This is a genomic window from Acetobacterium fimetarium (genome assembly GCF_014284475.1).
Lineage (GTDB): Bacteria > Bacillota > Clostridia > Eubacteriales > Eubacteriaceae > Acetobacterium > Acetobacterium fimetarium.
The window spans coordinates 115343-230685 of record NZ_WJBC01000001.1 but is presented as its reverse complement, the minus strand read 5'-3'; the positions used below and the strand labels follow the sequence as shown (position 1 = coordinate 230685).

At 50.1% G+C, this 115343-nt stretch carries 99 protein-coding genes (2 of these 99 running past the window's edge); 78 read left to right on the top strand and 21 right to left on the bottom strand.

The features are described 5' to 3' along the window. From GH808_RS00965 to GH808_RS00910, 12 genes are all read left to right on the top strand, one after another. Positions 1-383, top strand: the 3' portion of a protein-coding gene (locus GH808_RS00965; protein ID WP_243166043.1) for a methyl-accepting chemotaxis protein. Its footprint begins 2701 nt before the window's first position; the window shows 383 of its 3084 coding nt (coding positions 2702-3084); its start codon lies beyond the left edge, outside the window; its stop codon occupies positions 381-383. Between the two features lie 180 nt (positions 384-563). Beyond that, positions 564-3017: a methyl-accepting chemotaxis protein gene (locus GH808_RS00960; RefSeq protein ID WP_186840931.1), complete on the top strand. Its 2454-nt coding sequence runs from the start codon at positions 564-566 to the stop codon at positions 3015-3017. 331 nt (positions 3018-3348) lie between these two features. Then, the gene (locus tag GH808_RS00955; protein WP_186840930.1) at positions 3349-3642 is read left to right on the top strand and encodes a hypothetical protein; all 294 of its coding nucleotides are present in this window, start codon (positions 3349-3351) and stop codon (positions 3640-3642) included. Positions 3643-3702: 60 nt separating this feature from the next. Beyond that, positions 3703-4368 carry a zinc-ribbon domain-containing protein gene (locus GH808_RS00950; protein ID WP_186840929.1) on the top strand — a complete coding sequence of 222 codons (666 nt, stop codon included), beginning with the start codon at positions 3703-3705 and terminating at the stop codon, positions 4366-4368. A 440-nt stretch (positions 4369-4808) separates the two neighbouring features. Then, positions 4809-5219, top strand: a complete 411-nt coding sequence (locus tag GH808_RS00945) for a GlcG/HbpS family heme-binding protein (protein WP_186840928.1) — start codon at positions 4809-4811, stop codon at positions 5217-5219. Between the two features lie 403 nt (positions 5220-5622). Further along, on the top strand, positions 5623-6657 hold the full coding sequence (locus GH808_RS00940) for a molybdopterin-binding protein (protein ID WP_186840927.1): 1035 nt from the start codon (positions 5623-5625) through the stop codon (positions 6655-6657). A 37-nt stretch (positions 6658-6694) separates the two neighbouring features. Beyond that, positions 6695-7729, top strand: a complete 1035-nt coding sequence (locus tag GH808_RS00935; protein ID WP_186840926.1) for an XdhC family protein — start codon at positions 6695-6697, stop codon at positions 7727-7729. A gap of 95 nt (positions 7730-7824) precedes the next feature. Next, positions 7825-8784: a GTP 3',8-cyclase MoaA gene (gene moaA, locus GH808_RS00930; protein ID WP_186840925.1), complete on the top strand. Its 960-nt coding sequence runs from the start codon at positions 7825-7827 to the stop codon at positions 8782-8784. A 92-nt stretch (positions 8785-8876) separates the two neighbouring features. Beyond that, positions 8877-9308, top strand: a complete 432-nt coding sequence (locus GH808_RS00925) for an MOSC domain-containing protein (protein WP_186840924.1) — start codon at positions 8877-8879, stop codon at positions 9306-9308. Between the two features lie 398 nt (positions 9309-9706). Then, the gene (locus GH808_RS00920; protein ID WP_186840923.1) at positions 9707-12811 is read left to right on the top strand and encodes an EAL domain-containing protein; all 3105 of its coding nucleotides are present in this window, start codon (positions 9707-9709) and stop codon (positions 12809-12811) included. A 37-nt stretch (positions 12812-12848) separates the two neighbouring features. Beyond that, positions 12849-15527, top strand: coding sequence for a bifunctional diguanylate cyclase/phosphodiesterase (locus tag GH808_RS00915; protein ID WP_186840922.1), 2679 nt, complete (start codon positions 12849-12851; stop codon positions 15525-15527). Between the two features lie 580 nt (positions 15528-16107). Further along, positions 16108-17640 carry an ABC-F family ATP-binding cassette domain-containing protein gene (locus GH808_RS00910; protein ID WP_186840921.1) on the top strand — a complete coding sequence of 511 codons (1533 nt, stop codon included), beginning with the start codon at positions 16108-16110 and terminating at the stop codon, positions 17638-17640. A 140-nt stretch (positions 17641-17780) separates the two neighbouring features. On the opposite strand, the gene asrC is transcribed toward GH808_RS00910, so the two are convergent. Genes asrC through asrA form a run of 3 tightly spaced genes read right to left on the bottom strand, consistent with a single transcriptional unit; the run spans position 17781 to position 20560 of the window. After that, positions 17781-18749 carry a sulfite reductase subunit C gene (gene asrC / locus GH808_RS00905; RefSeq protein WP_186840920.1) on the bottom strand — a complete coding sequence of 323 codons (969 nt, stop codon included), beginning with the start codon at positions 18747-18749 and terminating at the stop codon, positions 17781-17783. A gap of 10 nt (positions 18750-18759) precedes the next feature. After that, the gene (asrB, locus tag GH808_RS00900) at positions 18760-19551 is read right to left on the bottom strand and encodes an anaerobic sulfite reductase subunit AsrB (protein WP_186841003.1); all 792 of its coding nucleotides are present in this window, start codon (positions 19549-19551) and stop codon (positions 18760-18762) included. Positions 19552-19558: 7 nt separating this feature from the next. Further along, positions 19559-20560, bottom strand: coding sequence for an anaerobic sulfite reductase subunit AsrA (gene asrA, locus GH808_RS00895; protein WP_186840919.1), 1002 nt, complete (start codon positions 20558-20560; stop codon positions 19559-19561). A 476-nt stretch (positions 20561-21036) separates the two neighbouring features. Between asrA and GH808_RS00890 the strand changes: the two genes are divergently transcribed. From GH808_RS00890 to GH808_RS15590, 11 genes are all read left to right on the top strand, one after another. Further along, positions 21037-21225 carry a ferredoxin gene (locus GH808_RS00890; protein WP_186840918.1) on the top strand — a complete coding sequence of 63 codons (189 nt, stop codon included), beginning with the start codon at positions 21037-21039 and terminating at the stop codon, positions 21223-21225. Between the two features lie 257 nt (positions 21226-21482). After that, on the top strand, positions 21483-22490 hold the full coding sequence (gshAB, locus tag GH808_RS00885; protein ID WP_186840917.1) for a bifunctional glutamate--cysteine ligase GshA/glutathione synthetase GshB: 1008 nt from the start codon (positions 21483-21485) through the stop codon (positions 22488-22490). Next, positions 22487-23872 (top strand): uroporphyrinogen decarboxylase/cobalamine-independent methonine synthase family protein, encoded by a 1386-nt coding sequence (locus GH808_RS00880; protein ID WP_186840916.1) that lies wholly within the window; start codon positions 22487-22489, stop codon positions 23870-23872. Before gshAB ends, GH808_RS00880 begins: the two co-directional genes overlap by 4 nt. 66 nt (positions 23873-23938) lie before the next feature. After that, the gene (locus tag GH808_RS00875) at positions 23939-24406 is read left to right on the top strand and encodes a flavodoxin family protein (RefSeq protein WP_186840915.1); all 468 of its coding nucleotides are present in this window, start codon (positions 23939-23941) and stop codon (positions 24404-24406) included. Positions 24407-24585: 179 nt separating this feature from the next. After that, positions 24586-24924 carry an NAD(P)-binding protein gene (locus GH808_RS00870; RefSeq protein ID WP_186840914.1) on the top strand — a complete coding sequence of 113 codons (339 nt, stop codon included), beginning with the start codon at positions 24586-24588 and terminating at the stop codon, positions 24922-24924. Positions 24925-24974: 50 nt separating this feature from the next. Next, entirely contained in the window at positions 24975-25193 is a 219-nt protein-coding gene (locus GH808_RS00865; RefSeq protein WP_186840913.1) for a hypothetical protein, read from the top strand. Continuing rightward, entirely contained in the window at positions 25177-25452 is a 276-nt protein-coding gene (locus GH808_RS00860; RefSeq protein ID WP_186840912.1) for a glycosyl-4,4'-diaponeurosporenoate acyltransferase CrtO family protein, read from the top strand. The genes GH808_RS00865 and GH808_RS00860 overlap by 17 nt, the downstream gene beginning before the upstream one ends. A 2-nt stretch (positions 25453-25454) precedes the next feature. Further along, positions 25455-25709 carry a hypothetical protein gene (locus tag GH808_RS00855; protein WP_186840911.1) on the top strand — a complete coding sequence of 85 codons (255 nt, stop codon included), beginning with the start codon at positions 25455-25457 and terminating at the stop codon, positions 25707-25709. A 2-nt stretch (positions 25710-25711) separates the two neighbouring features. Continuing rightward, positions 25712-26866 carry a DUF924 family protein gene (locus GH808_RS15155; RefSeq protein WP_207722218.1) on the top strand — a complete coding sequence of 385 codons (1155 nt, stop codon included), beginning with the start codon at positions 25712-25714 and terminating at the stop codon, positions 26864-26866. 33 nt (positions 26867-26899) lie between these two features. Next, the gene (locus tag GH808_RS00845) at positions 26900-27910 is read left to right on the top strand and encodes a hypothetical protein (RefSeq protein ID WP_186840910.1); all 1011 of its coding nucleotides are present in this window, start codon (positions 26900-26902) and stop codon (positions 27908-27910) included. Between the two features lie 191 nt (positions 27911-28101). After that, positions 28102-29523: an ATP-binding protein gene (locus tag GH808_RS15590; RefSeq protein WP_186840909.1), complete on the top strand. Its 1422-nt coding sequence runs from the start codon at positions 28102-28104 to the stop codon at positions 29521-29523. Between the two features lie 77 nt (positions 29524-29600). Here the strand turns inward: GH808_RS15590 and GH808_RS00835 are convergent, their stop codons facing one another. Then, a complete protein-coding gene (locus GH808_RS00835; protein ID WP_186840908.1) occupies positions 29601-29849 on the bottom strand; it encodes a hypothetical protein in 249 nt (82 codons plus the stop codon). Between the two features lie 263 nt (positions 29850-30112). Between GH808_RS00835 and GH808_RS00830 the strand changes: the two genes are divergently transcribed. Together GH808_RS00830 and GH808_RS00825 are read left to right on the top strand one after the other, a co-directional pair. Then, on the top strand, positions 30113-31174 hold the full coding sequence (locus GH808_RS00830) for a hypothetical protein (RefSeq protein WP_186840907.1): 1062 nt from the start codon (positions 30113-30115) through the stop codon (positions 31172-31174). 263 nt (positions 31175-31437) lie between these two features. Next, positions 31438-32616, top strand: coding sequence for an MFS transporter (locus GH808_RS00825; protein ID WP_186840906.1), 1179 nt, complete (start codon positions 31438-31440; stop codon positions 32614-32616). 28 nt (positions 32617-32644) lie between these two features. On the opposite strand, the gene GH808_RS00820 is transcribed toward GH808_RS00825, so the two are convergent. Beyond that, positions 32645-33304, bottom strand: a complete 660-nt coding sequence (locus GH808_RS00820; protein ID WP_186840905.1) for a TetR/AcrR family transcriptional regulator — start codon at positions 33302-33304, stop codon at positions 32645-32647. Positions 33305-33620: 316 nt separating this feature from the next. Here GH808_RS00820 and GH808_RS00815 point away from each other — a divergent pair, with 316 nt between their 5' ends. Both GH808_RS00815 and GH808_RS00810 read left to right on the top strand, forming a co-directional pair. Then, a complete protein-coding gene (locus tag GH808_RS00815) occupies positions 33621-34112 on the top strand; it encodes a nitroreductase family protein (RefSeq protein ID WP_186840904.1) in 492 nt (163 codons plus the stop codon). Between the two features lie 203 nt (positions 34113-34315). Further along, entirely contained in the window at positions 34316-35320 is a 1005-nt protein-coding gene (locus GH808_RS00810) for an Rpn family recombination-promoting nuclease/putative transposase (protein WP_186840903.1), read from the top strand. A gap of 146 nt (positions 35321-35466) precedes the next feature. Here the strand turns inward: GH808_RS00810 and GH808_RS00805 are convergent, their stop codons facing one another. Next, positions 35467-35919: a hypothetical protein gene (locus GH808_RS00805; protein ID WP_186840902.1), complete on the bottom strand. Its 453-nt coding sequence runs from the start codon at positions 35917-35919 to the stop codon at positions 35467-35469. Between the two features lie 19 nt (positions 35920-35938). Next, positions 35939-36142: a helix-turn-helix transcriptional regulator gene (locus tag GH808_RS00800; protein WP_186840901.1), complete on the bottom strand. Its 204-nt coding sequence runs from the start codon at positions 36140-36142 to the stop codon at positions 35939-35941. Between the two features lie 209 nt (positions 36143-36351). Between GH808_RS00800 and GH808_RS00795 the strand changes: the two genes are divergently transcribed. The 9 genes from GH808_RS00795 (at position 36352) to GH808_RS00755 (ending at position 48890) form a co-directional block, all read left to right on the top strand. Beyond that, positions 36352-37521 carry a Fic family protein gene (locus GH808_RS00795; protein WP_186840900.1) on the top strand — a complete coding sequence of 390 codons (1170 nt, stop codon included), beginning with the start codon at positions 36352-36354 and terminating at the stop codon, positions 37519-37521. A 457-nt stretch (positions 37522-37978) separates the two neighbouring features. Beyond that, positions 37979-39211 (top strand): sensor domain-containing diguanylate cyclase, encoded by a 1233-nt coding sequence (locus GH808_RS00790; protein ID WP_186840899.1) that lies wholly within the window; start codon positions 37979-37981, stop codon positions 39209-39211. A 599-nt stretch (positions 39212-39810) separates the two neighbouring features. Further along, positions 39811-41178 (top strand): citrate/2-methylcitrate synthase, encoded by a 1368-nt coding sequence (locus GH808_RS00785; RefSeq protein WP_186840898.1) that lies wholly within the window; start codon positions 39811-39813, stop codon positions 41176-41178. A 260-nt stretch (positions 41179-41438) separates the two neighbouring features. After that, entirely contained in the window at positions 41439-41798 is a 360-nt protein-coding gene (locus GH808_RS00780; protein ID WP_186840897.1) for an AbrB/MazE/SpoVT family DNA-binding domain-containing protein, read from the top strand. Further along, on the top strand, positions 41795-41953 hold the full coding sequence (locus tag GH808_RS00775) for a type II toxin-antitoxin system RelE/ParE family toxin (protein ID WP_186840896.1): 159 nt from the start codon (positions 41795-41797) through the stop codon (positions 41951-41953). Before GH808_RS00780 ends, GH808_RS00775 begins: the two co-directional genes overlap by 4 nt. Before the next feature lie 352 nt (positions 41954-42305). Further along, a complete protein-coding gene (locus tag GH808_RS00770) occupies positions 42306-42776 on the top strand; it encodes a hypothetical protein (protein ID WP_186840895.1) in 471 nt (156 codons plus the stop codon). A 531-nt stretch (positions 42777-43307) separates the two neighbouring features. Then, positions 43308-45245 carry a DNA polymerase gene (locus GH808_RS00765; RefSeq protein WP_186840894.1) on the top strand — a complete coding sequence of 646 codons (1938 nt, stop codon included), beginning with the start codon at positions 43308-43310 and terminating at the stop codon, positions 45243-45245. A 531-nt stretch (positions 45246-45776) separates the two neighbouring features. Beyond that, positions 45777-48218: a phage/plasmid primase, P4 family gene (locus GH808_RS00760; RefSeq protein ID WP_186840893.1), complete on the top strand. Its 2442-nt coding sequence runs from the start codon at positions 45777-45779 to the stop codon at positions 48216-48218. Positions 48219-48515: 297 nt separating this feature from the next. After that, positions 48516-48890 carry a hypothetical protein gene (locus GH808_RS00755; RefSeq protein WP_186840892.1) on the top strand — a complete coding sequence of 125 codons (375 nt, stop codon included), beginning with the start codon at positions 48516-48518 and terminating at the stop codon, positions 48888-48890. Between the two features lie 236 nt (positions 48891-49126). On the opposite strand, the gene GH808_RS00750 is transcribed toward GH808_RS00755, so the two are convergent. Then, on the bottom strand, positions 49127-50146 hold the full coding sequence (locus GH808_RS00750; protein WP_186840891.1) for an Rpn family recombination-promoting nuclease/putative transposase: 1020 nt from the start codon (positions 50144-50146) through the stop codon (positions 49127-49129). 82 nt (positions 50147-50228) lie between these two features. Further along, positions 50229-51581 (bottom strand): serine hydrolase domain-containing protein, encoded by a 1353-nt coding sequence (locus GH808_RS00745; RefSeq protein ID WP_243166041.1) that lies wholly within the window; start codon positions 51579-51581, stop codon positions 50229-50231. Between GH808_RS00745 and GH808_RS15495 the strand changes: the two genes are divergently transcribed. The 26 genes from GH808_RS15495 (at position 51556) to GH808_RS00620 (ending at position 82415) form a co-directional block, all read left to right on the top strand. Next, positions 51556-51681 carry a hypothetical protein gene (locus tag GH808_RS15495; RefSeq protein WP_279289648.1) on the top strand — a complete coding sequence of 42 codons (126 nt, stop codon included), beginning with the start codon at positions 51556-51558 and terminating at the stop codon, positions 51679-51681. The genes GH808_RS00745 and GH808_RS15495 overlap by 26 nt on opposite strands. Positions 51682-52077: 396 nt before the next feature. Then, a complete protein-coding gene (locus tag GH808_RS00740) occupies positions 52078-52299 on the top strand; it encodes a DUF1659 domain-containing protein (RefSeq protein ID WP_186840889.1) in 222 nt (73 codons plus the stop codon). A 220-nt stretch (positions 52300-52519) separates the two neighbouring features. Continuing rightward, positions 52520-52744: a DUF2922 domain-containing protein gene (locus tag GH808_RS00735; RefSeq protein WP_186840888.1), complete on the top strand. Its 225-nt coding sequence runs from the start codon at positions 52520-52522 to the stop codon at positions 52742-52744. A gap of 291 nt (positions 52745-53035) precedes the next feature. Next, entirely contained in the window at positions 53036-53581 is a 546-nt protein-coding gene (locus tag GH808_RS00730; RefSeq protein ID WP_243166040.1) for a D-Ala-D-Ala carboxypeptidase family metallohydrolase, read from the top strand. Positions 53582-54115: 534 nt separating this feature from the next. Next, positions 54116-54463, top strand: a complete 348-nt coding sequence (locus tag GH808_RS00725; protein WP_311135734.1) for a phage holin family protein — start codon at positions 54116-54118, stop codon at positions 54461-54463. Positions 54464-54927: 464 nt separating this feature from the next. Beyond that, complete coding sequence (locus GH808_RS00720; protein WP_186840887.1) at positions 54928-55962, top strand: hypothetical protein; 1035 nt, start codon at positions 54928-54930, stop codon at positions 55960-55962. Positions 55963-56309: 347 nt separating this feature from the next. Next, the gene (locus GH808_RS00715; RefSeq protein ID WP_186840886.1) at positions 56310-57404 is read left to right on the top strand and encodes a plasmid pRiA4b ORF-3 family protein; all 1095 of its coding nucleotides are present in this window, start codon (positions 56310-56312) and stop codon (positions 57402-57404) included. A gap of 288 nt (positions 57405-57692) precedes the next feature. Next, complete coding sequence (radC, locus tag GH808_RS00710) at positions 57693-58370, top strand: RadC family protein (protein ID WP_186840885.1); 678 nt, start codon at positions 57693-57695, stop codon at positions 58368-58370. Between the two features lie 65 nt (positions 58371-58435). Further along, a complete protein-coding gene (locus GH808_RS00705; protein WP_186840884.1) occupies positions 58436-60982 on the top strand; it encodes a DEAD/DEAH box helicase family protein in 2547 nt (848 codons plus the stop codon). A 90-nt stretch (positions 60983-61072) separates the two neighbouring features. Continuing rightward, positions 61073-61687 carry a class I SAM-dependent methyltransferase gene (locus tag GH808_RS00700; RefSeq protein WP_186840883.1) on the top strand — a complete coding sequence of 205 codons (615 nt, stop codon included), beginning with the start codon at positions 61073-61075 and terminating at the stop codon, positions 61685-61687. A gap of 286 nt (positions 61688-61973) precedes the next feature. Then, complete coding sequence (locus GH808_RS00695) at positions 61974-63164, top strand: hypothetical protein (RefSeq protein ID WP_186840882.1); 1191 nt, start codon at positions 61974-61976, stop codon at positions 63162-63164. A gap of 276 nt (positions 63165-63440) precedes the next feature. Then, on the top strand, positions 63441-66080 hold the full coding sequence (locus GH808_RS00690) for a transglutaminase domain-containing protein (protein ID WP_186840881.1): 2640 nt from the start codon (positions 63441-63443) through the stop codon (positions 66078-66080). Positions 66081-66507: 427 nt separating this feature from the next. After that, positions 66508-67083 (top strand): transposase, encoded by a 576-nt coding sequence (locus tag GH808_RS00685; protein WP_186840880.1) that lies wholly within the window; start codon positions 66508-66510, stop codon positions 67081-67083. A gap of 290 nt (positions 67084-67373) precedes the next feature. Continuing rightward, a complete protein-coding gene (locus GH808_RS00680; protein WP_186840879.1) occupies positions 67374-67601 on the top strand; it encodes a hypothetical protein in 228 nt (75 codons plus the stop codon). Between the two features lie 191 nt (positions 67602-67792). Beyond that, a complete protein-coding gene (locus tag GH808_RS00675; protein ID WP_186840878.1) occupies positions 67793-68968 on the top strand; it encodes a hypothetical protein in 1176 nt (391 codons plus the stop codon). A 159-nt stretch (positions 68969-69127) separates the two neighbouring features. Continuing rightward, positions 69128-70885 carry an N-6 DNA methylase gene (locus tag GH808_RS00670; protein WP_186840877.1) on the top strand — a complete coding sequence of 586 codons (1758 nt, stop codon included), beginning with the start codon at positions 69128-69130 and terminating at the stop codon, positions 70883-70885. Between the two features lie 243 nt (positions 70886-71128). Beyond that, positions 71129-71377, top strand: a complete 249-nt coding sequence (locus GH808_RS15715; protein WP_186840876.1) for a transposase — start codon at positions 71129-71131, stop codon at positions 71375-71377. A 156-nt stretch (positions 71378-71533) separates the two neighbouring features. Then, positions 71534-74086, top strand: coding sequence for a DEAD/DEAH box helicase (locus tag GH808_RS00660; RefSeq protein ID WP_186840875.1), 2553 nt, complete (start codon positions 71534-71536; stop codon positions 74084-74086). Positions 74087-74167: 81 nt separating this feature from the next. After that, positions 74168-77293: a DEAD/DEAH box helicase gene (locus GH808_RS00655; protein ID WP_186840874.1), complete on the top strand. Its 3126-nt coding sequence runs from the start codon at positions 74168-74170 to the stop codon at positions 77291-77293. A gap of 223 nt (positions 77294-77516) precedes the next feature. Further along, a complete protein-coding gene (locus GH808_RS00650) occupies positions 77517-78860 on the top strand; it encodes an NERD domain-containing protein (RefSeq protein WP_186840873.1) in 1344 nt (447 codons plus the stop codon). A 117-nt stretch (positions 78861-78977) separates the two neighbouring features. After that, positions 78978-79226 carry a Fic family protein gene (locus GH808_RS00645; RefSeq protein ID WP_338000858.1) on the top strand — a complete coding sequence of 83 codons (249 nt, stop codon included), beginning with the start codon at positions 78978-78980 and terminating at the stop codon, positions 79224-79226. 81 nt (positions 79227-79307) lie between these two features. Further along, on the top strand, positions 79308-79601 hold the full coding sequence (locus GH808_RS00640; protein WP_186840871.1) for a hypothetical protein: 294 nt from the start codon (positions 79308-79310) through the stop codon (positions 79599-79601). 42 nt (positions 79602-79643) lie between these two features. Further along, a complete protein-coding gene (locus tag GH808_RS00635) occupies positions 79644-79898 on the top strand; it encodes an RsiV family protein (protein WP_186840870.1) in 255 nt (84 codons plus the stop codon). A gap of 34 nt (positions 79899-79932) precedes the next feature. Then, complete coding sequence (locus tag GH808_RS00630; RefSeq protein ID WP_186840869.1) at positions 79933-80799, top strand: DUF7686 domain-containing protein; 867 nt, start codon at positions 79933-79935, stop codon at positions 80797-80799. 56 nt (positions 80800-80855) lie between these two features. Next, positions 80856-81662 carry an EFR1 family ferrodoxin gene (locus GH808_RS00625; RefSeq protein ID WP_186840868.1) on the top strand — a complete coding sequence of 269 codons (807 nt, stop codon included), beginning with the start codon at positions 80856-80858 and terminating at the stop codon, positions 81660-81662. A gap of 111 nt (positions 81663-81773) precedes the next feature. Then, complete coding sequence (locus GH808_RS00620) at positions 81774-82415, top strand: flavodoxin family protein (RefSeq protein WP_186840867.1); 642 nt, start codon at positions 81774-81776, stop codon at positions 82413-82415. Positions 82416-82691: 276 nt separating this feature from the next. Here GH808_RS00620 and GH808_RS00615 read toward each other — a convergent pair whose 3' ends face one another. The 5 genes from GH808_RS00615 to GH808_RS00595 all read right to left on the bottom strand — a co-directional run bounded on the left by GH808_RS00615 (position 82692) and on the right by GH808_RS00595 (position 86888). After that, positions 82692-83114, bottom strand: coding sequence for an arsenate-mycothiol transferase ArsC (locus GH808_RS00615; RefSeq protein WP_186840866.1), 423 nt, complete (start codon positions 83112-83114; stop codon positions 82692-82694). 155 nt (positions 83115-83269) lie between these two features. Then, positions 83270-83647: a hypothetical protein gene (locus GH808_RS00610; RefSeq protein WP_186840865.1), complete on the bottom strand. Its 378-nt coding sequence runs from the start codon at positions 83645-83647 to the stop codon at positions 83270-83272. Next, entirely contained in the window at positions 83634-84200 is a 567-nt protein-coding gene (locus tag GH808_RS00605) for a DUF6036 family nucleotidyltransferase (protein WP_186840864.1), read from the bottom strand. The genes GH808_RS00610 and GH808_RS00605 overlap by 14 nt, the downstream gene beginning before the upstream one ends. Positions 84201-84386: 186 nt before the next feature. After that, on the bottom strand, positions 84387-85151 hold the full coding sequence (locus tag GH808_RS00600) for a hypothetical protein (protein ID WP_186840863.1): 765 nt from the start codon (positions 85149-85151) through the stop codon (positions 84387-84389). Between the two features lie 126 nt (positions 85152-85277). Next, positions 85278-86888: a ClC family H(+)/Cl(-) exchange transporter gene (locus GH808_RS00595; RefSeq protein WP_311135733.1), complete on the bottom strand. Its 1611-nt coding sequence runs from the start codon at positions 86886-86888 to the stop codon at positions 85278-85280. Positions 86889-86909: 21 nt separating this feature from the next. Here GH808_RS00595 and GH808_RS00590 point away from each other — a divergent pair, with 21 nt between their 5' ends. After that, positions 86910-87185: a TRIC cation channel family protein gene (locus tag GH808_RS00590; protein ID WP_186840862.1), complete on the top strand. Its 276-nt coding sequence runs from the start codon at positions 86910-86912 to the stop codon at positions 87183-87185. 115 nt (positions 87186-87300) lie between these two features. Here GH808_RS00590 and GH808_RS00585 read toward each other — a convergent pair whose 3' ends face one another. Together GH808_RS00585 and GH808_RS00580 are read right to left on the bottom strand one after the other, a co-directional pair. Then, positions 87301-88605: a sensor histidine kinase gene (locus tag GH808_RS00585; RefSeq protein ID WP_186840861.1), complete on the bottom strand. Its 1305-nt coding sequence runs from the start codon at positions 88603-88605 to the stop codon at positions 87301-87303. Between the two features lie 38 nt (positions 88606-88643). After that, complete coding sequence (locus tag GH808_RS00580) at positions 88644-89351, bottom strand: LytR/AlgR family response regulator transcription factor (RefSeq protein ID WP_186840860.1); 708 nt, start codon at positions 89349-89351, stop codon at positions 88644-88646. A 241-nt stretch (positions 89352-89592) separates the two neighbouring features. Between GH808_RS00580 and GH808_RS00575 the strand changes: the two genes are divergently transcribed. The 7 genes from GH808_RS00575 (at position 89593) to GH808_RS00545 (ending at position 97316) form a co-directional block, all read left to right on the top strand. Continuing rightward, positions 89593-91227 (top strand): leucine-rich repeat protein, encoded by a 1635-nt coding sequence (locus tag GH808_RS00575; protein ID WP_186840859.1) that lies wholly within the window; start codon positions 89593-89595, stop codon positions 91225-91227. Positions 91228-91762: 535 nt separating this feature from the next. After that, the gene (locus tag GH808_RS00570) at positions 91763-93007 is read left to right on the top strand and encodes an Ig domain-containing protein (RefSeq protein WP_186840858.1); all 1245 of its coding nucleotides are present in this window, start codon (positions 91763-91765) and stop codon (positions 93005-93007) included. A 188-nt stretch (positions 93008-93195) separates the two neighbouring features. Next, on the top strand, positions 93196-94314 hold the full coding sequence (locus GH808_RS00565; protein WP_186840857.1) for an Ig domain-containing protein: 1119 nt from the start codon (positions 93196-93198) through the stop codon (positions 94312-94314). A gap of 131 nt (positions 94315-94445) precedes the next feature. Continuing rightward, the gene (locus GH808_RS00560; RefSeq protein WP_186840856.1) at positions 94446-94835 is read left to right on the top strand and encodes a transposase; all 390 of its coding nucleotides are present in this window, start codon (positions 94446-94448) and stop codon (positions 94833-94835) included. Between the two features lie 600 nt (positions 94836-95435). Next, a complete protein-coding gene (locus GH808_RS00555; protein ID WP_186840855.1) occupies positions 95436-96209 on the top strand; it encodes an EFR1 family ferrodoxin in 774 nt (257 codons plus the stop codon). Positions 96210-96283: 74 nt separating this feature from the next. Then, on the top strand, positions 96284-96841 hold the full coding sequence (locus GH808_RS00550; RefSeq protein ID WP_186840854.1) for a TetR/AcrR family transcriptional regulator: 558 nt from the start codon (positions 96284-96286) through the stop codon (positions 96839-96841). Positions 96842-96947: 106 nt separating this feature from the next. Then, positions 96948-97316 (top strand): HsmA family protein, encoded by a 369-nt coding sequence (locus GH808_RS00545; RefSeq protein ID WP_186840853.1) that lies wholly within the window; start codon positions 96948-96950, stop codon positions 97314-97316. A 187-nt stretch (positions 97317-97503) separates the two neighbouring features. Here the strand turns inward: GH808_RS00545 and GH808_RS00540 are convergent, their stop codons facing one another. From GH808_RS00540 to GH808_RS00530, 3 genes are all read right to left on the bottom strand, one after another. Beyond that, positions 97504-98310 carry a hypothetical protein gene (locus GH808_RS00540; RefSeq protein ID WP_186840852.1) on the bottom strand — a complete coding sequence of 269 codons (807 nt, stop codon included), beginning with the start codon at positions 98308-98310 and terminating at the stop codon, positions 97504-97506. Between the two features lie 442 nt (positions 98311-98752). Then, the gene (locus tag GH808_RS00535; protein WP_186840851.1) at positions 98753-105481 is read right to left on the bottom strand and encodes a non-ribosomal peptide synthetase; all 6729 of its coding nucleotides are present in this window, start codon (positions 105479-105481) and stop codon (positions 98753-98755) included. A gap of 2 nt (positions 105482-105483) precedes the next feature. After that, positions 105484-106191 carry a 4'-phosphopantetheinyl transferase family protein gene (locus tag GH808_RS00530; protein WP_186840850.1) on the bottom strand — a complete coding sequence of 236 codons (708 nt, stop codon included), beginning with the start codon at positions 106189-106191 and terminating at the stop codon, positions 105484-105486. A 284-nt stretch (positions 106192-106475) separates the two neighbouring features. On the opposite strand from GH808_RS00530, the gene GH808_RS00525 reads away from it, so the two are divergent. From GH808_RS00525 to GH808_RS00510, 4 genes are all read left to right on the top strand, one after another. Next, a complete protein-coding gene (locus GH808_RS00525) occupies positions 106476-106787 on the top strand; it encodes a helix-turn-helix domain-containing protein (RefSeq protein WP_311135732.1) in 312 nt (103 codons plus the stop codon). Beyond that, positions 106774-107907, top strand: a complete 1134-nt coding sequence (locus GH808_RS00520) for a type II toxin-antitoxin system HipA family toxin (RefSeq protein ID WP_186840848.1) — start codon at positions 106774-106776, stop codon at positions 107905-107907. Before GH808_RS00525 ends, GH808_RS00520 begins: the two co-directional genes overlap by 14 nt. Before the next feature lie 136 nt (positions 107908-108043). Continuing rightward, complete coding sequence (locus GH808_RS00515; protein WP_186840847.1) at positions 108044-110701, top strand: DEAD/DEAH box helicase; 2658 nt, start codon at positions 108044-108046, stop codon at positions 110699-110701. 1 nt (position 110702) lies between these two features. Further along, the gene (locus tag GH808_RS00510) at positions 110703-111422 is read left to right on the top strand and encodes an SWIM zinc finger family protein (RefSeq protein ID WP_186840846.1); all 720 of its coding nucleotides are present in this window, start codon (positions 110703-110705) and stop codon (positions 111420-111422) included. A gap of 72 nt (positions 111423-111494) precedes the next feature. On the opposite strand, the gene GH808_RS00505 is transcribed toward GH808_RS00510, so the two are convergent. After that, complete coding sequence (locus GH808_RS00505) at positions 111495-112319, bottom strand: metallophosphoesterase (protein ID WP_186840845.1); 825 nt, start codon at positions 112317-112319, stop codon at positions 111495-111497. 102 nt (positions 112320-112421) lie between these two features. Here GH808_RS00505 and GH808_RS00500 point away from each other — a divergent pair, with 102 nt between their 5' ends. The 4 genes from GH808_RS00500 to GH808_RS00485 all read left to right on the top strand — a co-directional run bounded on the left by GH808_RS00500 (position 112422) and on the right by GH808_RS00485 (position 115165). Then, positions 112422-112910 (top strand): pyridoxamine 5'-phosphate oxidase family protein, encoded by a 489-nt coding sequence (locus GH808_RS00500; protein ID WP_243166039.1) that lies wholly within the window; start codon positions 112422-112424, stop codon positions 112908-112910. A gap of 393 nt (positions 112911-113303) precedes the next feature. Beyond that, on the top strand, positions 113304-113630 hold the full coding sequence (locus GH808_RS00495; RefSeq protein ID WP_186840843.1) for a PadR family transcriptional regulator: 327 nt from the start codon (positions 113304-113306) through the stop codon (positions 113628-113630). Continuing rightward, the gene (locus GH808_RS00490) at positions 113623-114234 is read left to right on the top strand and encodes a DUF1700 domain-containing protein (protein ID WP_186840842.1); all 612 of its coding nucleotides are present in this window, start codon (positions 113623-113625) and stop codon (positions 114232-114234) included. Before GH808_RS00495 ends, GH808_RS00490 begins: the two co-directional genes overlap by 8 nt. Further along, positions 114218-115165, top strand: a complete 948-nt coding sequence (locus tag GH808_RS00485) for a DUF4097 family beta strand repeat-containing protein (protein ID WP_186840841.1) — start codon at positions 114218-114220, stop codon at positions 115163-115165. Before GH808_RS00490 ends, GH808_RS00485 begins: the two co-directional genes overlap by 17 nt. A gap of 133 nt (positions 115166-115298) precedes the next feature. Here GH808_RS00485 and GH808_RS00480 read toward each other — a convergent pair whose 3' ends face one another. Next, on the bottom strand, positions 115299-115343 hold the final stretch of the coding sequence (locus GH808_RS00480; RefSeq protein ID WP_186840840.1) for a methyl-accepting chemotaxis protein. 2706 nt of this gene lie beyond the right edge of the window; 45 of the gene's 2751 nt are visible here — the last part of the coding sequence; the start codon falls outside the window, past its right edge; its stop codon occupies positions 115299-115301.

Here is a 115343-nt window from a genome sequence, read left to right as displayed (position 1 = left end):
ATGAAACAGCCGAAAGCCTGATGAAAATACTCAAAGAAATCGAAAAAGTAACGGATCTGGTGGGCAGCATCGCCCAGGCTTCCAATGACCAGGCTGCTGAAATTGCTCAGGTGACGCAGGGAATCGAACAGGTTTCCGTGGTCGTACAGACAAACTCGGCAACGGCGGAACAGAGCGCAGCATCCAGTGAAGAACTTTCCAGTCAGGCGCAGATACTCAAAGCCATGATCGGACAATTCCAGCTAAAAAAGGATGGCAGCGGTGAAAAGCAAACTGGCAGCTCGTCTGTTTCAGTACCGCAAAGCGATCCACAAAGATCTGAGGCTCACGCTGAACCGCAAATCATACTGGATGATTTTGATATGGGAATGGACAAATACTAGAATTATAAATGACAATCTGTTCAAGTTGATGAACAATCATCAGATCGCCAATTGCTGATATTTTGCAATTGGCGGTCTTTTTTTTGTGTTTTTTTTCGGTTAATGATATTAATATGATTAATGCATATGAGCAGGGGTATATAGTTGAAAACAGAAATTCAGAGGAATTAAAGGAGAAGAATGATGAAGAGTAAAAGTTTTGTATCAAAACTGTTATTGACGATTGGGCTGCCGGTTGCAGTCGTTTTGATTGCGGCGATCAGCGTCTCATTGTACGTGGTTAATCAGACGGTCTCCGATGGCAGCGAGCTGGCATCAGTTCAGAACAGCATGCTGCTGATATTTGGAATTGGACTGGTGATTACGGTTCTGGTGATTGTTTTCGCAGCAAAAGGGATTTCGCATAAGATTGCGCATCTTGCTGAAATGACCGGTAGGCTGGCCCGGGGGGATATCGATGTTGCGCTGAATCCGGAGGCTCAAAATGCCGGTGATCAGCTGGACGAACTGAGCATCGGGCTTTTTGCCATTGCCGAGAATATCAAATATCAGTCGCAGGCGGCCAGGAAGATGGCGGATGGCGATTTGGCAGTTGAGATTCTGCCGATTTCCGACAAGGATCTGCTGGGAAACAGTCTGGTGTCGATAAGAAATTCCGCCAGCCGGTTTAAGAACGATACAGCCATGCTGGTTGACCTGGCAAAGAAAGGCATTTTCGACAAATCGGATGAAGCGAAAGATCTGCCGGGAGATTTCCGAACGGCGATTTTAAGCGCCAACGAAGTCATGAAAATCATCGTGGATAAAATAGAATGGTATGAGGCTATTCTCGACGCAATTCCATTCCCGGTCCACGTCATTGACAATGACATGAACTGGGTCTTCCTGAACAAAACATTCGCGGATCTGATGATTGCCAACGGCGTCGTCAAAAACCGCGACGAAGCTTGCGGCATGCCTTGCGGCAGTGCGAATGCCAGTATCTGTAACTCCGAAGCCTGTGGTATCAGACGGCTGGTTGATCAGGGCCTGACCGACAGTTACTTTGAATGGGTCGGCCGACACAACAAGCAGGATACCGCATACCTGACAAACAAAAAAGGTGAAAAGATCGGTTATGTGGAAATCGTCACCGATTTGACATCGATTATTTCCGTCAGCAACTACACGAACCAGGAAGTCAAAAGACTGGCACATAATCTGGTGAAATTGGCCAAAGGCGATCTGGATTTCGATATGAATATCCAGGCCGCCGGCGAATACACCGCGGAAGTCTGCGCACAGTTTACCGAAATCGGCCGGGATCTTGAACTGGTCAAACGATCAATCGGGCACCTGATTGACGATGCCGCCCTGATTACCAATGCAGCCATCGCCGGAAAACTCGAGGAACGGGCTGATGAAACCAAGTTTGAGGGATCCTGGAAGACCCTGATTGGCGACATGAACAATATTCTGGTGGAAGTGGCCAAACCGATCAGGGAAGTCGCTGAAGTCATGGATGCGATTTCCAACGGCAATCTGCGTGTCAGCGTCAACGGCGACTATGCCGGCGAATTCGATGAGCTGAAGCATTCCGTCAACAATACCGCCAATGGCTTGAAGATTATCGTTGGCGAAATTTCCGACGTCACCGGAAAAATCGGCGACGGCAATCTCAATATTGAAAATGTACAGTCCTTCGGAGGCGACTTCATCGACATATCCAATGCCTTGAACACCATCATCGACTCTCTTAACGAGTTGCTCGGTGAGATCAATGAAGCGGCCATTCAGGTCAATGCCGGCGCAACTCAAGTCGCCGACGGCAGCCAGTCTCTGGCTCAGGGCTCCACGGAACAGGCCAGCTCGATCCAGGAACTGACTGCTTCCATTACCGAAATTGCGGATCAGACCAAGAACAATGCGACGGATGCGAATAAAGCTCAGGAACTGTCCACAAACGTCAAGGAAAATGCCGCCATCGGTAATGCCCAGATGACCGATATGCAGAATGCCATGGTAGAAATCAACCAGTCATCCGAGGATATCTCGAAAATCATCAAAGTCATCGATGACATCGCTTTCCAGACCAACATCCTTGCCTTGAACGCAGCGGTTGAGGCAGCACGGGCCGGACAGCACGGCAAAGGCTTTGCCGTGGTTGCCGAAGAAGTCAGGACTCTGGCAGCGCGCAGCGCCGAGGCGGCCAAAGAGACCACGCTGATGATTGAAGGCTCGATCAACAAAGTGCAGCAAGGGACCAAAATTGCCGATCAAACGGCATCGGCCCTGACGGACATTGTCGATGGCATCGCGAAAGTGACCGATCTGGTCGTCAACATCGCCAAAGCTTCAAACGAACAGGCGACGGGAATCTCCCAGGTGAATACAGGGATTGAACAGGTGGCAATGGTGGTTCAGAACAATTCAGCCACGGCGGAAGAGAGCGCCGCGGCCAGTGAAGAACTGACCGGTCAGGCAGAACTGCTCAGAGAAACCATCGGACAGTTCAAGCTGCGAAAAGCGGGAGCTAAAAGCACATCACGAAAGAGCACAACTCCGGCCGCTTCAAAACCGGAACGATCGGCCGGCCATGCCCAGCCGCAGATCATTCTCGACGGCTTTGATATGGACGCGTCGGACAAATATTAACATTCAAGCAGAACAGGAAAAGAGGAAACCATCTTCATCGAGGGTTTCCTCTTTTTAATTGAGCCGATTTTTTTATCTGACAGGGCTTCAAAAAGTCGGCCGCAAGTGTAAAATTGCTCAGAAAATCAATGCCATATGAACTGCCACAGATTGACAGACAATATAAAATGGCATATAATGTGTGAAAATAATTTCGATAGCATATCTTGTGTTTTTGAAGATACCGGAGGAATGCCGCAATAGGATGATGAAAATAGGGATAACGACATCTAAAAAAACTCACACTTGATTTGACATATTTGATGTAAAAGAGTAAAAGCCGGAGAATAAGATGATGAAGAATTTTAAGAAAAAAATGAAAACACTACAAGGCAGCGGAAAACGGCTGCGAGATCTGGATGCCTTCTTTAATGTGGAAGGATTCTATTTCAATTGGAACACCGAAGAAATGGATGCGTTCTTCAGGAATGCTCAGGACGAGATGCGTACGCTTCGCTGGCAAAATGAAAACGGTAGCACCGTTTATCTGATCATCACCGTGGACGAACTGAAACGGGATATCTATGATTCGACACTGAATGTGATGGCGACTGAGTATCTGTCGTTTGGTGACAAGCAGGCCTGACAAAACCGATACTGCGGGATAAAGCGTTGAAATCGTGTGATACTCAAAAGGAGAAACAGTATGTTCTGTAAAAAATGCGGCGCACCAATAAAGGACGATGCCGAATTCTGCACAAAATGCGGGACACCGGCTGACAAAGGGGCAACGCCGTCCGATCATGCCAGCGGTCTGGTGGGCTGGTCAACACGCTGGGAAGATCCTGAGATCATCGCGGCCTCAAAAAAGAACAATATGACCGTGATCGGATTCACCTGGGCACTGGCGCTCATCTTGCCCATCGGCTTTCTTGTTGCAGGGCTATTTATTGACAGTCTGAAGCTGGCGGATGCGATGATCATCGGCTTTTCGCTGGCTGCGGTGTTGTTGTGCATCAATCTGATTCACCTGAAAATACGAAAGAATCAAACTTGGGAAGGCGTCGTCACCGAAAAATATGTCAGAGAAAAACCCGCCGATGATGAATCTGAAAATGAAGATATTGATACGGAATATGTACTTGTGGTTCAGAAAACAAACGGCAAAATCCATCATGTGATTTATCTCAACCGACGGGAAATGTACGATTATTTTGCAATCGGCGATCGAATCCGCTATCATCAGGGCCTTGGAACCTACGAAAAGTATGACAAATCCGGGGACCGTATTATCTACTGCAATGTCTGTTCGGCAGAGAACCCGATCACAAACGACCGCTGCGTGCGCTGCAACAGACCACTCCTCAAATAGATACGGGGCAGGATGTCCGTATAGGGAAAGGTTTCAACATGTTTTGGCGTGTACCGAAACAGCCCCCAAATAAACGACGTATAGAAAAAATTTTCCGTCTGTTTAAAAAGGGCTTCTTCGTGTTAAAATAACATTAACAGTTTCTTACTGATAGTCTCTAAATGTGATGCGTATATAATGAACAATCGCTCAATAAATAAGCAATGAAATTATTGGAAAAGTGAACAAAAAATGAACACTTTAAAAAAAAGAGTCGGAAAAGACCGAAATACGGTCTTTTTTTAATTGGCACGAAAATTGCTCAATAAGTAAATGTGCTGATTAAACGAACATAAATTTGCATGTTTATTTGGACTTGATTGTGGTATAACCAGATAAAAACCAAAAAAAGCAACCAGATAAATTGAGAAAAGAAAAAATTAAAAAAATGGAGGAACAAAATGACAACTACCGGTAAATTATTAGATATGGCCAAAAAAATGGCTGAAGCGGCTGCTGTAAAAGCAATCGAAATTGATGTACCAATGGTGATCGTTGTATGTGATGCAAATGGAAACATGGTATTATATAACCGCATGGAAGACTCTTTATTAGCCAGCATGGACATAGCAACGAATAAAGCCTATACCGCAGTTGCACTGAAAATGAGTACCGATACAGCAGCCGATCTCGCTAAGGAGTCAGGTCAACTCTTTGGGATTGCTTCCTGTGATAAGGGAAGAATGGTCGTATTTGGCGGCGGTTTCCCAATCATTGAAAATGGCAAAATCATCGCCGGCATCGGCGTCAGCGGCGGCAGTGTGGAAGAAGACATGAGCGTCGCTCAGGCCGGACTGGATGCGCTTAAATAAGCGCTAAGCTTAATCCCGCATAGCCAATATTTTGTTGATTAGAATTTTTTGAAAACATAACGGAACTTAACATAGACAAATTTAAATCAAGTCCAAATCAACATGTAAATTTAGAATCGTTTAATCAGTTCACAGCATCCTACCTAATGGGATCATTCTAACACGCGAGGCAAAAATGCCGGAAATACGCATTTTTGCCTCAAAAACATCAGCAACATAAAAAAACAGATTTATCAAACGGCGAAATGCCGGTTTCAGATAGGAACACGACCGTATCTAATGATTGCAGGAAAAACAGGAATGGCATATAATAGAATCATTTCCCGGGTCTGACAGAAATGGGAAAACGGTTCGGATTTTGAAAGCGATTTACCGGAAAATACGGAGAGACAGGAGAAAACAGATGAAACAGATTGACACAACCGATGCAGTGGGCAGCGTGCTTTGCCAGGACATCACACAGATTATCAAAGGCGTAAAAAAAGATGCCGTGTTCAGAAAAGGACACGTGGTACGCGAGGAGGATATCCCAGTGCTGCTGTCGGTGGGAAAGGAACACCTCTATGTCTGGGAAAAGGAAGAGGGCATGCTGCATGAAAACGATGCAGCTAAAATTCTCTACGATCTGTGCAAAGGGGAGAACATGGAACCCTCCGAAATAAAAGAGGGAAAAATCGAACTGCTTGCGACCTGCGATGGGGTGCTTAAAGTCGACAAGGAGAAAGTCAACCGGGTCAACGCCCTGGGCGAGATGATGATCGCCAGCCGCCACGGCAATTTTGCGGTCAAGGCCGGCGACAAACTGGCCGGCACCCGGGTGATCCCGCTTGTGATTGAGGAAAGCAAAATGAACAAGGCCGTGGAAGTTTGCGGAGCCGGGCCGATTTTTGAAATCAGAAAATACATGCACAAGAAAGTTGGCATCGTCACAACCGGCAGCGAAGTGTTTTATGGGAGAATCAAGGACACTTTTACACCGGTGATTGAAGAAAAACTGGCCGAATTCGATGTTGAAATCATCGGCCACATTCTGTCCAATGACGATCACGAGATGATTACCGAATCGATCATGAAGCTGCTCGAGCAGGGCGCTGACATGATTATCTGCACCGGTGGCATGAGTGTTGATCCCGACGACCGGACGCCGCTGGCGATCAAAAATACTGGTGCCAAAATGATCACCTATGGGGCACCAGTGCTGCCGGGAGCGATGTTCCTGCTGGCCTACTATAAAACCGATATCGGGGAGATTCCCATCATCGGCCTGCCGGGCTGTGTCATGTACGCACACCGGACCATTTTCGATTTGGTGCTGCCCAGAATCATGACCGACGAACGCCTGCATATTGGCGATTTCACCGCGCTGGGACAGGGCGGCCTGTGCCTTTCCTGTGACATCTGCACCTTCCCGAACTGCGGCTTCGGAAAAGGCGTCTGAAATTATGAAGTGAAAACAGAAAGCGTAGGATATAAAAATGAACCAGCTATATGAAATCATCAAAGCGAGCAACCCCAATCATCAGAATATCGTGGCAACCGTGGTGGCAGGAACAGGCGTGGGGGAACGGGCCTTTTTCAGCGACAACGAAATACGCTTTGAAACCGAAGAAAACGGATTTCTGGGCAACCACCAGCAAGCGATTCTGGATGATTCCCGCAGCGGGATGCTGACGATTGACGGCAGCCGGGTCTTTCGGGAAGCCGTCGGCACGGAAAAGAGACTCGTGATCTGCGGCGCTGGCCATATTTCGATCCCCATCATCAGAATCGGCCGGATGGCGGATTTTCACGTTACCGTCATCGAAGACCGCTATTCATTTGCCAAAAATGCTGAGCAGGCCGGCGCCAACCGGGTTATCTGTGAACCCTTTGAAGAAGGGCTGGCCAAAGTGATCGGTGATGCAAACACCTACTTTGTCATTGTGACGCGGGGCCACCGCTATGATCAGGTCTGTCTCGAAAACATCATCGCCAAACCCAATGCCTATATCGGGATGATCGGCAGTCGGTTGCGGGTGAAGAAGGTGATGGCGCTGCTGGAAGAAAAAGGCGTCGACCGGGAACGGCTGGAAAAAGTCTACACTCCTATTGGCCTGAAGATTAAAGCGGAAACACCGGTGGAAATCGCCGTTTCGATCATGGCAGAGATTATCTCCGTCAAAAATCAGAAGCAGGAAAGCTGCGGCTACTCCAAAGAATTGCTGGCCGCCATCGCAACAAACGACGACCCCGTCCAGAACCGGAAAGTGCTGGCAACGATCGTCAGCCGCAAAGGTTCGGCGCCGAGAGAGGCCGGATCAAAAATGCTGATCTTTCCCGACGGCCGAACCGTGGAAACCCTGGGCGGCGGCTGCGCGGAATCTGCCATCAAGCTTAAAGCCATCAACATGCTCAGGGAAGATGAGGCCGAACCGGAATTGCATGTGGTCGATATGACCGGCTGGGAAGCCGAGGAGGAAGGCATGGTCTGCGGCGGTGTCATTGAAGTATTCCTCGAGGTTATTGAATAGGTTAAAAGTCAACGGATTGACGATCAGGCGTTGCGGCGCCGGTGCAAACCGAAAATCGGAACAAATAAACGCTAAGAGTGAAAGCGGGTGAAACAATGCTGGATCGGTATGGAAGAAAGATTGAATATTTACGGATATCTGTCACCCAGAACTGCAATTTGAAATGTGTCTATTGCAATCCGGACGGCAGTCTCTGCCAGGAAAATCAGGAGCAAAATCTCAGCCCCGGAGAGATCGAGTCGATCACACGGGCGATGACGAAGGTCGGGATCAGGAAGGTCAGAATCACCGGCGGGGAGCCGCTGGTGCGGCGGGATATTTGCGAGATCATCAGCAGGATATCCAGCATCCCGAAAATTGAAGACATTTCGATGACCACCAATGGCATCAATCTTTTGGGAATGGCCGAAGATTTAAAGAAAGCAGGGCTGCAGCGGCTCAATATCAGTCTGGATTCGCTAAAAGAAGACAAATTCCGACAGATCACCGGCGGGGGTGATCTTAAAAAGACGCTGGACGGCATCGATCGTGCGCTGGAATTGGGAATGACCCCGGTAAAGCTCAACACGGTGCTGATTAAAGGCGTAAATGATGATGAAATCGACGATATCATCGAACTGGCCAGAAACCGGCCCATTGAAGTCCGGTTTATCGAGCTGATGCCGATGGGCTGTTTTGGCGAAAAGAATGCCGAAAAAATCATCAGCAATGATGTTATCATCGCGGCCAGACCGCAGCTCGAGTTTCTGAAAAGAAATGACAAAGCCGCACCGGCCGTTTATTACGGGATCGCCGGATTTGCCGGTAAAATCGGCTTCATCTCACCGATGACCCATCAGTTCTGTTCCGACTGCAACCGCGTCAGGCTGACCTCGGATGGGAGAATAAGACTCTGTCTGGGGAACAATGAAGAGGTGGATATCAGAAAAGCACTTGATCTCAAACAGCAGGATATGGGCGAAATCATGCGGCAGATTGTTTACAACAAACCGATGGGGCATCATTTCAAAGAGCCGTTTTCATCGTCGCGGCGGATGCAGATGATCGGCGGCTGATGAGTTGGCGCTTGACGGACAGATTGAAAAGCGGATATAATTGAGTCGATCAAGATAAAGTGGAAATTCGGATTCGACGAAAGGAAAAAATAATGGCGAAAGTTATTGCAGTAAATATCAGTGACAAGAAAGGCGTGATCAAACATCCGGTCGCAGTTGGGGAATGTCTGGTCGATTTTGGTATCAAGGGAGATGCTCATGGCGGCAACTGGCACCGACAGATCAGTCTGCTGGGGCAGGAGAGCATCGACAAAATGACGGCGATGGGCGTTGCGGGACTTGATCCCGGAAAATTTGCCGAAAACCTGACCACCGAGGGCATTGAACTGTTCACGCTGCCGGTGGGGACGCAGATGGAGATCAACGGCGTTCTGCTGGAAGTGACCCAGATCGGCAAGGAATGCCATAAAGGCTGTGCCATTAAACAGCAGGTCGGCGACTGCATCATGCCCCGGGAGGGTATCTTTGTCAAGGTGCTTAAGAACGGTGAAATCAGGCCGGGCGATGAAATCATTATAAAATAAACGAAACAGATAAGCACGACGCCAAAAAGGCAGTCTGCAAGGTTGCACCAATAAAAAAATTGGTGACCGCTTTGCGGTCTGCCTTTTCCTGCCGCCAGCAAGATACCGATTTTAACAAGATACTGATTTAAAATAGAAAAAAATGCAATTGATTTCTTAATGGCAGGATAGTATAATGAAACTATAATCGTCTAAAAGATACCCTTCAAAAGCGGCTTCACAACATGATAAATGGCTTGAAATATATAAGTTTAAACTGGATGACATAAAGAAGGAATTACCAGCCTCATTCATTGGCTTTGATTCGTTCTTTTTTCCTGATTTTCGACAATGCTGTTCAAGTTAGTCTGACAATTGCCGATTATTTAATCGGTAATTATTTTACAGAAGGAGGACAAATGACAATGCAAAACCTGATTTCGCTGGCATTCTATATCGCGTTTGTCATTTATGCCATGTTCGGCGCCTATGGCCTGACGCTGAACAAAGATGAGCGACTCAACCGTCTGTTTGCCCTGCTCTGTCTTTGCGGCGTCATCTGGAGCTTTACCTTTGCCGTGTCCAATTCGGCTGAAACAGTTGCTGAAGCGCTGCTCTGGCGAAGAATCTCGGTCCTGGGCTGGGGCGTGGTGTACGGTGTTGTCCTTCATTTCGTGATCGTTCTCACCGAGACCGACCGGAACTGGGCCGGGAAAAAGTCGTTGATCCTGCCGGCGCTCTACATCCCGGCCGTCGTCAATGTGATCATTTTTGGGCTCGTCAGTCAGACTGCCAGTGGGCAGATCAGGATGACGCATGCCGTGACCGGATGGATCGTGATGCCGGTCGGCAATTTCTGGGAACTGCTGTTCTACGGCTACTATCTGAGCTTTTCACTGACGGCTTTCTATCTGGTGGTCAGGTGGCTGCGCCGGACCGAAAATCCGATTGACAAAAAGAAGGGGCTGATTCTGATTATTTCAGCCAGTGCGGCTCTGCTGGTGGGAACGTTTACGGATATTCTGGTCTACCATTTCCTGAACCAGCAACTGCCTTCCCTGGGGCCGCTGCTCGCGCTGCTGCCGGCGTCAGCGTCCTACTTCATTATTCATCAGTTCGGTTCGATGCGCACCGAGGCCAGAAACAGCGCGTGCTCCGAAGGCGTCATTCTCAGTGAAGACAGCCGGACAAAGCTTTTTCGTTATGTCAGCATCATCCTTGCCGGCGGCGGGCTGGTCAATTTCTATCTGGGGGTACTTCTTTCAGGTGCCCGGGAAACCGGCATCCCGTTTAGTTTTGCGCTGGTGCTGATGAGCGTCCTGATGATGCTCATCCCCTATCTGGTCGAGTCGGTCAGGCAACAGCAGCGGCTGCTGGCGTTGCTGCTGCTGCTGATTCTGCCAGTGGTTATGCTCGTTTATTTTGACGGACCGTACAGCAACATCATCTGGCCGGTGCCGATATTTATCATTATGATAACGGTCATATTCAATGATCGGCGCATCTTTTTTTTGGTAGCGGCACTCAGTTTTCTGATGGGTTTCCTATTATGGCTGCGAATCCCCCGATTCAATGTGATGATCGGATCACAGACGTATGTGCTGCGGCTAATGTTCTACGTGATCGGCATCAGCCTGACCGCCATCATCACGAATATTTATTTTTCCAGACTGGTCGAAAACAGGAGACAGCGGGATTTTCAGCAGATGATTGCCGAAATATCAACGGATTTTGTGACCATGACCCGTTTCGATTTTGACGACAAGGTTGAGAATCTCCTCAACCGTTGCGGTGCATTCATTCAGGCTGACCGGGCGGCAGTGGGCATGTTTTCCGAGAACTTTCAGACCGTCTGCTTTACCCATCAATGGGGCGAAACGAAAGCGCCCGGTGATCAGGAAAATGAAAAAAAACGCCAGCCGGTGCCGCAGTGGAGCAGAAAACAGCTCTTTGATAACAAGATCGTCTATCTGCCCGCCATCGATCAGCTGCCGCCGGAAGCTGAAGATGAAAGACAAATCCTCGAAAGCCTGGGCCTCCAGTCCATGGTTTTGATTCCGATTCGCAGCAAAGACTGCGTGATCGGCTTCATCGAATTCGACCGGATCGGTAAAGACGCATTCTGGCGAACCGAAGATTTCGAAACCCTCAGGGTGCTGTCCAACATTCTGGCGGACGCTATCGCCAAGGTCGACAATGAAAAGGAAATGAACGACCTCGCCTACTACGATACCCTCACAAATCTACCCAACCGGGTGCTGTTCAATAACCGCCTGGAGCAGGCCATCGAACTGGCAAGACGAAGCGGAAACGGGCTGGGGGTCATTTTCCTGGACCTGGATGGCTTTAAGGAAGTCAATGACACGATGGGCCACGACTGGGGTGATTATCTGCTCAACAGCATCGGGAAGCGGCTGGCGGCCTGTATCCGTAAATACGATACGGTGGCGCGTTTCGGCGGCGATGAGTTTCTGATCATGGTTCCCGAGCTGGCCCGGAAAAGTGATCTGGAGGATGTTGCCAAAAAAATCATGGGGATATTCAAACAGCCGGTCATCATCGGCGAACAGGAATTTCATATGAACGCAAGCTGTGGGGTTGCCGTCTTCCCGGATGACGGGGACAGCGTGAAATCGCTGACGAAAAGCGCCGATATCGCGATGTACGAAGCCAAGAAAAACGGTAAAGGCCAGGTCGTTTTCTGTTCGGGAAAAATGAAAAAGGACGTGCAGGAGAAAATGATGCTCACCAGCAGCCTCTATCGGGCGCTGGAAAAGCATGAGCTGACGCTGCATTATCAGCCCCAGGTCAGTGCTGAAAGCCAGGCGATCGTCGGATTTGAAGCACTGCTGCGCTGGAATCACGGGGAACTGGGGCCCATTTCGCCGGCGGTATTCATTCCCATCGCGGAGGAGACCGGCCTGATCAACAGCATCGGCGAATGGGTACTGTTGACCGCCTGCGTTCAGAACAAGGCCTGGCAGGACAAGGGCTTCACGCCGGTGAAAATGGCGGTCAATCTGTCGCTGGAACAGTTTCGGAGCAACAACCTGGAAGCCATCGTCAGAGCAAGCCTGAAGCAGTCCGGGCTGGAACCGCGGTATCTGGAACTGGAAATCACCGAAAACATCGCCATGCGGGAGTCCGATGACGTGATCCCCTGCCTCCACCGGCTGAAGTCCCTGGGGGTGGAAATCAGCATTGACGATTTCGGGACCGAATTTTCGTCACTGGGCCGTCTCAAGGATCTGCCGGTGGATCGGCTTAAAATCGATATGGCCTTTATTCAGGGAATCAGCCAGAACAGCAAGGATGAATCGATCATCGCGGTGATGATCCATTTGGCGAAAAAACTGGGGCTCAAGGTCATCGCCGAAGGGGTGGAGACGGAAGTCCAGCTGGTCTTTCTGAGAGACGAAGCCTGTGACGAAATTCAGGGCTATTACTATTACCGGCCGCTGTCCAAAGATCAGATCGAATGCGATATTTACAACATTTCGACACCGGATTTGGCCAAAGACTGAAAGCCGCAGCAAATTCTGCCGGGAAGGAGGACCAAACATGCCGCAGGAAATCATCTCCATTATCTTTTATATCACGTTTATGCTCGATGCTTTTCTGGGCGTCGTCTACCTGATGCATAACCGAAAGGCTGTCCGCAATCAGCTCTTTTCTGGTGTCTGCATCGGCCTGGCGGTTCTGGCCTTGGCGTTTGCTGTCGCCTCGGCACGGGTTGATACGGCTGATCCGCTCATCTGGCAGCGGCTGGTTACGCTCGGGTTTATCACGACCGGCATGCTGATTCCGCTTCTGATCGCGGCTGCTTTCATCTGGCAACGGCAACTCTTTGCCGCCGCATATTCGGGGGAGACCTGGAGCGTGTCCGATATTCTGAGCGCGCGGACCCACACCTCCTTCATCCGCTACATCGCAGCGGTTTATGCCAGCGTCAGCATCATGAATCTGTGCAAATGCTTTTTTTATCCGTCCACGCTCTGGCTCGACATGATCCACAGCACGGCCTTTGTCATCATGGGCATCATCATGTTTGGTCTGACTCTGTCCGGTTTGTCGACGCTGGCAAAGGACCGGATTCTGACCGGGGTGATTGCCGTTTCGATTCCCTACACGCTGTTTCTGTTTGTCGACCTGCGCATGAGCAATATTCTGTGGACTGCGCCGCTGGTTTATCTGATGATCACGATCATTTTCAAGCGCATTAAAATGTTCTGGGTAATTTCGACAGTGACGATGGTATCGGGCATGGTGCTGTGGCTGACGGTCAACGACTACTCCGCCCATGTCGGCACCCTGGATTATTTTGTCAGACTGGTGCTATATGCCATCACCATTGTGCTGGCGGCCTTCATCAATAAAGCCTATATTGAACGGCTCAGACAGACCGACCAGCAGGTGGAATTCCAGAAGATGTTCTCAGACATCACCACCCATTTCGTCACCGTCAACGGAACAAATTACTATGAAAAGGTATGGGAGCTGCTCAAAACAAGCGGCAGCATGATCAACGCCGACCGAGCCTTCATCGGCCTGTTTTCCGACGATCTGAAGACCGTGAATTTCACCAACGAATGGTTGCGCGAAACCATCGGGCTGAACAAATCGCTGGTTGAAAAAAGACCGGAAGGTCCCTATCCCGCGCTGCCTTGGAGCACAAAGCTGGTCCGTGACAATCATATCATCTACGTGCCGTCAACCGACAAGATGCCGCCGGAAGCGGCCGCCGAACAGAAACTGATGAAAAGTCTGAACACCCGCTCGGTGATTCAGGTGCCGATTCTCGGCAGCGATCGCATCATCGGATTTCTCGGATTCGATCAGATCCGGATCCGAAGACCGTGGCGAATGGACGATCTCGAACTGCTGCGGGTGCTGGCCAACGTCATCTCGGATGCCATAAAAAAGGTGGAAACCGAAAAGGAAATCAGCAATCTGGCCTATTTCGATACTCTGACCGGCTTGCCAAACCGGATTCTGTTTAACAATCGGCTGGAGAAGGCAATGGCCCTGGCCAAACGAAACCAGAAGTTTCTGGGGGTGATCTTCATCGATCTCGACGGCTTCAAGGAGGTCAACGATACCCTCGGGCACAACTGGGGCGATCATCTGCTCCAGTGCATCGCGAAGCGTCTTTCGGGCTGTGTGCGGAAGTACGATACTGTGGCGCGCTTCGGCGGCGATGAGTTTCTGGTCATGGTGCCTCAGCTGTCCCGGCGGGAGGACCTCGAGGAAATTGCGAAAAAAATCCTTGCGGTCTTTCTGCCGCCGGTGATCATGGCGGATCAGGAAGTGTTTGTCAATGGGAGCTGTGGGATTGCGATTTACCCGGACGACGGGGAAACCGGCAGCATGCTGATCAGGAATGCGGATCTGGCCATGTATGAAGCCAAAAATAACGGTAAAGGCCAGCTTGTTTTCTGTTCGGAGGAAATGAAACAGAGCCTGGTCGAAAAAATGTACATGACCAATAGCCTGTACCGGGCGCTGGAGAAAAACGAGCTGTTTCTGCACTATCAGCCACAGGTCAGTGCGAATAGTCAGGAGATTGTCGGATTTGAGGCGCTGCTGCGCTGGAATCACCAGAAGCTGGGCACCATTGCGCCGTCGGAATTCATCCCGATTGCGGAGAAAACCGGCCTGATCAACAGCATCGGGGAATGGGTGCTGATGACTGCCTGCGCCCAGAACAAAGCCTGGCAGGATGCGGGACTTGAGCCAGTGCAGATGGCGGTCAATCTGTCGGTGGAGCAGTTTCGGAGCGATGATCTGGAGGCCATCGTCAGAAACTGTCTGGCGGAAACGGGACTTGAGCCGCGCTATCTGGAACTGGAAATCACTGAAAGCATCGCTATGAAGGAGTCCGGTGATATTGCCAATTGCCTGCACAAGCTCAAAGACATGGGCGTGAGCATCAGCATTGATGACTTCGGCACCGAGTTTTCGTCCCTGAGCCGGCTCAAGGATCTGCCGGTGGATCGAATTAAAATCGACATGCAGTTCATCCAGGGGATCGCCGTGAACCCCAAGGACGAATCCATCATCGAGGTCATGATCCATCTGGCCAAAAAGCTGGGGCTCAAGGTCATCGCCGAAGGGGTGGAGACCGAAATCCAGCTAGGCTTTTTGCAAGATGAGGACTGTGATGAAATTCAGGGGTATTACTATTATAAGCCTTTATCCAAAGACGAGATCGAAAAAAACGGCTTTGCATTGTTCAAATAGGGCATGCTGAACGACCGTGAGATTCGTTGCCGGTTTCGCGCGAACCAACAGCAAAGCAGCTTTAGTTTGCTTCGCCTGTTGACAATTCCTGATGGATTTGATAAACTGTCTTTCAGGTAGGTGTAACAGAATGATTTTAACCATTGAAAAAGCTCCTGTAATGAGAGTGTCGATGAGACATTGCAGCGAGCCTAATGATAAACACAAACTTTAATGCTCATCGGTCCAGACGAATTTTAGTGTAGCTTAGCTATGCTTGTTTTAGTACGCCTGAACCGAGTCGTGATAGAAGACTGTTTAGTGGCCATAACGCAATGTTGTTATGGCCTTTTATAATGACAGAGAGTCAGTATAAACGGCTCTCTGTTTTTTATTTTGCAAAAAAAAACGCATAGAAATGACGTTTGTGAGCTTCGCCGCCGGTTTCGCGCGAACCAATTGTTACACTGTACGGCGGACAGTCAAAGGACTGTTCGCCTACACGTTACCCAATTGGTTGCACAAACCGACATCAAAGCAACGATTGTTCTACTATTAGCGAATCGCAAGGTTCGAAAAATACAAACTACAGGAGAAAAAAATGGGATTACTGGATGTAATAAATTTAACACATGGATTTGGTGAGAAAACACTGTATCAGAATGCTTCGTTTGAGCTGTTCAAAGGGGAGCATATGGGCATTGTGGGACGAAACGGGACGGGGAAGACGACGCTGCTGAACACGTTGACGGGCGAGATCATTCCCGATGCCGGGGAGATCAGGTGGCAGAAAGGCATCAAGATCGGGTATCTGGATCAGCATGCCAAAATCGACCGGGAAGTGAATGTGTTTGACTATCTGAAAACCGCCTTTTCCGAACTCTACCAGACGGAAGCCCGGCTGACTGAGATCTACGAGAAGATGGCGACGGACTGCAGCGAAAAAGTGCTCAAACGAGCCGCGGATCTTCAGAGCTTACTGGAGAATTCCGGCTTTTACGAACTGGAAAGCCGGATTCTGAAGATTGCCGACGGCCTGGGGATCACCGCCCTGGGAATGGACAGCATGCTTGAAAACCTCAGCGGGGGCCAGCGGGCCAAGGTAATTCTGGCCAAACTGCTGCTCGAGGAACCCGACGTGCTGCTGCTGGATGAGCCGACCAACTTTCTGGACCGGGAGCATGTGTCGTGGCTGACCGATTATCTTAAAACCTATGAAGGGGCCTATATGGTTATTTCCCATGACTTCAGTTTTCTGGACAAGGTGACAACCTGTATCTGCGATATTGAATTCACGACCATCAAAAAGTACAACGGCAACATGACCAAGTTCATCGAATTGAAGGGATTGAGACGGGAAAGCTATATCCGGGAATTTGAAGCCCAGAAGAAAGAGATCAAAAAATACGAGGACTATATCGCCAAAAACAAGGTTCGGGCATCCACCGCAGCGATGGCCAAAAGCAGGCAGAAACAACTGGATAAGATCGACCGGCTGGCATCGCCGGAGGTGATCCCGAAACCGAATTTCCGCTTCACCGCCGAGCATACTTCAACCCAGCGGTCCTTATCGGTTAAGGATCTGGAAATCGGCTATGATTATCCGCTGTTAGCCAAGCTTAATTTCAAAGTCGAGTCCGGCCAGAAAATTGTCATCACGGGATTCAACGGCATCGGAAAATCCACCCTGCTTAAAACGCTGATCAAAAAAATTCCGGCACTTTCCGGAAAATTCAAATTTGCACAGACCATCAAGATCGCCTATTTTGAGCAGGATCTCAATTGGGATGACCCCAGCCTGACACCCATCCAGATCGTGGCTGATGCCTATCCCCGGCTGACCCAGAGCCAGCTCCGGCGCTATCTGGCCCAATGCGGTCTGAAGGCCAAAAGCATGCTCCAGCCGGTATCCAGTCTCAGCGGCGGGGAACAGGCCAAAGTCAAGATCTGCCTGCTGATGCTGATCAAAGCCAATTTTCTGATTCTGGATGAACCCACCAACCACCTCGATGTGGATGCCAAGGAGGTGCTGAAAGAGGAGCTGATCCGATGGACCGGCGGTCTGATCCTGGTATCCCATGAAGCCGGATTCTACCAGGACTGGGCCGATGCGATCATTGCCATCGAGGGCTGATCAGCATAACCGATAGCGGCACAGAGAAAAGCGGCGTCAGCCGGATTGCATGGGTACGCAATTCGACTGACGCCGCCGTTATTTATTGAGCAGGTTTGGTGATGGTCAGTTTTTTGGTTTCTCGTTTAGTGAGCAACCAATCAATCGTAGTGGATGCCGCCCCAGTAAACCGGGCTTTTGACGATGGTGCGTTGATCCAGTTTTACACCCTCCAGAGCCCATTTTTTGTATTCCTCAAAACCGGTTCGGTCGATGATGTAGCCGATGTGTTCCTTGCCGCCGGGAGCCGTCCGGTCAATATAGTTCTCGACAAATTTGTAGGTATTCGTGACGATCTGGACGATGGCATCGGCATTGGCCCAGACCAGGAAGTCTTCGGCCAGACGGGGGTTCCGTTTGCCGGTGCGGCCCATGATCACCAGCCGGTAGTAGGTTTCCGGACTTCTGGTCCACGCCCGGGTGGGGCAGTTGATCACGCATTCCCCACAGCCCACGCATTTTTCAGTGTTGCGCACAATCCGAAAGTTTTCCACCGAGAGGGCATCAACCGATTTCTTTTTGCAGGCCTTGACGCAGGCCTGGCAGTTGACGCAGCGGTCCTTGTCATACTGCGGCTCAGTCATGCCGATGATGCCGAAATCATGCATCCGGGTTTTGATGCAGTCGTTGGCACAGCCGGTGAAGGCCACCTTGAAGTGGAGATCGTTGGGGAAGATCTCTTTCTCCATCCGTTTGGCAAAAGCAGTGGTGTTGTAGGTGGCAAACGGACAGACATTGCTGCCGATACAGGCCGAGACATTCCGGGTGCCGGCAGCGGTATAGCCTTTACCGGGAATCTCCTGATTGATCTCCAGTTTGTCGATGATGGGCTGGAGCAGGGTATTGACCGCGTCCATGTCCTCATATTTAATACCGGGGATTTCAAAGCCCTGACGGGTGGTCAGATGCAGCTTGCCGTTGCCGTAGGTTTCGGCAATGTGCTGGATCAGGGGCAGCAGATCGGCGGTTAACAGTCCGCCGGGGACGCGGATTCGCGATGCTGTTTCGCCGCGGACCTTAGTGACGCGATAGGCATTTTTCTTGATTTTCTTGGTATTCAGATCTAACATGATTCTCCTCCTAATCCTTCAAAAATTTTCCCTTGGTGTAATTGAAAACCGGACCGTCCAGACAGATGTAGGTGTCGTCGATTTTGCAGTGGCCGCATTTTCCGATGCCGCAGCACATTTTGCGTTCCTGGGAGATCCACAGGTTTTCTTCCCGGAAGCCCGCCTTGAGCAGCTCGGCGATGGTGCATTTCATCATCATCGGCGGTCCCACCACAATACCAACCGCATCGCTGACGTTTTTGATCGGGATGTTGGGGATATATTCGGTGACCATGCCGCGTTTGCCGCAGTAGCCGTCGTCCGCCGTATCCACCGTCATGATTACATTGAGGTTTTTCTGCCACGTTGTAAAATCGTCTTTAAAGAGCACATCTGCCGGCGATTTGAAGCCGACCAGCAGGGTAAAGCCGTTGGCGTCAGCGGGATTTTGGGAAAAATAATCGACAATGCCTTTGACTGGCGAAAGACCGGTGCCACCGGCCACCAGCAGGATTTCCCGGCCTTTGTAGTTGTCGATGTCAAAGCCGTTGCCGTAGGGACCCCGGAGAAAAAGATGATCGCCGACGTAGTTTTCAAAGATTTCATCGGTGACCTTGCCGACCTTGCGGATGGTCAGATCCACCGTGTCGTCGCCGATGCCGCTGACGGAAATCGGCGCTTCACCAAATTTTGGCAGCGACACTTCGAAAAACTGGCCCGGTTTCACATCACCCTGATAGGTCATCCGGAAGGTGTACTCGATGTCGGTATGTTTGATGACCGCGGTGATTTCAGAAAGAAAGGGAAGATAGGGATTGATGATCGTCATTTCAGTTGTCCTCCTTTACCAGGGCACTCAGCTTGTTGATGCAGTTTGAAAATGAAATGTATTCCGGGCAGACATCGTCGCAGCGGCCGCAGCCGATACACATGTGGGTGCCGAAGCGCCGCTTGTAGTCGTTGACCTTGTGCATGACCTTGAAGCGCATCCGCTGGCCCTTGTCGTTGCGGAAGGCATGGCCGCCGGCCATATCGGTGTAGCCGTCGACATGACAGGAGGCCCAGACCCGGCGCCGCTCGCCGGCCTTGCCGTTGTCGGTGTAGAAAAGATCCTGCATCGTGAAGCAGGTGCAGGTGGGACAGACGAAGTTGCAGCGCCCGCAGGCGATGCAGCGGTTGCCATAATCCTCCCAGAAGGGCGCGTCAAAGAGCGCCTGGGGAACCGCTTCGGGAAGCTCCACCACCGTATCATTTTCAGTGACAAAATCCGGCACCACGTCTTTGGCGGTTGCGCCGGCAAGGGCATCGTCGAGCGCCTCCCAGCGGCTGTTAAGCAGCACCGTCTCACCGTCCACTTTCAGATAAGCGTCGTAGTCGTCGGTCTGGTTGCTGCCCATTGAGACGCAGAAACAGTTTTCAAAGGATTGGGTGCAGCCCATCAGAATAAATTTGGTGTTGTCCCGCAGCCGTTTGTAGTAGCTGTCGACGGCGCCGTTTTCCAGATAGATGGTGTCCAGACGTTTGAGCGCATGCAGGTCGCAGCTGCGCAGAAAGACGATCGCGCCTTTGGCTCGGGCATCAGCTTCCTTCATTTCATTTTCCGTAAAATAGAAAAGTGTTTCCGAGATCGGCAGCAGCACCTCCTTAAACGAATAATTGGATTTTTCGGCAAATTCAATTTCCGCAAGATCGCTGATTTCGCCATAGCGGATGGTGTCGATGTGGGCGAACGTGCCGTCGCCGACAAAGCGTTTGGGGGCGTAGATGGTGTAGGTTTTTGAAAGATCTGCCAGAATGGCATTCATCTTTTTGAGGTCAATTTGATAACCCATAAACAAGTCCTCCTTAAAATTTTAAATGTGGTAAAAAGCAACCGACCAAAAGAAATTTGGCCGGTGGTGGCAACGCATCATCGTTAGATTACCCCAAATAAACCGGGATTAACATCTTTAAAACCGAATTCATTTAATGGCTTTCAATTTCTTTTAAGTTGATTGTTGAATTGAGTGTACTACGCTCCGCTGAAATAGTCTGTTGCATCTGCAACGCATTTCATAATAAATAAAATAATCCTGAGGCAGCAGTTTTTTCTGTTTTTGACAAAGTGGGATTAGGCTTTAAAAATGGGGGTATATCAATCAATACTCAGAGAACGATTATTGCTTTTCAAGTAGTTTCCACAACCAGTTTTGTAACGTGTAGGCGAACAGTCGATAGACTGTCCGCCGGACAGTGTAAAAATTGGTTCGTGCGAAACTGCCTGAAAAGCTAACGGACAGTAAGTGATTAAAATGAAAGGAGATTGAAAATGAAAGCAATTGTTGACAGAGACGAATGTATCGGATGCGGATTGTGCGAAGCAACGTGTCCGGAAGTTTTTGAAATGGATGTTGATAATATCGCAACCGTCATCGTGGAAGTGATTCCCGGGGAATACGAGGATGGGGCGATGGAGGCGCAGGACGAATGCCCGGTGACGGCAATCACTGTTTCGTAAGGCGTCAAAGAGAAAGCGGCCGACAGCCGGGGGATGATCAGTTGGCAGCTCCCGGCTGATGCGGTCGCAAGGGGTTTTAAGCAAACGGACAGGCCGAAGAACCGCGGGGTTTTTCGGCCTGTCCGTTTGCTTAACGGCGCCTGATTCGTGCTTGCGGGCGAGAACCAATTTTAAAACTGAAAATAGCACCTATCAATTTGCGCAGAGATATTCTATAATGATAATAAGCGAATTACATTTGGAAAGAGAGGCACAGAATGTTTAAAAATAAAGACAGCCGTTTGGAATTGTCAACCGCCATGCTGATTGATGCGGCCAGGCAGCGCGGCATTGAAGTTGAGATTCTCGATGCCGACGACAATTTTATCCGGCTCAAAAAAGACGACCATATCGAATACGTCAAACAGGCAACCCGGACTTCGGCAGATACCTATATTGCCCCGCTGATTATGGAAAACAAGGCGGTCACCAAGCTGATCCTGCGTGAAAACGACATCAGTGTACCGGCCGGAATAATGGTCAAGTCGGTCGACGAAGCCGTCGAGAAATTCGCGGCATTTCGCGGCCGGGATATCGTGATCAAGCCGAAATCTTCAAATTTTGGCATCGGCATTGTAATCCTGAAAAAGCTCCAGTCGGCGACGGATTATCGTGATGCCGTAGAGCAGGCTTTTCGTCACGATGTGTCAGTGCTGATTGAAACCTTTGTCCCCGGCCGTGAATTCCGGTTTCTGGTGATTGGCGACGCGGTGGCGGGCATTCTCCATCGGGTCCCGGCCAATGTGGTGGGCGATGGCGTTCATACCATCGAAGCGCTGGTGGCGATAAAGAACCAGGATCCGCTCAGAGGAAAAGGCTATGTGACGCCGCTGGAAAAGATCCGTCTGGAACAGACCGAAATTTCATTTCTTCAGGAACAGCATAAAACCATCCTGACGATTCCGCAAAAAGGCGAGACAGTTTATCTGCGCGAGAACTCCAACATCAGTACCGGCGGCGACAGCATTGATTTCACGGATGCAATCGGAGCAGATTACAAGGCCATTGCGGTGGCGGCCGCCAAAGCCGTCGGGGCCAGAATCTGCGGCGCCGATATGATCATCCAGGATATAAAAAAACCGGCGGACCGGGATAACTACGGCATCATTGAGCTGAATTTCAATCCCGCGCTGCATATTCACAACTATCCCTATCAGGGCGAAAACCGCCATGTCGATGACATGATTCTGAATCTGCTGGGGTACGGAAATGGGAGGGGAAAATGAGTGATGTTTTAGCCCTGCAGCAAAAACGCAAAAAAATGTACCATGATTTTTATGCGAATATAATTCCCGAGCGCATGCCGGTGGGGATTAACCTGCCGCAGCATCTGGTGGCAGAATACGGCGGCCAGAATTTGTTCGATTTTCAGTTTGATTATGCCCGGCTGGCTGAGCCGGCCCGGGCGCTCTGTGACAAAATCTATTCCGATTCGTGTCCGGTGGCGCCGACCAGTTTTCTGCTGTCCCGGACTCCGTCGATGTATCAGTTGTACGGATCGCAGTCCTTTGTGATGGGAAAGGGCGGATTTGTCCAGCATCCCGAGGTGGTGGGGATGAACGATGACGAGTATGATCAACTGACCGAAAAGACCTTTGATTTTCTCGTTGAAACCATTATTCCGCGACAGTACAAAAACCTCGATCCCCGGAATCCGATCAAAATGGCGACCACAATCCAGATGGGAAAACAGGCATTACAAAATGATGAAACGGCATTTCTGCCGACCTTTGATGAACTGAACCAGACCCATGGGTATTACCCCGGCTGTCCGCTGGGTTCGTTCAAGGTTACCGAAGCGCCGTTTGATTTCATTGCCGATCAGCTGCGCAGCTTTTCCGGCATCAGCATGGACATCCGCCGTCACCGGACCCAGCTCAAAGAAGCCACCGCGGCGGTGATGCCGCTGTTATATCATTGGGGGCTGCCCGGAAATATTCATCCGGAAGGATCGGTGTTCATGCCGCTGCATATGCCGACCTTCATGCGCGAAAAGGATTTTGTGGAAGTCTATCTGCCGTCCTATAAAACCATGCTGCAGCAGTACGCGGCGGTGGGCGCCCGTCCCAATATGTTCTGCGAACACGACTGGAGCCGCTATCTGGATATTCTGCTGTCGGAAATTCCGGCCGGCAGCCGGCTGGCTTTCGAATACGGCGATCCCCAGACGATCAAGGACAAACTGGGCAAGAAATTCCTGCTGACCGGTTTATTCCCCAGCAGTGCGCTGAAGTCGGACACCCCGGCCCAGATCGTTGACCGGGCCAAGCGGTTTCTGGATATCATGCTGCCGGGCGGCGGCTACATCTTCGGGTTCGACAAAAATCCGCTGACCCTGAAAGAAGTCAATCTGGAAACGCTGGCGGCACTGACCGGATACATCCGGGACCATGCGGCCTACGACAATCCGGGCGCATCCTTCGGCACGCCGCTCAACAGCGAAGGCTTTGTTTATGATGAGAATCTGGTGCCCCAACCGAAGTCCCAATATCTGTTTGACTGGGACAGCTTCAAAGCCAGTTATCCGCTGACCCCGGACTTTGCCCGCGCCAATTTTGAACGCTTCAGCAAGGAAACCTTTGCTTTTTATATGAATCTGCTGATTTAGCGGAATTCGATCATTGCAAAATATCCGGAGCTTTGTTTTCCGGCAAAAAACAGGAGGAGTTTTAAAATGAAGATTGGAATCGTTGTTTTTTCAAAAACGAACAATACATTTTCGGTGGCGGAAAGATTGCAGGATGCCCTTGTCAAGCAGGGCTTCGATGCCGTGATTGACCGGGTTATTCCGGTCAACGACAACCCCGGCCCGAAAGAGCCCATAACATTCCAGCATTTTCCGGATCTGTCGGCCTATGATGTGATCATCTTCGGCAGTCCGGTCTGGGCGTTTTCTTTGGCCGGGGTGATGAAAGCCTATCTGGCGGAGCTGCCGACGCTCAGCGGCAAAAAGGTGTTCTGCTTTGTGACAAAACAGCTGGCTTCGAAATTCACCGGCGGCAACAAAGCCATCCGCCAGATCAGAAGCGCGGTGGCCGCGAAAAATGCGACCGTGGACCAAGGCTTTATCATCAGCTGGAAGGACAAAAACCGGGAAGCGGCGATTGCCGACTGCATCGATCAGATCGCCACAGCCCTTTAAAATCAGGCCAACCGCAAACAAAGGTGTTTTGTGTCATGCAAAGCGTCTTTGTTTGGTTTAATTGTTCTTTTTATCATACTTGCGAAATAACCGCTGAGTTGATGTCTAATTGAAAAGATTCGGGGTAAGAATAGAGCATCGGAATAAATAACAAAAAGTGTGTAAAAGAGGGACAAGAAATGGAATATGATGCGATTATTATTGGCGGCGGATTATCCGGACTGACGGCCGGGAGTCTGCTGGCCAAAAGCGGGCTGACGGTTGCAGTGATTGAAAAAAGCTACAATCCCGGCGGCTCCTGCGGCGTTTTCAAACGCCATGGGGTGACCTTTGATATTGGCGCGGCGATGCTGTTCGGCTTCGGCGAGAAGGGCTTCAACGCCCATCGTTTTGTCTTTGATTGTCTGGCGGAACCGATTGAGGTGGTCAAGCACGAGCTGCTTTACTGCATGCATTTCAAGGGTCACCGCATTTCGTTCGGTGCCGATATCGATGACTTTGCCGAGGCGCTGGGTTGATCGACCGTCACTATCTGTCGCTGGATCGGGCCCGCTGGGCCGCCCGGCTGGTGCCCACCTATCCCAGCGTGGTACTCTATGCCCAGGTGGACCGCGCCGTCATACCAAAGGACACTCAGCCGGTGGAAATGCTGGTGGGCAACCCGGACCGTCTCGATGACGGCTCGACGGATCAAACGGCCCGAATCGCGACGGAATCTGGGGCCAGGCTGATGACGCCGGCCCAGAAACCTTCCGGCTGGGGGATCATTGGTGAAAGGCGGATTTGAAAAGAAAAAGCTGGTCAGTTTTTCAAAAGACAATCTGGACAAGTATCTGCGGGAATCCTGCCGGGCTGAAATGATCCACTGGCTGGCCATTTTGCCCTTCTGGGTGTTCGGCTTTTTTACCCCGCCCAGGGTTATTTCCGATATGCTGATTTACGCCCTGGCCATCAATCTGCCCTGCATCATTGCCCAGCGGTATAACCGGCCCCGGATTGTCCGGATTGTCCAGCGGCGGGGTGGAAAAAAAGAAAGGATGGTATAGAAATGAATGCGGTATTTGAAGAAGCTAAAATTGCCGGGATGACTCTAAACAATCTGTATGATTGGCATAGATGCCCGGCCGTTCCGGTGTTATTTCGGAAAAATCGCCAAATGAGCGGGCTACACAAAATAAGAATAAAGATAGCCATACAAAATCTGGCTGAAAGCTATCCGGCGATTTCATCTTTCAGAAGATGGCAGCCAGCCAGGGCGATTATGAAAAAGATGAATGATGTGAATCATCAGATTGGAGATTAGAAATGTATAAAATTGGAGAATTAACAGTCGCCGATTATCTGACAAAAATGTCAGTCTGTGACTTTCCGGGTCCGGCGGCAGGCAGTGCGGCGGCAACGGCGGTAGCCATGGCAGCGGCACTACTGGAAATGTCCTGTGACGGCAGTCTAAGAAAAAATGGGCCCAACCCGCTGCTAGCAGAATCCATTGCCATGGGAGCCGAGATTCGCACAGCCTCTTTGCTGCTGGCCGATGCCGACATGCAGGCTTACGGCCGCGTCATTATGGCAGCAAAAAATAAAGCCACCGACCGGGAAGCCTACGAAACAGCGATGAAAGATGCCATTGAACCGTTTTTTCAGATTCTCAGGCATTGCCACAGCCTGCTTGAACAGATCGAAAAAGTAATTAAGGGCAGTTTCTCAAGGGTGCTGGGGGATCTGGTTGGTGGCGCCTATCTTGCTGAGGCGGCCGCAGCCGCGGCCCAATCCGGCATTGCGGTCAATCTGATGCTGATTCGCGACGAAAACTATCAAATTCAATATCAGACCGAGGCCGTGGCCCTTTACCAGGCCTGTGCCGGTCTGAAGGCAGAAATTCTGTCGCAGGTTTTCAGCTCTACCTCAAAGGCCATCCATCCGGATGGCAAACGCGTGCTGGATTTCTGGTTTGCCCCCCAAAACAAGCCATTCTGGTTTCAGAAGAATGAAGCCTTTGATTTAAAAATCAGGGAGAATTTCTATGATCTCTGGCTTGACGGTTGCAACGGCCTCTTTTCAGACTGGCGGGACAGCATTGAAGGACGGCTGGCGGAGATCATCCTGTTGGATCAGTTTTCAAGAAACTTAAACCGTGATGATCCTAAAGCGTTTGCCCAGGATGGGTTGGCCCTGATACTGGCCCAGGAAGCGATCCGACAGCCGGATTTCTTCCGCTTGTCTCAGGAGCAAAAGCAGTTTGTGCTGATGCCCTTCATGCATTCGGAGTCGGCGCGGATTCATCAAGCGGCCCGGCCGCTTTTTGAAAAGTTCGCTGATCCGGAGACGCTGGCATACGAAATCAGGCACCAGCAGATCATTGATCAATTTGGCCACTATCCCCATCGCAATGGGGTGATGAAACGCGTGTCCACCCCGGCTGAAAGCGAATTTATGAAACAGCCGGGCAGCAGTTTTTAAAGTGAATGCAGAGAGATTAGGGGGCGCTTCGTTATGGAGACTATAAAATGGCTATTAGCGGCAGATCCTTATGTGGCCTATACCACCCGTAAAAATCTGCTGAATCGACCGGATCAGGACTTGTCGGATTTAAAAAAAATGGTTTTAAATGATGACCGGATAAAAAAACAGTTGGGCATTGTGGCCAATTTTTCCGGCACGTTGGTGAGTAACCACAAAAACCCGGATCTGCCCATCCACATTCTGATGTTTTTGATGGACATTGGCTTAAATCGGGAGGTACCGGAAATTGATCAGGCGATCCAGCAGATTCTTGGGTCAGTTGATGAAAATGGTGTTTATCGCAGCGTCATCAAGGTGCCCAAAAGTTACGGCGGGACCGGTGAAGAAACCCTGGGCTGGTTTTTTTGCGATGCGCCGCTGCTGCTCCTGGCGTTGCTGCGTGCCGGGGTTTCTTATGAAGATCATGTCAAACAGGGGGTGGATTTTCTAGTTGGACTCCAGCGGGAGAACGGTTTCCCCTGTGCGGTTTCAAAAGAACTGGGACAATGGCGGGGCCCGGGAAAGAAAGCCGATCCGTGTCCCTATGCCAATCTGACCATGCTTAGACTTTTGGCAATGATTCCGGAATACGCCAGTTCCAGTGTCGCTTGGATTGCCATAGATGCCCTCCTGGCGCAATGGGAAAACAGCCTGAATGCTCATCCCTATCTGTTTTATATGGGCACGGATTTCCGAAAACTGAAAGCACCGGCGATCTGGTTCGATCTGGTTGCGGTGTGCGACTGTCTGAGCCAATACCCCCAGGCGCGCAGTGACCGGCGGTTTGCACAAATGCTGGCGCTGCTGGAAACAAAGGCCAACGATCAAAACCAGTTTACACCAGAGTCCATCTACCTTAAAACCAAGCACTGGGATTACGGCCAGAAAAAACAGCCATCGCCTTGGCTGACCTATCTGTGCCTGCAGATTCTGAAACGTTGTGGGCGGTTTGGTGAAACGCTTGACGAAGCCAATGATAGCGTGATTTTTATTTCTGGATAAAATTGCGCAGCGGATCTGGTAGGCATCGATGACCACGTATGAGCCATCGGCCCACTGATCCAGAGCGATTTCGATCACCATATTTTAAAAACTTTACTGTCCATTGACAACCATGCGAAAGCTGATATACTAACTGTATAAATACTAATTGAACAAATAGTAAGTATACAATTAGCAAAGGAGGCAAGAACGTGTTTGTCGGTAGAAAACGAGAACTAAAAAAGCTTGAAGAAATGTATCAGAGCGGCCAATTTGAATGTGCCGTGTTTTATGGCCGGCGTCGGGTGGGAAAGACAACCTTGATTGATCATTTCTGCCAGGGAAAAAAAACCATCTATTTCACCGCCACCGAAGGAACAGCTAAAGATAACCTGGCTGCCATGTCCCGTGCCATCCTGAGTGTGACATCGCCAGGCTTGCCGCTGCCGGCCTTTGAATCTTTCGCCGACCTTTTAAATTACCTTGACAGTGCGTGCGAAAAGGAACGGATGATTCTGGTCATCGATGAGTATCCCTATCTCGCTGAAAGTTATCCAGCGATCTCATCGATGCTCCAGGCGCATATTGATCACATCTGGAAAAACAGCCCCTTGTTTCTGATTCTCTGCGGGTCATCGATGAGTTTTATGGAGCATCAGGTATTGGGTTACAAAAGCCCCCTCTATGGAAGAAGAACGGCCCAGTTCAAGATTCACCCGTTCACATATTTTGAGTCCCGCGAGATGCTGGGCGGGTTTGATCGTGAGGATCAGGCGGTGCTTTACGGTGTGACCGGCGGGTTCCCGGAATACCTGTCCCGGATCGATGCTAAAAAGAAACTGGAAGATAATCTGATCGATTTATTTTTCGAGGAAAGCGGCCGTCTGTTCGAGGAACCGGTCAATCTGCTGAAACAGGAACTCCGGGAACCGGCCTCGTATCATTCGGTCATCTCGGCCATTGCCGGAGGCGCCAGCCGTCTGAACGAAATCGCCACGAAAACAGGACTGGAAACCAGTGGCTGCAGCAGTCTGCTGTCCTCACTGATTGAACTGGGGATTGTCCGGAAGGAAATCCCGGTGACGGAAGTCCGCAGTAAAAAGACCCTTTATCGCCTCGAAGACAGCATGTTTACCTTCTGGTACCGGTTTGTCAGACCCAATATCAGCGGCATCAGCCGGGGCATCGGGGCCGTCATTTTTGAAAATCAGGTTCAGGCACAGCTCAATCATTTTATGGGAAATGTCTTTGAAGCAATCTGTAAGCAATATCTGTACTTGCCGGAGATTTATGAAAAGGCCCCCTTTGCCTATGGTGAGGTAGGACGCTGGTGGGGCAATAATCCCCGGGAAAAACGGCAGGAAGAAATCGATCTGATGGCCTTCCATGAAGATCAGGCATTATTCTGTGAATGCAAATGGCAGAATGAACCGGTGAAGATGAATGTGGTGACAACTCTGAAACGGCGGGGGGAACTCTTTCACTTTTCGCAAAAGCACTTTATTGTCTTTTCCAAAAGCGGCTTTGCTGAAAATGTAGAAAAGGAATGCCGGGATGAGGGGATTGAACTGATCGATTTTCAGAAGATGACAGCCAGCCAGGGCGTTTCGGAGCTTCCCGGTTTTCAGAAATAAGCAGAAATAAAAAGACACGCTGTCAATGGAAGATACAACCATTGACAGCGTGCTTTTTAGTTGCGCGGTAAAATTGTTCAGCGGATCTGAGTGGCGTCGATGACCACGTAGCTGCCATCGGCCCACTGATCCAGCGCGATTTCGATCACCGGCGATTTGTCGGTATCGATAAAGGCCTGGACGATTTGGTCATCCAGCTGCGATTCGATGGCGACTTCGGCGACCCCGTTATAGGAAAATCCCTCGAATGCTTTGATGATGTCCCGCCAGATATCCCGGGAACCATCAATTTTTTTCAGGTTTTTGATGACTTGATCAATATTCATTTTCTCTTACCTCCCCAAGATGATGTTGCTTGCTAGGTTAATACCCTTTAGGTCACAGTTTAAAAATAATAAAATATAAAATTTTGATCATCATCAGAAATCACGGGAAACCGTTCATGGATGCTTAAAAAGACGGCATTGAGTCAATGGAGGTTCTTGCAGCGGTTGGTTTTGTGACAAAAATGGATCCAGCAATGCATGGGAGTTGAATATTGTCTCATTAATGCTATAATACTAAGTAAAAAGTGGGTGCAGGGGGAATCATGAAAACAATCAACGGTTATTTAATGAGTCGGGATCAAAAAATTGCGCAGATAAAAAATGATCAACTGATGCCCATTGAACCGAACCTGCTGCCGCTGTATCTGCAGCGCAACGGGAGCCTGGTTGAATGGCTGGAAAGCCGCGCCATTGACCGGCACCGAACCAACTCCAGACTTTTAAAGCGGGTGCTGCGGCTGACAACGGCGGATGATGCCGAAGTGGCGATGCGGGTGAACGGTTCAACCATCACCGATACATTCTGGATCTGTCTTGATGAAGAACCGGATTTGACCTATGAACAGGTACGGTTTCATCAGAATGTCTTTGACAATCTGGCCCTGCTGGGGGATCCGGACAGCTTCAACCGAGTGAACCGGCCGGAACTGCAGAACAGCCGCACCCCGGAATTGACCAACATCGGTTCGTTTGAAAAATGCTGGCGACGGGAAGCAGGACAATGGTGGCTCTATAAGCTGGGGAATGAGCTGGAAATTTTCTCCGAGCTGTTCATTCATGAACTGGGCCGGCTGTTGGATTTTGATATGGCCTACTGTACCGGCTGGGAAAAAGGCGTCAAAAGCCGGGATTTCACTGAAGGCGCCCGATTCAATTACGAACCGGCCAGAAGTCTGGTGGGCGATGAAGTGGATTACATCTTCAACTATCGTCGGATCAGGGAACTGGCGGCAGCCATGGGCAAAGACTACCTGGACATCCTTTTTCTCGATACGGTGTGCTTCAATATGGATCGGCATACTGAAAATTACGGTTTTTTGAGAGATCCCCAAACCGGTGTATTTCTTAGAATGGCGCCCAATTTTGACAACAACATTGCCCTGATCAGCAAAGGCTATCCCTCGGATATCGATCGAAAAAACGATCTGTTCATTCATGATTTTCTTGAGCTGCTTGATGCGATCGATGAAAATTATGCCATCCCGGAGTTGAATCAGCAGATGATCCTTCAGGCCATCGCGAAGGTCCCGATCAAAGTCGACGCCGCTTATGTGGCCGATTTTATTTTGAACGGCTATGAGCAGGTGCGGGATCATTTTAAATAAGCAACAAAATACCCACCGGTGGCAGTTGCCAGAAAAGAAGAAAGCGCAGTAACTGACTTTATCCGTTAAACATCAAAACCCGTGACCGGCATTTTGCGCTCGGTCACGGGTTTTTTACAGCGTTGCGATAAATTTAAATGTGTTGAATATTTGATTGACAGAAAAAATAGCGCATACTATAATATTGATAACTTAACCGGTAAAATTTGTGGCGCTTCATGAATTGTTCCGGTGAAAAACGCTATCATTGTTAGGAGAAAATTTTGGATAAGAGAAAGATAAAAATTGCGATTCTGTCGATGTCATCGCTGCTGATGATATCGATGACCGCTTCCGCGGTTCTGGCCGATATTCAACGCTATTTTGTCGGGGTGGACCCGTCGCTGATTTCGATGGTGCTGACCATTCCGTCGTTGATGGGGCTGGTGTTTGCCTTTGCGTCCGGCCCGCTGTCGCTGCGACTGCCCAAGAAAAGTCTGGTGATCTTTGGCCTGGTCTGCGGCTTGACCGGCGGGATGGTGGCGCTGCTGTTCGGCTCGCTCAGCATTTATGTGCTGCTGGGCTGCAGTCTGCTGCTGGGGGTGGCTCAGGGGATAAATTCGACGATGTCGATGGCCCTGATTGCGGATTATTTTGTGGCCGAGGAAAGCGGCGCCCTGATGGGGCTGCAGTCGGCCTTCGTCAACGGCGGCAGCATGGTGCTGCTGTTCAGCTCGGGGATGCTGGCCGGGGTTTCCTGGCAGCTGTCCTATCTGGTCTATCTGATTTTTATTCCGGTGATCGTGATCGTCATGAAAAATCTGCCCAATGATCATCCCCAGACTGCGGACCAGGAAAGGCCCGCTGAAAAAAGCGCCAAGCTCAATGCCCGGGTTTATTTTACCGCTCTGATTATGTTTCTGTTTGGCGTCTTCCTGTTTGTTTTTCAGACCAATGTCGCCATGTATGTGGCCGCCAAAGGATTTGGCGATGCGTCAACCAGTGGGCTGATCAACACGTCGATGTCGGCCGCCGGGATGCTCACCGGGGTGCTGTTCGGACGGATGCAGCGGGTGCTCAAGCAGCTGATCATCCCGGTATCCCTGGTGGTCGGCAGTCTGGGGATGCTTTCGATCTTTGTGATCGGCAATCTGCCCGCGCTTTTTATCGGCGCGATGTGCTGCGGCTTCTGCCTGGCGACTATCAATCCGGCGGGAACCTTTGTGGCGGCCAATGCCGTCCATGCCTCGATCAGTTCACTGGCGATTGCCGTCGTCACGGCATCTTGCAGTGTGGGGATTTTTGTCTCGCCGCTGCTGTCCAATGCGGTCGCCAATGCCGCCGGTGGCAATCTGGCGGTCAAGTTTCTGCTGGCGACGCTGGGACTGTTCGGGACGGCCGTCCTGGCCGTTATTGGCAACGCCGTTCTGGACAAAAAAGGAATCGGCGACCAGAAATCCTGATCAGTCGGCGGCGTTGAGCGTGAATCGGCTAATCGATCTGGAAATAGGGTTTAAAGGTAAAGGGGACCTGCTCAAGAATCTGCCGGCTCTCATCGAGGATGGCATCGATGCGGTTCGGGTCGATGTGCATCAGGACAAAATTGAGGCGGGTGATATAATCCAGACAGTCTTCCTTCGAACAGTTGAAATCGCCCCGGTCGTAGGCCCAGAGAATCGAGAAGCCGGACGCCCGGGCGGCGCCCGCCAGCATCGAAATTTCATCCTTATCGCGGCGAATCTTCAGATGATAGCGGCGGTCGTGCATCTGATAGAGCCGGATGCCGTCCTGACCGAACAGATCCTCATACTTGTCGTCGGCCAGTTCCTTGATAAAACGCATCGCGTTGGCATCGTCAAGAAAGAGCTGATTGTACAGGCGGATTTCCACGGCGGTGCTGACCTGAAGATCGGTTTTCCGGCCTTTGAAATAGTCGGTATAGAGTTTCAGGGCGACTCTGTTTTTCAGATCAAAGAGGAAGGCGTCGCTGACGGTCCGGGCCAGCTTTGATTTGGACTTGTAGTGGTAGGAGATCAGGGGTTTGGTGATGTCACAGACTGCGGCAATCTGATCCAGATAAGTTTTTTTGTAGCCCTGTTCGTAGAACAGTTTGGTTGCTGTCTCAAGGATGTTTTCTTTCTGATTTTTCATGGGTATCTCTTTCGTAGTGAAGTTTCTGATCGTTTGTGGCCGGGTTGATTCGTACCGACCGATGCACTAATGTGTTGCATGATCAACGATATAATGAATACTTACTATCCTTTTGGGTAGTAAGTGACAAATAAGTGCATGCTTGATTTTATGCAACAGAGTGATAAAATAATAGCATAAATCAGGAAACGACGCAAGGCACTTGCAAAAACGGCGGTGATGCAAACGCCGAAACAGTGTTACCATTGTCGGTACGGCGGTCAAGTTCGATTCGTTTCGCAAGGAACCAGAAAAAAATAAAATTTGGAGGAAAAAAATGAGTGCCATTTTTAAACGAACCAGTGTCAGAAAATTTGAAAACAAAGAAGTGGAAGGGTCGAAGATCGATCTGTTGTTGAAAGCCGCGATGGCGGCGCCATCCGCTGCCAACCAGCAGCCGTGGGAATTCTATGTGGTCAAAAACAAGGCCACGCTGGCGGCCCTGGCCGATTGCAGTCCCTACGGCGGCTGCATCCGGGATGCGGCCGCTGCCATTGTACCGGTCTACCGCAAGGAAACGATGCTGCCGGAGTTTGCCGAAATCGACCTGAGCATCGCCACCGAGAACATCCTGCTGGAAGCCACTGAGCTGGATCTGGGTGCCGTCTGGATCGGCATCGCACCGCTTAAGGACCGCATCGAGAATGTCCGCAAGGCGCTGAAGATTCCGGATCATCTGGTGCCTTTTGCCATCGTTCCGATCGGCTACCCGACGGGCGCTGCCAAACAGCAGAACCGGTTTGATGCCGAACGGGTCCATTTTGAATAAATAGGTCGATCTCTTCGCAAAAATGAAGACGTCATGGATGCTACCTACTGACGAAACAAAAAAAACGCCCCCTTGTGCCGGAAGTGAACCCGTGCCAAAGGGGGCGTTTTTGGCGCTTACTGTTTCTTTCAATCTGCGAAATGCTTTTTTAATAGCATTTTTAAGGTGAATCATTTATAATAATAAAAAAGGCAGGTGATTCGATGAAAGTACAAAATCCTCATGACAAGTTTTTCAAAGAGACCTTTTCCAATGTGGAAATCGCCAGAGATTTTATGCAGAACTATCTGCCGGAACCGATTTTGAAAATTGTCGATTTACAAACGTTGGATATCCAAAAGGACAGCTTCATCGACGAAAATCTGAAAGAAGTGTTTTCCGACATGCTCTTTCATGCAAAGATCAACCAACGGGATGGTTATCTCTACTTTTTATTTGAACATAAAAGCTATACCAGTAGAAACGTTGTGCTTCAGTTGCTCAACTATATGGTTCGGATTTGGGAGCAGAAAGCTGTCAAAGAAAATGCCAGACAGATTCCCGTCATCATACCCTTGCTCATTTATCAGGGCAAAGAAAAATGGGAGATCGGCAATACGCTGGCGGATCTGATTACAGATTATGATGCCCTGCCGGACGCAGTTAAGGAAATGACGCCAAACTTTCGCTATCAGATCTATGATTTATCACAATTTTCAGATGCAGACATCAAGGGTAATGCGCAACTGGCCATTACACTATCTATTTTCAGAGACATTTTCCAGAAGAGCGGTGAGGCGTTTCTCGACACCATCATCCAGGCTGCGAAAGCAATGAATGAACTGGAAGAAAAGCAGACGGGCATCCAATACTTTGAAACCTGCATGCGCTATATTTTAAATGCAGGTCCCCAGCTTACCAATAATCAACTGAATAAAGTTCTAAAACAGATTGAATTAACCTATCCGGAAGGGAGTGAAGTAACCATGACACTGGCTGAAGTTTTAAGAAAAGAAGGTCTTGAAGAAGGGCTTGCAGAAGGGCGAAAAGAAGGAGAAACAAAAGCTTTATCCAAAATGGCAATTAAGGTCCTGACGAAGAAATTCGGAACGATTTCGAAAGAAGATATCGTCACCCTCGAAAACTTGAACTCCGCTTCACTGGAGCTGATTATCGAGGAGTTCTGGCAATCCGAAACTCTTGACGAACTGAAACAAAAGTATTTTTAAAGATTGGTTTTCTAAAAATAGCCTCGGTGCTGGGCTCACTTAATATAATGGCACAAAAACATCCCGGTGTTCCAGAACGCCGGGATGTTTTTATTATAACAAAATCGAACAATTATTATTTTGCAATCACAAATTTGCTGCCGGCGTTACATCTTTTTCAGGCAGACGAGTTTGACGCCGGCGCTGACGGTCAGCTGGCCGAGGACGGCGGCGATCAGGGTGAAGAAGACGATGAAGTTGAAATAACCGGCGATGATTGCCGCGATGATCATCAGCATTGAGGTGACCGTCAGCAGCGGCTGACCGGCCTTGCTGCGGATGGCTTTCATGCGTTCATCGTGCTCTTTGTTGTAGAGCATCCGGAGCTTGGTCTCGTCCTTGAGGGCCCGGCTCAGTTTGATGAAATCGACCAGCGACAGCACGCCGATCGAGATGACGAGCCCGAACTGGAAACCGGCGACGAAGCCTTCGGCCATCGTCCCGTCATCGGCCTGGCTGCCCATCGAAATGACGCAGATAATCCCCAGCACCACCGCCACCAGCATCAGCGCTGCGTCGCTGATGCGTCTTCTTTTTACTTTTGTTTTAAATGCTTCCATTATCATACCTCCTGGAATTCTACTCATTGACCTCGGAAAAGTCAAAAACAGATTCGATGGTCAGATCGAAATAGCGGGCGATTTTGTAGGCCAGCACCAGCGAGGCGGTGTATTTGCCGACTTCGATCGAGGTGATGGTCTGCCGGGTCGTGCCGACGGCCAGCGCCAGTTCTTCCTGTGACAGTTTTCTTTCTTTTCTTAATTCTCTTATGCGTGTTTTCATTTTAACACCTTCTGTGGATTTGCATAGTATACTTTGCAACAATAGTATAGTACGCTTTGCATAAAATGTCAAGCGGGCTTTGCAAAAAAGTTTGATGGCTATTTGTTCGGTTGCGCTGGGATGGGCGGGTAGTTTTCGCTTGCATTCTTGCGCTATTATGCTATACTGATACAAATTGATACTAAATAGTATCAGCCTGGAGGTGCGCGATGGACGCGGAAAAATTTGCAGCCATGTTGTCAGACAAACACATCACCAATTTAAAACGACTGCAGCACAAGTATTCACCGGCCGACGTGTCCGAATTCATCCGGTTGCTGGAGAAAAAGTTGTTCAAAAAACTGCCCCTCAATGATTTTGACGGCAAGCCGCTGGTCTATCTGGAAAACGTGGTGCAGGTCAGCCTGGCGTCGGCCCGGATCCTGCTGGCGCGACCGCCGGAGACCTGCCGCTACGGCCTGAACGCCATGACCGATGAAATCGGGTCGACGCTGGCCATCGAAAATATCGCGTCCTCCCGCGAGAGCATCCGTCACATTCTATGCGGCTATGCGCCGAAGGATGAAAGCGAGCACCGGCTTTTCGGCATGAAAAAGGGGCTGGATTTTATCAGCAACCCGGCCAATCAGATCTCCGAGAACGCCATCCATCAGCTCTATCTGATGACGGTGGGTGATTTTCTTTCGGACGAAAACCGGCTGGAACCCGGCAGCTACTATCGTCAGGATGCGGTCTATATCCTGGGGGACCGGATCGAGCATGCCGGTTTGCCCCATGGGATGCTGCCGAAGGCAATGGCTCAGCTGGTTGCCTTCATCAACGGCGAAAACCCGATCGACGATCTGCAAAAAGGTGCCATCATCCATTTCTATCTGGGCTATATCCATCCCTACTTCGACGGAAACGGGCGGATGGCCAGGCTGCTGCAGCTCTGGTTTCTGGTGCAGCGCGGCTATCCCGCGGCGTTGTTTGCCTCGTTTTCTGAGCAGATCAACCGGGCCAGAAAGCAGTATTATCAGGCGTTTACCCGCACCGAGGATAATCGACGCATCAGCCAGGTGCTGGACGTGACGCCCTTTCTGGTTTATTTTATTGAGTCGGTTTATAACAAGATTGCGCCCCTGCCGGCGGCGCAATCCGGTGGCATGCCCGTTTATGAGGCGGCGCTGGCGGAGGGGCGGATCACGCAAAAGGAAAAAGCCCTCTTTGAGTTTGTGCTGGCCGCCTATGGACAGGATGAGTTTTCCACCAAGCAGCTGGAAAAGGACTTTGGGAACGCGGCCTATGCGACCATCCGCAGCTTTGTGCTGAAGTTTACCGGGCTGGGACTGCTGGGGGTTCGCCGGTACGGCAACCGGAACCGGTATTTTGTGGCGTGACGGCGCAAATATAGATTGAAAAGCCCGGCCTGGGAACCTATAATAAACTTAGCAGGGGTTGCGGCGTCATTGTCCGCTGTTGCTGTTATCCCTGACACGCATGAGATCGGACACTCTGCGAGATGTCCGCCGCAACGCGCATCAGCGGATAAGCAGCAACCGTGGACAATTGCAGTGACGGTGGGATCGAAAGGCATCATCCCGTAGGGGCGGGTATTACCCGCCCGAAACGTCGATCTCACGCCGAACGTCAGTTAAAAAATCCACGTTCCCGGGCGAATGATATTCGCCCCTACAAAATGATGCCGGGCAGCAGCGTTAAAACACCTGCGTCCGGCATTATCCCGTAGGGGCGGGTATTACCCGCCCGCGCGTCAGTCGCGACTGTCTTGTCAATATCAGCAGATTGTGATATGATTAAACCAAATGATTTTACGAAAAACGAGGATGAATCATATTGAATGACGATGCAAAGGCACTGATGAACTACATAAAAACGCTCCTGAAGGACGGCGATGCGCCGGCACAACTGCCGGCGGCTTTTGTCGGTGACGGCGATGTCCGGGAGCTTGACGAAACCCTGCGGGAGCTCCGCGCGGCGGCCGCATGCCTGCGCGCGGGGGATCTGTCCCGGGACATTGACGGGGACGGGTTTGTGCTGGCAGCGCTGCAACAATTCCAGAACGACTTCCGGGATTTTGTCGCGCATGCCACCGCGGCGAGCAGCCGGGAGGTCGTGCTGGATCATGCCAATGTGTTTGACAACCTGACGCGACAGATTGAGACGGCGCTGGAAAAGAAACTTAAAGACAGTGAAGCCAGACATCGCTTGCTGATGGACAACGCCAACGACATCATTTCCACCGTCGATCTGGCCGGCAATTTCACCTACATCAGCCCGGCGGTGGAACGCATCACCGGGTTTGCGGTGGATGAAGTCATGAACCATTATCGGGAAATCAATTATTTTACGCCGGAGATGCTCAAGGTGATGGAACGGATCATGGTGATCGTCAATCAGGTGATCGTCACCGGCGAGCCACTGCAGCCGATCCGCTACGAACAGCTGCAGCGCTGCAAGGACGGCCGGCGCATCTGGACGGATACGATTCTGACCGGCATCTACGATGAGGACGGTCAACTCCGTGAACTGCTCGGGGTAACCCGTGACATTACGGAAAAGGCGCGGCTGCGCGACGAAATCCAGAAGCTTTCGGAAACTGACAAGCTGACCCAGCTGTACAACCGGGTTCGGCTGGATCGGTCCCTGGCAGCGGCGTTCAAGCGGGCGACGGAAACGGGACTGGCGTTTTCTCTGATCATGCTGGATGTCGATTATTTCAAACGGGTTAACGATCATTTCGGGCACCAGGCCGGTGATGCGATGCTGGTGGAACTGGCGCAGATCTTTCGGGACAGCATCCGCTGCCGTGACATCGTCGGGCGCTGGGGCGGCGAGGAGTTTCTGTTCATCCTGCCGGAAACGGATGCGGCCGGCGCGATGGTGGTGGCACAGAAGATCCGCCAGGCGGTGGACGAGCGGCGTTTTGGCCGGCCGAAGCGGATCACGGTCAGCCTGGGTGTCGCCACCTATCACGGTGATGCGGCGGTCGACATCATCGTTTCCCGGGCGGACGAAGCCCTCTACGAGGCCAAGCGCAAGGGCCGCAACAGCGTCCAGCTGCGGTGACGGGCTGGCGCCGGAACCGTACGTAACGTGAGCTTCGCTGCCGGTTTACGCGAACCAATTGTTACACTGTACGGCGGACAGTCTATCGACTGTTCGCCTACACGTTACACAATTGGTTGCGTAAACCGACATCAAAGCAACTTTTGTTCGCCCTTTAACGCACTGAACCGTACCGACCAATTGCTAACAACACGATGTTACAATTGTCGGTACTGCTTTGCCGGTTTTGCCAGGGGGGGACGGCGTCATTGTCCGCTGTTGCTGTTATCCCTGACACGCATGAGATCGGACACTCTGCGAGATGTCCGCCACAACGCGCATCAGCGGATAAGCAGCAACCGCGGACAATTGCAGTGACGGTGGGATCGAAAGGCATCATCCCGTAGGGGCGGGTATTACCCGCCCGAAACGTCGATCTCACGCCGAACGTCAGTTAAAAAATCCACGTCCTCGGGCGAATGATATTCGCCCCTACAAAATGATGCCGGGCAGCAGAGCAAAAACCCCCGCGTCATACATCACCCCGTAGGGGCGGGTATTACCCGCCCGCGCGTCAGTCGCAACTGCCTTGTTTTCATTCCAAATAAAGGAGAATTTTTATGGAAAATCGAAACAACGTCAATTATGCAACCAACCTGAATCAATACGGTGATCTCTGCCGGCAGTATTCATTCATCGACAAGCAGTTGTTTGAACAGCACGATGTCAAGCGGGGGCTGCGCGACAAGGACGGCAAGGGGGTGCTGTGCGGGCTCACCAATATCTCGATGATCAAATCCGCCGAGCTGGTTGATGGCCGCAGTGTGCCCTGCGAGGGGGTGCTGACTTACCGCGGCTACAACATCATCGACCTGATCCGGGGGATGGTGGCGACCAAACGGTTCGGCTTTGAGGAAGTCACCTATCTGCTGCTGTTCGGGCGGCTGCCCAACAGCGAGGAGCTGGCGCTGTTTCGCAGCGATCTGACGGCCTGCCGGAAGCTGCCGACGAACTTCACCCGGGACGTGGTCATGAAGGCGCCGACCCGGGATATCATGAACTCGATGACCAAAAGCATCATCACCCTGGCATCCTACGATGAGGCCGTCGCCGATCTGGCCATCGAAAATGTGCTGCGGCAGTGCCTCAAGCTGATCAGCGTCTTTCCGATGCTGGCGGTCTACGGCTATCACGCCTACAATCATTATGACCGCGGCGACAGTCTGTACATCCATCAGCCCGATCCGGCGCTGTCGACGGCGGAAAATATCCTCACGATGCTGCGGCCGGACCGCAGTTATACGGCGGTCGAGGCGCGGGTGCTCGACATCGCCCTGGTGCTGCACATGGAGCATGGCGGCGGCAACAATTCGACCTTCACCACCCGCGTCGTGACCTCGTCGGGTTCCGATACCTATGCGGTCATCGCGGCCGCGCTGACGTCGCTGAAGGGGCCCAAGCACGGCGGGGCCAACATCAAGGTGGTGGAGATGATGACCGATATCAGGAATCATGTCGGCGATATCACCGACCGCGATGCGGTGCGGCAGTATCTCGAAAAGATCGTCGACCGCGAAGCCTTTGACCGGCAGGGCCTGATTTACGGGATGGGCCATGCGGTCTATTCGATTTCGGACCCGCGGGCCGAGGTGTTCAAGGAGTTTGTCGAGAAGCTGGCGCAAGAAAAAGACCGTGAGGATGATTTCCGGCTGTATTCAATGATCGAAAGTCTGGCCCCGGAAGTGATCGCGGACAAACGTCGGATCTACAAGGGTGTCAGTGCCAATGTCGATTTCTACAGCGGGTTTGTCTACAGCATGCTGGATATTCCGCTGGAGCTGTACACGCCGATGTTTGCGGTGGCCCGGATTGTCGGCTGGAGCGCCCATCGCCTCGAGGAACTGATCAATATGGATAAAATCATCCGTCCGGCCTACCTGAATGTCTCGACCGAGCAGGATTATATCGGGCTGGCACAGCGGGAGTGATTGGGTTCGGTGCGGTTGTCCGATGCTGCTATTATCCGTGACACGCATGAGATCGGACACGCTGCTGCGTGTTTGCCACAACGCGCATCACAGGATAATCAGCAGCCTCGGACAATAATCGAGGCTTTTGCAGAAGCCCTTTTCTGGGTGCGGTCGATTGCTGATATTTTGTTTGAATAGCATTGAATTCCATGATATAATAATTTCAAGGAAACTAGGAAAATATGCTTTTGTTTTTTTAGAAAGTGAGGTTATTTGAAATGTCAAAGGAAACGGTATTGGAACGGAAGACCATTCATATATCCGGCAAACGACAAATTACGATTCCTCAAAAGTATTTTGATGAATTGGGCTTTGGTAAAGAAGCAGAGTGTATTCTTCAAAATAATATGATTTTATTGAAACCCGTCAGGGAAAATACGGGTGGTGATTTCGCTGAGCAGATTTTGGCTGATTTAATTGCTCAGGGATATAGTGGCGAAGCATTATTGAAAAAATTCAAGGATGAACAGAAAAAAGTGCGACCAGCCATCGAAAAAATGCTTGACCAGGCAACGGAAGCGGCAAAAGGCAACGGCGAGTATTCTACCTATCATGATATTTTTGGTTCGGAGGAATGATGCATGACAGGGCTGATTATGCTTCCACCAGCGGCAAAATATCTAATTATGAACTCGCTTATACGCTGGAATACCAGGATGAATGTGTGGTAGTCGTGATCATGGCAGTGACGCGTGAAAACTTTTACGACCAATTAAAACGATATATGAAGTAGAACCCCGGCGGACGAAGTCCAGCCGCTGGTTCAGGAGACCCTTCGGGGTCTCTTTTTTGATACCGCCGCAATTGGTCGGTACGGGTATTGAGCGGATCAACCGATATGCAACAATTTCTCCCGTTTTTTTCCGGCATGTCGCCAGATTCGCAATAAACACAACAAAATAATACCCTTGAAAAACGATGAAAACGATTGACAGGTTTGATATAATGGTACCGTTGAACGCAATAAGTTTGAGAAACGATATAAATGGAAGGGCGGTGAAAGCGCGTTTAACTCTGCAGAATCCGTTTGGATAAAAAAGTGTCTCAGTTTTGATCCATCGGAATGATTTCGATTGGAAGGTGAAATGAAAAAAGAAAAAGAGTTGGACCGGGAAAGATGGCCGGATCAGAAAAGCAGGCCACGCCGGCTGGTGGCATTGTCGGCAGAAAAAGCAGCTGGCACCGCGGCGGCGTCGATGGCAGCGGTACACTGTCCCCACTACCACGAATGCAGCTTCGGCGCGACGAGAAAGCGCAAGTCAACGCCCCACTGTTACGGAAAGCTGTTTGGTGTCAGTCAGAATGATTCGTCGCTGATTGTCTGCTACAAATGCAATCTCGGGAGCAGAAAGATGCTGATGGTCATCCGGGAGGGAAAGGCCCGGCACGTACAGGCGGAAACCGATGCCTATCGGCAGTTGATCAAGCTGATGCAGCCCGGTCACTGTCATCGGTGCCAACGGCGGATTCTCGATTATCACCATCTCTACGGCGACGTCGTGCTGGCCATCAAATGCAACCAGGACCGGTATGAGGGCCTGTATACGCTGGAATAAAGTTCTGAAAAGGCGACGGTCAGGATCGTGTGAATAGAATTTGGCGCCAAAATCAATATAACAAAATAATTGAATAGAGGATTTAACGATGAAACATACTGAGTTAAAATGCGCCTGCGCAGGCAGAGCGACTAAGATACCGGATGTTCACAATTTTTGGGAGGCCCCAGACGTTTGTGCACATGCGGTTTTTTATTTGTGCTAAAACAGGTTAGCGTGGGAACCATCCTACCGATCAATTGTCAATCAGTTGTGTGCTTGCAATTCGTACAGGCTATCGCCTGTTCGCCTTGATGCACACAACACGATGTGACAATTGTCGGCAGGATTTAACGTAGGCAAGATGCCAACCCCAATACAATGCAAATGAATCGAACAATCAGCGCTTTGATGGCGGCTGACACAAACAATTTGGTAACGTGTAGGCGAACAGTTCGGAGAACTGTCCGCCGTACAGTGGACACATTGTTTCGTGTCAGCCGGCAGCGAAGCCAACGTTAGTAACTTAAAATACAGTCTTGAAAGGATAAGATGAAAAACGATTATAAAATGACCACGGATCTTGGGATCCTGGAGGAATACCTGGGCACGGCGACGGCGATCGCCTTTGATTTTGAGACCGCAGCCAATCCGCTGTGGGCCCACGAAAAAGAGGCCGCGCTGGACGCCCACAAGGCCCACATCGTCGGGATTTCCCTGGCGGTGGCTGAGCACAGCGGCATCTACGTGCCGCTGCGGCATGTAAGCGGGACGAATGCGGCGCCCCTGGAAGTCATGGCGTGGCTGCGGCAGCGAGTCTTTGAAAACCCGGCCGTCACCAAAATCGTCCATAATTTAAGTTTTGAAGCCCGCTTTCTGCTGGCCCAGGGCATCACCCTGGTGCCCCCGGTTTACGATACCATCGCCGGCGCCCAGCTGATGTTAAAGGATGAGCAGCATTTTCGCGGCCTCCGGGACGCCGGGCTCAAAGGCCTGGCCTACGAATGGTGCTCGCTGTGGCTGCCCAGCTATGGCGAGACTGTCGGCACCGGCTCCTTCCGGGATCTGGACCCGGCGGATGATGCGACCATCGCCTACGCCTGCGGTGACGCGGACCTGGCGCTGCGCTGCTACCGGATCGAAAACGCGTGGTTTGCCCAGAACATCCCCGCCCACGAAGCGCTGGTTCGCACCATCGAAAGTCCGGTGGCGCTGTTCACTGCCCTGATGGAGCACCGCGGCGTGCTGGTGGATCGGGAGGGGCTTCAGGCGGCGGCCGATGCCGGCGGTGCGCAGCTGCAGAGCTGTCGACAGCGGCTGGAAAATAGTGGCAGCCGGCCCGTGCGGGTGGGCGAGAACGCCGCCACCAACGACGTCAAGGCCTATCTGTTTAATGATCTGGCGCTGCCGGTGCTCAAGGCCACCGAAACCGGCAAGCCTTCGGTGGACGGCGAGGCGATCAGCCTGTTGCTGGCCCACTGCCGCGAGGATCACCCGGAGCATCTGGATTTTCTGGGCGGCATCCGGGATTACCGGGGGCTGGCCAAACTGATCAAAACCTACATTCTCGGGCTGCAGCAGCGCATCAACCCGGTGACGCTGGCGATTCACACCCGCTTTTTCCCGCTGGGGGCCGAAACCGGCCGTTTCTCCAGCCAGAATCCCAACTGCCAGAATCTGCCGGCGGGGGCCAGCCACGGCGTCAACGTCCGCGATTTCTTCACGGCCCGGCCGGGCTGCACCCTGGTCAGCGTCGACTACAGCCAGATCGAGCTGCGCGTCGGCGCCTGGTTCACCGGGGATCCGAACATGCTAGGCGTCTTTGTCGATGGCGGCGACATCCACGCGCTGACCACGGCGGCGGTGTACGGCATCACGCTTTCGGAGGCGCGCGACAAAAGCCATCCGGACTACAAGGAGCGCCGCGCGGTGGCCAAAAACATCAACTTCGGGATTTTCTACGGCCTCTATCCCCGCGGGCTTAAGCGGATTCTGGCGCAAAAGGCGGGTATCGACCGGAGCGAGGCGCAGTGCGCGGCGATGATTGCGGCGATTCACCAGGCTTATCCCAAACTGGCGGCCTGGCAGGATGAGGTCAAGTGGAATGCGCGCTACCGGGAAACGGTCGACACCGCGCTGGGTCGGCGCCGCAGCCTTTACGGGATCAACGGTCCGGATGAGAACACCCGGGCGCATTTTGAACGGGCGGCCCTGAATCATCCGATTCAGGGCACGGCGGCGGACATCCTCAAGCTGGCGATGGTGCGGCTCTACGCTGGACTGGCGGAGCGGCCCTATATTCATCCGCTGCTGACGGTGCACGACGAGATTGTCTTTGAGGTGGCGACCGAGCGTCTGGCCGAGGCCGTCGCGTGGATCCGCGGTGTCATGGAGGCGCCGCCGTTTGCCGGTTTCGATGTGCCCCTGGTGGCCGAAGCCGCGGTCGGACCGACCTACGGGTCGCTGCAGCCCTGGGTGGACGAGGCCTAGGGGGTGCGGCGTCATTGTCCGCTGTTGCTGTTATCCCTGACACGCATGAGATCGGACACTCTGACGAGATGTCCGCCACAACGCGCATCAGCGGATAAGCAGCAACCGTGGACAATTGCAGTGTCGGTGGCGGCGAAAATCTTACAAACTGACGTCCCGCATCATTTTGTAGGGGCGGGCATTGCCCGTCCGCAGGCGTCGATGTCACTCCGAACGTCAGTTGCAAAATCCACGTTCCCGGGGGATTGCTAATGACCGCAGGGTCAGAACGCGATCCTAGGGGTTGCGGCGTCATTGTCCGCTGTTGCTGTTATCCCTGACACGCATGAGATCGGACACTCTGACGAGATGTCCGCCACAACGCGCATCAGCGGATAAGCAGCAACCGTGGACAATTGCAGTGACGGTGGCGGCGTATGACGTGGGCATGACTCGGGGACGTTTCGGCGTGTCAGCCCTGAGGATGACATCCCGACACGTCCCCGTGTCCTGCCCGAAATCTTCACAGATTAAAGAAACAGGAGAAAAGTGATGAATGATCAACAGACCGGCGATCTGCCGGAGAATTTAGTAGCCGTCGCAGTGACGGCAGCGGACTTTCTGTCCGCCTTTCACGAAGGCCCTTACTGCCTGAGAACCTTCAGCGATCGCGGCAGCGGTCGGGGCAAAAACTATACGGTCGACAGTGGCGGCGCGGTGGCGTTTGCCGCCGTCATGGCAGAGCTTCACCGGGTGAACCAAAACGAGCAGCGCGGCGTCTTTTTCGTGGTCAACCGCGGCGGCCACCGCGACGAGGCGATCACCCGGGTGACGGCCCATTTTGTCGAGGCCGACGACCTCTCCCTCGGCGAACAGTACGCCAATCTGATGGCTTTCGCCCTGCCGCCGTCGATCATCGTGCAGACGCGCAAATCGCTGCACGGCTACTGGCTGATCAAGCCGGACGGCGCCGAACCGGAAGTTGACAGGGGGCCGTTACCGGCGGCAGCCCCCGTACCGGAAGATGAAAGGGGGACGTTACGGGTGTCAGCCCAAAGGATGACATCCCGAAATGTCCCCCTGTCATCTGAAGGAAACGGCCACCTCGCCGCTTTCCGGAGCGTCCAGAAAAAACTGGCCGCCCATTTCGGCGGCGACCCGGTGATTGCAAACCCCAGCCGGGTCATGCGGCTGCCGGGATTCAACCACACCAAGCAGGAGCCGGTGCCGGTACGCTGCCTGCTGTTTGCGCCCGAACGACGCTACACCCAGGCCGAACTGCTGGCGGCACTGCCGTGTGCGAAACAGCCGGGAGCCGCCGGAACCCCAGCGAAAACCGGTCCGTCCGGTCCAACAGCGGCGGCGGTCGGCGCTGGCGCCGGTCCCGACAGCCGCTGGGTGCTGACTAACTGCACCTTCATTAAACACTGCCAGGACCACGCCGCCGGCCTCAGCGAACCGCTGTGGTACGCGATGATCACCAATCTGGCCGACACCAGCGGCGGAGCGGTGCTGATTCACGCGCTTTCGCGCCCGGACCCGCGCTATGATAAGAGCCGCACCGATGCCAAAATCAGCCAGGCACGGGGTGGCGCCACCGGGCCGATCAGCTGCCAGACGATTCGCGACTGGGGCTTCGCCTGTCCCGGCCGGGACGCCTGTCCGGCCCAATGCCCCCGCGATCTGGGGGTGCCGCCGCTGGCGCCCTGGTACCAAAAACAGCCCCGGGGGCTGCGGCTGATGACCGGGATTCTGGCGGACTGTCTGAGCCGGGACAAAGACATCATCTACACCGGCGAAGCCTACTATCAGTTCATCAAGGGGGTGTACACGATGGTCGATGACAACCACATCAAGCGCATCATCCGCAATCAGCTGCTGGTGAACCACGTCAACATGGGCCAGATCAAGGACGTCCAGGGCCAGCTGACGCTGCTGATTGCGCGGTCGGCGGAGAAGCTCAACCCCTGCCGACACCGCATCAATCTGCAAAACGGCCTGTTCGATCTGCGCAGCGGCGCGCTGGCCCCCCACGATCCCGGCTACCTGTCGACCATCCAGATCGGCACCCGCTATGATCCCGCCGCTTCGGCACCCCGGTTTACAAAATTTCTGTCACAGTGTCTGGATGCGGACACCCGGGTGCTGGTGCAGGAGATTTTCGGCTACCTGCTGATTCCCGAAACCTGCGCCCAGAAGGCGTTCGTGCTGGTCGGGGAAGGCGGCGCCGGCAAATCGACGCTGTTGTGGGTGGCCCAGGAGCTGCTGCTGGGGCCCGTCAACGTCTCCAACATCCCCTGGCAGAGCCTCGACGACCGCTTCAAAACCGCCGAGCTGTTCGGCAAGCTGGCCAATATCTTTGCCGATCTGCCGTCCCGTTCCATCGAGGACAACGGCCTGTTCAAGAGCATCACCGGCGAGGACCGGATCACGGCGGAGCGCAAGAACAAGGATCCCTTCGCTTTTGTCGCCACCGCCCGGCTGCTGTTTTCCTGCAACGCGATCCCCAAAAATCTCGGCGACCGCAGCGACGCCTTCTACCGGCGCCTGGTGATCGTGCCGTTTCAGCCGGCCCGGCCGCAGGAACAACGCGACCCCAAATTGAAGCAGCACTTTGTCGCGGAGGCGCCGGGGATTTTCAACTGGGCGCTGGCGGGGCTTAAGCGCCTGGTCAACAATGACTACCGTTTCAGCGAATCTCATGAGAGTCAGGCAGCCCTGAGCCGTTACCGCATCGACGGCAGCTCGGTGCTGACTTTTGTGGCGGAGCTGTGCGTGGTGGCAGCGGACGCCCAGGCCTCATCGACCCAGCTTTACCATGCCTACGTGCAGTACTGCAAGGACACCGGGCTGAAGGCCGTCAGCCAGAAACGGTTCGCGGTGGAGCTGGAGGCGGCGGTGACCGGTCTGGAAAAGTATCGGGATTCCCGTTCGAGGCGAACGGTTTACAAAGGAATCAGGCTCGATGAGGCGGATTGTTTTGAGTGTAGCTGACATTTATCGGAAAATGCGAAGGGGTTGGGTCAATTTGCGAAGGCATTGCGGAGGGATCAAACGGCGTTAATAAGCGATTCGAAGGGGTCGAAGGCATTTTTTGACTTATGGCGAAAATCTTTGATTGGATTTTTTTAAACACCATAATACAAAAAAACACCCCTCCGACCCCTTCGCATTTGGCCGGGACGGCGGGAAAAATCGTTACGATCAAACGCGATGCATCATCCGCCGATCACCAATTCGCGCCACCACTGGCCTCGTGCCAACCCAAAAATCACGCCCGAAGGAGGTTCCATGAATATCAAAGAAAGCCATCAGCAGCTGGAAGCAACGAGACACCGGCTCTGGCTGCACAGCCAGTACCTCAAAATCTACGAAGACCAGCTCGCCCTGCTGAACCGTGCCGGCCCCGAAAGGGCCGCGCCCACCGACGCGCGCATCCGTCAGACCCGGGCGCACCTGGCTGCCGACAGCGATTTGCTTGAAGCGCAGACCCGCGCCCTGGTGGCCGCCATCGATGGCCTGGCCGATCCCCGCATTCAGGCCATCATGGTGCGCCGCTACCTCAACAACCAGTCCTTTGCCGAGATCGCCGCGGCCATGACCTACGACCTGCGCTGGGTCTACCGGCTGCATCAGCGGGGGCTGGCAGCGGCGGAATCAGCTTGACATAAAAACGACCGGTTAACGATCAGCTAAAGCTGAACGTTAACCGGTCGTTTGGCCTGATACGTCCTCGCGTCAGGCCCGACAACCCGGCAGCCCCCTAACAACCTAGCGGCGCAGCAAGCGTGAACTAAAAATGACGATTAGCAATCAGATAAATCCAACTGTTAATCGTCATCAATAAACGTTATGTTATGCTGCGTCATTAATTCCCAGTACCGCTGCCACATCGTCGCGTATCAGCTGCTCATTTCCTTTGCCAGTTTGGTGACTTCTTTTTTTGTCAGGCCAGTGGTATCAGTGATCTGATCGATGCTTAAATTCAGTTTGATCAGCTTTCGGGCAACTTCAAGGGCTCTGTTTTTGGCACCAAGTTCCATGCCTTTTTCCAGGCCTTGCTCCAGGCCTTGCTCCAGCCCCTGTTCCAGTCCCTCTTTCAGACCTTGAATGCGGCCTTCAGTTTTGCCTTCTTCTCTTAAATAATCTGCCAATGTCATGATTTTATCACTCCCTCCTGGATAGTTTGTTTCAAGTTTATTGATAATCTTATTGATATCAGCTGGTGCCATCTGGGGTCCAGCGCTAAAGACATAACGCATAAAGGTTTCAAAATACTGAATTCCTTTCTCCTGATCATCCAGCTTAAACAAGGTGTCTGCCGCCCGGAAGACGGAATCCAGAATTTCAGTGCTGGATTTGGTGAGGATATCCCTGAAAATCGACAACAGGATCCGCAGCTGGGCATCGCCTTTGATCTCATCATCGGAATATCGGGAAATGTCGTAAAGCAGAAACTGAAAGTCAGGAATATAGGGATGGATGGATTCGGGCAGATCATGATAACCAGGAATCAGCTCAGCTAAACTGGTTTTGATCTTCCAGCGGTCCTTTCCGTGATAAATGACAAGCGGTATCACCACCGGCATTTCATAATCCATCTCTTTTGTCATCTTTCTTTCCCAGATTTGCAGCATGTAAGTGAGCAGCTGCAAGGTAATCGTCTTGCTGGGATAACTCTTATGCTCAAAAAGAAAATAGAAATAGCCTTTCCGCTGATTGATGTCAACCTGAAACAGCATATCTGAAAACATTTCCTGAAGATCTTCATTGATAAAACTGTCCTTTTGCGGCTCCAGCGAATTCAGATCAATCAGATCAAGCAGTTCCCGAGGCAAGTAATTGACCAGAAAATCTCTGGTCACCGAAAGATTCCCGAAGGACTCCTTGAAAAATTTGTCATGGGGATTTTGTATTTTCATTCGATCACCACCTTGATCACATTATACCTGATTTCTATTTAATTTGCCATTAAAAGGTTGAAAAGAGGCCCGACAACCCGGCTTAGACCTGATAATCATAGCTGATCGCATCGCCGTCATTGCCGATAAAGACGACATAGGAACCGGCCGTCACCGCGGTCCCGTCGGGACCGTTGGCCAGGCTGTCATAAATGCCTTCGAGCGCCGGCGAGATCACCAGCATCCGGCCCGCGTCGGCTTTGATAAAGCCGTCCGCCGGCAGTTTGCGGCAGACATTCCGAGCGCCGATGGTGATTTGCTCACCGCTTTGCAGCGTCGCCACATCAGCCGCATTGATCAGTTTGAAGCCGCCGACCTGCAGCAGGGTTTGGCCCTGTTCTTCAATCAGCCTGAAGGCCATGGTATCGCGGGTGTAACTCAGCGTCGGCCGCGCCGTTTGCTGATCAATCAGGGCATTGAGCAGATAGTAACCCTGGCCGCCAAAAAGCACGTAACCGGGGAATTCGTCCATGACCCAGGTCGAGCCGGCCAGAAAAGCGGTGTCCTGCGGCAGGACGTTGATGGCGATCCACTGTTTGCCGACAAACCGGGCGGGATCAATCGTGGCTGACCGGGCCGGAATCATCGCCGCTTTGACCGAGCCGGTGATATCCGTTAACGTATGGGTCATCAGAAATTTGGTGCCGAAGTTTTCCGCCAGCGAGAACCGCTCGCCGCTGCCGTAAAAATAACCGTCATCCTGATACTGGTCGGTTTCAACGCGGGTAAAGCCGCTGTCGGAAAGGCGGTCGATCGTCATTTCGCCGGCCAGGATCGCGTTGCCGAATTTGCATAAATCCAGGGCATTGGAGGCGATGCCGCCGGCGCCGAGACTGTTCAGATACTCAAGCTCGGTCGCGCTGCCATCACTGCCATAATTGAGGGCGACATTGCTATTATTCGCTTTGAAATAACCGCTGGTATTGGCCATCCCGGCCTTGGCCAGAATATTTTTGCTCAGATAATCGGCATAGCTCAGTCCGGAGACCTTTTCCACCAGCGCCTGGGCCAGGGTGAAGCCGTCGTTGCAGTAGATGCTGATGATCCCCGGATCGCCTTTCAATGACGAGCCGCTCAAATTTTCCAGAAAATAGCCGATGAAATCGGCATCCGGCGCCGTCGTGCAGGTGTCATAGCCGTCGGTGCCGTCGAGTTCCGAGGTATGATTCAGCAGCATCCGGACCGTAATCTGCTGATAGCGGGGATCGGCCATCGTGAATTCGGGCAGATACGATGCCACCGGCTGATCCAGCGCCAGTTTGCCGTCCTGGCAGAGCTGCAGCACCGCCATCGTGACAAACATTTTGCTGACGGAGCCGATATTGAACTGGGTATTGGTGTCAACCGGCTTGGCTGCGGTGCGGTTGGCCATGCCAAACCCTTCCGAATACACCATTTTGCCGTTGTCACAGATGGCCACCGACGCACTGGCAGCGCCGCCGCCGGCGATGTCCTGCCAGATTTCGGTCCGCGTGGCGGCAATGGTTTTCTCGTAGCCCGAGGAGGAGGGGGCCGCTTTCGACGCGGTGCAGGCCGCTGTGGCCAGCGCGATCGCCGCCACCAGCAGGCAGCAGCAGAGAACAGTCAGTTTTCTTTTCATTTTCAGATCCTTTCATCGATCGATTTTTGAAGCGGTGGTCGTTGCTTATCACTGTTAAAAGGGATGCTATAATGATACCCAATTTTGAGGTGAAATACTACCGTTAATCGCGGCGGCTTTGAAAATCATCGTCATTGTTCGAAAAAATCAATTAAACAACACCGAAAAGTCTCCTGCGAAGGGGGCTTTTTTTGCGTCCAAAAATAACCCCGGCGATCCCGCCAACCCGCCATTTAAAGCCATCCGCCTATCGTGATAGAATGTATTCAAACGAAGGAAAGGAGGACCGCAAATGGCAATTACTACCGATTTTCTGGCCAAGAAAATTCAGATCAAGCTCAACCACGGCATGGTTGACGGCAAGGAAAAAATCACCAGCCGTTCCTACGGCGATGTGAAATCCGACGCGACGGATCAGGCGATTTACGATGTGGCTGTGCTCATCACCGGGCTGCAGCAGCCGACGCTGGAAGAAGTCATCCGGCAGGACCTGAACCTGCTGCTCAGCGCCTAGCTGACAGAGGCGCTGCGTAACCATCAGCCAGACAATGGCTGAAACCCGTACCGACCAATTGTGAATCAGTTGTTTGCTTGCAATTCGGACACTCTTCGAGATGTCCGCCTTGATGCAAACAACACGATGTCACAATTGTCGGTACTCCGTTGGTGCTTTATCTACTGTGTCAACGGCAGTTTGCTGACGCCTCACAAATAAAAACGAAAGGAGGAATCATATGGCAGCAAATACAGTACTCGAACTGACTTTTAAACGGGCGGATCTGAAAACCTGCACGATGTCCATCGTCTATCCCAAGACCGGGCTGACTGTGGATCAGGTCAACACCGCCATGGCGGATATTATCGCCAAGAATGTTTTCGCGCCGGAAGGCTCGCCGCTGGTGGCGAAAGTCCGTGCGGAGATGGTCATCACCGACACCACCCCCTTTGCAATGAGCTAGGGGCCGGCCTGAACCTGGGTACGGCATCATTGTCCGCTGTTGCTGTTATCCCTGACACGCATGAGATCGGACACTCTCCGAGATGTCCGCCACAACGCGCATCAGCGGATAAGCAGCAACTGCGGACAATTGCAGTCACGGTTGTGGCGGATGGCATGGGAATGACATGGGGACGTTTCGGCGTGTCAGCCCTTAGGATGACATCCCGACACGTCCCCGTGTCCTGCCCCACCACCAACCTATCCCAACCGATCGCACCCACCAAAAAATTTCAATCTGAAAGGATAACCGATGAACGCATTGATCAAGAAAACACAGGAAGCACTGGCCGCCCGGGGCTACGACCCCGGGCCGATTGACGGGGTGGACGGTCCCCGCACCCGGAAGGCTGTCCAGGCTTTTCAGGCCGCTTCGGGACTGGAGACCGACGGCATCGTCGGGAACCTGACCGAAACCCGGCTGTTCACTGGCCAGCTCGGCGTGATCGCCTTCGACGGGGACAGCGCAACGGCGCATTTTGCCCGGGCGGAATTCGCCTGCGACTGCAACGGCGCCTACTGCGACGGCTTTCCCGCCGAAATGAATCGGGAGCTGCTGCTCAAACTGGAGGCGCTGAGGAACGCCCTGGACACGCCGGTGATCATCACCTCCGGCGTGCGGTGTCCGACCCGCAATGCGGAAGTGGGCGGGGTCGAGAAATCCCAGCATCTCTTTGGCCAGGCCGCCGATCTCTACGCGCCGGGCATCCCGATCGCCACCGTCGCCGCCGTCGCCGAAAGCCTGGGGCTTTACACGATCCTCTACGAGGACCGCGGCTTCGTCCATCTGGCCGTGTAAGCTGCGGGGAAACAGGCTTCGGCCTGAACCGGGGGGGACGGCGTCATTGTCCGCTGTTGCTGTTATCCCTGACACGCATGAGATCGGACACTCTCCGAGATGTCCGCTACAACGCGCATCAGCGGATAAGCAGCAACCGCGGACAATTGCAGTCTCGGTTGCGGCGGCGCGCCGTATGGCATGGGCATGACATGGGGACGTTTCGGCGTGTCAGCCCTGAGGATGACATCCCGACACGTCCCCGTGTCCTGACCCACCACAAACGTCACTCAACCGATCGCATCCCACCAAAATTTCAATCTGGATGACATCCCGACACGTCCCCGTGTCATGACCTACCACAAACGTCACTAAACGTCCCCGTGTCCTGCCCCACCACAAACCTATCTACACGTCCCCATGTCCTGCCTGCCGTAGCTTCTGTCTGAAAACAAACCAAAACTCAACCAAAACGAAAGAAGGTGACGCTCCATCAAAAATTGTCTGACCGGTCTGTCGGTCTGGTTCGGCCTTGCCGGCGGCATCCTCGGGGAGGTGCTGGGCGGCTGGGACGGCTTTCTGATCTGCCTGACGGCCTTTGTAATCATCGACTACCTGACCGGCGTGCTGGCCGCCGCCCAGCAGGGTAAACTCGCCAGTAGCCAGGGCTTTAAAGGCATCCTGCGAAAAATCATGATCTTTCTGGTCGTCGGCATGGGCCACCTGCTCGATCAGGCGCTGCTCGGCGGCAGCGGCGAACCGCTGCGCTCCGCGATGATCTTCTTCTACCTCTCCAACGAAGGCCTGAGCATCATCGAGAACCTCGGCCAGCTGGGCGTGCCGATCCCCAGGCGGCTGCGCCGGCTGGTGGCGGAGCTGGGGGATGAGGACGAGCCGGCCTGAACCTGGGGGGACGGCGTCATTGTCCGCTGTTGCTGTTATCCCTGTCACGCATGAGATCGGACACTCTGCGAGATGTCCGCCACAACGCGCATCAGCGGATAAGCAGCAACCGCGGACAATTGCAGTAACGGTTGGGCATGACATGGGGACGTTTCGGCGTGTCAGCCCTGAGGATGACATCCCGACACGTCCCCGTGTCATGACCTACCACAAACCTATCTAAACCGATCCCACCCACCAAAATTTCAAACTGAAAGGATAACCGATGACCGCAAAACAAAGGGATGCCGTCCGGAAAAACGCCGGAAGCATCCCTTTGTTGCGCCATCAATTCAAATGGCGATGCAATCGTTTTCCAGTAAACAGCAAGAGAATTTCTGTTTTATAAAAAAAGTCCACCTGTCCCGCTTTTGTCCAACCCGATCCGCTATGATGGGAAAAACAAAATGAAAGAGGTATAAAAAATGAAAACAGCAAAATTAGTAATCGGCATTGTTTCGATGGTCTTATCGGTATTTGTCCTGCTGCAGTCCTGCGCCGCCGGCGCCGCCAATGCCCTGTCGGCCAACGGGCAGGTCAGCGGAACCGCCGGGCTGATGGTGGCCGCCGCCTTTATCATCGCCGGGATCGTCGGCGTCGCCACACGCAAAGCCACCGGACGGGGCGGTGCGCTGACCGCGGCCGGCTTCTATCTGGCCGCCGCCCTGATCGGCGTCGCCAGCGCCGGCAATTACACTGATCTGTACGTCTGGTCATTTGTGGCCTGGGCCTTCGGCGCCGTCTACCTCGTCGATGCGTTCTACGACCGCTATAGCATCGGGGACCCCGTCAGCTGGTGGCAGAAAGCCGGCGTCATCGCGATCGTCCTGATCGTCTTTCCGCCCGCCGGGATCGTGCTGCTGTGGATCAGCCACAAATTTACGACGGCCCCGAAAATCATCACCACCGTCATTTGCGGCCTGGCCTTTCTGGTCATGGTCAGCAGCCTAAGCGGCGCCGCCGGCGCAGGGAAGGATACCGCCGCCGGCAGTTCGGCAGCAGCTACGACGGCCAGCACCGCCAGCACGGCCGTGGCCAAAACCGACCCGGCCGCCAAAGTTTACGGTCCCGGCGAAACCTGGACCGTCGACGGCCAGTTCGCGCTGACCTTCACATCCGCGGCGGCCACCGACGACCGCAACCAGTTCTCCGACAAAAACCCGGCCCAGGTGGTGATCCTTGATTACGACTACGAAAACATCGGCGTCGAGAAAAAATCACAGGATCTCTACATTTCGTCGATGGACTTCAGCGTGATCGATGGCAGCGGCGAAATGGCCAGCACCTACCCGGCCAATATTGCCGGCAATCCCCAGCCGACGCCCATCGGCGCCAAATGTGTGGGCAGCCAATGCGCCTACGGGCTCAACAACCAGAGCCCCGCGGTCACCGTGACAGTGGAAGTCTACGGCAACAACTACAAATCCTACGAAGCGACGTTCAAACTGCCGGTGACGTAGGGGGTTACGGCAGCCTCAAGCTTTACAATCAAACGCCTCGCATCATCTTGTAGGGGCGGGTATTACCCGCCCGCAGACGTCGATCAGATGCCGAACGCCGGTTGAAAAATCGACGTCCCGGGCGATTAATAATCGCCCCTACAGCGGCGGCGAAAATCTTCACAATCAAACGTCATGCATCATCCCGCCGGCGTCGATGCCACACCACCCGCCAATCAAAACGCCGCGTCGTAAACCAGACGCGGCTTTTATTTGCCGAAAAATCCCCTGAGCGATTGTGCATGATGTGCAGAATAGCGTATAATGAAAGCATCCATCAATGACAAAAAAAACCCGGAGGTGATGCAATGCAAATCGGATGCACAAAAAATTTATTAACGACCCTTGCCGTCAAAGCGGCTGAAAAAACGGAAGCCGCTGATCTTTTCTGCTGGAGCGCCAATCTTTTGACCATCAAAAGAAGAAAGGCCGTCGTGGTGGTCAACGACAGCAACCGTTTTGGCTTTGTCCTGTATGGGCTCAAAGCCAAAGATTTCAGCCAGTTGAAAACTTTGATCGAAGATGGCATCCGGCGCTGCCTGGCCGCTGAAAACATCAGTGAAGCGGTGATCCGGGCCTATTTTGAGCAGGCGGACGACCTGGTTTTCACCAAAACCAGGGGCCGGGTTGCCGTCGCCCGCCTCAACAAAGCCTGTGAACGGGCAGATCTCTTTGACAATTGGCTGGATACATCCGCCCGCTATCAGACGGATCTGTCCCGGATGATCAACAATGACCTGTTCAAACCCGATAAAACGCGCGATTACAGCCATCCCTACGAATTGCTGCTGGCGGATTTTCAGCGTTTTTATGGCGAAAAAATCATCAGCATCGAAGCGGCGGATCTGCTGATCAAACTGGATCTCGGCGCCACCAGTGCCAGCCGCAGGCTGCTCGTGCCACTGGGAATCACCTTTGCAGACCTGCATAAAATCATTCAGGTCGCCTTCGACTGGCAGGGGGTTCATCTGCATGGTTTTCTCGTGCTTGACGACCGGGGACAGCCCGTGCTCAATCTCGCCTGCAAGTTTGACGATGACTTCGATCCCTTTGATGACGGACAGACTGTCTGGGATCAGGATGTCCGGATCGATGACGCGATGAAAAAGCGCCGGCAGATCCGTTACACCTACGATTACGGCGACAACTGGTGCCATGAAATAACAGTGTTTAACATCGTTTCGGACTACGACAAAAACTATCCGACCTGCATCATGGCCGAAGGAAACCGCCCCCCGGAGGATGTCGGCGGCATACCCGGTTATGAAGCCTATCAGACAGCGATCGGCAACCCCGATCATCCCGACCATGCGCAGTTTAAAAGCTGGGCCGCCAGTCACTGGAAACCGGCGGTTGATCTGGCGATCACCAACCGCCAGCTGCGGCACGTGCTGAAGCGGTAACGGAGCCAGGGCAAACTGGCCGTTAAAATCAAAACGCCACGTCATAAAACAGACGCGGCGTTTTTTTTTGTTGAAAAATCCTGCCGCGGCCGATGTTTTCAATAAAAAAAGGCGAATTTTTCCACCTGATATATTTTGTAATAGAACTAAAAAGGCGTATAATTAAATAGTGAGACGAAATCAGTACGGAATATCAGAAAACAGGCAAAATGGACATCAGGGCAACCGTCGCCGGTCACTTCAGGCTATCACAGTCGTCTGAAATTTCAGAACGGGAAAGAGGAGCGCATGGATAAAAATCCCCACAAGGGCCACCGCCAGCGGGTCAAAAACAGAGTCCTCAGAGAAGGCGTCGACAGTTTCGAGGATCATCAGATTCTGGAACTGCTGCTTTTTTACTGCATTCCGATGAAGGACACCAACGAACTGGCTCACCTGCTGATCGACCGCTTCGGGAGTCTTGCGGGGGTGCTGGATGCGAGACCGGAAGATCTCTGCGCGGTGACCGGCATCACCGAAAACTCGGGGATTCTGCTGAACCTGATCCCGTCGCTGGCACGACGCTATCATCAGGAAAAGCTGAAGGAGAAAACGATCCTCGACAGCACCACCAAGGCCGGGGAATACGCCAGGGCGCTGTTCACCGGCCGGCTTTACGAGGTGTTCTACGTGATCTGCCTGGACAGCCAGAACCGGGTCAACCACACCGCCCTGCTCCATGAAGGCACCATCAACGAGGCCCCGGTGTACCCCCGGCTGATTGTGGAAACGGCCCTGCGCCACCAGGCGACGAGCATCATTCTGGCCCACAACCACCCCGGCGGCAGCCATCAGCCCTCCCAGGCCGATGTGGAGGTCACGAGGAAAATCAGAACGGCGACGGAAGCCATTGCCATCACGGTGGCGGATCACATCATCGTGGCCGGTGACGGCTATTTCAGTTTTGCCGAGAACCGGCTGCTGTAAACCGTGCCAGCAAAGCAATCATTGTTCGTTGTTAACCTGATCAACAGAGACAGAAAGAGGAAGTCATGGGAACTTATCGGATAACCGGAGCCAGTGCCTTTAACCGGAACTGCGTCACCGGGGCGCATGATCATCTATATGAATACCTGAAGGAAGCCATCGCCGGCGCCACCGCCATCGACATGAACGTGTCGTTTCTGATGGCTTCGGGCGTCCGGCTGATGCTGGATGACCTGAAAGCCGCCACAGACAGCGGTGTGCCCATCCGGATTCTCTGCGCCGATTATCTGAACATCACCCAGCCCGAAGCCCTGTATCTGCTCCGGGACGCCCTGGGCGACCGGCTGGATCTGCGCTTCTACAACGTCCCCAATCAGTCCTTCCATGCGAAAGCCTATTTTTTCCGCTATCCGGATTACGAAGAAGTCTTCGTCGGCTCCTCCAATCTATCCAAATCAGCCCTGACCACGGGGATCGAATGGAATTACCGGATCAATTCGCGGGAGCAGCCGGCGGACTGCGCTTTTTTCCGCCAGACCTTCGAATCATTGCTGGCCAACCATTCCCGGATTATCGATGATACTGCGCTGAAAAAATATTCAAAACAATGGATACGCCCCAAAATTATTCAGCAAATCGAAGAAATTGAGGAGGAGCGCCTAGCGGCTTCCGATCCTGCCGAAACCCCCGACCGGGTCGCCCAGGGACAGGCGGCCTTCACGGTCGACACCGAAGCCGAAACCCCGGCACCGCTGATCAGTTTTCCCCAGCCCAGCGGCGCCCAGATTGAAGCGCTGTATGCCCTCAAGCATTTCCGCCAGGAAAACATGGACAAGGGCCTGATTGTGGCGGCCACCGGCATCGGCAAAACCTTTCTGGCGGCCTTCGATTCGAAAGCGTTCAAGCGCATCCTGTTTGTGGCCCATCGGGATGAAATCCTGACCCAGGCCGAGCACAGCTTCCAGTGCGTGCGTTATGAGCTGAGCACCGGCCGGTTCGACGGCATCCGCAAGGACACCGACCCGGACATCATTTTCGCGTCGGTTCAGACCCTCGGCAATCCGGCCTGTCTGAATGCCGATTTCTTTGCGCCCGATACCTTCGACTACATCATCATCGACGAATTCCATCACGCCGTTTCCGATTACTACCAGAACATCATCGACTATTTCCGGCCGAAGTTCCTGCTGGGCCTGACCGCCACCCCGGAACGGCTGGACAATCAGGATGTTTTTGCCCTGTGCGACTACAACGTGGTCTACGAGGTGCGCCTGAAGGAAGCCATCAACCGCGGCTGGCTGGTGCCTTTCCGGTATTACGGCATCTACGACGACATGGACTACGCCCAGGTCGATTTCAGAAACGGCCGCTATGACGACGATCAGCTGGAAAAGCTGGCCAGCGTCAGCCGGCGGGGCAATCTGATCTTCCAGAACTATTCAAAATACCGCAGCCGACGGGCCCTGGGTTTCTGCATCAACCGCCGCCATGCCCTCTACATGACCGACTATTTCAGAAATCAGGGCATCAATTGCTGCGCCGTCATCAGCGGGCCAACGGATGGCGACAGTCAGCCGCTTTGCATGCCGAGGGATGCGGCCATCAAAGCCCTGAAGACCGGAGCACTCCAGGTGATCTTTTCCGTGGACATGTTCAACGAAGGGCTGGATATCCCCGAGCTGGACATGGTGCTGTTTCTGCGGCCGACCCAGTCGCCTACCGTTTTTCTCCAGCAGCTGGGCCGGGGCCTGCGCAAATCCCGGGGCAAAAACCACGTCAACGTGCTGGATTTTATCGGCAATTACCGCAAAGCCAACCTCGTGCCGCTTTTTTTGACCAGCCTGCCGCCAGCCGGAGCATCCGGACCGCGGGGGTTCCGCCTGCCGGCGGAAGACGACTATCCCGAAGACTGTATCGTTGATTTTGATTTCAGGCTCATCGATCTGTTTCGGAAGATGGAACAGGATCAGAAGAAGATCAGCGACCGGGTGAGCGATGAATTTTACCGCATCCGCGCTGCGCTCGGAAGACGGCCGCTGCGACTGGACATGTACGTGCATCTGGATGCGGCCGTCTATGCGCAGATACGAAGCCGCAAAGCGCTGAATTTCTTCCGCGATTATCTGGGCTTTCTCGACGAGACCGGTCAGACCACGCCGGAAGAAAAAGAACTGATCGGCACCGCGGGGCATGCCTTTCTGCGCACCATCGAAAACACTGCCATGTCCAAAACCTACAAAATGCCGGTTCTGCTGGCCTTCTATAATGAAGGCAGCATGAAGCTGGCGGTTACCGAAGACGATCTGTACCGCAGCTTCAAAACCTTCTACGAAAAAGGCTCGAACCGGGTTGACCTGCTGCGGGACAAAAGCACCGCTGCTGCCAGCAACTGGGGCAAAAGGGAATACGTCAGCCTGGCCAACCGCAATCCTGTTCATTTTCTGGCCCAGTCCGCCGGCGAATTCTTCATTAAAACGGAAGACCGCTTCTGTCTGGCGCCGGAACTGGCAGCTTTTATCACCAACCCGGTTTTTGTCCGTCACTTCAAAGACATCATCGATTACCGGACCAAACGTTTCTACCGAGAACGGCTGGAAAAACTGGAACCGTAACCGGCTTAACAGACGGCTGCTCCAAGTGAGTGATGAAAACGCGCGCAGGCACTTTCAGAAAGATCCACCAGAATTAAAAAACAGGAGACTATGATGAATAAAACCCTCGACTACTACAACCGGACCGCCCGGGAATTCATCCGGGGCACCGTCGATGCCGATCTTTCGGCCCTGCACCGGCGCTTTCTCAGCCATCTGCCGGAACATGCCCATATTCTGGATCTGGGCTGCGGCTCCGGCCGGGACTCAAAAGCTTTTCTGGATCTGGGCTATCAGGTCACGGCCCTGGACGGCTCCGAAGCCTGCTGTAAGCTGGCCACGGAAACCATCGGCCAGGAAGTGCTTTGCCGGACTTTTGAGCAACTGGATTTTGAGCAGGTTTTCGACGGCGTCTGGGCCTGTGCATCGCTGCTGCATGTGCCCTATGCAGAGCTGACCGGCGTTTTCAAAAAAATTGCCGCAGCCCTCAAGCCCGGCGGATTCTTCTACGCCTCGTTCAAATACGGTGACTTTGAAGGCGAGCGCAACGGCCGGTATTTTACGGATCTGGATGAAGAACGGCTCAAAGCCCTGCTGGAACCAGTGGTGGGGCTGACGGTGGTGGAGACCTTTATCACCGGAGATGTGAGAGATGGTCGGGGCGGGGAGAAGTGGTTGAATGTGATTGGGGAGAAGGCGGCGTTGAGGTCAGACGCCGGGCGCTAATAACCTGGTTAATTGTGATAAGAGTTCAAAATCTAACTGAAATAAATACTTCAAAATAATTGTTTAGAGAAAGCGGTTAGTAAGTTTTGCAAAACCTAAACGCATATTATAACTGGAGGTAAGTAAGGTCAATGAAGATTTCGGGGAATAACCGATAATTAGTATAGATCTGGACAAGTATTAAAAAATAAGGAATAGTATCCATATTATAGCTGGAGGCAAAATGTAGTCCTCCAGCTGCATATGCATATTATGCATAAGTTAAAAACAACGGAGGAAATTGTTCATGTTAAAAAAGAAGGTTTTGGTTTTAGGATTGGCAGTAGCACTGTTAGTCGGTAGTGGTTCGGTGTATGCCTCACCGGTTCTGCAAGAAAATGGTGTTGTTGCTGATTCTGCGATTGAGGTAACAGAAGTAGGAGTTCCTAATAAACTTTTGTGTGATCATGTACTGATAGTACCGAGGGGTACTGTTATGACTGCTGAAATTCTGCTTAATCATTTTACGATTGTTGATTTAGAAGGTAACGATCTGGGGATGAAAGATAAGATTATGTTCTCAGGAGGCCCAAAGAGTCCTCTGTTAACGGCAGATGAGAAGGCGAAACAGATTAATGATGGGTTAAGTCGTGGTGAAATTACAGCCGGGGTTATTGATTATCCCTGGGTTTGTAATTACTTTGGATTAGGGTACAGTGATGTAGTAGAGGATACTATACCAGCAGGGATCATTAGCAATCCGGCTTTTGAAATTCCGGCAGATGTGGACATTACTGGGGATCTGTTACGGTCACATTTCACCATTGTTGATGCAGAAGGTAATGATTTGGATATGAAAGATAAGCTCCGTTTTATGACCGGTAAGGGTGGTCTTATGACACCAGAGGAGCAAGCCACGATCCTGACTAACGCATTTAAAGAGGATGTAAAAAGAGTAGTATCGGTTATCGCCTTGGTTGATGGTTATCCTTCATTGTATTGTGAGGCCAATGTACGTTTAGGTCAGATCGTTAATAAACCCTATAGTATTGCTTATGCTACCCATGTTCAAAATGAAGGATGGCAGAAAGAAGTGAAAGACGGTAAAATATCTGGTACCGAAGGAAAAAGCCTGCGGTTAGAAGGGATCACCATTGAGTCCGGTATTGAAGGAGTGGGGGTAGAGTATGCCACCCATGTTCAAAATATTGGCTGGCAGGATTATGTAGCAAACGGTAAAATGTCAGGCACCGAGGGTAAATCTTATCGCTTAGAAGCAATTAAGATCCGGTTAACCGGTGAGAACTCATCTCAGTATGATGTATACTATCGAGTACATGCACAAAATATTGGTTGGATGGGATGGGCTTCTAATGATGCAGAGTCTGGTACAGCAGGATTTAGTTATCGCTTAGAAGGGATTGAAATTAAGATTGTAGAAAAAGGAACAGTGATAGATGTAGGTGGTGTGGCATTTCTTGATGCAAATGTGAATTAGCATATAGCATAATTGTATATATACAAGGCAGATTAATCATAGTCTGCCTTGATATGTATGGTGAAAAAGCATACAAGAATGTATTGTTTTTTTGCTACAATAATAAACATAACTACAAACCCGTTTCTGTTACCCCCCAAAAACGTTTTTTTTTAAATAGCATAACGATATGTTTCACAAGGGGTGGCTTTATGAAAAAAAGTGGATCCATGTATCAGATGATAGAAATGCTCACTTCTGCAGATAAAGAATTGGTATATTATAAGGAGAGAAAGTATGGGGAGTAATATTTCGAGTAAGAAAATTTGGTTAGTATTGATGCTATTAACCTTAATGATGCTATTTCCATTGAGTGCGATGGCGGTAGAAGCGGAGCAAAATGCTTCAAACAATATTCAAGGGGAAGAATTACCAGTTGAACCAGTGGGGGATATCACGGTAACAACCATAGAAACCAAGACAGCGGATGGTCTTATTGTTGAAGAAACGAGTGTGCCGGAAGCGCAATTGCTTTATGCGCTTTCTGTTAAGGATAATAGTATTATTCAGATAAGTTCGCTAAATAATAGTACAGAAGCTGAAATAATGACAAAAATGGAATCTGCATTCATTAATTTAGAACCTGAGTTGAATCTTTCAATGTATCAGATTCCTTATAATGAGATAGATAACAATGGACTGACGGTTGTATCTGAACTGTATTATAAAGTGTTAAACAATAATTTTGACCTGTTCTATATGGCTCCGAAAATCACCACTTATTATGATAGTGATCAGATGGTGAGTAAAGTTGTTTTTACTTATGTTTGTGAGGACAATGAAGTTACTGGAAAACTAAGTGAAGAAGAAACACTTGAAGTAATGTATACCCAGGAAGAGTATCATGATTGTTTGCAAAAATTCATTTATCAGGCAAACATTGAGGAAAGAATGTCTGATGTAGAAAAAGTAGTGGCTATTCACGATACCCTGTGTCGGTATGTTGGTTATTCAGCAATTCCAGAAATACGCGCATATACTGGAAAAAATATGATTGTCAAAAAAGTTGGAGCTTGTCAGGAGTATGCTGAAGCACTCACTATTCTTTTAGAAGAAGTAGGGATAGAGTCTGAGGTTTTCATTGGTTATAAAGATGGCAAACCTTACCATGCATGGAATTTGGTAAAGGTTGATGGTCAATGGTATCATATTGATGCAACGTGGGATGATGAAAATGGTTATATTTCACGCTGGTGTTTTTTAATGAGTGATTCAAGTTTCCATAAATCCCATCCTTATGAATGGGATTTACAAGGACGTACCGCAGATAGCACCATCTATGAGGATTATTTTGCCAGTAGTGATAATATGTATTACGCAGGTGGGAAATGGTATTATATAGGTTTTCATTATTATTATATAGATGGTGTGAAATACTCAACAGACGGAATATTTTGCTCAAATCTTCATGGGGATGACCGTGAACTATTAGTTAATACTGGAGAAACATTTAGTGAATTTAATGTGTTAAATGGAAAAATCTATTATGTGCTTTATGGCGATGATCGGATTTTGTGGCGTCAAATTTATTCTTGCAATTTAGATGGAACTGAGAATAAGTTGTTTGATACTTTAGGGGAGAATAATGATGCGATGGTTTCAAGCTTAGATACTGAAATTGGCGCACTTACTTGCAAGGTGTATTGTCATTCCTACGATCATAAATACGTCGATTATTACTTTGTGAATACGTATCCCGTAGCTGAAAGAATTACGATCAGCTCTTTTACCGCGGATAAAAGAATGGGGCAGCCTGTGAATACCGATATTTTATTATCCGCTGCTGTTAATGGCGGGACAAAACCTGTGGAGTATCGTTTCTATTATAAAAACGAATCAGATGAACAGATTGTGATTAGCGATTTTAGCAGTTCAAGTTCAGCAGTATTCCGTCCAGAACAAGCCGGATATTATGATCTTTATGTTGAGGTAAAAGATTCAGAAGGACAAGTAACGATTTCAAAGATTGATGATTATCAAATTGTTGATGCGAATTCTGAATTGTCAGCTTACTATTCTACCCATGTTCAGAATATTGGATGGCAAGATTATGTCGCGGATGGTGCGATGTCAGGTACTGAGGGTAAAGGTTTACGATTAGAAGGTTTAAAGATTGAGTTAACAAAAAAAGATGGGGTAGGCATCAAATATACCACCCATGTCCAGAATATTGGATGGCAGGATTATGTCGTTGACGGTGAGCTAGCAGGGACTTCAGGAAAGGGTTTACGGTTAGAAGCTGTAAAAATGGAACTTACCGGTGAAAACGCAGATAAATACGATATATACTATCGCGTTCACGCTCAAAACGTTGGCTGGATGGGTTGGGCTTCTAATGGCGCTGAGGCTGGGACTGCTGGCTTCAGTTATCGATTAGAAGGCATTGAAATACAGATCGTTAACAAAGGTGCAGCAGCACCGGGATCAACTGTAAATGCTTTCCAGGATGCCAATCAGAAAAATAAATATACGGCTGAGGACTATTCTGTGATTCCCCATAAATGGGACAATGGATGGTATGGTAGACGTGATGCTATGTTCATAATGGATGCTGGAGATGAGTCGATAGCTCTAAGAATCAATAAAAATGATTATACGGATATTGACATGGTAACATATAATGTAATTTCCAATCCTGTTGCATATAGTATGGTTATTTATACTGGCGATGTCAAATTCTTTGAGGCAGGCGATATTTATCGTACTGATCGCGAAACTGCTGTTGTAAATAAATTAAAAGGAGTTTGGTCTCCATCAGAAATTCATGTCGATGGGGTTAAGATTGTCTTTGCGATGACATATAAAAATGGCTTTGTAGAGACAGTTGAATACAGGTTAAATCCCGAACAAATTAATAATTATGGTCATACTGTGTAGTAATAAGCGATTGTTGATTTAGAATCTGTTGAGAAGTTTCAAAAATCACTATTGAATTATCAGACACGTGTTCAAAATGGATTGGGCAAAGAACGGTGAAAGTTCAGATACTTCAGGTTAATGTGAAAAGCAGCGCTGAAAATTATAAACAATATAATTGATTGATGTATTTATTCATATTTTTGGAGGTTCTTATGCAATTTGAATTAATTCGTAATGATATAACAAAGATGGCCGTGTTGATTTATACTTAAAACTGACCCACGATTAACGGTGAAAATTGACCCACCTCAAGAAGAAAGGAGCGAGTAATCGTGGTTTTAATTGGCACCGAAGTATGAAAATTTAACACTGTGAATTGACCCACCTCTGAAAGACAATTATAATTCTTTCTGCATGCAAATCATGTGGAAAGGAGAAAAAAGAGGTGAAAAATTTGGAAGATTGGGCAGCCGTCCAGAAAGTATACAAACAGTCAAAGTCCAAACGAGCAACAGCAGATATTCTTGGTATATCCAGAAATACAGTTAAGAAACTTTTGGGGTTAAGTGAACCGCCGAAATATCAGCGGTCAGAATATGGAACAAAGATCGATCAATACAGGGAAAAGATTATTGAATGGCGATGTGAGCCATATCGCTTTAACGGAACTCGGATATTCAGAGAGCTCAGGAAAAAAGGTTATCAAGGGAGTATTGGTCCGATTTATCGATTTCTCAGGAAGGTAGATGAGGACATGGACGACCACATCAGTAGAAAAGCAACGGTGAGGCATGAAAGCCCACCAGGTGATCAGGCACAGTTCGACTGGTCAGAATACGAAGTAATTATTGGCGGCCGATACCGTAAGGTCTATTGTTTTGCAATGATTCTGGCAGCATCAAGAAAAAAAGCGGTCTGCTTTTCACAAAAAGTCGATGGATCAGCGATCTATGAGGCGATTCAGGAATTGTATGATGATCTTGGAGGTGTCACACTGGAGGTGTCACACTTGAGGTTCTAATTGACAATCCCAAAGCGCTGGTCATCACGAATGATCCAAAATCCGAGGAGGAAGTCAAGTACAATCCCCATGCTCTGATGATGGCAAAATATCTGGGAACTGAGCTGAATGCATGTCCCTGTCAGAGGACGGCGCCTGACACTAACTTATTAACTTATGACAAAGCATCATCAGGTATTTAACAATCGCCAGCTTTGAGCGGGTGCTGGGGGAACAGATAAAATGTGGCAAATTAACGGGGGGGATGAATACCTCCAAAAAAGAACCCAACAAAGCAATGAGGTGAAACCATGAACCACCAACCACCAGATGACCATCGCATCCCGGATGATCTGTTAATCCCACTTGTGGTAACGTTAACAGATAAAAACGAGACTGATGAAGAAACAGCAGAAGACTTCGATGATGAGACGGTTGAAGCGGAAAAAGGGCCGGGTTGTTGTGGCTGTTTGATCGTGTTCGCATTTTTTTACGGCTGTGGTGTGATTTTTTCGCTGCTATTTGATATTTCTTGGTAACCTGTTGACCACAAAAACAGTAGCACTACCAACGGCATGACTTATTGAGACAACCCTTTGAACAAGACAAATAAACGGGAAAGGCTGGCACACTATGACTGAATATCAAAACCGGGGTAACCTCAAGTTCTGCAAAGAAAGTAGAAACAAATTTTCTAATTCTAAATAAAAATCAGAAGGATCGGTGTAAAATGTTAATTGTTTTAGCTGAATTAAGTAGACACTTTACGGAAGAAAATATTAATGCGACAGTCGTTAAAATTATCCAGCAGACGATTCACAAGGACATACAAATACTTGAAGGTGAGAGGCCAGAAAATAGAGGTTTAAACTATTATGTATGGAAAAAAGATGTTGCTGCACTAAAGGCAGTCGTGGAAGAATTTGATGAACTTTATGAATTGTTAGACCAGCGTTTGCCAATTTATGAAGAAAAATGTCAATTGCTTTATAAAGATAAAAGCAATTGGCGTTGCGGTAAACATGACGAGGTTGACCGTCACATCGACCGCGAATGGATCATCGAAAAACATTGGGAATTTCGTCAAAAATTAAAAGAATATCAATATAAGAATAGCGAGCTGATGAAAAACAAATCAAAAGCTGAAAAGGAGGAGTATCTAAATACAATCAGGTTCATGGAAAATAAGCAAAACGAATTCGCAGCTTTTATAGACTTTATCGATAACGAGCTTAAAGATAAACTGAACAATTTCTGCGAAAAAGTGTCGAATTCAAAACGGCTGAGCGGACTAACCTTTGAATTGGAAGAAGCAATGCTGTTAAATCATTTAAGAAGCAGTATCCCAAACCAGAAAGTTAGTAAAGTTAATATGATTACTGGTCAACCTGAGATTCACGTTTTTTATGGCAAAGATACTTGTCTTTCCAAGGGGCATAAAATTGAGAATGTGAAGGCCGTGATAAAAAATCTGAAGAATGGTTTAAACGATGTGATGAATATTATGTATTGCCATCACTGTAAACAGTATCGTATTTCATTTTTAAGTTATCAGAATTACACCAAAAATAATATAATCCCCGCGGTGATTATCAAGACCGTTAAGAGTGCCGAAGCAAATGGCCTTAAAGAACATTCGATTCTAAGTCTTTATGGTTATGCCGTTGGTTTGACAGGTTTGTCTAAAGATGTGAGACAACGAATACTGGCTTATCTGCTTGACGCACAGATCGCAACGAAAGCACAGATTTTAGATTTGCTGCGTTTCGATATTACTTATACAGGGAAAAGAAAAGGGATGGAAGAATCGGTTAGAAATTGGAATACCGATATCCGCTTTGTGAACGATTATAAAATCAGTAAACAGCGAGTAGTCAGAGGCGGCGATTTCGTAAACGCTAGGTAGCGGTAGTAGAAAAGTCAAACCATGATTTGGTTTAAAAGTGCCAGATAATGGTTATTAATAACCAAATAATAAAGATTGACAAAACCAAATCCATGTTATATACTTGGTTCAAATAAACTTGGTTGCCGGTAACCAAATAAAATCCAAAGGAGAAACAACATGAATCAGAAAGTATATAAGTTAATGGACACAATGAGAAACAGGTTTACCGTAAAAGAAATCGAACAGTATTTGTTTGCCATCAGTGCCGTGGCTACCACCCTCGGCCATGTACAATTTGATTATTTTATACAACGGTTTGGCAGCATGGCAGAGTGTCAGGAAAAAATGCTGGAAAGCGTTAAAGATGACCAAGAAAAAAGTGAAATCCTTCGCTTTCTATTGCCACTGCTCTCTGCCAGCACCGGCGATACGTTACGAATTAAAATGATTCTTGATGAATTGTCAGCTGAAGATACGAAGGAAATCGTGTTAAGTCGCTTATCAACAGAAATGGGATCGGCTGAATCTCTTTCTTCCGAAAGTATTGAAGGATTGGCTGTCGAACTGTTACGAAGTATCCCTGGTTCATCCTTTGTTGATTATTGTTCCGGCCGCGGCAGTATGTTGGCCAAAGCTTATAAAGAAGGGATTGCAACTGAATTTTACGGACAGGAAATTTGTGTACCAACCTATTATGAAAGTAAAATTATCCTTCATGCATTAGGCCTCACAGATTATCAGATTGAGCTGGGGGATGTCCTGGCCAATCCCAAATTTCACGATGCCAAAGGAACCTTAAAAAAATTTAGTAAAGCATTTTCACAATTTCCTTTAGGGATCAAGAAACGTGACCTGGTTTTACATTCTGCCCTGGACTTCTGGGGTACTGAAGCTACTGACCGGTTAAAAAATCGCTTGGACTGGGCATTTATTGGCACGTTAGCAGATTCAATCAGTGAAGAGGGTAAGGCGATTGCAGTGATACCAAGTGGCTTGCTTAGTAATGTCGTTGATCAGCCATTCCGGCAAGAACTGCTTGAAAAAGGGATGGTGGAAGGGATCATCAAGCTTCCCAAAAACGTGATTCCGCAAACGGCGATAGAAATCACGCTGTTGATTCTCAGCCATCATAACACCGCCGTTCGACTGGTTGATGCCACCGAAATCTACACCAAAGGCCGAAGAAAAAATGAACTGACAGCTGTAGATATAAAAAAGATCATGACATTATACAATAGTCAAGACAATATGCCCGAAGCCCACACTGTTTTGAACGCAGTCATTGCTGCCGGCAATTATAATCTTGATCCCTTTGGCTATTTGGAAACAAACCAGATTGAGATTCCTTATCCGCTCAAATTGGATCAGATAACGGAAACGATCTTTAGAGGCTTGCAATTAAAAGCTTCCGATCAAGACGAGATGATCACGGAAAAAAGCGATTATCAATTGGTGGGTTTAAAAGATATTGAAGCCGGCCAGATTTCCAAAGACTTGACTAATGTGAATCTCAGCGATAAAAAAAAATACGCCCGGTATTTTCTTGAAGAGGGCGATATCCTGATGACGGCCAAGGGCACCGTCCTGAAAATAGCCGTGGCAAATCTTGATAAAGATAAGAAATACATAGTCACAGGAAATCTCATGGTCATCCGTCCCAGAAAAGATCAGGTGGATCCCACCTATTTAAAAGTATTTCTGGACAGTGAAGATGGCCGTAAACTTTTAAAAACGGTGCAAACCGGGACGTCGTTGATATCAATATCCACAGGTGCCTTGAAAGATCTTGAAGTATCGGTGCCGCCAAAAGAAATCCAAAATAAAATTTCAGAACAGTACCGCTCTAAACTGGAGTTGATCGAAGCAACACAGAAACGTCTAAAGGAACTGAAAAGCGAACTAGCTGGCATCTACCAAGCAGCGGTTAAGCCGTAACGGGCAATGGCTCAAAGTAGTGCGCTTAAACAACAAAACTAAAGGCCGGAAAGAATTCTAAATGTCACTGATGGATTCCAAAATATTTTTAGAATTCTTCTGACCTGTTCCAGATGAACCGCCATTTGATCCATCGCTGATGGTTTACTTCCGCAAAGCAATTGGGAAACAACTGCGTTATCTGCGCAGAGACCTGGCGATTATCGACACCATGTTGAGTCATCAAAAAACACTATCCAGAAAATGGCAGGTTCGGCACTGGGTCGTCCACCTAAAAATGCAGTGACTGATAAAAAACAGGACTATGTGGATATTTGCGAACGTGTTGAAGTCGAACGGAAATTCAGTCTTGCCAAACTCAACTGTGGTCTTGGTCTGATCCGGACACGTTTGCCAGATACCGGCCTTTGTACGATTGCATTGTCGATTGTTGTTCTGAACCCCTGCGCAAGGTTCTTTACGCCCAGTTACAGTTTTTTATGCCGGAATTGAATGGGTTCGGTGTTTATCAAAAATTGGTAATTATTCAGTAGGCATTATTTATTAGATAGGGATGGCGGCTTTCACCTTAACTTTTTTAAGTGAATCTAGTTAACGGCAGTAAATGCTGATATTAAAATTAAAAAAACGAAGGGCTGGTACAATTAATTGAATTATGAATCATTGGATTTAGTTAAATTAAGAAAAGATAATGAAGGCAAATTTGGTAAGGAAAAGAGATCTCACCAAATTGATTCCTTTGTCGCATTAAGTAAAACATATAACTTTCCTATGGAAGGCTATAAAGGTGGGCTTTTAGTCTTACCAACTGGTGCAGGTAAAACATTTACCGCTGTGAGGTGGATTTGCGAAAATATACTGAGCAAGAATATTAAAGTCTTATGGTTGGCACAATCTTCATATTTATTGGATCAGGCTTGCAATACATTTTTAGAGAATGTAGTGAGTATACCTCCAAGCCGAGATACATTAAATGTGAGAGTCGTATCCAGCGATCCAGCTCATTCTAATTCTTCTGATATCGAGACAACTGATGATGTCCTAATAATGACTACCCAGACGGCGATATCAAAATTTAACAATGTGCCAGAAGACATCAATGGGGAGAAAGTCGATTCCTATTTTAAACGATTTATAAACAGCTGTAAGGATACTCAAATATTTGTTGTATTAGATGAAGCACATCATGCACCGGCATATGGGTGCAGAAATTTATTAATTGACATAAAAGAGATGATTCCCAATCTTTATTTATTAGGTTTAACAGCAACACCTACATACAGTGATAAAAAGAACAGCGGTTGGTTATTTAAAATATTTGATAAGGGTATCTTGTATGAAGCAAAAACAACCAAACTCATAGCGGAGAATATTCTAGCACTTCCGGTTTATATAGAAAAGTCAACAGGCAGAGAACTTGAAGTAGATGATAAACTTTATAACCGTTTAGTAAGAGAACATAAGGATCTGCCCGGTGAAATCGTTGAAAAGCTTGCCCATGACTCAGCAAGAAATGATTATATAGTGAATGAGTACGTGAGTAATAAATCTAAGTATGGAAAAACAATCATTTTTGCGGATCGTTGGTTCCAGTGCGAGTATTTAAAATCAAAATTAAATGAAAAAGGAATAAATTGCGAAGCGATATATTCGCAAATTGACGCTAAGGCTAATACTCCGGAAGAAAGAAATAAAAGGTCTACAACTGAAAATCAGAAGATTATGAAAGAATTCAGAGAAGGTAAATATGAAGTACTGATTAACGTAAAGATGATGACAGAAGGCGTAGATATACCAGATGTTAAAACTGTTTTTCTAACACGTCAAACAACCAGTGCTATTTTGATGACTCAAATGATAGGGAGGGCCTTACGCGGTGAAAAATCCGGCGGCGGTAAAGGCAAATCAGAAGCAAATATTGTCTTATTCCTAGATAATTGGAAAAGAATCATTAATTGGGCTAATCCGATTGGTGATGGCACAAGTAATACAAAGCCTATTGTCAGAGGGGCTTATCCCAAAGAATATATTTCAATTAGTTTAATAGAACAATTGTCCAAACAAATTAATAGTGGCGTTCGCTTTGCCGATTCACCCTACTTAACGTACATACCAACTGGCTGGTATCAAACCGAATATACTGTGAGCATCACCGATGATGAGCAAGAAGAAATGGAAACATATTCTGAATTCGTAATGGTGTTTGACAGCAATAAAAATAAATTTGAGATTTTCATAGATAAAAGCTTAAATAATATACCAGACAAATTTGCAGATGAAAAAATAGAGGATGAACAAATTTTAACCTGGTTAGATAAAGAGATTGAAGAATATTTTGATTTAACCCAGGATGATATAGGGGGGAAACTGAAAAATGAATTAGTGAAAATTTCCAGACATTTAGCACAGAATGGCGAAGCACCAATCTATCATTCCTTTGATGAAAGAAATGATTATAATCTTGATGAAGTAGCCATGCAACTGATGTATAAAGATGCGATTTCAAAATATACTGTTCTTCAAAATGAATTTAATAAAAATGGGAGTCTATGGAAAGTGTTTTATCGTGATTACAATAGATTTAAATCAGCATATGATGCTGTTGAGAATAGATTGGTTGATATTAAGATAAATGGTCCAATAAAGCCTGAACCACCAATAAATGAAGAAATTTTTACAGATTCAAATAGGGAACCGACGAAGGTTATAAAAGAACAAGTGCTCAGACGTGATGGATATAAATGTGTTTGCTGTGGTAGGGAAAAAGGGAAAGGTGTAACATTAGAAGTTGATCATATCCTGCCATTTTCGATGAGAGGGATCACAAGTGTTGAAAACTTACAAACCTTGTGCAAAGAATGTAATAAACGGAAAGGTATTAATGAAATTAATTTCAAGGATATTTTCAAGTCGAATTTAAACCAATCTAAGGATATAGTTTATATGGATAAAGCTGGAAGAGAGAGTCCACAATGTTCATTGATAAGAACCATTAATTTCTTTTATCATTGCAAGGCGGTTTCTGATATCAAATTTCATATAAGGCGTAGCGGAAAGTACTACTCAGAATGGGTTATTGAACTTTTCGAAGGTAATAATATTGAGTGGTTAATGAAACATGAAAACGAATTATTAAGTTACGTTCAAAATGAACTAGGTTGTCCTCAAGTAAAAAATTTAAGTGTCATCAGTGTTGGTTAACAACACATGAATGTTCCAAAATCACTGGTTGAAATCAAACAATCCGTCGATATAATAATTAACCTACAAGGAGCTCCCCATATGCTAAAACCAGGCCTATACGAATCCGTCATCACGGAGTCCATCCAAAACGAAATTAAAACCAATACCGAACTGATCAGCGAAATCGGGCCCATCGATGAAGCCGAGGCAGCCAAGGTATTGTCCAGCTATCTGGCCGCAGTCATCGAAAAAAAGCTCGATCAGGTCAAGGTCCATGGACTCAAGGGCCAAATTGAGCTGGTCAATGAAATCACGCAAACACTGGAGAAATCCGATTCGGAGAGTGAAGTGGATTTCGTCGATGCGTCGGCTCAGCAATTATTGTGCTTGGTTGAGCGTAAAAACAGCCTCTCTGCCATCGATAAAACAGCCAAACTGATTCGACCGGAGACTTCCTTGTCGATGAGCTCCTTATTTACCGGTGCCATCCATGAACCCCAGCTTTATACCGAACTCAATAAGGAAATTGCGTCGAGCAATGCCATTGATTTACTAGTCTCTTTTATCAAATGGAGTGGGCTGCGTTTGATCATCGATGAACTGCGTGCATTTACCCAGCGCGGCGGCAAGCTGCGGGTGGTGACCACCTCTTACATGGGTGCCACTGATGTCAAGGCCATTGAAGCATTGGAGGAATTGGCCAATACGGAAATTAAAATTTCGTATGATACCAAGCGGACTCGTCTTCATGCCAAAACCTATGTGTTTATTCGGGACACCGGTTTTTCGACGGCTTATGTGGGTTCTTCCAACTTGTCCCATGCGGCCATGTCGACTGGCTTGGAATGGAATGTGAAGGTCACCGCTAAAGATTTGCCGGAGACCATCGAGAAGATCAATGCTACTTTTGAGAGTTACTGGCACAGCCAAGATTTTAAATGCTATTCTAAGGACGATCAACCCCAGCTTGAAGATGCGTTGCGGGCTGAAAAGACGGGGGACATCAAGAATCAGACGCTCTATCTGGTGGACATCCGGCCCTATCCTTATCAGCAGGAAATTCTCGATCGGCTGGCAGCGGAGCGCACCATCCGATATCACATGCGTAATTTGATTGTGGCGGCAACGGGTACGGGTAAAACGGTGATTTCAGCTCTCGATTACAAACGTTTTCGCAAGCAAAACCCCAAGGGGGCCAATCGCTTGCTGTTTATTGCCCATCGTGAAGAAATTTTAAGCCAAAGCATCCAGTGTTTTCGCAATGTTTTGCGGGATGAAAACTTTGGGGAGCTCTTTGTGGGCAGCTATCGACCGAGCCAATTGAATCATTTATTTATGTCCATCCAGACCTTTAACGCCCAAGCTTTTAATGAGAAAACAACGGCGGATTTTTACGACTATATCATCGTCGATGAGTTTCATCATGCGGCGGCCAAGACCTATCAAACGCTATTAGATCACTATCAACCGCAAATATTACTGGGTTTAACGGCCACCCCAGAGCGGATGGATGGGCGGGATATTTCAAGCTATTTTGATCATCGCATCGCGGCGGAAATCCGCTTGCCGGAAGCCATTGATCGCAAGCTGTTATCGCCGTTTCAATATTTTGGCGTGTCGGATAGCATCGACTTAAACACTTTGAAATGGGGCCGCGGGGGTTATGATACCCGGGAGTTATCCAATGTCTATACCATCGATGAATGGGCGGCTAAGCGGCGGGGTGATTTGATTGTGGCGTCGCTGCTCAAATATGTGGCGGATATCGATGAGGTTCGGGGTTTGGGCTTTTGTGTCTCACAGGAACACGTGAAGTTTATGGCTGATTTTTTCAATGCCCGGGGGATTCCGTCGATTTACCTGATCAGTTCATCGTCGGATGAACAGCGCAAATCGGCCAAGGCGCGGCTTTTGGCGGGAGAGATTCGGATGATTTTTGTGGTGGATCTCTATAATGAAGGGGTGGATATACCCGAAATCAACACGGTCTTGTTTTTGCGACCGACACAGAGTTTGACCATTTTTTTACAGCAATTGGGACGAGGCCTGCGGTTGACTGAGGATAAGGACTGTTTAACGGTGCTGGATTTTATCGGCCAGGCTAATCAACACTACAATTTTGAAGAAAAGTTTAATGCCTTGTTATCCCATGCGACCCGTAGCTTATCGCATGAAATTAAAAGCGGTTTTGTTAGTGTCCCAAAAGGCTGCTATATCCAATTGGAGCAGAAGGCCAAAGCGATCATTCTCCAGAATATTGCCCAATCCTTCGGGAAAAAAGCGGGGATCATCGCCCGCATCGCCACTTTTGCCGAGGATACCGATCTTGTCTTGAGCTTAGCGAACTTTGTCACTTATTACCATCTGGATGTGCGCAGCCTTTATGCCCGCTGTAATTTCTCCAGACTTTGCGTTTTGGCTGGGATCAGAGATAATTTTGAACACCCACTCGAAGAGGTGTTTAACAAGGCTTTTCCCAAAATCTGCGCCATCGATTCGCGACGTTGGTTACAGTTTTTATTGGCGGCTTTGCCGGCCATTGAAACCCGTGCGTTTACTGAGCATGAAGGGCGGATGCTCAATATGTTTCATTACACGGTTTTTCAAAAGTCATATCTGGAATGTGGTTTTGCTAGAGCGGAGGCGGCTTTGGCTCAACTAAAAAATGCGCCGGTGCTTTTTGAAGAGCTGTTGGCGCTGCTACAGTTTAATCTGGATCGCATCGATTTTGTGGATGAATCCTTAAATCTGGATTATGATTGCCCGCTGGATTTGCATTGCAGCTACACCCGGGATCAGATTTTAGTGGGTTTGGATTATGATAAGCCGGGCAACATCCGGGAGGGCGTGAAGTATTTGCCGGATAAAAAGACCGATGTCTTCTTTATCACCCTGAATAAATCGGACAAGGATTATTCACCGACCACCATGTATCACGATTATTCAATTAATGAATTTCTTTTTCATTGGCAAAGCCAGAGCACCACCTCGGAGGATTCGCCAACTGGTCAACGCTATCAGCATCATCAAGAACACGGTGGTAAAATTTTGCTTTTTGTGAGAGAATTTAAAAAAGATAGGGCAGGAACAGCGCCTTATACTTGCTTGGGTTTAGCGGATTATGTCAGTCACCACGGCTCTAAACCGATGAACATCACCTGGCAATTGCAAAAGCCCATCCCGGCCCGATTTTTGAAGAAAACGAATAAGCTAGTAGTGGGATAGCGTCAACTGGTAGCGACGCTCACAGCCGGTGCGCGATTACCCAATCACAATAAAACCACAAAGGAGATCAACATGAGCCTAGATATCATACTCGAAGCCAGCAAAAGAGTATTAACAGAAACCGATTTTGAAAATGAAATCGTCACTGTCTATCCCTGGTGGTAACAGTCATAAAAATTCTAAGTTAAGATAGCTTATAAATTGCTTAAAGGAGGTCCCGTCCATGTCCCTATTCACCCCCAACACTACCCCCATCTTCCTGAAAGAAGATTCCGATACCACCCAGCATATCGCCCGGCTCAAAGAACTCCAGGAGAAAGCTACCGGCAAGGTCAAAGATGACATTGTCCGGGAAATTACCTTTGCCAGCTATGGCGAAGCGGGTGAAAAGAATATCGCTTTTGAGTTGAAAAGCGCTGGTATTCCAATGTATATTATTCATGATCTCCACCTCCAGCATGAAGATCTGACGGCTCAGATTGACTTTGTGGTGGTGACCCGAAAACTGGTCTTTTTTATCGAATGTAAGAATCTTTATGGCAATATTGCTATTGATAACCAGGGAAATTTTGTCAGGAGTTATCTCTGGAATGGCCGAACTGTCAAAGATGGGATTTATTCACCGATTACACAGAACCAACGGCATCTGGAAATCTTTCGACAGATCAATCTGGCCAAAACCACCAATCCTATCAAGCGCCTCGGTTTTGAAAAGAACTTTGACAATTTTTATCGATCCATTGTTGTTCTGGCCAATCCTAAAACGGTTTTAAATGCTAAATATGCCAAAAAGGATGTTAAAAACAAGGTCATCCGGGCGGACCAGCTGATAGCCTATATAAAAGAACAAAATAAGCAATCGAAAGAATTAGCTTGCAGTGAAAAAGGGTTGAAAGCTTGGGCGGAAAAAATACTATCCCATCACCAGCCCCTTTCCAGTGACTATACTCAAAAATATGAAACGATTTTGTCTGGTTTAACGGAGAGCTCTCAGACTTTCTCGACCGAAGCGCCTGTGGCAGGACAAGTCAGACCGTCAGTGCGGGAATCGGCAGCAAAAGCTTACACCGTGACATCACCTCAAAATGACGAACTGGTGGCCAAACTGAAAGCGTTTCGCCGGGAAACAAGCCGCAAAGAAAATGTTCAAGCCTATGTGGTTTTCAATGATCGTCAATTGGATGATCTGATCATCCAGAAACCAGAAACCCTGGTAGAATTGCAAAGGATATCCGGCTTTGGACCGGTTAAGACAGAAAAGTATGGCCCTGGAATTTTGGCTTTGATAAAATCTGGAAAGGTATCGGTTCCCAGTGGGAATCAAACGCAAAACTGGACACCCGCCCAACTCATCAGCGAAAAAATAATGCATCAAACCTTCGGTCCAGGAACCATTAAAAGTGTGGGAATGCATGAGATTGTCATTCAGTTTCGGGTGTCGGCAAGAAATTTTGATTTTCCGACAGTTTTCGATAAGGACATCCAGATGTCAAACCCGGTACTGCAAAAGAAAGTCGAAGGGTATATTAAAGCGCAAAAAGAATTAAAAGCGGATGTCTTAACCTGATTACAAGACCAAGTCTGGGAAACACCCGGAAACGAAGGCTTTGCGATTCCTTACCATGACGTTGCCGAGCCCGTTTTTACTGAGGGGGATGTATTCCGAACGATTATCCCCTTGACCATGCAGGCTGGTGACCAGGCTACCATGCAAGCTACCATGCAAGCTACCATGCAAGCAGATGAGGAAATATCGAGATTGTTAGAATATTGCAAAACTCCCCGAACACGAAGTGAAATACAGAAATATTTGAAGTACAACAACCGAGATCATTTCAGAAAAAACATTCTCAACCCGCTGATCAAAGGCGGCCTCCTGAAACTGACCATTCCCGATAAACCGACCAGTCCCAATCAGAAGTATTTTGCCTAAACTGATTCCGGCGCGGTTTTTGAAGAAGACGAATAAGTAGGTGGGGAGGTAAGTCATCAGCCCACCCGAAAGGAGAAAACGATGAAAAAGAAGATGTTAATGGGTGTGATGTTGTTTTTGGCAGTATTATTGGCTTTCACCGCCATGCCTTTGGGGGTTTTAGCAGAAACACCGGCACATTCAGAAGAACTGTCATCGGGTGTAACGGGAGATCAGTCCCAGTTGGCAGATGACACAAAAATCAGGGATACCAGTGTGGCATCAACGCCCGCCTGCACGTATCAAACCCACGTCGAAAATATTGGCTGGCAGGATTGGAAAACAGATGGTACGATGAGTGGCACGGAGGGCCGGTCCTATCGACTGGAAGGCTAAAATACCGGCGTTTACCACCAAAGCGAATAACTTCTGGGAGATTTGCTGAGTATTGATGAATCCCAGATCAAGACGAAACTGACTAACGAGTTTGCCAGTCTCAATAAAAAAGATGTGGACCTGAATAGTGTTTACAAGCTGTTGGGTGCCGATTCAAAGTATTATCTGACGGATGCTGGGGTTTGTGTGTATTTCAATCAGTACGAAGTCGCCTGTTATGCTGCTGGCCGAATTTCCGTGACCATCCCCTATAGCAGAACGGATCTGCTCAAGCCGATAGAAACCATGATTCCGTGACCATAAAACTTTAAACACCCGAAAGGAGCCACCCATGAAATGTCAAAAATGCCACCACAACGAAGCCACCATCCACGTCCAGGACCTTGGTGATTTCTGCCTGAGCTGCCACAATGAGCTGATGGCCGAGTTGCAGGGTATGGAGCAGCCCGAAGTCTTTCCGAAAAACCTGTCCGTGAAAGCCGCGGATGGCCATCGCCATCGCTTTATCATCACCACGATGATCCTGCCCGGGATGGTGATCTGGCGGGCCGTGGAAAAAAACGGCGGCTATGAGTTTGTCTATCATGCCAGGCCGGCAGACAATCAGACGACGGCCTTTGAGCGACTGCTTGAAAAAATCGAACAGGGCCTGTCCTATCAAAGCCTGGAATCCGAGGCGGACGGGCCGCTGTTCGACAATGCGATCGAAATCGCTGCGGCGCCGTTCAGCCTCAAAGCCATCGGCACGTTTCGGATTGACTACGATTCGCAAGATGACACCGCCAGCCTGATCATCGATGGCAAAGCAGTCGCGTTGGCGGATTGGGGGCGGGCCCTGACCGCCTATGAAGGGTTCAATCTGGACTATCAGATCCGTGATCTTGCCGAGGCGGTGCTCGGACCGGAGACCGTGCTGAAACCGGTCAGCATCAATCCGGATCAGATTGATGCGCGTTTTAAAAGAACCCTGGGCTGGTTTCTGGAGGACGGTTTTCTCAGCACTGCCCGGGCCAGCGCCTGTGAAGACGCGTTGTATGACTGCATCGATGACCTGAAGCTGCTGTGCCAATCCGGCGACCGTGAAACGGCCCAAAAGCTGGGGCAACGGATCAGCAAACGGCTGTTAGCGGTCGAGAACGACGATGACAGTTTCCCGGAATACCTGCTGACGCAGATCGATGCGGCGCTGGCTCTGTAAAAACCTGAAAATACGGCCTGCTGAGCCTGGCCTGAATTAAAAGAAAGAGGTAATCCATGAAATTTTCAACCTTCTACTTCAGTGGCACCGGCAACACCAGATGGGCGGTGGAAACCTTTAACGCGATCATCAGCGCAAAAGGACACCAGGCCACGATGGTTTCGATCGACTTCGGGGAAAAGCTCACCGATGATCAGATTCTGGAGATGGTCCGGGCGGCGGATGGCATCGGCCTGGCTCATCCCATCTATGGCGGCGGGTTGCCACCGATTATGAGTGCTTTCATCGACCGCCTGGTCAGGCTCCTGCAACCGGAAAAACTGGACCGGAAAACCTTTGTGATCAACACTTTTGGTTACGTCAACGCTTTTGGCCCCAATGAGATGAAAAAGATGCTGGCGGATTCCGGTCTGGTGCTGAGTGGCTACGTCAACATTCAGCTGTGCAACAACGTCAACCCGGCCAAGCCGGTTGACCGGGAGCAGCTGCATAAACGGATGGCCAAAGGGGAAGCGGAGCTGACCCGGCTGGCGGACCGGCTGCTGGCTGGCCGCAAGCGGATCAAGGGGCACGGCCCGCAGCTGCTGATCGGCGCGATGATCCGCAAGAAAGTGCCGGATGCGATTGCCCGGCATTATCAGACGCTGGGGGTGCATGCAGAAACCTGCACCCGCTGCATGGTCTGCGTCGACAATTGCCCGACGGGGAGCATCCGCTTTGATGAGGCGGAAGGGTTCACCTTTCTGCCGGGCTGTACGGCCTGCATGCGCTGCTACAACGGCTGCCCCACCGGTTCGATCACGATGAATGGCACCTATGACGATCCCCAGGAGGTCCCCCGCTATCTGGGGCCGGTGGAGTGAGTGTCGTAATCGAACAATTAATTTAATCTGCGATTATTTCCACCGCCAATTGTTATATAACATTCTGTAGCAATCAATTGATACATCAGAAAAAGACGAGGAGGTTTTTTTATGAATATCGTTGCCATCAACGGCAGTCCCCGAAAGAACGGAAACACGGCGATTCTGCTTGGCAAAGCGCTGGAAGGCGCGGCCTCAAAGGGCGCCGAGACCGAGCTCATTCAGCTTTATGATCTGAACTACAAAGGCTGCATCAGCTGTTTTGCCTGCAAGCGCAAGGGCGGCAAGAGTTACGGAAAGTGTGCGGTGAAGGACGATCTCAGCGAAATTTTCGCGAAAATTGAACAGGCGGATGCCCTGATTCTGGGGTCGCCGATCTATTTCGGCGAAATCACCGGGGCGATGCGCTCGTTCCTGGAACGGCTGTTTTTCCCGTACCTAGTCTACGACGATGAATATTCGGTGCTGTTCCCGAAAAAAATCAAAACCGGATTCATCTTCACGATGAACGCGCCCGAGCGGATGCTCAAAGAAATAAAATACGACATGAAATTCAAGGGCTATGAGGGCATCCTGACGCGCTTTTTCGGCAGCGCGAAAACGCTGGCAGCCACGGATACCTGGCAGTTTGAGGATTACTCGAAATACGAGACGTCGGCTTTCGATGTCGATGCCAAGGCCAAACGCCGCCGCGAGGTTTTCCCGCAGGACTGCCAGCAGGCCTTCGATCTGGGCGCCGAACTGATCGGGTGACTTGGTCGGTAACTTGGTCGGCAACTTGGTCGGTCGTGCCGATTTCCTGTAAGGCATCGCCGATTGCAAAAGCTCCAGTTCAGCACATAAATATATCATAAACAGATCGGGACATCGGGACGGGCAGTGTCATCTGACGTTCTAAGCCTATTTAGCTGAGACCAGCTGCCTAGCAATTGAATTTTGTCGAGAATAAAAAAAAGCACCAAACCGAATCCGGTATAGGTGTGAGAGTGGGGGATTCAATTCGGAGTGATTGGAGAGTGACGGTAAAACTTATTGCAGAATGGCGGACACATGATTCTTTTTGATTTCTTCGGCCAGGTTTTTGATGAACTGTTCGATTTTAAATATAAAGCGCCGGAATTCATCCTGGCTCTTGCCGTCGGGATCTTCGAGTCGCAGGTCGATGGTGAAATCACCGGGCAGGCTCGGGTAGATGTCGTCGGAATCCATTTTGACGACGATGTCGACCGGCGGCAGATCTTTGAGCAGTTTTGAGTTCTCGTTTTCGTCAAGATCGATATCGTACAACTCCTTCATCAACCGCACCGCCTCGGGATTGGGCAGTAGCGTTCGGGTGGTGCCGGCCAGATAACTGTCAAAGACGTCGCCGGCAAACTTTTCACCGAGAGCTTCGGCAATCTGACTGGTGCAGGAATGATGCATGCAAATAAATGCAACTTTTGTTTTTTCCATTATTTTTCTCCATTTCTTCTGATTTCAGACGCATTCGTCTTTTATTTGCCCTTATCATATCAGAAGAATGTGAAGACCGTATGTTGTTTTGGTTAAATTTTCTTAACAAAAGGAAAAAGACGGCGCATGATTTTGGCGGGTTGGACCGCAACAACTCAAATCCGTTTGAGTCCGTCCAGGCTGAGATAGACATTTCGGCGCTTGAAGGGGCCGGGCAGCGTGTACTGGAGTTTGAATTTATCAAAGTCGCTGAGCCGTTTGGAATAAAAATAGGGCCGGTCAAAACAGAGCTTTTCATTGCGCAGCCAATCGGGAATCTCCATTTTGTAAATTTGAAGGTAGTAATCGATGATGGCGGAAATGACGGTCAGGTACTGCTTTTCATCTGCGGTTAAGACGTCAAGATCCAGCGGTGCATAGAGGCTGTCGAGAAACGGCCTGTCTTTTGAATTCAGGTGTTCCAGCAACTGGTTCAGACTGGTATCGCGGTCGGGATACGCATAGAGGTCCATCAGAAATTTATTGCCAATCATAACCTAAATCCTCTCCCAGATATTTGATAAAATTGATCTGACGTTCGCCCAGCAGGGTGCGGGGAACGTAGTCAGAAATGACAGCCAACAGCTGGGCTTTGGTGGTAATTCCCAAATCCCGGCATAGAATGAAAGCATCGCCAAAATCCTTGGCTGGTTCGGGTCTGGCCGCGAGAATCTTCATGGCCAGCAACTGTTCGGCCCTGGGTTTGAGAATGCTGAGATTTGAATACGTCTTGAAAGCCTCCAGATCTTCTTTGATGATGGATTTCAGAGGTTCTCTGATTTCATCGTTGATCCAGCCATCGGAAAGATCGAAAACGAATTGGGCGTTTTTAAGAATATGATTCAGCAATTTATCATTGCTGTCACTGAATACGCAGTCGATGTCTTTGGTGGCGGGGCGGTTGTCGTAAACCATGGTCATGATGGAACCGCCATAGATTGTCAGCTCAAGTTCGAGGGCATTTTCTTTTAACTGCTGATTCAGATAGTCGAATATTTCCAGCAGTTTATCGCGATCCAGCAGACCGATATCATTTAACGGTTTCATCGTCTCTCCTTAATTCACATTGCATGAAGTAATTGATGATGCTATTATACCATAAACAGGTGACAATTGAACCAGTCAAAAATACTGCTTCTTCCGATATCGACGAGCTGTCCGCTGTCAAAAAAACGTTTCGGCCCGGATTCCCTCCGGGCCGAAACGTTTGGCAGTTAAGCTGTGGTCGCGCGATTATTCGCCGAAGCTGTTGGTCAGATTGGTGAGATCGTCAAGGTTGATATTGGAAAAATCCGTGAAGGTCACGTCAGCCGGCGGTGTGAACAGGCTGTCAGCGATGCTGGCGTCGGTCGAAATATCGGTGACCCGGGAGGTCATGATCAGCGACCCGTTGCTGTAGATCTCAAACTTCAGCGGCACCCCGTATTTGGTTGAAACCCACATGTGGACATCGAGGGTTCCCTCCTGGGTGTCCGTTTCGGTGGTTTCGATGTAGACCACTTTTTCGCCATCGAGCGTATCCATCCGGGCGACCATGTTTTCGGGATAATCCGCGGTCAGATCGGTGATGCTGGGGACGTCCTGAGCGACGCCGAGATCACTGGTGGCGCTGGTCACATCCTCATCCTTGAAGGCCAGCCCGGTGGTCTGTCCTTCGGTGTACTGGTAGGTCATCCCGGCCTGGGCATTGTGGATGATGATCTGTCTGCCGGCGTCCGCGACGTCCATTTCAATGCGGGAATTCTCCCCTTTGGTAACCGTGGTGACGGTGGAATCCATGCCGCTGCCGGTGGTCGTGGTGGTCATTTTCAGGGAATCCGGATAGGTCAGATTCAGGCTCTTGAGCAGTTCTGCGCCGGTCAGGCTGCTGTCGGTGGTGGCGGTTTGATTGCTGTTGGTCTGGGAGTCGCTGCTTTTTGAGGTATTGCTGCCGCAGCCGGCGAGCATGAATACAGCCAGGACGACAACGGCTAAAATCAGATAGTAGCTCTTTTTCATGGGACTGTCCTTCCTTTCATATCTGCGGGAATCAAATAAAAACGACATTGGCTGATACGTTTCGGGATCATTTTTTAAATTCATACCCGCAAGCCGGCGGCGTAAACAGCCGCAGGCATGGTTTTTTTATAACCGGGACTGGGAAAGCTTCAAGTCAAACTCATATTCATGTTCCTCACACATTTCTCTGAGTACCTCATTGATCATAATGGTGTCTTTTTCATCGGTCAGCGCGACGATCGTGTCATGGGCATAAATGACGGTATTGCCTTTTGGAATGATCTCTTTGCCCTGACGAATAATCGATACCAGTAGACAGGAATCCGGCCAGTCGATATCGGCAATGGATTGATTGTGGATCATCGCATTTTGACGGACTTTTGTCGAAATCAGAATTTTGTCGATGCTGTCGATCACCGGTTCGTCGTTGCGATTGGCTAAGATGCGGTTCAGGAGGCAATCATAAATCGGTTTTCCATTCAGCATTCCCGCCGTCAGTTCGGCGGCAATGGCAACCACGGATAAGGCCAGAAGATGATCAAAAGAACCCGTCATTTCGGTGATCAGCACGATGCTGGTAATCGGTGCCCGGACAATCGCGGTGAAATATCCAGCCATCGCAATGATCACAAAATTATTGATCAACACCGGATCAATCCCCAGGTAGGCAGATGCGGCCGTGCCGTAAATTCCGCCGATATAAGCGCCCAGCACCAGCAGGGGAAAGAAAATACCGCCCGGTGCGCCGGAACCAAAACTGACCATGGAAAAAATAAATTTTACAGCAAGCAGCACCAGCATGCCGGATAATACGAGTTTGCCGCTGCCCAGAAGCTGGATCATCGTATTGCCGCCGCCTAACACTTGCGGTAGTGTAAATCCCAGTACGCCCGCCAATATGAACGGCACCACCGGCCGGAATTCGGGTTTCAGCCCGCGGAATTTGCCGTAAATCACCTGTGATTTCAGCAGCACGGTGTTGTAAAAAACGCCCGCAAAACCCAGCAGCACACCCAGCAGGATGACCAGCCAATAATCTTTAAGGGGAATAAAGCCAGTGACGGTAAAATGAAAAACCGGACTTAAACCAAAAACGTATTTTGATACAAAATCTGCGGTGATTGAAGCTGTCATGGCAGAAAACAGGATCGTCGCCGAAAAGTTCTTGTGAATTTCTTCCAACGCAAAGATGGTTCCGGCAAGGGGAGCATTGAACGCGGCAGCCAGACCGGCACTGGCTCCACAGGTGATGAGATAGCGTTCTTCAATGTTAATACGTTTGAATATTCGCGAAAACCCTTTGCCGCCCATGGCGCCTAACTGCACCGACGGGCCTTCGCGCCCCAGCGATAACCCGCCAAACATACAAATGATGCCGCCAACCAGTTTTCCGATTATGACCCGGTGCCATGAGGCCTTGAAACAGCCTTGCAGCTCACCTTCAACCTGGGGGATACCGCTGCCTGAAATCATCGGCTCCCATTTCAACAGGAATCCCACGACAAGGCCCATCAAAGTCAGTACGCCGAACCAGGCGGCCATGGCCCATATGTGGGTGCTGCCAAAAGCCAAGATGTATTCTAATGTGATTTCCGAGTACGCCATTGCCAAACGATAAATAATTGCCAGTGATCCGGCAATGATCCCAACGATGATTCCTTCAAAGGCCAGAATGTATTTCATGTTTCGGGTATGCTCAATTAAATTGCGCGTATTATTTTTTGTGTTCCGATTCAATTGTTTTACCACCTTGTTTAAATGTATCTTCAGTTTATCACAAGTTCTGCAGGGTTTCAATTCGCGGGCGGCGGATTTGCCATTTCCGGCGCCGTAACCGGCATTGAAAAGAAGCTTGATCTGTTTGGCATTACTTTTCTGGCAATTATTACCGGCGTCGGCGGCATGATCAGGGATATTTTTGTCGGAAATGTTCCGTTCGTGCAAAAAAGAGAGATTTATGCGATGGCGTTAATAACCTGGCACGCTTCGGGTAAACCGGCACCAATTAAAAAGCACCTAAAAAGCCATCGTTAACCGTAAGGTTGCCGATGGCTTTTTTAGGTGCTTTTTTTTACGTTAATCGGGTGGATAAACTTGCCCGGAAGAGCAATGTAAATATCCTGTCTGCGGTGTTGACTAAAGATGAGCATCAGATAGAGACATCCAGCACAAACAGATCACCATCGCTTTTACAGGTAATAAAGCCGCCGAGGGACTCCGCCGCATCCTGGATGCTCCGGAGGCCATAGCCGTGGCCGGGGTTTTTCTTGGTGGATTCCGGGATCACGCCGTTCATGATAATCTCGCTGTTGAAGCGATTGGTAACCCGAAACAGAAAACGGTTCTGCTTCGTTTGAATCTGCAATTTCACATAGCGCTGTTCAGGCGGCAGTTTTAGCGAGGCTTCCAGGGCATTTTGCAGGGCGTTGTTCATGGCCATGCACATTTCCACCTGGTTCAGCACCATCCGGCCCGCCTGGATATCGTATTCGAAGGTCGTCTCGTTTACCAAAAAAAGTGCGGCATAGTTGGTCACCACGGCGTTGAGATACGGGTCGTCAGAATACAGCTTTTGCTGACGGCTTTCGGCGTAATCCCCGAGACTGGCGAGGTAGTGGACCGCTTCGTCCCGGTTTTCATCCTGAAGCAGCTGGGCGACGGTGCTCAGGTGACCGTTCATATCGTGCTTCATCCGGCGCAGCGCCTCCTGATTTTGGAGTTGGGCTTCGTAATATCGCTGCTGGGCTTCTTTCTCAAAAACCAGCCGGTTCGAGGCGGCTTTCAGTTCCGAATGTTTCAGGGTGGAAATCATGACATAGAGGTACAGACCGAGGACGGCGATGGAAAAGAGGCAGACGGCAATCATCGCCCAGATGATTTTAATATCGGAATAGGGGTTTAATTCAAAGGCGTAGTCCGAGCAGAAATCGATGATCAGCTTGGCGGCCAGCGCGAAGCCGGCCAGGGCGGTCCAGTTGTAACGCGGCAGCTGGATCTGAATCAGCCGGCGGCCTTTTTCACGGAGGACCAGCCAGGAGACAAGCAACATCACCGTGTACATCACCACCATTATCAGCGCCACCGACGTACCGATTTCCAAATTACCGCCAATCGCTGTACTCAGGGGAATGTGCAGAATAAAACCCCAGAAGGTGAATAAGCGGTTGAGAATACCCTGGGTGAACAGCAGGGCAAGCGTCGCGCCAAAATGCTCCCGGAAGGCAATCAGGACCATCATATCGATCCAATAACCGAGGCAGGACATCAATACGCTGTAGCCGTTGGGCTGATGAAACACTGCGGTAAACAGGACGGACAGCAGCGGCAGGGAAAAGAAGCTCAGCGCCAGCATCACCGGGTAAAGCCACCACTTCCAGCGTGGCCGCAGAAAGCAGAAATACAGCAGCATCCCGCCAATGGCAACAGTAACCGTACTGGGATTGTGGGATATCATTTCCCAGACCTGATTGAAATAGGTCATTTTGCGCCTCCTTAAAAGTTGCGAAACAACAGGGCACGATATTGGCTCCGTGCCTGTTCGGAATAGCTGCGGGAAATAGGAATAGTGATGTCGCCAAGAGTAAATGCAGCGGTTGTCATGGCGGTGACATGGTTCAAATTGACAAGATAGCTCTGATGACAGCGGATGAAGCTGTCAGCAGGAAGTTGTGCGACAAAGTCGTCCAGTTTGCCATAGGATTTCAGAATTTCGCCGCTTTTCAGGCAAAAATTCACCATGTGCTGTTTGCTCGAAAGATACAGCAGCTGGCTGCAGCGGATGGTATGCAAACTGCCCATGAAGGCGATGCGAACAACCTGATCGGCATCCCGGTTGAGCTGTTCCCGGGCCCGGCCCAGAACCTCGTTCAGCTTGTCTGCTGTCAGGGGTTTAATCAGGTAGTTAAAGGCATAAAGATCATAGGATTCCCGGTAAAACTCATCGCTGCTGCTGACAAAGATTAACAGCGTCTCAGCATCCGTCAACCGAATCTGTTGGGCCGCCGTCACGCCGGTTATCCCGGTCATAAAAATATCAAGAAAGATGATGTCAAAGTGAACGCCGCTGTCAAAATCCCAGAGCAACATTTCACCGCTTTCATAGGCGGTGCACTCGCAATCGAAATTTTCTGATTTAATCAGCGCGATCAGGCGTTGTCTGTCGCTGGGGTTATCATCGCATACCGCAATTTTAAGTGTCATGGAGTGTTATATCCTTCCTTCGTTTTCTTTAGTTTACCATAAAAAACAGGTTGATAATGCAAAAAATGACGGCAAAGCGGTTATTTATGTTGCGCACAGTTACCATGACTGTTTATGTGATAGCATAATCGGTAGAAAAATCTGTCTAAAAAGTGCACTTGATAAGGCAGAAACGCTTTATGAATCGGACTATTTTAGGATGATCATTGCAACCCAGGAAAGAAATTTAGGAGGAAAAAGCATGGAAACTAAAAAAACAATCAGTAAAAAAAGGGGTAAGAAAATATGGTCATTAATCTTGACTCTGGTGATGGTGGTACAGCTGCTGCCGCCAATGGCCATGCCGGTGCAGGCGGAAGGCGAGGTTTACGGGGTGCTGCAAAGTGATGGTACTATTCATGAAACCAATGCCGACAATACAGTACCAACATCAACGGTAATCGCCGATAAAACGACCGTAACACATCTGTTTGCGGCAGATGATGTCAAATCAATTGATGACTGGGCATTTTGTAATTGTGAGGTTTTAACCACCGTTACGATGCCAAAGGTTACCGCAATCGGGGCAGAGGCTTTCAATGGCTGCCAGGCGTTAACCAGCGTCGAAGTGCCAGCGGTAACCTTAATCGACGAGGGGGCATTTTCGATGGATGACGCATTGGTTCATATCAATATGGCAGCGGTAGAAACAATCAACACCGGTGCCTTTGCTAACTGTGAAAAAATGGAAACAGCTGAGATGCCGGCGGCAACCTCAATTGGTATCGCTGCATTTACTAACTGCAGGGTTTTAACAACGGTAAAAATGCCCCTGATCACCTCAATTAACGACCAGTTATTTATGAATGATAAAGACTTAACCACGGTGGAAATACCGGAGGCAACCTCAATCGGGGCTGGCGCATTTGCTGGCTGCGGAGACTTAACCACGGTGGCAGTGCCAAAGATAACCGCAATCGGTATGGAAGCATTTTCTCAATGCCCGCTATTGAGTAACCTCACCGTGGGGGCAACCCCACCAACGGTTGGCAAAGATGCGTTTAAAGCATGCAAAGCCACCACACTCACCATTGCCGGCGGCAACACGCTTGCGGCGGTGGCCTTATATGAAGCGGCTGACACCAGTAGTCAATCGGGTTATTGGTATGGCTGGCCGTTAGTAGTTCAAACATATGCCCTAACCTACAACGAAAACGGTGGGTCTGGTACCATGGCGGAACAGGTTTTTACTGAATCAACAAAACAAGCATTAGTCAAAAACATCTTTGAACGCACGGGCTACACTTTTGCCGGCTGGAACACCAAACAAGACGGCACTGGCACAGCCTATGCCGACGGGGCAGACTTTACTGCCGCCGCAACGACAACCCTGTATGCCCAGTGGACCGAAGAGACGAATAGCGGCGTCACCTATCGGACGCATATCCAGAACAACGGCTGGGAAAACACCTGGGCATCGGATGGCAATCGATCCGGAACCGAGGGCCAGAGCCTGCGCCTGGAAGCCATTGAGATTAATCTTACCGGGGAAAATCTGCCAGCTGGGGCACATATTGAATACTTAACCCATGTGCAGAATACCGGCTGGGAAACGGACTGGACAAGAGATGGTCAGCCCGCCGGAACCGAGGGACAGTGCCTCCGGTTGGAAGCCATCCAGATCCGGCTGGTGGATATGCCAGGGTATTCGGTGCAGTATCGGACTCATGTTCAGAATGACGGCTGGGAAACAAAATGGTCGGCTGACGGCGAAAGTGCCGGTACCGAAGGCCAGAGCCTGCGCCTGGAGGCGATTGAAATACGGTTGGTTAGAGTCGCTCCGGCACCGGGCGGCCTGACGGCTGAAGCGGCCAGTCACGGCATTTCCCTGACCTAGAACGGGGTTGAAGGAGCTGACAGCTATACCGTCGATCAGGAAACTGCAATTGATGGCGACTCTACCGAAGCGGTAACGGGCATCACGGCAGCCAACTAGAACAAGCCCCGGTGCCAGGCGTCGTTAAATTACTTACACCATAGAGCTATTAATTTACAATTAAAAATGACCAGTTCAATTAACGTTTGAAAGCGTACCAAAGAGACCCAAAACATGCAGAATATGTCGGGAAAACGGTTAATTATGTCGAGGACAGTTATGGCATCGGATGATGTGATAAGATTATCGAGAATAAAAAGTTGGTATAAGCGGAAAAAGCAAGCCGATTAAATGGTCTGAGAAATTATTGAATAAATATTTCGGTAAGTAACTCCTTAATAGCGGGAACTTGTTAATAAGGAGAGCGGATCTTTGAGGGGTTGAGGATCGTGAAGGAGGAGGATATTAACAGCGATTAAAGTAACAGTCATGAATGAGCTAAAAGCTTTTTTGTGGATTTAAAAAATCAAAATAATAAAGAGAAGAGGATATTAAAATGAAAAAAATTTCAGCAAGCTTATTTACAATCATCATGATGCTTCTGATGGTTGGTTCATCAAATGTTTTTGCAAATGATGAGAGTGCGATGGGCGTTGAGTATCGAGCGCACATCCAGGATGTTGGTAATTATCCAACTGATGGAACATGGGTTCAGGGTTCAGATCAAATTGGCACCCCTGGGTTAGGCAGAAGAATTGAAGGCGTTAGCATTAAACTGACCGGTGATATTCCCGCCGGCGCTAAGATTGTTTACAATCTTCACATCCAGGACTATGGCTGGATATGTGATGTGAATGATCCATCGACATGGCAAGAAGGACCTCATTTTGCTGGAACAATCGGCGAAAGCAAACGGATTGAAGCGATCCAAATCAAATTGCTGGATGCTTCTAATCATCAATTAGCGGGATACAGCGTTCAATACAGTGGCCATGTTCAAGATGTTGGGGATGTCGCAATGGTTGCCGATGGCAGCAAACTGGGAACCGTAGGCGCCAGCCAACGTTTAGAGTGTTTAAAAGTTAGCATTGTTAAAGTAGCTGACGTTGTTCCTTTCTATCAAGCTTTAGGTGCGGCAGAAGAAATTATGGCGAATAAAGATGACTATACCCCAGCGTCAGTTGCGGCTCTTGAAAAAGCGGTTCATGATAATCCGTTACCTGACTCACCTACCCAGGCAGCAGTTGATGCTGCAGCAAAGGCAATTAATGAGGCAGTGGCTAATGTCATAAAATTAACAAAACAACCAGTCGTTACCCAAATCTCCAGCACACTGACGGTTGATCTCGCTGATGAGTATAATATAGATACCTTAAAAGGAGTATTAGCAAGAGCATTTAAAGCTACTTTAGGTGAAAAAACACCAGATGTTTTTGTAGAAAGTTACGTATCTGATAATGCATCAGTAACTTCTGGTGAATTAAATCCTGGCACTGCAACAATCGTCATACCGGCAGTTACCGTAACCGGCATTTCTGTAGCCGGTCCATATACGGTAACGCTTAAAGTAACCGATACTACAAATTATGTAGCGCTGCGACCAGCTCTAGCGGCAATTAATGCAGGTGCATATAAGAATACCGCTACTGTTGCCAATTATACCGGTGCTGAAATTACTGGTGTAACAGCCGCTAATCTTACTGATGTCAATGCACAGGTAGCAGCTGACGCAATAGCTAACCTCGGTAGTTTAAACAAATCACAAATTCAAGCATCAGTCAATAAAACACTCAAAATCTAGAAATTTAAACGTATGACCAAGAAAAATCGGGAGGTCGGCTGATCAATTAATGGTCAGCCGACCTCCCTCACCATTTATCGCGATTTTCAGATTATCGCTTCAAAACGTTCTTCCGCACGGTATGCTTTTTCATAATTTCCCAGTAGGGATTTTAAAAATAAAAATAATAAAGAGAAGAGGATATTGAAATGAAAAAAATTTCAGTAAGTGTATTTACAATCATCATGATGCTTCTGATGGTTGGTTCATCAAATGTTTTTGCAAATGATGCGAGTGCGATGGGCGTTGAGTATCGAGCGCACATCCAGGATGTTGGTAATTATCCAACTGACGGAACGTGGGTTCAGGGTTCAGAGCAAATTGGCACCCCCGGGTTAAGCAGAAGAATTGAAGGCGTTAGCATTAAACTGACTGGTGAGATTCCCGCCGGCGCTAAGATTGTTTACAATCTTCACATCCAGGACTATGGCTGGATATGTGATGTGAATGATCCATCGACATGGCAAGAAGGACCTCATTTTGCTGGAACAATCGGCGAAAGCAAACGGATTGAAGCGATCCAAATCAAATTGCTGGATGCTTCTAATCATCAATTAGCGGGATACAGCGTTCAATACAGTGGCCATGTCCAAGATGTTGGGGATGTCGCAATGGTTGCCGATGGCAGCAAACTGGGAACCGTAGGCGCCAGCCAACGGTTAGAGTGTTTATCCGTTGGCATTGTTAAAGTAGCTGACTTTGTTCCTTACTATCGAGCTTTAGGTGCGGCAGAAAAAATTATACAGACTAAAGATGACTATACCCCAGCTTCAGTTGCAGCCCTGGAAAAAGCGATTCATGATCATCCGGTACCTGACACATCTACCCAGGCAACCGTTGATGCAGCAACAAAAGCCATTAATGATGCACTGACTAAGTTAGTAAAAGCAGCAACTGATGTAACTGCTCCTGAAATCTCTGAATTAGATGTAACCTTCACAGAAGAAGTTGGTGCTGATGAAAAAACGATTGGTTATACGGTAACAGATGCAGAGAGCTATTTAGATTTCGATTCGATCAAGAATATCAATAACTATACATTTGCTGGTATAGCACTTCCGGCTGGTTCAACGGTAACAACAGATGCAGCAAATATTGAACAAAAAGAAACAAAAGTAACCATTCACATTCCAGTTAGCGCAGTTTCAACAACAGTTGATGGCGTATTCGCTATTTCTGGTATTGAAGATGTTGATGGCAACGTAGATACAGCAATAACACAAACAGGAAATATTGATTTTGCAGGATATCCTGCTTTTATGGTCTGAGAAATTATAGAATAAATATTTCAGTAAGTAACTTTTTAATAGCGGGAACTTGTTAATAAGGAGAGCGGATCTTTGTGAACCGACCCCCAAAAGTTAGACCTAAAAATCTAGTAATTGGAGGTCGGGTTTTTATGGCAAAATATAATTATGAATTCAAGAAAAAAATTGTAAATGTATCCATGAATGGTGAAGGAGGAAAAAAGTTTTTAGCAAATAAGTTTGGAGAAAAATCTTCTCAAGATGTTATGAAATGGCTAAATGCTTATAAATCAATAGGCTTAATGCGTTCCAAGAAAAAAGAAACATATACTTTTGAATTTAAACTTCATGTGGTAGAGTTATACTTAAAAACAGAGATCTCCTATCAGAAACTGGCTTTGTCAGTTAGAATGAACAATCCACCTTTGATTTCTAAAGGGGTTAATGATTTCAGAATTGGCGGTCCTGATGCTTTGAGACCAAAACTGAAAGGACGGAAGAAATCATTGAAATTATCTAAGAATCCTATCACTAAAGAATAATTTGATACAAAAACAGTTGATACAAGTGCTGAACATATAACCTAAATTCCCGTGCAAATTATAACGAGGTTGGTGGCTTATTTTGCTATAATAATTTCAAGGAATGCTAACACACGTGCGTTTCTCGATGAAAATTATATCTTCTCGTGTGAGTTGCGTGCTAAAGCTTATTAACAAGTCAGAAGATCGTTTTTATGGTCTTTTTTATTTTTCGCAGGTCTGATATGCCATTTTCATAGAGTTGGAGCAGAAGAGCGGCGATCTGCGTCAGCAGATAATGAATATTTGTGCGAATTAACCATGGTTCAACTGGTAATGGAAAAATGATGATCTGACCATTATGAAAGATAAACCCGCCATCATTGTTTGAGATTAAAGTTAGATATGCTGTAAAAGTACTAACGGTGCCTGACGTTAATTTATTAACTTATGTTAAACCCGTTTCAGCCGAAGCAATCCTTAGATAAACTGGGCTATAAGTGGCACCGCAACACCCGCTGGGCGGTACCGAAATTTACCAGCTTCCGGGAGGATCGGGGTCAAACTAAAATAAAGATAAATTAGCGCCAGAGCAGTGGCGAACAGGAGGAAGTCGCACCAATGATAACCATCTATTTTTCAGGAACCGGTAATTCACAATACATTGCCGAACGCTTTTCGCAAATAATGGACGCGACCTGTTATTCGATTGAGGAAGCTGTGGATTTTAATGAGATAATAACCGCGGCGCAGACCATTGTCGTCTGTTATCCCATTTACGGTTCCTGCGTCCCCAAAATTATGCGTGCCTTTGTGCGCAACAATCAAGCTGCATTTGCGGGCAAAAAGCTGATCATTTTTTGTACGCAGCTGCTGTTTTCGGGCGACGGGGCCCGGGTTTTCACCGAATTGCTGACAGGGGTTCCAGTCGATATTCGCTATGCTGAACATTTTAACATGCCCAACAATATCTGCAATTTTTTCTTGTTTCCCTTGGCCAACGCCAGTAAGCGGCAACGCTATCTCAAAAAGGCTGACCAGAAGCTCCGCCGAGCCGGCCAGAACATCACCGCTGGGGTGGTCAAGAAGCGTGGCTTTAATCCGGTTTCCCGGTACCTGGGCTTATGGACCCAACGGGCCCATTTTGGGGCCCTTGAAAAAAAAGCTGAACGGGATGTCCGAATTTCAGCCGCCTGTAATGGTTGTGGCAAGTGCGTCAGGATCTGTCCGATGAAGAATCTCAAAATAACCGATCAAAGCATCGCGCAGCTGAACCGCTGTACCCTTTGCTATCGCTGTGTCAATCAATGTCCCCAAAAAGCGATCACGGTTTTGGTGCATACCCCGGTCAGCAAGCAGTATCAGGGGATTGTCAGTTTGTCAAACGATAACTGACGATCCGCTTGACAATCCCGGCAAGATATTATAGGATGAACACAGTTCATTTGAAGATGGAAGGAGGGCGGACAATGGCCCGGATCATTGAAAATCCTAAACAGCTGATCTTAAGTCACGCCAAGGAGATCTTATATCAACAGGGTTATCAAAAGTTAAGCATGCGGGCTTTGTCAAAAGCCTGTGGAATCGCCCTCGGTACCATCTATAATTACTATCCGACCAAAAAAGACCTGGTGTTCGAAATGATGACCGACTATTGGCAGCGCTTCCTTGATGCCGTTGCGGAAATTATTGCCGCAGATGCTGACATTTATCCGAAGCTGCATCGGGTTTTTAATGAATTGGAGATCTTTATTCGCAACTTCAGGCAGTATTGGCTGACTCCGGAGCTTTATGGGGATCAGGCGTATAGCGATGGCGGATTACAAAAAGATCATCGTTTTATCGACCAATTGATTGACCTGATTGCCGCGGAACTGACCAGAGCCGCCGCGGACAATACCATCCAAATCAGATTGGGGGCTCACGAAACGGCAAAATTCATCATCATGAATTGCATCACCATCGTTCAGATGCCGCTATTTCGGTATCAATCCTTTGAGTTATTTCTGAAACAGCTACTGGAATGAATCATATCACAACGAAGTGATTTTATTTTTATATGCAAATGAACGATGTTCAGATACTGGGTCGGTTTGTTTTATCAAAGTCAAAAAATAATCAGGAGGATTTATAATGTTAATTTATGCAAGCACCGCCATAACCCTGGCGCTGGTGTTCTATTCAATCGGGGTGTGGGGTGAGAAGCTTCAGGGCCAGCTAAAGGTGTGGCATCTGGTCGTATTCTATCTCGGTCTGGTTTGTGATACCACCGGCACCATGCTGATGAGCGAACTGGCAGGCGACGTCACGCTGTTGAGTTTCCATGGCCTGACCGGCCTGCTGGCGATTCTGCTGATGCTCTTTCATGCCGTTTGGGCCACCGTGGTGCTGGTCAGGAATGATCAGAAAGCCCGGGCCAATTTTCACAAACTGAGTCTGATCGTCTGGCTGATCTGGTTGATTCCCTTTGTTTCCGGAGCGATCTTCGGGGTGGCGTTCTAACTGCCATTCGGTTAAAAAAGCTGTTAATCAACCCCACTGACCGGGTATAATAAAAGCAGCAACCCGAAAGGATCAGAGGAGCAGAACATGAAATCATTAACCTGGACCCGATCAAACAGCCCGGCCGCCTGACCGCTGATAACCGCAAAAAAAGCTGAAAGCCCCAAAATAAGGGCTTTCAGCTTTTTTAATTGACGGTAACTTCAGCTTCAGCGACGTCGGTAACGGTTGGCGTCCCTGCCATTGAGACCGTCATTTGCGTCTCATACGATTGCCACTCCGTATCAGACTCGCTGACGCCTTGCGGTGCGGCGGCGCTGTTGCTGGTTGTTGGTTCCGGTCGGGTCATCTTTGTTTCAGGCTGATCTTGTTGCTCGGTCTGTCTTTCCTGACTTTCGGCCATCATCTTGGCCGCCATCGCCATGGCATAAAGCTGCGGACTGATCTCCATCAGTTTTTTTATCTCAGCGTCGGATACGTTTCGGCCGGCGGAAAGCTTGGCGGCGATTTCGATGGCTTCGTCTAAATCTTTGAAGGCGCTTGCCCAGACCTCACTTTGCTGTTCGGCAACCGCCAGATTATGGTCGATCGTCCGCTTAAAAAAAGCCGCTTCACGGTCGGCATGGGCCTGGGCATCGATTTCGGTTAATTGCTTTTTCACCTCATCCGAAAGCGGGATATCGACCCCGTTAACGGTAATATAACCCCGCGTCACGGCGCGACTGACCATCGCCGAATCCCGGAAATGGATAATAAAACTGTGGGCTTTTTTGCCCCTTGTGATCGGCAGCGCATCTTTTCCTGATGTGGCCGACAGCGGCTCGTTATCATCCGGGTTGTCCATTTTTGCTAAGGCGGCAGCTGAGATGTCAAGGCTGTCCGTTTTCGCGGTAGCGGTCTGGTTGACGGTTGGGCTGGCGGCGGCCGCTTTTTGACTGGCCGTCATATTGCGGTAGCTGGTATATAAATTTTTAGCAATAGAATTGATATTCATCACACGATTACCCCCTCTTTTGTAAATAATTGTGTTTTGTGTTCAACAACTATTCTAATTATCGGCAATATTTGTGATTATATTAGTAGTTCCACCAGGTTTTTAAAATCGGCGTCGGTTATACCGCGAGCATGACCCCGGTACGGGCCTGTTCCGCGGCCAGCGTGTTAGTTTAAAAAGATAACCCAGTACCGACAATTGTTATATCATGTTGTGACCTAGGGGTCAGACCCTACGCATCGGGGCGAACAGGTTGATAAACCTGTCCGATCCTGCGCGCAGGCAACGAGCCAATCATAAGCTTGCTTGTAGTTGGCGACTGCCCGCGACCAATGCGAAAGGAGCACAGCGGATTTCGCATGGCGCAGCGAACAACAGATTAACAATTTGTCGGTACGGTAGTTTACACCAACCTCTGGCCACGGCCTGATTTTTGTGGCCTTTAATTCTCGTCCAGATCAAAGAAGCCCAGCCCATCGAGGGCGGCAATTGATTTGTGCATGTAGGTTTCGTTGGTAATCGGCCAACTGTGCCCGATCCGGTACAGCACCTCGGTGGTAAAGCGGTTTTCGGGATCAATCGGGTAGACGTTGTTGACAGTATCGCTGGTCAGGTAGACAATCAGCCCGGATATCGCCGGGGCCACCTCGGCATCGGCCATGCCGGCCTGAAGGGCGGCGCCGAAGTCGGCGTCACTAACCACCTTAATGGCAAAGCCGTAGGCGTTCATTTCGGCCAGCACGTCGGCCATATAGACGGTATGGTTGTTATAGGGGTGGAACACCGTCAGCTCGCGGTTGGTCTGGGACAGCTTCAAAATGGCGTGGGCGGTGGTATCAATCGGTGAAAACTCAACCGCCTGACTCAGCGCACTGACGGGGAACTGGCCGAGAATCTTATAGCCCTTAAGGCCCCGCATAAAGCCATTGTGGAGGAAGTTGATCTGGAATTCGCCGTCGCTGTTGCGGCTCATCAGGTTACCGACCCGCATGATCTTGGCGGCTAAGCCGGCCTCGGCGACGGCGGCCAGCACTGCCCGTTCGGCCAGAAACTTGGAATGGACATAGGCGTTTTCGAGACTCTGGTCAAAGTACAGCTCGTTTTCACGGATCCGCTTGTCCGGCGGTGGGGCGCCATTGATGCCTTCGCCGGCGATGCTGACGGTGGACACCTGAATCAGCTGCTGGCCGGTTTTAAGACAGAGATCGATCAGGTTTTCAACGCCGCGGACATTGATTTTCTCCAGGGTGTCATCGGCCACGAAATGCTTGACGCAGGCGGCGCAGTTGATGACCGTGCCGGCCTCGACTGCCGCCAGCTTCATGACGCTCTCGCGGCTGGTGATATCGCCTTCGACGCAGAAAATCCGCGTTCCGAAGAGTTCCTGATAGTCCCGGTCAAAATAGTAGACCAGCATCGTCTTGATCCGCTGTTCCAGCGAACGGGCCTTGCCCTGGCGGATAAAGCAGGTGACTTTGCCGTCGTAATGATCCAGGAATTCACGGAGCATATGGGCGCCCAGAAAGCCGGTGGCGCCGGTCAGAATGATGTCGCCGAGGGCGCTCGGCGCGATCGCCGCCAGATTCTTCACGTCGTTTTCGGCCAGCACCGGCAGCAGGTTCTGGTAGTCGAAGTTTTTGATGATGTCCGTCGGATCGATGGTCGCCGCTTCGCTTTTTTCGACAAATGCGGCCAGGCTGCGGATCGTTTTGTATTCGAAAATATCCGCATAGGCCAGCGGGATCTGCTGGGTCATGCATTTCATGGCCACCTTGGTGGCGGAAATGGAGGTGCCGCCGATGGTGAAGAAATCGTCGAGGACGCTGACCGTTTCCAGCCCCAGGGTGGCGCCGAAAATATCACAGAGTTTCTGCTCGAGCTCGCCTTCCGGGGCCAGGTAGTCGGCCTTCTTGAGGCCGGTTTCCGGCTGCGGCAGGGCTTTTTTGTCGATCTTGCCGCCCGGAGTCACCGGCATTTTGGCCAGATGGACGTAGAAGGTCGGAATCATGTATTCGGGCAGCTGCGACAGCAGCAGATGATGCCAGACCTTGGGGTCGATGGCCCCCTCCGGCCGGGTGTAGTAGCCGACAATATACTGGTTGCCGCCCTGTTCGAGCACCGTGACGACCGTCTCGCTGACGCCGGGATGGGCGCGCAGCGCGCCTTCAATTTCGCTGAGTTCGATGCGGTAGCCGCGTATTTTAACCTGGGAATCGATCCGGCCGATGTATTCGATATTGCCGTCGCCGCGGCGCCGCGCCATGTCCCCGGTGCGGTAGAGCACCCGGTCGTCGGCGCCGACCGCAAAGGGGTTGGCGACAAAGGCAGCCGCTGTTTTTTCCGGGAGATTGTGATAGCCGCGGGCAATCTGCCGGCCGGCATGGCAGAGCTCACCGGGTACGCCCACCGGCACCGGATTCATCTGCTCGTCAACGATGTAGGAACGCACATTGATCAGGGATTTCCCGATGGGGATGTTCCGGTAGGCCTGATCGATGGTGAAGATGGTGGTTTCCACGGTGCTTTCGGTGGGGCCATAGGCATTGATCGTGGCATAGGGTCGGTCGTAATAACGCTTGAATTTTTCGCCGCCGAGGATGACCCGGGTCAGGCTGGAGTCATCGGTCAAGTTGTCGATGATGATTTCGCCCATCTGGGTCGGGAAGACCGCGACGTTGATGGCTTCGTCTTTGATCAGCTGGCAGACCTGGACGGCATCCTTGCGGACTTCTTCGGCAAACAGATAGAGGCAGCAGCCGTTGGCCAGCGCCGGGAAAATCCCGACCACCGAGGCGTCAAAGCAGAAACTGGAATACTGGCCGCAGCGGGTGTGTTCATCCAGCTCCTGACTCAGGGTTTCGTTTAAAATCAGGTTGGCGAGATTGCCGTGGTTGATCATCACGCCCTTGGGTTTTCCGGTCGAGCCGGAGGTGTAAATCATATAGGCCAGATCGGCCGGGGCTGGTTGCGCTGTGGCCCAGCTTTTGTCCGGCTGATGGATTCCGGCGGTGATGGCATCGAGACTGATGGTCTGGTGCTGGTAAAAACGGGTCAGGTCGCGGTAGTCGTCGACATAAAGCAGAATGTCGGCCGCACAATCTTCCAGCATGTAGCGCAGCCGGTCTTCCGGGTATTCGGGATCCAGCGGCACATAGGCGCCGCCGGCTTTCATTGTGGCGACCACGCCGATGATGAATTCCCGGGTCCGGCCGGCCAGCACGCCGATGAAATCCTCTTTTTTGACGCCGGCGGCCAGCAGCTGCAAAGCCAGCGTATCCGAGGCCGCATCCAGCTCGGCGTAGGTGATGTTGCCGCGCTTGTCGCGGACGGCGATGTGATCCGGGAAGGCGGCGGCGGCGGCACCGAAAAGATCGACAAAGGTGCGGCCGTGGTAACGTGGATCATCGACCATTTCGCGGTCTTCGTCAAAGAGCAGCCGGATTTGGGACAGATCATCGCTAACCAGAGCCTGTTCGGCGGCTCGGGCGAGATTCTCAAGCAGGGCTGTGATCGAGCTGTCTTCGTAGCGGTTGCTCTCGAAGCTGGCCCGGAAATAGTAGCGGCCCTCGCGGATTGACACTTCCACTGAAATCGCGGCGATGACGCCTTCGCTCATCACTTCGAGGGCTTCGGTGGGCTGGCCGGCGAGGCTGTCAAACTCAAAGTTATCACCCTGATAGACAAACATCAAATCGGTCGAAATGCCAAAGGCCCGGCTGATTTCGGCAAACGAGTAGATATCGTGATCCATGCTGTCCATCAGCTGCTCTTTGGTGGCGCTAAACAGCTGGCTGGCGGAACTCCCCAGCTGGCAGCTAACCGGCAGGGTTTTGACAAACATGCCGATGGCGCGGTCAGTCCGGGAATCGCTGCGGCCGTTGTAGATGGTGGTAAAGACGCTGTGGTCTTTGTAGTTGTAGCGGCCCAGCACGTAGCCGAACAAGCCGACAAAAAAGGCGTTGGGGCTGAGCCTGTGGGCGTCGCAATAGCTGGCCACCGCGGCCACCTCGAGGCGCTCCGGGATCAGGCTGACGATGCCGAGGGTTTTGGCGGTTTCGTTTTTGTCCGGGCCGGGTAAAAAGTCGGTGTCGCAGCCGGAAAAGAGGTCGGCAAAATAAGCCTCGGCCTGGGCGTACTCGGCCCCGGCCCGACTGAGCTGTTCGTCCCGGGCGGCGTCAAAACTGCTGTAGTTTTCCGGCTCCAGGGCGGCTCCGCCATAGGCCCGGTTAATGTCCTCAATCAGAATCACCAGCGAGGTGCCGTCGCAGATGCTGTGATGGATATCGATAAAGAAATAGTTGCCGTCCTTGGTCTGATAGAGGGTGGCGTTAAAAAGCCGGCCGTCAATCAGTTTAAAGGGTGTGACCAGCTTGTCCTTATCGAGATAGTCGCGGATCCGCAGGGTAAAGGGGCTGTCGTCGCGGCGCCGCTGCATGATTTCGCCGTCGTCATCCATAAAGAAGCGGGTCTTGATATAGGCATGGGCGTCAATCGCCGCCTCGATGGCGGTTTTAAGCCGCGCCAGGTCGACATCGGGGTGGAGTTTAAACAAGAACGGAATATGATACAGCAGTTCCTCTGGGTTGGCCATCGATTCGACAAACAGACCCATCTGGGTTTGGGTCAGCGGGTAGGCGTCCTGCTTGGTTGCGGCCGTGGCCGGGGTGGCCGCGGCGGCGCTGGTCAGGAAGGCTTCCAGCTGGGCGACGGTATGATGTTCTTTTAAATCGCGGCTCTTGACGACTACTCCAAACAGCTGCGACAGCCGTACGTTCAGGGTCACGGTCCCGATCGAGGTCAGCCCGGCGTCCTGCAGATCGGTCGTGATGCCGAACTGGTCATGGCCGAGAATCTTGGCGACGCAGTCAAAGATCTGCTGCTGGGTCGGGTTTTGCGGCGGGGTCCGATCGGTCTGCTGCTTAACCGGCACCGGCAGCGCTTTTTTATTGACCTTCATGTTCTGGTTCAGCGGGATTTTGTCGATCTGCATGGTCACGGCCGGCACCATGTAAGGCGGCTTTTCCGCTTCGATAAAGGCATTGAGCGCCGTGATGTCGACGGGGCTATCAGCCACCACATAGGCGACAATATATTTAACGCCGCTGGGATCATCGTAGGCCACGACGGTGACATCGTTGATGCCGGGAAACTGGCGGATCACCGCCTCGATCTCGGTCAGCTCCACCCGGAAACCGCGGATTTTGACCTGGGCGTCGCGGCGGCCGACGAATTCGATGTTGCCGTCGGGTCGATAGCGAACGATATCGCCGGAATAATAAAGGCGGTCGTAGGGCGCTGCATCACAGAAAGGGTTCTGGCCGAAGGCGGCGGCAGTGGCTTCCGGCCGGTTGAGATAGCCCCGGCCGACATGCAGGCCGGCGATGCACAGCTCGCCGGGCACGCCGATGGGCACCTGTCGCTGGTAGCGGTCCAGGATGTACATCTTGACATTGTCGAGAGCCTTGCCGATCGGGATGTTGTCGTATTCGCCATCGATCAGAAAGCTGGTGGCGATCACCGCGGTCTCGGTCGGCCCATAGAGGTTGTGAAAAGGATAGCTGGGCGGGCGGATCGCGGCCAGTTTTTCGCCGCCGGTGGAGAGGTGTTTCAGCGAATGGTTGTCGATATTGTCGGCAAACTGGCGGCCCACCTGGGTGGTCATAAAGGCGTGGGTGACGTCGTTGGCTTCAAAATAATCGTTGAGGCGCAGCAGGTCAAGGCGGATCTCGTCCGGAATGATGTGCAGACTGCCCCCGACGGTCAGCGCGGGATAGGTATCCATGATATTGGCGTCAAAGCCGAAGCTGGCGTAGGCAATCACGTTGGCGGTTTCGTCCAGATCGTAGTAGCGCTGATACCACTGGCAGAAGCAAACGACATTGCGGTGTTCCAGCATCACCCCTTTGGGAACACCGGTGGAGCCGGAGGTGTAGAGCATGATGAACAGATCCTCGGGGCGGGGATCTTCCAGCACGATATCGCTGTCGGGCAGCGTGCCGATGTCTTTGGTCAGAATGATCTGGCCGGTGTATTCCGGCACCAGCGCCAGCATCGCCTCATCGGCAATCATCAGACCGGCACCGGTATCGTTGATCATGAACGCGAGGCGGTCCATCGGGTAGGTGGGATCCAGGGGCTGATAGGCCGCACCGGCTTTCAGCACCGCGATGGAGGCGATGGTCATCGCTTCGCATTTGGGCAGCAGAATCGGGACGATGTCTTCCCGGCCGATGCCGAAGCTTTTGATATGCTTGGCCAGGCGGTCGGTGATGGTATCCAGTTCCCGATAAGTCAGCTGCACGTCGTTGTAAACCAGGGCGGTATGATCTGGTGTCTTCTGCATCTGGTTGCGCAGCATGGCCACGATTGTCAGGGAGGTGTCATAGGGGATTTCGGTGCGGTTGAAGGCCTCGCAGGCCAGCCGGTCGGCCGCGGAAATCAGGGTCAGCTCAAGCAACCTGGTTTCGCTCAGAAAACCCCGAACGGTGGTTTCGAAAAGATCAGCTAACCGCCGGATGGTCTCTTGATTGTACAGATCACTCCGGTAATGCAGGCTTAGTGTGAAGCTGGTTTCTGTGGCTGAAATGACGGCGGCCAGATTGGCGTGGCCCAGATCGGGCACAACCCCAGTATCCGCCTGAAAGACGAAGCGGAGATCGGCTTTGATGTTCAGCTCCCCGGCCAGCTGTTCAAAAGGACAGGCATTGTGGGCGACGGTCTCCTGATAATTGCTCTGGACCCCGCTCAGGTAGTCCGAAATCAGGCCGGTTTCATCGATTTTGATAAAAATCGGCAGCAGCGGATCGGCACTGTTTTGGGGTTCAAGGCAGAAAACACTTTCATCCTGGCCGCTGAATTTGGCCAGGGTATAAGCCCAGGCGCCGATAAAAAAGGCGTCCGGGGTCAGGTTGTTGGTGGCAAGGAAAGCGTTGAGTTCCGGCGGGGCGCAGACAGCGGCGGTGACGCATTCATCGGGAACGCCTTTCTGGCTGATATTCCCGGGGTAATCAAAAATCGGGTTTGAATCGGTTTCGAGGCCGGCGAAAATCCGCTCGAAATAAGCAAAGCTCGCGGCCATCGCCCGGGAATCATTTTGCTGGGCAAAAGCAGTTGAATGTTCGGCAGGGGCAGTTGCGGCATTGATTGGCTGGCGGTCAGTGAAATTTTTCATCTTCAGGATTTTCCTTTCTGAGTGAGAGATTGATGGGGCGTTTGAGATTGTGTGAAGCTGGCGGCATTGAGGAAGCGCAGCTGCATCGCCGGCGGTTCGCCTTTGACGCAGACAGCCAGTTTGAAGGTTTCAAATACGGTGGTGTGGTAAAAATGGTAGGGCTTTAAAATATCATCTTCATAAACCCGGATGTCCTCGGCCCAGGCAATCCGAAAGGCATCCAGCGGCAGCTTGAAGCCGCGTCCGGTGGCTTTCATGTAACTTTCCTTCAGCACCCAGTAATCAAAAAAAGTGTCTTCGGGGGAGGCGGCGGCGACGATATCCCGGTACTCGCTGGCATCGAAAAACCGTCTGGCCAGCTCAAGATCGATCGGCGTCACCATTTCCACATCGGCACCGATTTCCCGGTCGGAAAATGAACAGATGGCCAGGTTCTCCGAATGGGCAATGTTGAAGAACAGTTCCGGATGCTCCACAATAAATGGTTTATCGTTTTCATGATGGGCAATGGTAAGTTCCGATGCCCGGAGGCCGTGGTCGGCAAGTCCTGCCTGAAACAGCAGCCCGGCGGCCAGGCTCAGCTTTTTATCCTTAGGCAAGATAAACCGGTCAATTTTTTTCTGCCGGGCCGGGGCCTGGGTCTGATAAAGGTCAAAAAACAGCGCCTCATCAGCGAGTGGATCGGTCTGCATCAAATAGGTCACATTCATTTTTGAACATTCCTTTCCTCTTCTTGGGTAGTTTTTACTTTTGTATTTGTGGTTATTGATCATTTAATTTTAACAATTGAAGAATTTAATGTAAAGAAAAACATTGAATATAGCAGTTAAAACATGGCGGCAATGCGAAATGTTCAATCTTGCAGTTTTCCGGTTTCGGGTGCCGGATGCCTGGGGCAAGCTCATTTTTATGGTGCCGCAGCAATGTGGACGCGATGGATAATGACTTAACGAGTCTGTGAGTTAGCTAATATAATGACTATTACTTGACATAAATGGCGATAATAGTTAATATATTAACCATGAACAGTAATTTTTTGAGTCAAAAAACTCCCCATGAAATTGATAATATAATCGCCCAACGCATTCGCAGTATCCGTAAAAGGCAGAAGCTATCACAGGAAAAATTGAGTGAAAAATCAGGAGTGAGCTTGGGTTCTGTGAAACGGTTTGAACGCAGCGGTGAAATCTCCTTAATTTCGCTGACAAAAATCGCCATCGCCTTAAGCTGCGAAGATGGACTGATCAGCTTATTTGCGGATCAGCCCTTTTTATCCATCCAGGAGGTAATCGATGAACAAGATTAAAAAGCTCTCAGTCCGCTATCATGGCAGGCTTGTTGGTACGATGGCACTTTATCAGAATCGACAGGTGGCATTTGAATACAGTAAGGAATGGCTGGTTGACGGATTTTCCATCAGCCCATTTTCACTGCCGCTGATGCAGCGAGTTTTCATTCCCAAAGTTGACCCATTTGAGGGCTTATTTGGCGTATTTGCAGACAGCCTTCCTGACGGATGGGGGCGTTTGCTGGTTGACCGCCTGTTATTGAAAAATCACATCAACCCGTTTGAGATCAGTAGTCTGGACCGATTGGCAATCGTTGGTTCATCAGGTATGGGCGCTTTGACTTATGAACCGATCCATCATTTTGATTTATCAAATCAGCCAGTTGACCTTGATGAAATTGCGGCTGAGTGCGCAAATATGCTCAGGACAGATTATTCGGATAATTTGGATGATCTGTTCAGGCTTGGTGGTTCTTCTGGTGGGGCAAGGCCGAAGATCTTAACAAAAATTGATGAGATTGATTGGATCATTAAATTTCCTTCATCAGAAGACGTCAAAAACATCGGCTGGCAGGAATATCAGTATTCTTTGTGTGCCAGGGAATGCGGCATTGCGATGGCAGAAACCAAACTCTTTTCATCAAATACCAGCCCGGGATACTTTGGCACCCGGAGATTTGACAGAAAATTTGATGAAAGTGGCAAAGAAAAGCGTATTCATATGCTTTCGGTGAGTGGCATGTTAGAGACTTCTCATCGCATCCCCAATTTGGATTATAACATGTTGATGAAACTGACTTTGGAATTGACGAAGGATTTTTCTGAGGTAGAAAAGATGTACAGGCTGATGTGCTTCAATGTTTTTGCCCATAATCGTGATGACCATTCGAAAAACTTCACTTTTGTCTATGATGAGGGAAAAAATGGCTGGTTGCTTTCTCCGGCTTATGATTTGACCGATAGTGTTTCAATCGGCGGCGAACATGCCACCTGCGTTAATGGAAATGGAAAGAATCCGGGTCTTCGGGATATTTTGGAGGTTGCAAAGAATATTGGCATCAAGGAAAAAAAAGCGCAAGTCATTGCTGAAGAGATAGAAAATACCGTTGCAGCTTTTCATTTGCGTGAATATAAATAAGATTTTAGGCAATTTTAAATAACCAAGTGACATCGCAAAAAATTCATGTTAAAGTTGGCTTAAAAAGCAATCATTCAAAGAAGAAAAAATCTAACTACTCCTCGAACGGGGTGAAAATATAAAGGAAAAATCAACGATGACAGACTACACGGAATTAATTGCCAGCTTTACGAAGGATGACTTCATCCTCGACTATGAGCCGGTGGCAAAAAAAGGCTTTACCGAGGAAAAAAGAAATTTTGAGCAGGCGTGGCAGGCGCAGTTCAGAGCGCATAAGGATCAGACCCTGTTTTATTTCGGATTTCAGGACGAGCTTGATTTTCTTTCGCCGACGATGGCCTTCCTGCATCGAATCACCACGGAATTCGTCCGCAAAATCGCGGCCCAGCCAGATCTGGAGATTTCCCGGGAAAATACGGATCTCAGTGTGAGTGCGGATGAGATTGCCGAAATCCGCAAAATAATCCCTTTCGGCAACGGTATGGCCCACGTCAATGATGGGTGGCTTGTCGGCATCTGGGAGCGGCTGACCCATGTCTATCAGGAAGCGATAAAAGCCTATCCGGGCACCGTGGCGGCATTTCTGACCGAGCATCATGCCGGCATCAACGTGGCCGGGCGGATCTTCTTTCATCTGGTCGAGAACAGTGAAGATGAGCGCTACCCCTTTGCCTTTCTGGCTACCTATGCCACCAAGCCCGAGGACGGCAAAAAAGCCTTGCATACGCCCCTGAAAAACGCGTTGCGGGAATATCAGAACCAGCCCGAAAAGCTGATTCAGTTGCTGTCCACCGTCAGCCGGGCGGCCGATAGCAGCGGGTTTATTTCAGAGCTGATGGAAAGCGGTGAATTGTTTTCGCCGCTGCGACTGACCGCCCGGGATGCGACTGTCTTTCTGACCGAGATTCCGCTTTACGAGGAAGCCGGGATCATGTGCCGGATTCCCAACTGGTGGCGCCGGAAAACCAATCAGCTGCGGCTCAACCTGACCGTTGGTGAAAAGGAACCGGCCAAGGTGGGGATGGACGCCATTTTGTCCTTCAAACCAAGTCTCTTTTTCGGGGATGCCGCCATTTCCAAAGAAGAAATCCAGGGACTGCTGGCTGAAACCCAGGGCCTGGCTCTGATCAAAGGCAAATGGGTGGAAATTGATCATCAGCAGCTGCAGGCCGCCCTGGCCGCCCTGTCAAAAGCCGAAGCGCTGGCCGACCGGCAGGAGCTGACCCTGGCCCAGGCGATGCGTCTGGAACTCGGCTCCCAGGAGCTGCTGGGGATCCCGACAACGGGCCTGGAGGTCCATGTGTCAACCGGTGACTGGCTCCGTCATGTCAAGGAAACCATGGCTAATCCCGAAACGCTGCGGGGCCACAAACCGGTTCCGAGTTTTCACGGCGAGCTGCGGCCCTACCAGCAAACCGGCTACGACTGGCTGAAATACATGGTCGACCTGCGGTTAGGCGCCTGCCTGGCCGATGATATGGGGCTGGGTAAAACCGTCGAGATCATCGCCCTGCTGGAACATCTGCGCAGTCGCCAGGGCGGACGGGTACTGCTGATTCTGCCGGCATCCCTGATTGGCAACTGGCAGAAGGAAATTGCCAAATTTGCGCCGTCCATGCCGGTCGGTGTGCTGCATGGCCCGGCGGCGGCAAAGCATCCGCAAGCCTTGCTGGCGGACCCGGTCTTTTTAACCATCACCACCTATGGCATGGCGGTGCGGCTAGCGGAGCTGGGGGCAATCAGCTGGGATCTGATCATTCTGGACGAGGCCCAGGCCATCAAGAATCCGGGCACCAAGCGGACGAAAACGATCAAAGGACTCACCGCCAAAACCCGGATCGCGATGACCGGAACCCCGATTGAAAATCATCTGTCGGATTTATGGTCGCTGTTTGATTTTCTGGATGGCGGGCTGCTGGGAAGCGCCAAAGCATTCACCGGGTTTACCAAGGGCTTAAAGAAGGATCCCGGCGGCTATACCAAACTGCGAAATCTGGTGAATCCCTTTATCCTGCGGCGCTTAAAAACCGACGAATCGATTATTTCGGATCTGCCGGATAAGATCGAAATCAAGGAGTATCCGCTGCTTTCGAAAAAGCAGATGGTGCTCTACCAGAATCTGGTCAAAGAACTGGCCCAGAAAATCGAGGAAACGGTCGGCATCGCCCGCAAAGGCCTGGTCCTGGCCAGCATCATCAAACTGAAGCAGATCTGCAATCATCCCGATCAGTACCTGGGTCAGGATCTCTACAAGCCGGATCACAGCGGCAAGTTTGAAATGCTGGCGAGCATCTGTGAAACCATCTATGAAAAGCGGGAACGGGTGCTGGTGTTCACCCAGTTTAAGGAAATGACCGAGCCCCTGTCGCGGTTTTTGGAGGCGATCTTTCATCGTCCGGGATTGGTGCTGCACGGCGGCACGCCGGTGGCTAAGCGAACCGAACTGGTGGAAACCTTCAATGGCGAAGCGTACATCCCCTTTATGGTGCTGTCGCTCAAAGCCGGCGGGGTGGGACTCAACTTGACCGGCGCCAACAACGTCATTCATTTTGACCGCTGGTGGAACCCGGCGGTGGAAAATCAGGCCACCGACCGGGCCTTCCGGATCGGCCAGACCCGGGACGTGATGGTGCACAAGTTTATTACGGCCGGTACCATCGAAGAAAAGATTGACGCCATGATTGAAGAAAAAAATCAGCTGGCCGGGGACATTATCAAGGCTAGCGGTGAGAGCTGGATTACCGAGCTGGACAATCAACAGCTGCTGAAATTATTAAGTTTAGGTGGGATCTGAGATGAGTTATTACGATTATGATTACGGCCATGTATCCGTTGCTCAGAAAAAGGAAAAAGCGCGAAAATCGATGGAGAAACTTAAAAAAATCATGCCGGATATCGAGCCGGTGGTCATTGACGGCACCGCCATTGCCAAAACATGGTGGGGCAAGGCCTGGAACAAGAATCTGGAAAGCTATGCCGACTACCGCAACCGGATTGGCCGCGGGCGCAGCTACGTCCGGGAAGGGGCGGTGCTGCATTTGAAAATTGACAGCGGGGCCATCCACGCCCTGGTGCAGGGGAGCACCGCCACCCCCTATCGGGTTGAGATCGGTATTGATCCGCTGGATGAAAAAACCTGGCAGCAGATCACGTCCCTGTGCAACCGCCGGATTGAATCGCTGGAACAGCTGGTTTCCGGCAAGTTTCCAAAAGAGCTGGAGAGTCTGTTTACCGCACGACAGGAAGGACTGTTTCCCGCGCCCCAAGAAATTCATTTTCACTGCAGCTGCCCGGACAGCGCCCGGCTGTGCAAGCATGTGGCGGCGGTTTTATACGGGGTCGGCGCCCGGCTGGATCAGAACCCGCTGCTGCTCTTTTCACTGCGGGAGATGCCGGTTGACCAGCTGATCAAAAAAACCATCGCGGACAAGATGGAGAGCATGCTCAAAAATGCCGACAAAAAAAGTCCCCGGGCGATTGGGGACGATCAGGTTTTTGATCTGTTCGGGGTGTAGGCGGCTGTCGGCGGCGCGTCGGCAATGGCGGCTCAGACAGGCGATCAAGTGACCAATCAGCGCAGTCCTGCTTTAATTGATTTCGATGGAAACAATTTCGGGAACATTCAGAAACCGGAAGGGCAGTGTCGACATCCCGGTGCCTTTGGTGACAAACAGGGCTGTCTGCCCGTCGCTGCCCACCGCAAAAAGGCCTTTGACGTATTTCTTGCCGCCCGCCGGGAGAATTCTTTCGGTCAGCAAGGGAATCGAAATCTGGCCGCCATGGGTATGGCCGGCCAGAATCAGCTGCACCGGATCGATATCCATGCTGTCGATGATGTCCGGTTCATGGGTGATCAGGATATTATAGGCGTCGTCTAGTGCGTCATCAGCCAGAATTTTGTCCGGTTTTCCGGCATAGGCGTCGTCAAGGCCCAGCAGCCGGACATTGATTTCGGGAATATCCAGCCAGTCATTGACCAGGACTTCAAAACCGGCGCTGTGCATCAGATCCCTGTAGCTGTACTGCCTTGCGGTTGCATACTCATGATTGCCAATCACACAGAACTTTCCGTAGGGTGCCTGGATCGTCTGCAGCACCTGGGCAATCGCATCGGTGTCAACGCTGAGATTTTTGTTGGCACTGACCAGATCGCCGGTGAAAATGACCAGATCGGGATTCTGGGCATTGATTTTATCGGCAATGCGACTTAGCTGATCGGTATTGTTGAATTTTCCCATATGGGTATCGCCGAAAAAGACAATTTTAAGCGGGCCGTCGATCCGGGAACTTTCCAGACTGACCCGATTGACGATCAGGCGATGGGGTTCAAGATAACGGGCATAGACGTAGAGCCCGAGTGGAAGAACGCCAAGTATAAAAATTGTGATCAGGAAAATTTTTGAAAGCTTCATCGGGACTCCTTTGGGCTTTTGTGGTATTATAACCCTTAAAACATAAAGACAACTTTAAAAACAAATGCAGATGTAAGCGACTTTTGAAGGAGGATGATGAAAATGAGAAGAAAAGACAGGGAAGTAACAGAAATCAGAGAACTGATGAAAATTATTGAGCAGTGTAAAATCTGCAGAATTGCGATGCAGGATCAGGATGGCCTTTATATTGTGCCGGTGAATTTCGGCTATTTATATCTCAACAATCAGCTGGTGATTTATTTTCACAGTGCCCGGGAAGGCCGGAAAATTGCGGCGTTGCAAGAGAACAGCGCGGTCGCTTTTGAAATGGATTGTGAACACCGCCTGATCACAGCTGACGTCGCCTGCCAATACGGATATTCCTTCAAAAGCATTATCGGAAACGGCCGGGCCTTTTTCGTCCATGATGTGGAAGAAAAGAAAATCGCGATGTTCGAGTTGATGAAGCATCAGACCGGTCAGAATTTTTCGTTTGACGAGCATATGGTTGATTGTGTTTCGGTGCTTAAAATTGTCGTCGATCATTTTACTGGCAAAGAACAGGGTGATGTAGCACCCGGCATCAAATGACAGGTAACTGCAAACGTACCGTTAGCTTTGCGGTCAGTTTCGCACGAACCAATTGTTACACTGTACGGCGGACAGTCGATTGACTGTTCGCCTACACGTTACACAATTGGTTGTGGAAACTAACCGCAAAGCAATAATGGCTTGACGTTTAGGCGTTTCGCAGTTGCTAATAATTTATGAATGATCAAGCGCCTGCGGCGGTGATGTGAAAAATCCATCACCGCCGTTTTTTTTATTGCTCAAATTTATCCGGATCGCATTGACGGCGCCAAAACCGCTGTCTGACGGGGAATACAGCAGCGGACCAGGGCGGCGCGGGAAATTATTCGGTAAAAAAATAGTTGACAGATTATACTATGCGTAACATAGTATAACGCAAAAGGAGGTATGATAATGGACGTCCAATTAAAACGAGGGCTGTTGGAAACATGTGTGCTGACCGTTCTCAATCGGGGGGATTCCTATGGTTATCAGATTATCAAGGATGCCAGTCCTTATATGGATATCTCGGAATCAACGTTGTACCCGATTCTGAAAAGGTTGGAGTCAAATGACAGTCTCAATGTCTATTCTGTCGAACATAATGGCCGACTGCGCAAATATTACAAAATAACCGATACCGGCAGGGAGAAAATCCGGGCTTTTCTGGACAGCTGGAAAGAGGTTATGATCGTGTATAATTTTATTACTGAGGAAATGAGGGTTTCTGACAATGAATAAAACTGAATTTTTATCCTGTCTTGAGAAAAAACTGCTGGGACTTCCGGAGCATGAAGTCGCAAAAACAAAGGGGTTCTATCTGGAAATGATCGACGATCGGATCGAGGATGGCATGAATGAGGAAGAGGCGGTCAGTGCCATGGGCAATGTCGATGACATTGCCAAGGAAGCCATGCTGGAGTTGCCGCTGACCACGTTGATGAAAACTAAAATGAAGCCGAAAACACGGCTCAAAGCCTGGGAAATCGTCCTGCTGGTGCTGGGATTTCCGCTGTGGTTCACCCTGCTGGCGGCGTTTGTGGTGGTGATACTGTCGGTGTACCTGTCGGTGTGGGTGGTGATCATTTCGCTCTACGTTTCGGTGGCGGCCATTCTTTTCAGCGGCATCGCCGGGGTTTTCGGCAGTCTGTTTCTGATCTTTCAGAATTTCGACGCCGCGGTGTTTCTGCTGGGATCGGGGCTGATGTGCCTGGGAATCAGCATTCTCGCACTTTTCGGCGTGACTATTCTGTCGGTCTGGCTAGTCAAGCTGACGGGACTGTTTCTGCGCTGGGTTAAGTCATTATTTATTTCACGGGAGGTTGACTATGAAATCACTTACTAGAACGTTACTGATCGTCGCCGGGGCCCTGATTGGAACCGGCTTTGTGCTGGCGATTGTCGGTTTTGCGATCGGCGGTTTCAGCTGGAACGCATTCAATACGGCGGGACCCTATGAGGAGAAATCACAGACCTTCAACGCGGCTGAGGTCTCCGCGATCACGGTCGATGCCAAGGGCTGTGATGTAGTGCTGGTCGGATCAGATGCGGACGAGATCAAAATCGATTACGCGGAAAACAAGAACGGCACCTGGAACATCGCGAAGTCAGCAGATGGCAAGCTGAGTGCAAAATATCAAGCGAGCCGGGGCTGGTTTAATTTCTCTTTCGGTATTTCGACCGGAGAGCGGGCCATCACGATTTCGGTACCGGCCAAATACGCCGGCGCGATTGAAGCGTCCGTCGCCAGCGGGGATGTGGACGTGTCCAAACTTCAGCTGGCGAAGGAGCTGTCGCTCAGTGCGGCCAGCGGCAGCCTGGCGCTGACCGATGTCTCGGCTAACGGCAAAATCGTTGCCGATGCCAAAAGCGGCGATATCGAAGCCAAAAACATCAGCGCGAACAGTGATCTCGATCTGACGGCCAACAGCGGCAGTGTCACCCTGAATGCTGGCCGGATCGCCGGTAATTTAACGATGCTGACGACCAGCGGTGATCTGAAAGTGACCCAGACCAATGCCGGCGGAAAGATTTCACTGGCCGCTGAAAGTGGTGAGGTTTCCTTCAAAGCGCTCGCCGGCCATGATATTGATCTGGCCGCCGGCAGCGGCGATGTCAGAGGCAGTATCGCCGGAAAAGCGACGGACTTTACCATCACGGCCAATGCCAACAGCGATGATCAGAACATCGTCAATTCGGCCGGCGGCGACAAGCACCTGAATGCAGCGACCAACAGCGGCGATATCGAGATCGAGTTCGACGCGTCGGGGCAGTAAAAAAATCAGCCAGAAAACACCGGGGTGGCAATCGCCGCAACCGGCTGATTATCAGAGCATAAAGAAATCCCGGAGACAACCATTACGGCTGTTTCCGGGATTTGTTGTTTTGGGGGAGTGGTTTTGCTGTTTGTCAGTATTTGTCGCTGCCGGTGTCAAAACCGAAGTCGCCCAGTTC

Coding starts and splice junctions, on each gene's coding strand:
- GH808_RS00550 (WP_186840854.1), top strand. CDS start 96,284: ATGGCCCGGATCATTGAAAATCCTAAACAGCTGATCTTAAGTCACGCC.
- GH808_RS00810 (WP_186840903.1), top strand. CDS start 34,316: ATGAAAGTACAAAATCCTCATGACAAGTTTTTCAAAGAGACCTTTTCC.
- GH808_RS00890 (WP_186840918.1), top strand. CDS start 21,037: ATGAAAGCAATTGTTGACAGAGACGAATGTATCGGATGCGGATTGTGC.
- GH808_RS00505 (WP_186840845.1), bottom strand. CDS start 112,319: ATGAAGCTTTCAAAAATTTTCCTGATCACAATTTTTATACTTGGCGTT.
- GH808_RS00620 (WP_186840867.1), top strand. CDS start 81,774: ATGAATATCGTTGCCATCAACGGCAGTCCCCGAAAGAACGGAAACACG.
- GH808_RS00625 (WP_186840868.1), top strand. CDS start 80,856: ATGAAATTTTCAACCTTCTACTTCAGTGGCACCGGCAACACCAGATGG.
- GH808_RS00490 (WP_186840842.1), top strand. CDS start 113,623: ATGAATAAAACTGAATTTTTATCCTGTCTTGAGAAAAAACTGCTGGGA.
- GH808_RS15155 (WP_207722218.1), top strand. CDS start 25,712: ATGTATAAAATTGGAGAATTAACAGTCGCCGATTATCTGACAAAAATG.
- GH808_RS00925 (WP_186840924.1), top strand. CDS start 8,877: ATGGCGAAAGTTATTGCAGTAAATATCAGTGACAAGAAAGGCGTGATC.
- GH808_RS00845 (WP_186840910.1), top strand. CDS start 26,900: ATGGAGACTATAAAATGGCTATTAGCGGCAGATCCTTATGTGGCCTAT.
- moaA (WP_186840925.1), top strand. CDS start 7,825: ATGCTGGATCGGTATGGAAGAAAGATTGAATATTTACGGATATCTGTC.
- GH808_RS00735 (WP_186840888.1), top strand. CDS start 52,520: ATGGCAGCAAATACAGTACTCGAACTGACTTTTAAACGGGCGGATCTG.
- GH808_RS00720 (WP_186840887.1), top strand. CDS start 54,928: ATGAAAACAGCAAAATTAGTAATCGGCATTGTTTCGATGGTCTTATCG.
- GH808_RS00680 (WP_186840879.1), top strand. CDS start 67,374: ATGAACCACCAACCACCAGATGACCATCGCATCCCGGATGATCTGTTA.
- GH808_RS00645 (WP_338000858.1), top strand. CDS start 78,978: ATGCAGGCTGGTGACCAGGCTACCATGCAAGCTACCATGCAAGCTACC.
- GH808_RS00520 (WP_186840848.1), top strand. CDS start 106,774: ATGAACAAGATTAAAAAGCTCTCAGTCCGCTATCATGGCAGGCTTGTT.
- GH808_RS00565 (WP_186840857.1), top strand. CDS start 93,196: ATGAAAAAAATTTCAGTAAGTGTATTTACAATCATCATGATGCTTCTG.
- GH808_RS00770 (WP_186840895.1), top strand. CDS start 42,306: ATGAAAAAAGAAAAAGAGTTGGACCGGGAAAGATGGCCGGATCAGAAA.
- GH808_RS00515 (WP_186840847.1), top strand. CDS start 108,044: ATGACAGACTACACGGAATTAATTGCCAGCTTTACGAAGGATGACTTC.
- GH808_RS00945 (WP_186840928.1), top strand. CDS start 4,809: ATGACAACTACCGGTAAATTATTAGATATGGCCAAAAAAATGGCTGAA.
- GH808_RS00650 (WP_186840873.1), top strand. CDS start 77,517: ATGTCCCTATTCACCCCCAACACTACCCCCATCTTCCTGAAAGAAGAT.
- GH808_RS00560 (WP_186840856.1), top strand. CDS start 94,446: ATGGCAAAATATAATTATGAATTCAAGAAAAAAATTGTAAATGTATCC.
- GH808_RS00910 (WP_186840921.1), top strand. CDS start 16,108: ATGGGATTACTGGATGTAATAAATTTAACACATGGATTTGGTGAGAAA.
- GH808_RS00640 (WP_186840871.1), top strand. CDS start 79,308: ATGAAAAAGAAGATGTTAATGGGTGTGATGTTGTTTTTGGCAGTATTA.
- GH808_RS00630 (WP_186840869.1), top strand. CDS start 79,933: ATGAAATGTCAAAAATGCCACCACAACGAAGCCACCATCCACGTCCAG.
- GH808_RS00730 (WP_243166040.1), top strand. CDS start 53,036: ATGAACGCATTGATCAAGAAAACACAGGAAGCACTGGCCGCCCGGGGC.
- GH808_RS00530 (WP_186840850.1), bottom strand. CDS start 106,191: ATGAATGTGACCTATTTGATGCAGACCGATCCACTCGCTGATGAGGCG.
- GH808_RS00615 (WP_186840866.1), bottom strand. CDS start 83,114: ATGGAAAAAACAAAAGTTGCATTTATTTGCATGCATCATTCCTGCACC.
- GH808_RS00760 (WP_186840893.1), top strand. CDS start 45,777: ATGAATGATCAACAGACCGGCGATCTGCCGGAGAATTTAGTAGCCGTC.
- GH808_RS00705 (WP_186840884.1), top strand. CDS start 58,436: ATGGGAACTTATCGGATAACCGGAGCCAGTGCCTTTAACCGGAACTGC.
- GH808_RS00815 (WP_186840904.1), top strand. CDS start 33,621: ATGAGTGCCATTTTTAAACGAACCAGTGTCAGAAAATTTGAAAACAAA.
- GH808_RS00855 (WP_186840911.1), top strand. CDS start 25,455: ATGAATGCGGTATTTGAAGAAGCTAAAATTGCCGGGATGACTCTAAAC.
- asrC (WP_186840920.1), bottom strand. CDS start 18,749: ATGTTAGATCTGAATACCAAGAAAATCAAGAAAAATGCCTATCGCGTC.
- GH808_RS00605 (WP_186840864.1), bottom strand. CDS start 84,200: ATGAAACCGTTAAATGATATCGGTCTGCTGGATCGCGATAAACTGCTG.
- GH808_RS00510 (WP_186840846.1), top strand. CDS start 110,703: ATGAGTTATTACGATTATGATTACGGCCATGTATCCGTTGCTCAGAAA.
- asrA (WP_186840919.1), bottom strand. CDS start 20,560: ATGGGTTATCAAATTGACCTCAAAAAGATGAATGCCATTCTGGCAGAT.
- GH808_RS00880 (WP_186840916.1), top strand. CDS start 22,487: ATGAGTGATGTTTTAGCCCTGCAGCAAAAACGCAAAAAAATGTACCAT.
- radC (WP_186840885.1), top strand. CDS start 57,693: ATGGATAAAAATCCCCACAAGGGCCACCGCCAGCGGGTCAAAAACAGA.
- GH808_RS00785 (WP_186840898.1), top strand. CDS start 39,811: ATGGAAAATCGAAACAACGTCAATTATGCAACCAACCTGAATCAATAC.
- GH808_RS00695 (WP_186840882.1), top strand. CDS start 61,974: ATGTTAAAAAAGAAGGTTTTGGTTTTAGGATTGGCAGTAGCACTGTTA.
- GH808_RS00585 (WP_186840861.1), bottom strand. CDS start 88,605: ATGATATCCCACAATCCCAGTACGGTTACTGTTGCCATTGGCGGGATG.
- GH808_RS00875 (WP_186840915.1), top strand. CDS start 23,939: ATGAAGATTGGAATCGTTGTTTTTTCAAAAACGAACAATACATTTTCG.
- GH808_RS00675 (WP_186840878.1), top strand. CDS start 67,793: ATGTTAATTGTTTTAGCTGAATTAAGTAGACACTTTACGGAAGAAAAT.
- GH808_RS00700 (WP_186840883.1), top strand. CDS start 61,073: ATGATGAATAAAACCCTCGACTACTACAACCGGACCGCCCGGGAATTC.
- GH808_RS00570 (WP_186840858.1), top strand. CDS start 91,763: ATGAAAAAAATTTCAGCAAGCTTATTTACAATCATCATGATGCTTCTG.
- GH808_RS00820 (WP_186840905.1), bottom strand. CDS start 33,304: ATGAAAAATCAGAAAGAAAACATCCTTGAGACAGCAACCAAACTGTTC.
- GH808_RS00775 (WP_186840896.1), top strand. CDS start 41,795: ATGATGCATGACAGGGCTGATTATGCTTCCACCAGCGGCAAAATATCT.
- GH808_RS00830 (WP_186840907.1), top strand. CDS start 30,113: ATGAAAACAATCAACGGTTATTTAATGAGTCGGGATCAAAAAATTGCG.
- GH808_RS00500 (WP_243166039.1), top strand. CDS start 112,422: ATGAGAAGAAAAGACAGGGAAGTAACAGAAATCAGAGAACTGATGAAA.
- GH808_RS00485 (WP_186840841.1), top strand. CDS start 114,218: ATGAAATCACTTACTAGAACGTTACTGATCGTCGCCGGGGCCCTGATT.
- GH808_RS00960 (WP_186840931.1), top strand. CDS start 564: ATGATGAAGAGTAAAAGTTTTGTATCAAAACTGTTATTGACGATTGGG.
- GH808_RS00575 (WP_186840859.1), top strand. CDS start 89,593: ATGGAAACTAAAAAAACAATCAGTAAAAAAAGGGGTAAGAAAATATGG.
- GH808_RS00655 (WP_186840874.1), top strand. CDS start 74,168: ATGCTAAAACCAGGCCTATACGAATCCGTCATCACGGAGTCCATCCAA.
- GH808_RS00600 (WP_186840863.1), bottom strand. CDS start 85,151: ATGAAAAAGAGCTACTATCTGATTTTAGCCGTTGTCGTCCTGGCTGTA.
- GH808_RS00750 (WP_186840891.1), bottom strand. CDS start 50,146: ATGAAAATACAAAATCCCCATGACAAATTTTTCAAGGAGTCCTTCGGG.
- GH808_RS00555 (WP_186840855.1), top strand. CDS start 95,436: ATGATAACCATCTATTTTTCAGGAACCGGTAATTCACAATACATTGCC.
- GH808_RS00715 (WP_186840886.1), top strand. CDS start 56,310: ATGCAAATCGGATGCACAAAAAATTTATTAACGACCCTTGCCGTCAAA.
- GH808_RS00545 (WP_186840853.1), top strand. CDS start 96,948: ATGTTAATTTATGCAAGCACCGCCATAACCCTGGCGCTGGTGTTCTAT.
- GH808_RS00955 (WP_186840930.1), top strand. CDS start 3,349: ATGATGAAGAATTTTAAGAAAAAAATGAAAACACTACAAGGCAGCGGA.
- GH808_RS15715 (WP_186840876.1), top strand. CDS start 71,129: ATGGCAGGTTCGGCACTGGGTCGTCCACCTAAAAATGCAGTGACTGAT.
- gshAB (WP_186840917.1), top strand. CDS start 21,483: ATGTTTAAAAATAAAGACAGCCGTTTGGAATTGTCAACCGCCATGCTG.
- GH808_RS00940 (WP_186840927.1), top strand. CDS start 5,623: ATGAAACAGATTGACACAACCGATGCAGTGGGCAGCGTGCTTTGCCAG.
- GH808_RS00580 (WP_186840860.1), bottom strand. CDS start 89,351: ATGACACTTAAAATTGCGGTATGCGATGATAACCCCAGCGACAGACAA.
- GH808_RS00740 (WP_186840889.1), top strand. CDS start 52,078: ATGGCAATTACTACCGATTTTCTGGCCAAGAAAATTCAGATCAAGCTC.
- GH808_RS00935 (WP_186840926.1), top strand. CDS start 6,695: ATGAACCAGCTATATGAAATCATCAAAGCGAGCAACCCCAATCATCAG.
- GH808_RS00535 (WP_186840851.1), bottom strand. CDS start 105,481: ATGAAAAATTTCACTGACCGCCAGCCAATCAATGCCGCAACTGCCCCT.
- GH808_RS00950 (WP_186840929.1), top strand. CDS start 3,703: ATGTTCTGTAAAAAATGCGGCGCACCAATAAAGGACGATGCCGAATTC.
- GH808_RS00525 (WP_311135732.1), top strand. CDS start 106,476: ATGGCGATAATAGTTAATATATTAACCATGAACAGTAATTTTTTGAGT.
- GH808_RS00690 (WP_186840881.1), top strand. CDS start 63,441: ATGGGGAGTAATATTTCGAGTAAGAAAATTTGGTTAGTATTGATGCTA.
- GH808_RS00835 (WP_186840908.1), bottom strand. CDS start 29,849: ATGAATATTGATCAAGTCATCAAAAACCTGAAAAAAATTGATGGTTCC.
- GH808_RS00755 (WP_186840892.1), top strand. CDS start 48,516: ATGAATATCAAAGAAAGCCATCAGCAGCTGGAAGCAACGAGACACCGG.
- GH808_RS00800 (WP_186840901.1), bottom strand. CDS start 36,142: ATGAAAACACGCATAAGAGAATTAAGAAAAGAAAGAAAACTGTCACAG.
- GH808_RS00540 (WP_186840852.1), bottom strand. CDS start 98,310: ATGAATATCAATTCTATTGCTAAAAATTTATATACCAGCTACCGCAAT.
- GH808_RS00805 (WP_186840902.1), bottom strand. CDS start 35,919: ATGGAAGCATTTAAAACAAAAGTAAAAAGAAGACGCATCAGCGACGCA.
- GH808_RS00765 (WP_186840894.1), top strand. CDS start 43,308: ATGAAAAACGATTATAAAATGACCACGGATCTTGGGATCCTGGAGGAA.
- GH808_RS00745 (WP_243166041.1), bottom strand. CDS start 51,581: ATGGTGTATTCGGAAGGGTTTGGCATGGCCAACCGCACCGCAGCCAAG.
- GH808_RS00495 (WP_186840843.1), top strand. CDS start 113,304: ATGGACGTCCAATTAAAACGAGGGCTGTTGGAAACATGTGTGCTGACC.
- GH808_RS00795 (WP_186840900.1), top strand. CDS start 36,352: ATGGACGCGGAAAAATTTGCAGCCATGTTGTCAGACAAACACATCACC.
- GH808_RS00670 (WP_186840877.1), top strand. CDS start 69,128: ATGAATCAGAAAGTATATAAGTTAATGGACACAATGAGAAACAGGTTT.
- GH808_RS00870 (WP_186840914.1), top strand. CDS start 24,586: ATGGAATATGATGCGATTATTATTGGCGGCGGATTATCCGGACTGACG.
- GH808_RS15495 (WP_279289648.1), top strand. CDS start 51,556: ATGCCAAACCCTTCCGAATACACCATTTTGCCGTTGTCACAGATGGCC.
- GH808_RS00590 (WP_186840862.1), top strand. CDS start 86,910: ATGTATCTTCAGTTTATCACAAGTTCTGCAGGGTTTCAATTCGCGGGC.
- GH808_RS00780 (WP_186840897.1), top strand. CDS start 41,439: ATGTCAAAGGAAACGGTATTGGAACGGAAGACCATTCATATATCCGGC.
- GH808_RS00920 (WP_186840923.1), top strand. CDS start 9,707: ATGACAATGCAAAACCTGATTTCGCTGGCATTCTATATCGCGTTTGTC.
- GH808_RS00915 (WP_186840922.1), top strand. CDS start 12,849: ATGCCGCAGGAAATCATCTCCATTATCTTTTATATCACGTTTATGCTC.
- GH808_RS00610 (WP_186840865.1), bottom strand. CDS start 83,647: ATGATTGGCAATAAATTTCTGATGGACCTCTATGCGTATCCCGACCGC.